Annotated in this window: 109 protein-coding genes and 1 pseudogene (2 of these 110 running past the window's edge); 57 read left to right on the top strand and 53 right to left on the bottom strand. The window is 66.7% G+C overall.

The genetic code is table 11. The annotated features are described in order from the left end of the window. A protein-coding gene (locus U8D42_RS08040) for a DoxX family protein (RefSeq protein WP_322860646.1) crosses the window boundary here: on the bottom strand, positions 1-905 show its 5' portion. The gene continues 127 nt to the left of window position 1, outside the view; 905 of the gene's 1032 nt are visible here — the first part of the coding sequence; the start codon lies at positions 903-905; its stop codon lies off the left edge, out of view. Positions 906-999: 94 nt separating this feature from the next. Here U8D42_RS08040 and pncA point away from each other — a divergent pair, with 94 nt between their 5' ends. Beyond that, positions 1000-1560: a pyrazinamidase PncA gene (gene pncA / locus U8D42_RS08045; RefSeq protein ID WP_322860647.1), complete on the top strand. Its 561-nt coding sequence runs from the start codon at positions 1000-1002 to the stop codon at positions 1558-1560. Beyond that, positions 1560-2360 (top strand): nuclear transport factor 2 family protein, encoded by an 801-nt coding sequence (locus tag U8D42_RS08050; RefSeq protein WP_322860648.1) that lies wholly within the window; start codon positions 1560-1562, stop codon positions 2358-2360. The genes pncA and U8D42_RS08050 overlap by 1 nt, the downstream gene beginning before the upstream one ends. A 12-nt stretch (positions 2361-2372) precedes the next feature. Here U8D42_RS08050 and U8D42_RS08055 read toward each other — a convergent pair whose 3' ends face one another. Further along, the gene (locus U8D42_RS08055; protein ID WP_322860649.1) at positions 2373-2723 is read right to left on the bottom strand and encodes a DoxX family protein; all 351 of its coding nucleotides are present in this window, start codon (positions 2721-2723) and stop codon (positions 2373-2375) included. 168 nt (positions 2724-2891) lie between these two features. Here U8D42_RS08055 and U8D42_RS08060 point away from each other — a divergent pair, with 168 nt between their 5' ends. The 6 genes from U8D42_RS08060 to U8D42_RS08085 are packed head-to-tail and all read left to right on the top strand — an operon-like array spanning position 2892 to position 9051. Next, positions 2892-3887: a sigma-70 family RNA polymerase sigma factor gene (locus tag U8D42_RS08060; RefSeq protein WP_322860650.1), complete on the top strand. Its 996-nt coding sequence runs from the start codon at positions 2892-2894 to the stop codon at positions 3885-3887. Next, positions 3877-5199: an ABC transporter substrate-binding protein gene (locus U8D42_RS08065; RefSeq protein ID WP_322860651.1), complete on the top strand. Its 1323-nt coding sequence runs from the start codon at positions 3877-3879 to the stop codon at positions 5197-5199. The genes U8D42_RS08060 and U8D42_RS08065 overlap by 11 nt, the downstream gene beginning before the upstream one ends. Then, complete coding sequence (locus U8D42_RS08070) at positions 5196-6155, top strand: carbohydrate ABC transporter permease (RefSeq protein WP_085239885.1); 960 nt, start codon at positions 5196-5198, stop codon at positions 6153-6155. The genes U8D42_RS08065 and U8D42_RS08070 overlap by 4 nt, the downstream gene beginning before the upstream one ends. Continuing rightward, a complete protein-coding gene (locus U8D42_RS08075) occupies positions 6142-6984 on the top strand; it encodes a carbohydrate ABC transporter permease (protein WP_090422185.1) in 843 nt (280 codons plus the stop codon). The genes U8D42_RS08070 and U8D42_RS08075 overlap by 14 nt, the downstream gene beginning before the upstream one ends. A gap of 4 nt (positions 6985-6988) precedes the next feature. Continuing rightward, positions 6989-8059 (top strand): ABC transporter ATP-binding protein, encoded by a 1071-nt coding sequence (locus tag U8D42_RS08080; protein WP_322860652.1) that lies wholly within the window; start codon positions 6989-6991, stop codon positions 8057-8059. Between the two features lie 26 nt (positions 8060-8085). Further along, on the top strand, positions 8086-9051 hold the full coding sequence (locus U8D42_RS08085; protein ID WP_085239972.1) for a patatin-like phospholipase family protein: 966 nt from the start codon (positions 8086-8088) through the stop codon (positions 9049-9051). A 27-nt stretch (positions 9052-9078) separates the two neighbouring features. Here the strand turns inward: U8D42_RS08085 and U8D42_RS08090 are convergent, their stop codons facing one another. After that, positions 9079-9366, bottom strand: a complete 288-nt coding sequence (locus U8D42_RS08090) for a DUF3349 domain-containing protein (protein WP_085239888.1) — start codon at positions 9364-9366, stop codon at positions 9079-9081. A gap of 216 nt (positions 9367-9582) precedes the next feature. On the opposite strand from U8D42_RS08090, the gene U8D42_RS08095 reads away from it, so the two are divergent. From U8D42_RS08095 to U8D42_RS08140, 10 genes are all read left to right on the top strand, one after another. Then, the gene (locus U8D42_RS08095) at positions 9583-10419 is read left to right on the top strand and encodes a DUF3097 family protein (RefSeq protein WP_322860653.1); all 837 of its coding nucleotides are present in this window, start codon (positions 9583-9585) and stop codon (positions 10417-10419) included. A gap of 121 nt (positions 10420-10540) precedes the next feature. Next, on the top strand, positions 10541-11716 hold the full coding sequence (gene efeO, locus U8D42_RS08100) for an iron uptake system protein EfeO (RefSeq protein ID WP_322860724.1): 1176 nt from the start codon (positions 10541-10543) through the stop codon (positions 11714-11716). A 2-nt stretch (positions 11717-11718) separates the two neighbouring features. Further along, complete coding sequence (efeB, locus tag U8D42_RS08105) at positions 11719-13005, top strand: iron uptake transporter deferrochelatase/peroxidase subunit (RefSeq protein WP_431523832.1); 1287 nt, start codon at positions 11719-11721, stop codon at positions 13003-13005. 161 nt (positions 13006-13166) lie between these two features. Then, positions 13167-13691, top strand: a complete 525-nt coding sequence (locus U8D42_RS08110; protein ID WP_322860654.1) for an OsmC family protein — start codon at positions 13167-13169, stop codon at positions 13689-13691. Between the two features lie 22 nt (positions 13692-13713). Beyond that, positions 13714-14190 (top strand): cyanase, encoded by a 477-nt coding sequence (gene cynS, locus U8D42_RS08115; RefSeq protein ID WP_085239892.1) that lies wholly within the window; start codon positions 13714-13716, stop codon positions 14188-14190. Continuing rightward, positions 14187-15254 (top strand): acyl-CoA dehydrogenase family protein, encoded by a 1068-nt coding sequence (locus U8D42_RS08120; protein WP_322860655.1) that lies wholly within the window; start codon positions 14187-14189, stop codon positions 15252-15254. Before cynS ends, U8D42_RS08120 begins: the two co-directional genes overlap by 4 nt. A gap of 10 nt (positions 15255-15264) precedes the next feature. Beyond that, on the top strand, positions 15265-15885 hold the full coding sequence (locus tag U8D42_RS08125) for an RNA polymerase sigma factor (protein ID WP_085239894.1): 621 nt from the start codon (positions 15265-15267) through the stop codon (positions 15883-15885). Next, positions 15882-16151: a hypothetical protein gene (locus U8D42_RS08130; protein ID WP_085239895.1), complete on the top strand. Its 270-nt coding sequence runs from the start codon at positions 15882-15884 to the stop codon at positions 16149-16151. Before U8D42_RS08125 ends, U8D42_RS08130 begins: the two co-directional genes overlap by 4 nt. Then, positions 16148-17047: a formate/nitrite transporter family protein gene (locus tag U8D42_RS08135; protein ID WP_085239896.1), complete on the top strand. Its 900-nt coding sequence runs from the start codon at positions 16148-16150 to the stop codon at positions 17045-17047. Before U8D42_RS08130 ends, U8D42_RS08135 begins: the two co-directional genes overlap by 4 nt. 136 nt (positions 17048-17183) lie before the next feature. Further along, positions 17184-18074, top strand: a complete 891-nt coding sequence (locus U8D42_RS08140; protein WP_322860656.1) for a universal stress protein — start codon at positions 17184-17186, stop codon at positions 18072-18074. Here U8D42_RS08140 and U8D42_RS08145 read toward each other — a convergent pair. From U8D42_RS08145 to U8D42_RS08155, 3 genes are read right to left on the bottom strand one after another with little or no spacing between them, the layout of a single operon-like run. Next, positions 17966-19603 carry a bifunctional 3-(3-hydroxy-phenyl)propionate/3-hydroxycinnamic acid hydroxylase gene (locus tag U8D42_RS08145; protein ID WP_322860657.1) on the bottom strand — a complete coding sequence of 546 codons (1638 nt, stop codon included), beginning with the start codon at positions 19601-19603 and terminating at the stop codon, positions 17966-17968. The genes U8D42_RS08140 and U8D42_RS08145 overlap by 109 nt on opposite strands. After that, a complete protein-coding gene (locus U8D42_RS08150) occupies positions 19600-20550 on the bottom strand; it encodes a fumarylacetoacetate hydrolase family protein (protein ID WP_322860658.1) in 951 nt (316 codons plus the stop codon). Before U8D42_RS08150 ends, U8D42_RS08145 begins: the two co-directional genes overlap by 4 nt. Continuing rightward, positions 20547-21671 carry a VOC family protein gene (locus U8D42_RS08155; RefSeq protein ID WP_322860659.1) on the bottom strand — a complete coding sequence of 375 codons (1125 nt, stop codon included), beginning with the start codon at positions 21669-21671 and terminating at the stop codon, positions 20547-20549. The genes U8D42_RS08150 and U8D42_RS08155 overlap by 4 nt, the downstream gene beginning before the upstream one ends. Positions 21672-21768: 97 nt before the next feature. Here U8D42_RS08155 and U8D42_RS08160 point away from each other — a divergent pair, with 97 nt between their 5' ends. Next, positions 21769-22413 carry a TetR/AcrR family transcriptional regulator gene (locus U8D42_RS08160; RefSeq protein WP_322860660.1) on the top strand — a complete coding sequence of 215 codons (645 nt, stop codon included), beginning with the start codon at positions 21769-21771 and terminating at the stop codon, positions 22411-22413. 164 nt (positions 22414-22577) lie between these two features. Here U8D42_RS08160 and U8D42_RS08165 read toward each other — a convergent pair whose 3' ends face one another. The 12 genes from U8D42_RS08165 to U8D42_RS08220 form a co-directional block, all read right to left on the bottom strand. After that, the gene (locus U8D42_RS08165; RefSeq protein ID WP_322860661.1) at positions 22578-22991 is read right to left on the bottom strand and encodes a type II toxin-antitoxin system Phd/YefM family antitoxin; all 414 of its coding nucleotides are present in this window, start codon (positions 22989-22991) and stop codon (positions 22578-22580) included. 125 nt (positions 22992-23116) lie between these two features. Next, a complete protein-coding gene (locus tag U8D42_RS08170; protein ID WP_322860662.1) occupies positions 23117-24667 on the bottom strand; it encodes an MCE family protein in 1551 nt (516 codons plus the stop codon). Next, positions 24661-25827: a virulence factor Mce family protein gene (locus tag U8D42_RS08175; protein ID WP_322860726.1), complete on the bottom strand. Its 1167-nt coding sequence runs from the start codon at positions 25825-25827 to the stop codon at positions 24661-24663. The genes U8D42_RS08170 and U8D42_RS08175 overlap by 7 nt, the downstream gene beginning before the upstream one ends. 32 nt (positions 25828-25859) lie before the next feature. After that, positions 25860-27416, bottom strand: a complete 1557-nt coding sequence (locus U8D42_RS08180) for a virulence factor Mce family protein (RefSeq protein ID WP_322860663.1) — start codon at positions 27414-27416, stop codon at positions 25860-25862. Then, positions 27413-28972 (bottom strand): virulence factor Mce family protein, encoded by a 1560-nt coding sequence (locus U8D42_RS08185; protein WP_322860664.1) that lies wholly within the window; start codon positions 28970-28972, stop codon positions 27413-27415. Before U8D42_RS08185 ends, U8D42_RS08180 begins: the two co-directional genes overlap by 4 nt. Further along, positions 28969-30009 (bottom strand): virulence factor Mce family protein, encoded by a 1041-nt coding sequence (locus tag U8D42_RS08190; protein ID WP_085239905.1) that lies wholly within the window; start codon positions 30007-30009, stop codon positions 28969-28971. The genes U8D42_RS08185 and U8D42_RS08190 overlap by 4 nt, the downstream gene beginning before the upstream one ends. Next, positions 30006-31313 carry an MCE family protein gene (locus U8D42_RS08195; RefSeq protein ID WP_322860665.1) on the bottom strand — a complete coding sequence of 436 codons (1308 nt, stop codon included), beginning with the start codon at positions 31311-31313 and terminating at the stop codon, positions 30006-30008. Before U8D42_RS08195 ends, U8D42_RS08190 begins: the two co-directional genes overlap by 4 nt. Before the next feature lie 5 nt (positions 31314-31318). Continuing rightward, positions 31319-32191 (bottom strand): ABC transporter permease, encoded by an 873-nt coding sequence (locus U8D42_RS08200; protein ID WP_085239907.1) that lies wholly within the window; start codon positions 32189-32191, stop codon positions 31319-31321. 1 nt (position 32192) lies between these two features. Further along, a complete protein-coding gene (locus U8D42_RS08205; RefSeq protein ID WP_369830152.1) occupies positions 32193-32906 on the bottom strand; it encodes an MlaE family ABC transporter permease in 714 nt (237 codons plus the stop codon). Between the two features lie 761 nt (positions 32907-33667). Beyond that, positions 33668-34252 carry a TetR/AcrR family transcriptional regulator gene (locus U8D42_RS08210; protein WP_322860666.1) on the bottom strand — a complete coding sequence of 195 codons (585 nt, stop codon included), beginning with the start codon at positions 34250-34252 and terminating at the stop codon, positions 33668-33670. A gap of 301 nt (positions 34253-34553) precedes the next feature. Then, complete coding sequence (locus U8D42_RS08215; protein ID WP_085239910.1) at positions 34554-34859, bottom strand: hypothetical protein; 306 nt, start codon at positions 34857-34859, stop codon at positions 34554-34556. Between the two features lie 246 nt (positions 34860-35105). Further along, positions 35106-36440 carry an acyltransferase family protein gene (locus U8D42_RS08220; RefSeq protein WP_322860667.1) on the bottom strand — a complete coding sequence of 445 codons (1335 nt, stop codon included), beginning with the start codon at positions 36438-36440 and terminating at the stop codon, positions 35106-35108. Between the two features lie 83 nt (positions 36441-36523). Here U8D42_RS08220 and U8D42_RS08225 point away from each other — a divergent pair, with 83 nt between their 5' ends. Further along, positions 36524-37495, top strand: coding sequence for an aldo/keto reductase (locus U8D42_RS08225; RefSeq protein ID WP_322860668.1), 972 nt, complete (start codon positions 36524-36526; stop codon positions 37493-37495). Positions 37496-37580: 85 nt separating this feature from the next. On the opposite strand, the gene U8D42_RS08230 is transcribed toward U8D42_RS08225, so the two are convergent. From U8D42_RS08230 to U8D42_RS08240, 3 genes and pseudogenes are all read right to left on the bottom strand, one after another. Next, the gene (locus U8D42_RS08230) at positions 37581-38681 is read right to left on the bottom strand and encodes an NAD-dependent epimerase/dehydratase family protein (RefSeq protein ID WP_322860669.1); all 1101 of its coding nucleotides are present in this window, start codon (positions 38679-38681) and stop codon (positions 37581-37583) included. A gap of 8 nt (positions 38682-38689) precedes the next feature. Continuing rightward, positions 38690-39220: a nuclear transport factor 2 family protein gene (locus tag U8D42_RS08235; protein WP_322860670.1), complete on the bottom strand. Its 531-nt coding sequence runs from the start codon at positions 39218-39220 to the stop codon at positions 38690-38692. A gap of 56 nt (positions 39221-39276) precedes the next feature. Next, positions 39277-39856: pseudogene (locus U8D42_RS08240) on the bottom strand (acyl-CoA thioesterase). An 81-nt stretch (positions 39857-39937) separates the two neighbouring features. Between U8D42_RS08240 and U8D42_RS08245 the strand changes: the two are divergent. The 5 genes from U8D42_RS08245 to U8D42_RS08265 all read left to right on the top strand — a co-directional run bounded on the left by U8D42_RS08245 (position 39938) and on the right by U8D42_RS08265 (position 44539). Beyond that, complete coding sequence (locus tag U8D42_RS08245) at positions 39938-40327, top strand: DUF1801 domain-containing protein (RefSeq protein ID WP_322860672.1); 390 nt, start codon at positions 39938-39940, stop codon at positions 40325-40327. Positions 40328-40407: 80 nt separating this feature from the next. Next, on the top strand, positions 40408-41637 hold the full coding sequence (locus U8D42_RS08250; RefSeq protein WP_322860673.1) for an acyl-CoA dehydrogenase family protein: 1230 nt from the start codon (positions 40408-40410) through the stop codon (positions 41635-41637). Between the two features lie 12 nt (positions 41638-41649). Then, positions 41650-42516 (top strand): hypothetical protein, encoded by an 867-nt coding sequence (locus U8D42_RS08255; protein WP_322860674.1) that lies wholly within the window; start codon positions 41650-41652, stop codon positions 42514-42516. A gap of 139 nt (positions 42517-42655) precedes the next feature. Then, on the top strand, positions 42656-43648 hold the full coding sequence (locus U8D42_RS08260; protein ID WP_322860675.1) for a quinone oxidoreductase family protein: 993 nt from the start codon (positions 42656-42658) through the stop codon (positions 43646-43648). A 108-nt stretch (positions 43649-43756) separates the two neighbouring features. Continuing rightward, complete coding sequence (locus tag U8D42_RS08265) at positions 43757-44539, top strand: SDR family oxidoreductase (RefSeq protein WP_322860676.1); 783 nt, start codon at positions 43757-43759, stop codon at positions 44537-44539. Here the strand turns inward: U8D42_RS08265 and U8D42_RS08270 are convergent. From U8D42_RS08270 to U8D42_RS08285, 4 genes are all read right to left on the bottom strand, one after another. After that, positions 44532-47447 carry an RND family transporter gene (locus U8D42_RS08270; protein WP_322860677.1) on the bottom strand — a complete coding sequence of 972 codons (2916 nt, stop codon included), beginning with the start codon at positions 47445-47447 and terminating at the stop codon, positions 44532-44534. The genes U8D42_RS08265 and U8D42_RS08270 overlap by 8 nt on opposite strands. Next, positions 47444-47860 carry an MmpS family transport accessory protein gene (locus U8D42_RS08275; RefSeq protein ID WP_085239977.1) on the bottom strand — a complete coding sequence of 139 codons (417 nt, stop codon included), beginning with the start codon at positions 47858-47860 and terminating at the stop codon, positions 47444-47446. Before U8D42_RS08275 ends, U8D42_RS08270 begins: the two co-directional genes overlap by 4 nt. A 283-nt stretch (positions 47861-48143) precedes the next feature. After that, positions 48144-48764, bottom strand: a complete 621-nt coding sequence (locus U8D42_RS08280; protein ID WP_085239919.1) for a TetR/AcrR family transcriptional regulator — start codon at positions 48762-48764, stop codon at positions 48144-48146. A gap of 81 nt (positions 48765-48845) precedes the next feature. Next, complete coding sequence (locus tag U8D42_RS08285) at positions 48846-49775, bottom strand: alpha/beta hydrolase (RefSeq protein WP_322860678.1); 930 nt, start codon at positions 49773-49775, stop codon at positions 48846-48848. A 164-nt stretch (positions 49776-49939) separates the two neighbouring features. Between U8D42_RS08285 and U8D42_RS08290 the strand changes: the two genes are divergently transcribed. Beyond that, a complete protein-coding gene (locus U8D42_RS08290) occupies positions 49940-51283 on the top strand; it encodes an aldehyde dehydrogenase family protein (protein ID WP_322860727.1) in 1344 nt (447 codons plus the stop codon). Here the strand turns inward: U8D42_RS08290 and U8D42_RS08295 are convergent, their stop codons facing one another. Next, a complete protein-coding gene (locus U8D42_RS08295; protein WP_322860679.1) occupies positions 51284-52897 on the bottom strand; it encodes a PPE family protein in 1614 nt (537 codons plus the stop codon). Positions 52898-53219: 322 nt separating this feature from the next. Between U8D42_RS08295 and U8D42_RS08300 the strand changes: the two genes are divergently transcribed. The 3 genes from U8D42_RS08300 (at position 53220) to U8D42_RS08310 (ending at position 55546) form a co-directional block, all read left to right on the top strand. Further along, on the top strand, positions 53220-54233 hold the full coding sequence (locus U8D42_RS08300) for a CobW family GTP-binding protein (RefSeq protein WP_322860680.1): 1014 nt from the start codon (positions 53220-53222) through the stop codon (positions 54231-54233). Positions 54234-54259: 26 nt separating this feature from the next. After that, complete coding sequence (locus tag U8D42_RS08305; RefSeq protein ID WP_322860681.1) at positions 54260-55096, top strand: acyl-CoA thioesterase; 837 nt, start codon at positions 54260-54262, stop codon at positions 55094-55096. Positions 55097-55270: 174 nt separating this feature from the next. Continuing rightward, positions 55271-55546: a DUF6400 family protein gene (locus U8D42_RS08310; RefSeq protein ID WP_420845651.1), complete on the top strand. Its 276-nt coding sequence runs from the start codon at positions 55271-55273 to the stop codon at positions 55544-55546. 913 nt (positions 55547-56459) lie between these two features. Here U8D42_RS08310 and U8D42_RS08315 read toward each other — a convergent pair. From U8D42_RS08315 to U8D42_RS08325, 3 genes are all read right to left on the bottom strand, one after another. After that, positions 56460-56771, bottom strand: a complete 312-nt coding sequence (locus tag U8D42_RS08315; protein ID WP_065446894.1) for a type II toxin-antitoxin system PemK/MazF family toxin — start codon at positions 56769-56771, stop codon at positions 56460-56462. Beyond that, positions 56761-56994 carry a hypothetical protein gene (locus U8D42_RS08320; RefSeq protein ID WP_065446892.1) on the bottom strand — a complete coding sequence of 78 codons (234 nt, stop codon included), beginning with the start codon at positions 56992-56994 and terminating at the stop codon, positions 56761-56763. The genes U8D42_RS08315 and U8D42_RS08320 overlap by 11 nt, the downstream gene beginning before the upstream one ends. A 754-nt stretch (positions 56995-57748) precedes the next feature. Beyond that, positions 57749-58357: an LGFP repeat-containing protein gene (locus U8D42_RS08325; protein WP_322860682.1), complete on the bottom strand. Its 609-nt coding sequence runs from the start codon at positions 58355-58357 to the stop codon at positions 57749-57751. A gap of 223 nt (positions 58358-58580) precedes the next feature. On the opposite strand from U8D42_RS08325, the gene U8D42_RS08330 reads away from it, so the two are divergent. From U8D42_RS08330 to U8D42_RS08340, 3 genes are all read left to right on the top strand, one after another. Further along, a complete protein-coding gene (locus U8D42_RS08330) occupies positions 58581-58970 on the top strand; it encodes a TA system antitoxin ParD family protein (protein WP_085239932.1) in 390 nt (129 codons plus the stop codon). Between the two features lie 22 nt (positions 58971-58992). Next, complete coding sequence (locus U8D42_RS08335) at positions 58993-59571, top strand: zeta toxin family protein (RefSeq protein ID WP_322860683.1); 579 nt, start codon at positions 58993-58995, stop codon at positions 59569-59571. Positions 59572-59912: 341 nt separating this feature from the next. Then, positions 59913-60203 carry a hypothetical protein gene (locus tag U8D42_RS08340; protein ID WP_322860684.1) on the top strand — a complete coding sequence of 97 codons (291 nt, stop codon included), beginning with the start codon at positions 59913-59915 and terminating at the stop codon, positions 60201-60203. Between the two features lie 78 nt (positions 60204-60281). On the opposite strand, the gene U8D42_RS08345 is transcribed toward U8D42_RS08340, so the two are convergent. Together U8D42_RS08345 and U8D42_RS08350 are read right to left on the bottom strand one after the other, a co-directional pair. Then, positions 60282-61064: a PhzF family phenazine biosynthesis protein gene (locus U8D42_RS08345; protein WP_322860685.1), complete on the bottom strand. Its 783-nt coding sequence runs from the start codon at positions 61062-61064 to the stop codon at positions 60282-60284. A gap of 264 nt (positions 61065-61328) precedes the next feature. Further along, complete coding sequence (locus U8D42_RS08350; protein WP_322860686.1) at positions 61329-61928, bottom strand: TetR/AcrR family transcriptional regulator; 600 nt, start codon at positions 61926-61928, stop codon at positions 61329-61331. A 72-nt stretch (positions 61929-62000) separates the two neighbouring features. On the opposite strand from U8D42_RS08350, the gene U8D42_RS08355 reads away from it, so the two are divergent. Beyond that, positions 62001-63416 carry an ABC1 kinase family protein gene (locus tag U8D42_RS08355; protein ID WP_322860687.1) on the top strand — a complete coding sequence of 472 codons (1416 nt, stop codon included), beginning with the start codon at positions 62001-62003 and terminating at the stop codon, positions 63414-63416. Further along, entirely contained in the window at positions 63403-64602 is a 1200-nt protein-coding gene (locus U8D42_RS08360; protein ID WP_322860688.1) for a cytochrome P450, read from the top strand. The genes U8D42_RS08355 and U8D42_RS08360 overlap by 14 nt, the downstream gene beginning before the upstream one ends. Positions 64603-64788: 186 nt before the next feature. Here U8D42_RS08360 and U8D42_RS08365 read toward each other — a convergent pair whose 3' ends face one another. Then, positions 64789-65724: an SAM-dependent methyltransferase gene (locus U8D42_RS08365; protein WP_322860689.1), complete on the bottom strand. Its 936-nt coding sequence runs from the start codon at positions 65722-65724 to the stop codon at positions 64789-64791. A gap of 311 nt (positions 65725-66035) precedes the next feature. On the opposite strand from U8D42_RS08365, the gene U8D42_RS08370 reads away from it, so the two are divergent. The 3 genes from U8D42_RS08370 to U8D42_RS08380 all read left to right on the top strand — a co-directional run bounded on the left by U8D42_RS08370 (position 66036) and on the right by U8D42_RS08380 (position 67676). Continuing rightward, a complete protein-coding gene (locus U8D42_RS08370) occupies positions 66036-66464 on the top strand; it encodes a MarR family winged helix-turn-helix transcriptional regulator (protein ID WP_322860690.1) in 429 nt (142 codons plus the stop codon). Between the two features lie 89 nt (positions 66465-66553). Continuing rightward, the gene (locus U8D42_RS08375) at positions 66554-66871 is read left to right on the top strand and encodes a nuclear transport factor 2 family protein (RefSeq protein WP_322860691.1); all 318 of its coding nucleotides are present in this window, start codon (positions 66554-66556) and stop codon (positions 66869-66871) included. A gap of 64 nt (positions 66872-66935) precedes the next feature. Beyond that, a complete protein-coding gene (locus U8D42_RS08380; RefSeq protein ID WP_322860692.1) occupies positions 66936-67676 on the top strand; it encodes an SDR family oxidoreductase in 741 nt (246 codons plus the stop codon). 240 nt (positions 67677-67916) lie between these two features. On the opposite strand, the gene U8D42_RS08385 is transcribed toward U8D42_RS08380, so the two are convergent. The 3 genes from U8D42_RS08385 to U8D42_RS08395 form a co-directional block, all read right to left on the bottom strand. Beyond that, the gene (locus U8D42_RS08385) at positions 67917-68162 is read right to left on the bottom strand and encodes a hypothetical protein (protein WP_085239939.1); all 246 of its coding nucleotides are present in this window, start codon (positions 68160-68162) and stop codon (positions 67917-67919) included. 384 nt (positions 68163-68546) lie between these two features. Continuing rightward, entirely contained in the window at positions 68547-68777 is a 231-nt protein-coding gene (locus U8D42_RS08390; RefSeq protein WP_322860693.1) for a DUF167 domain-containing protein, read from the bottom strand. A 115-nt stretch (positions 68778-68892) separates the two neighbouring features. Beyond that, positions 68893-70194, bottom strand: a complete 1302-nt coding sequence (locus U8D42_RS08395) for a sensor domain-containing phosphodiesterase (protein ID WP_322860694.1) — start codon at positions 70192-70194, stop codon at positions 68893-68895. Between the two features lie 172 nt (positions 70195-70366). Between U8D42_RS08395 and U8D42_RS08400 the strand changes: the two genes are divergently transcribed. From U8D42_RS08400 to U8D42_RS08410, 3 genes are all read left to right on the top strand, one after another. Then, a complete protein-coding gene (locus U8D42_RS08400) occupies positions 70367-70651 on the top strand; it encodes a hypothetical protein (RefSeq protein ID WP_322860695.1) in 285 nt (94 codons plus the stop codon). A 292-nt stretch (positions 70652-70943) separates the two neighbouring features. Then, positions 70944-71762 carry an alpha/beta fold hydrolase gene (locus tag U8D42_RS08405; protein WP_322860696.1) on the top strand — a complete coding sequence of 273 codons (819 nt, stop codon included), beginning with the start codon at positions 70944-70946 and terminating at the stop codon, positions 71760-71762. A 96-nt stretch (positions 71763-71858) separates the two neighbouring features. Then, on the top strand, positions 71859-72296 hold the full coding sequence (locus U8D42_RS08410) for a hypothetical protein (protein WP_322860728.1): 438 nt from the start codon (positions 71859-71861) through the stop codon (positions 72294-72296). A gap of 153 nt (positions 72297-72449) precedes the next feature. Here U8D42_RS08410 and U8D42_RS08415 read toward each other — a convergent pair whose 3' ends face one another. The 3 genes from U8D42_RS08415 to U8D42_RS08420 all read right to left on the bottom strand — a co-directional run bounded on the left by U8D42_RS08415 (position 72450) and on the right by U8D42_RS08420 (position 76570). Next, positions 72450-74729 carry a putative bifunctional diguanylate cyclase/phosphodiesterase gene (locus U8D42_RS08415; protein WP_322860697.1) on the bottom strand — a complete coding sequence of 760 codons (2280 nt, stop codon included), beginning with the start codon at positions 74727-74729 and terminating at the stop codon, positions 72450-72452. Positions 74730-75018: 289 nt separating this feature from the next. Then, a complete protein-coding gene (locus tag U8D42_RS29345) occupies positions 75019-75384 on the bottom strand; it encodes a PPE family protein, SVP subgroup (protein WP_431523833.1) in 366 nt (121 codons plus the stop codon). Then, positions 75320-76570, bottom strand: a complete 1251-nt coding sequence (locus U8D42_RS08420; RefSeq protein ID WP_322860698.1) for a PPE family protein — start codon at positions 76568-76570, stop codon at positions 75320-75322. Before U8D42_RS08420 ends, U8D42_RS29345 begins: the two co-directional genes overlap by 65 nt. A gap of 141 nt (positions 76571-76711) precedes the next feature. Here U8D42_RS08420 and U8D42_RS08425 point away from each other — a divergent pair, with 141 nt between their 5' ends. Further along, on the top strand, positions 76712-77350 hold the full coding sequence (locus tag U8D42_RS08425) for a TetR family transcriptional regulator (RefSeq protein WP_431523834.1): 639 nt from the start codon (positions 76712-76714) through the stop codon (positions 77348-77350). Between the two features lie 6 nt (positions 77351-77356). Here the strand turns inward: U8D42_RS08425 and U8D42_RS08430 are convergent, their stop codons facing one another. Beyond that, positions 77357-78472 carry a methyltransferase gene (locus U8D42_RS08430; protein ID WP_431523835.1) on the bottom strand — a complete coding sequence of 372 codons (1116 nt, stop codon included), beginning with the start codon at positions 78470-78472 and terminating at the stop codon, positions 77357-77359. Between the two features lie 458 nt (positions 78473-78930). Here U8D42_RS08430 and U8D42_RS08435 point away from each other — a divergent pair, with 458 nt between their 5' ends. Continuing rightward, on the top strand, positions 78931-79230 hold the full coding sequence (locus U8D42_RS08435) for a hypothetical protein (RefSeq protein WP_085239945.1): 300 nt from the start codon (positions 78931-78933) through the stop codon (positions 79228-79230). A 21-nt stretch (positions 79231-79251) separates the two neighbouring features. Here U8D42_RS08435 and U8D42_RS08440 read toward each other — a convergent pair whose 3' ends face one another. From U8D42_RS08440 to U8D42_RS08450, 3 genes are all read right to left on the bottom strand, one after another. Then, entirely contained in the window at positions 79252-80844 is a 1593-nt protein-coding gene (locus U8D42_RS08440) for a PPE family protein (RefSeq protein ID WP_322860700.1), read from the bottom strand. 209 nt (positions 80845-81053) lie between these two features. Beyond that, the gene (locus tag U8D42_RS08445; protein WP_322860701.1) at positions 81054-81434 is read right to left on the bottom strand and encodes a DUF4267 domain-containing protein; all 381 of its coding nucleotides are present in this window, start codon (positions 81432-81434) and stop codon (positions 81054-81056) included. Positions 81435-81575: 141 nt separating this feature from the next. Beyond that, on the bottom strand, positions 81576-82052 hold the full coding sequence (locus U8D42_RS08450) for a DUF1772 domain-containing protein (protein ID WP_322860702.1): 477 nt from the start codon (positions 82050-82052) through the stop codon (positions 81576-81578). Between the two features lie 100 nt (positions 82053-82152). Here U8D42_RS08450 and U8D42_RS08455 point away from each other — a divergent pair, with 100 nt between their 5' ends. Further along, positions 82153-82743: a TetR/AcrR family transcriptional regulator gene (locus tag U8D42_RS08455; protein WP_322860703.1), complete on the top strand. Its 591-nt coding sequence runs from the start codon at positions 82153-82155 to the stop codon at positions 82741-82743. Positions 82744-83159: 416 nt separating this feature from the next. Then, the gene (locus tag U8D42_RS08460) at positions 83160-83921 is read left to right on the top strand and encodes a GGDEF domain-containing protein (protein WP_322860704.1); all 762 of its coding nucleotides are present in this window, start codon (positions 83160-83162) and stop codon (positions 83919-83921) included. A 127-nt stretch (positions 83922-84048) separates the two neighbouring features. Here the strand turns inward: U8D42_RS08460 and U8D42_RS08465 are convergent, their stop codons facing one another. Continuing rightward, complete coding sequence (locus U8D42_RS08465) at positions 84049-84369, bottom strand: hypothetical protein (RefSeq protein ID WP_322860705.1); 321 nt, start codon at positions 84367-84369, stop codon at positions 84049-84051. Between the two features lie 83 nt (positions 84370-84452). After that, positions 84453-86543, bottom strand: a complete 2091-nt coding sequence (locus U8D42_RS08470) for a putative bifunctional diguanylate cyclase/phosphodiesterase (RefSeq protein ID WP_322860706.1) — start codon at positions 86541-86543, stop codon at positions 84453-84455. A 772-nt stretch (positions 86544-87315) separates the two neighbouring features. On the opposite strand from U8D42_RS08470, the gene U8D42_RS08475 reads away from it, so the two are divergent. Together U8D42_RS08475 and U8D42_RS08480 are read left to right on the top strand one after the other, a co-directional pair. After that, positions 87316-87813: an FKBP-type peptidyl-prolyl cis-trans isomerase gene (locus U8D42_RS08475; protein ID WP_322860729.1), complete on the top strand. Its 498-nt coding sequence runs from the start codon at positions 87316-87318 to the stop codon at positions 87811-87813. A 99-nt stretch (positions 87814-87912) separates the two neighbouring features. Beyond that, entirely contained in the window at positions 87913-88548 is a 636-nt protein-coding gene (locus U8D42_RS08480) for a heme oxygenase (biliverdin-producing) (RefSeq protein ID WP_322860707.1), read from the top strand. A gap of 30 nt (positions 88549-88578) precedes the next feature. Here the strand turns inward: U8D42_RS08480 and U8D42_RS08485 are convergent, their stop codons facing one another. Continuing rightward, positions 88579-90012 (bottom strand): FAD-dependent oxidoreductase, encoded by a 1434-nt coding sequence (locus tag U8D42_RS08485; RefSeq protein ID WP_322860708.1) that lies wholly within the window; start codon positions 90010-90012, stop codon positions 88579-88581. Positions 90013-90255: 243 nt separating this feature from the next. Here U8D42_RS08485 and U8D42_RS08490 point away from each other — a divergent pair, with 243 nt between their 5' ends. Further along, on the top strand, positions 90256-90939 hold the full coding sequence (locus U8D42_RS08490) for a GAP family protein (RefSeq protein ID WP_090422107.1): 684 nt from the start codon (positions 90256-90258) through the stop codon (positions 90937-90939). Positions 90940-90945: 6 nt separating this feature from the next. Here U8D42_RS08490 and U8D42_RS08495 read toward each other — a convergent pair whose 3' ends face one another. After that, the gene (locus U8D42_RS08495) at positions 90946-92181 is read right to left on the bottom strand and encodes an osmoprotectant NAGGN system M42 family peptidase (protein WP_090422104.1); all 1236 of its coding nucleotides are present in this window, start codon (positions 92179-92181) and stop codon (positions 90946-90948) included. A gap of 658 nt (positions 92182-92839) precedes the next feature. Between U8D42_RS08495 and U8D42_RS08500 the strand changes: the two genes are divergently transcribed. Beyond that, positions 92840-93583: a sensor domain-containing protein gene (locus U8D42_RS08500; protein ID WP_322860709.1), complete on the top strand. Its 744-nt coding sequence runs from the start codon at positions 92840-92842 to the stop codon at positions 93581-93583. A gap of 25 nt (positions 93584-93608) precedes the next feature. On the opposite strand, the gene U8D42_RS08505 is transcribed toward U8D42_RS08500, so the two are convergent. Next, on the bottom strand, positions 93609-94490 hold the full coding sequence (locus U8D42_RS08505) for an HpcH/HpaI aldolase/citrate lyase family protein (protein WP_322860710.1): 882 nt from the start codon (positions 94488-94490) through the stop codon (positions 93609-93611). Between the two features lie 165 nt (positions 94491-94655). On the opposite strand from U8D42_RS08505, the gene U8D42_RS08510 reads away from it, so the two are divergent. After that, positions 94656-95579, top strand: coding sequence for a class I SAM-dependent methyltransferase (locus U8D42_RS08510; RefSeq protein WP_322860711.1), 924 nt, complete (start codon positions 94656-94658; stop codon positions 95577-95579). A gap of 8 nt (positions 95580-95587) precedes the next feature. Here U8D42_RS08510 and zwf read toward each other — a convergent pair whose 3' ends face one another. Further along, positions 95588-97093: a glucose-6-phosphate dehydrogenase gene (gene zwf / locus U8D42_RS08515; protein WP_085239960.1), complete on the bottom strand. Its 1506-nt coding sequence runs from the start codon at positions 97091-97093 to the stop codon at positions 95588-95590. A gap of 128 nt (positions 97094-97221) precedes the next feature. Between zwf and U8D42_RS08520 the strand changes: the two genes are divergently transcribed. Then, the gene (locus U8D42_RS08520) at positions 97222-97392 is read left to right on the top strand and encodes a hypothetical protein (RefSeq protein ID WP_167542722.1); all 171 of its coding nucleotides are present in this window, start codon (positions 97222-97224) and stop codon (positions 97390-97392) included. Between the two features lie 3 nt (positions 97393-97395). On the opposite strand, the gene U8D42_RS08525 is transcribed toward U8D42_RS08520, so the two are convergent. Together U8D42_RS08525 and hrpA are read right to left on the bottom strand one after the other, a co-directional pair. Continuing rightward, positions 97396-98886: an FAD-dependent monooxygenase gene (locus U8D42_RS08525; protein WP_322860712.1), complete on the bottom strand. Its 1491-nt coding sequence runs from the start codon at positions 98884-98886 to the stop codon at positions 97396-97398. Positions 98887-99013: 127 nt separating this feature from the next. Then, the gene (gene hrpA / locus U8D42_RS08530) at positions 99014-102901 is read right to left on the bottom strand and encodes an ATP-dependent RNA helicase HrpA (protein WP_322860713.1); all 3888 of its coding nucleotides are present in this window, start codon (positions 102899-102901) and stop codon (positions 99014-99016) included. Between the two features lie 53 nt (positions 102902-102954). On the opposite strand from hrpA, the gene U8D42_RS08535 reads away from it, so the two are divergent. Further along, a complete protein-coding gene (locus U8D42_RS08535) occupies positions 102955-103728 on the top strand; it encodes an enoyl-CoA hydratase/isomerase family protein (RefSeq protein WP_322860714.1) in 774 nt (257 codons plus the stop codon). A 115-nt stretch (positions 103729-103843) separates the two neighbouring features. Next, positions 103844-104509 carry a cutinase family protein gene (locus tag U8D42_RS08540; RefSeq protein WP_322860715.1) on the top strand — a complete coding sequence of 222 codons (666 nt, stop codon included), beginning with the start codon at positions 103844-103846 and terminating at the stop codon, positions 104507-104509. A 4-nt stretch (positions 104510-104513) separates the two neighbouring features. Here the strand turns inward: U8D42_RS08540 and U8D42_RS08545 are convergent, their stop codons facing one another. Further along, positions 104514-105188: an IF2 family translation initiation factor gene (locus tag U8D42_RS08545; protein WP_322860716.1), complete on the bottom strand. Its 675-nt coding sequence runs from the start codon at positions 105186-105188 to the stop codon at positions 104514-104516. Between the two features lie 26 nt (positions 105189-105214). Continuing rightward, positions 105215-105772 carry a CsbD family protein gene (locus U8D42_RS08550; RefSeq protein ID WP_322860717.1) on the bottom strand — a complete coding sequence of 186 codons (558 nt, stop codon included), beginning with the start codon at positions 105770-105772 and terminating at the stop codon, positions 105215-105217. Between the two features lie 474 nt (positions 105773-106246). Here U8D42_RS08550 and U8D42_RS08555 point away from each other — a divergent pair, with 474 nt between their 5' ends. Together U8D42_RS08555 and U8D42_RS08560 are read left to right on the top strand one after the other, a co-directional pair. Continuing rightward, complete coding sequence (locus U8D42_RS08555; RefSeq protein ID WP_192579510.1) at positions 106247-107317, top strand: IS110 family transposase; 1071 nt, start codon at positions 106247-106249, stop codon at positions 107315-107317. A gap of 14 nt (positions 107318-107331) precedes the next feature. Then, positions 107332-107586, top strand: coding sequence for a hypothetical protein (locus U8D42_RS08560; protein WP_322861445.1), 255 nt, complete (start codon positions 107332-107334; stop codon positions 107584-107586). Between the two features lie 79 nt (positions 107587-107665). Here U8D42_RS08560 and U8D42_RS08565 read toward each other — a convergent pair whose 3' ends face one another. Next, the gene (locus tag U8D42_RS08565; protein WP_431523836.1) at positions 107666-108499 is read right to left on the bottom strand and encodes an MOSC domain-containing protein; all 834 of its coding nucleotides are present in this window, start codon (positions 108497-108499) and stop codon (positions 107666-107668) included. Between the two features lie 741 nt (positions 108500-109240). Here U8D42_RS08565 and U8D42_RS08570 point away from each other — a divergent pair. The 3 genes from U8D42_RS08570 to U8D42_RS08580 all read left to right on the top strand — a co-directional run. Further along, complete coding sequence (locus U8D42_RS08570) at positions 109241-110656, top strand: PPE family protein, SVP subgroup (RefSeq protein WP_322861447.1); 1416 nt, start codon at positions 109241-109243, stop codon at positions 110654-110656. A 47-nt stretch (positions 110657-110703) separates the two neighbouring features. Beyond that, positions 110704-112092 carry a PPE family protein gene (locus U8D42_RS08575; protein WP_322861448.1) on the top strand — a complete coding sequence of 463 codons (1389 nt, stop codon included), beginning with the start codon at positions 110704-110706 and terminating at the stop codon, positions 112090-112092. A 78-nt stretch (positions 112093-112170) separates the two neighbouring features. Next, a protein-coding gene (locus tag U8D42_RS08580) for a glycosyltransferase (protein WP_322861449.1) crosses the window boundary here: on the top strand, positions 112171-113301 show its 5' portion. The gene runs 42 nt beyond the window's last position; the window shows 1131 of its 1173 coding nt (coding positions 1-1131); it begins with the start codon at positions 112171-112173; its stop codon lies off the right edge, out of view.

Genomic DNA, 113301 nt, shown 5'->3' on the forward strand with positions numbered 1-113301 from the left:
TCGGCGAGCTCCTCGCCCCGATCCAGCGCCGTGCTCGCCAATTCCTCCCCGCGCTTGCGCGCCTTCTTGGCCACCTTCTCGCTGCGCTTGCGCGCCTTCTTGGCCAGCGGCGCCCAGTCGGCGGCGTCGTCGGCGAGCTCTTCTCCGCGCTTCTGCGCCTTCTTCACCAGCGGCGCGGCCCGCTCTGCGGCCTCTTCGGCGAGCTCTTCTCCGCGCTTGCGGGCCTTCTTGGCCAGCGGCTTGCTTCGTTCGGCGGCCGTGCTGGCGAATTCACGGCCACGTTCCAGCGCAGCCTCGGCGTAGGGCGCGCCCCGTTCGGCGGCCGTGCTGGCGAGTTCGCGGCCCCGTTCGGCGCCGATCTGCAGGCTGTGCACGATCTTCTCGCCCAGCTCCGAGAAGTCGGTGTCGAATGCGGCGTCGTCTGACCCCGGGAGCGCCGCCGACACTCGCTCCGAGAGCCGCTCGGCCGCCCGGCGCCCGCGCCATCCGAGTGACGGCTTGCCCGCCGTGTCGGCGGACGCGATCAACAACCCGCCGACCAGGCTGAGGTCCGTGAGAAATTGCTGGCGCTTCTGGGCTTTCGCCTGCGGATCGCTCTCGTTCCAGAACGAGTGCGCGCCGAGGTTGGCGGGCAGCACCGTGACGGCGAGCGCGGCCGAGGCGACGCGGGGCAGCTTGCCGGTGGCGAGCAGCAGGCCTCCGCCGATCTGGACGGCCGCGGTGATTTGCGCGAACGTCTCGGGGTCGCTCGGAATGTTGCCGCTCACCGAATTCGGCAGCGCCTGCAAACCGTCCACCGCGGGCGCGGCGGCCGCCGCGGCCGATTTGGGGTTGAGCAGGGAATTGACTCCTTGGCCGATGAATGCCACTGACAGCAATGGGCGCGCGATTCTCCGGATCAACATGGCCGGTGATTACCCGACTGGTTCGCGGACAAACCGCCCCGGGCGTCTGCGCAGCTGAAGCGCCATGGCGGGCGACACCGATAGGGTGAAACCCGTGAGGGCGTTGATCATCGTCGACGTGCAAAACGATTTCTGCGCGGGCGGTTCGCTTCCGGTGGCCGGCGGCGCCGCCGTCGCACCCGCCATCACCGCCTATCTGGCCGGCGAGCCGGGCTATCAGCACGTGGTAGCAACCCAGGACTTTCACATCCGGCCCGGCGACCATTTCTCCGACCGGCCGGATTATTCGTCGTCGTGGCCCCCGCACTGCATCGCGGGAAGCCCCGGCGCTCAGTTGCGGCCCGACCTGGACACCCGCCGGATCGAGGCGGTGTTCCGCAAGGGAGCCTACGCCGCGGCCTACAGCGGTTTCGAGGGCGTCGACGAGAACGGGACCCCACTGCTGGACTGGTTGCGGCAGCGGGGGGTCGACGAGGTCGACGTGGTCGGCATCGCCACCGACCAGTGCGTCCGCGAAACCGCGGAGGACGCCGCACGGGCGGGCCTGTCCACCCGGGTGCTGGTGAACCTGACGGCGGCCGTCTCGCCGGACTCGGCCGCCGAGGCCCTGAAGGAGATGCGGGCCGCCGGCGTCGAGCTGGTCGGGGGACCGTGATGGCGGCGCCACCGGATCGGGAGACGCTGCTCGCCGCCGTCGAGCGCTCGCCGCGCGCGGCCGCCGCGCACGACCGCGCCGGGTGGGTGGCGCTGTTCACCGACGACGCCCGGGTGGAGGACCCGGTCGGATCGCGCCCGCACGTCGGGCACGAACAGATCGGCCGCTTCTACGACACCTTCATCGGTCCGCGCGACATCACCTTTCACCGCGACCTCGACATCGTCTTCGAGACCGTGGTGCTGCGCGATCTCGAGCTCGAAGTGGCGATGGGCTCAGGGGTCACGATGCACATCCCCGCCTTCTTGCGCTACGACCTGCGAGACGCCAACGGGCGGTGGCGGATTGAGGAACTACGGGCCTACTGGGAACTGCCCGCGATGGTGCTGCAATTCCTGTCGACCGGATCGCGCGCGGCGTCGCCGGCCCTGCGACTGACGCGGGGCCTGCTGAGCAATCAGCGGCTGCGCGGCACGGCCGGCTTCCTGACGGGGTTCCGGCGGGTGGGCGCGGGGCGCAAGAAACTCGCCGAGGAGTTCCTGCGCGCCGCCGGGCGGCGCGATCACGGCGCAGCCGGTCGGGCCCTATCGCCAAGGGCCACAATAACTCTGGGTGACCACGAGCAGCTGGACCTCGCTGACCTCGCCGATCAGCTGGACGGCGCCCGTCCGACCAAGACGATCAGCGCGGGCCCCACGGTGACGATCTCGGTCGACTCCCGGCGTGGGCGCGGGATGCTGTTCGCCGACATGGGCCGGCGGGGCGCCACCATCAACCGGGTCCGGTATTTTCCCGGCTGAGCGCGAACCCGGTCAACGCAACACCAGCAGCGCCAGTGAGGCGACCGACAGGCACAGGTATGCCCCGGGGAACGCGATGTTGTAGAGCACGCCTGCCCGCAGGTGCGTCACGACGGCGCCGACGAAGAACAGCACCAGGCCGGCCCCGGCCGCGATTCCCAAGGCGGGCAGCCCCATCAGGCCCACGACCAGGCCGACCGCGCCGGCCAGCTTCACCGCACCCAGCGCCGGCAACCACGAACGCGGCACCCCCACTTCGGCCGAGTTCGCCAGGACGAACCCCGCCGGGATGAGGTCGGCCACGGCGATCCCGGCGGTGCCGGCGGCGGTCAACACGGTGATCACGATGCAGGCGGTGTTCATCTGCGCCAAACCTCCGCGGGGCGGCCGGTTTTGCGGCGGCGAGCCGGATGGTCGCCGCGGGCGCCGCGGCGCACAATCGATAAGGTCATGGTGCAGGCCTCCTTTGCAACAGAGAGCTCGAGGGACGCGGTCATTCTCTTGACGGCTCCTGTGCGGAAAAGGTGACCTATGAGCGCCCATAAGAATCTGGCCGATCTCGCGCGGCGTTTCGACGCCGACCGGCGACACCTGAGGTCCGTCGCGTTCCAGCTGCTGGGCTCGGCGGCCGACGCCGACGACGCGGTTCAGTCGGCGTGGCTCAAGGCCAGCCGCGCCGATTTCGGCGCGGTCGACAACCTCACCGGCTGGTTCACCACCATCACCGCGCGCGAGGCCGTCGACCAGCTCCGGGCGCGCAAGAGACGGGCCGAACAGCCGCTCATCACCACCGACGAGCTGGATCGGCTGACCGCGGCCTCAACGGCGCCCGCCGACGAGGACGCGCTGTTGACGGAGTCGGTGAGCAACGCGCTGCTCGTGGTCCTCGATCGGCTCTCGCCGGCGCAGCGCGTCGCGTTCGTGCTGCATGACCTGTTCGCGGTGCCCTTCGAAGAGGTCGCCACCCTGCTGAACCGGTCGCCGGACGCCGCGAAGAAGCTGGCAAGCCGGGCGCGTGGGCGGCTGCAGGCGGAGCCGGATGCCCCACCCGGGCGCGTGGCCAAGCACCTCGAGATCGTCGAAGCGTTTCTCGCGGCGTCCCGCGGCGGTGACATCGCCGCCCTGCTCGAGCTGCTGGCGCCCGACGTGGTCCGCACGGTGGATCGGGCGCTGGTTCCCGAGGACGTGCCGACCCAGGTGCGCGGCGCCGCGCAGGTCGCGGAGGAGACCCGCCGGTTCGCTCAGCGGGCGCGTGCCGGTGCGGTCATGCTCATCGACGGGGCGCCGGGCGTGGTGATCGCCCCGCAGGGGCGGGTGCAGGCCCTGTTGCTGATCGCCGTCGGAGCCGACGACCGCATCCACGCGATCGACATCATCGGGGACCGCGACCGCATCCACCGGGCCGTTCTGGCGCTGCCGAGCCGGCCGATTCCCCAGCACCACAGCCGTGTCGGGTACCAAGGACATCAGACACCGCCGGCGGGGCAGCCGGCACCGGGGCGAAAACGGGAGCGCGATGCTCGATAAGCCGTTCGGACGGCGCGGCCTGCTGCGCGGGGCCGGCGCGCTCACCGCGGCATCGCTGGCGCCCTGGGCCGGCGGCTGCGCCCCCGAGGACGACTCCTTGACGTTCTTCTTCGCGGCCAACCCCGAGGAACGCGACGCCAGGCTCCGCATCGTCGACGAGTTCGCGCGCCGCCACCCGGACATCAAGGTTCGCCCGGTGCTTTCGGCGCCGGGCGTGATGCAGCAGTTGTCCACGTTCTGCGCCGGCGGCAAGTGCCCGGACGTCTTGATGGCGTGGGATCTCAGCTACGCCGAGCTGGCCGCCCGGGGCGTGCTGCTCGACCTCAACACGATGCTGTCGCGCGACCAGGCCTTCGCGGCCGAGTTGAAGTCCGACGGCATCGGGGCGCTGTTTGACACCTTCACGTTCAACGGAGGCCAGTACGCGCTCCCGGAGCAATGGTCCGGAAACTATTTGTTCTACAACAAGCGGCTGTTCGCCGAGGCCGGGGTGCAGCCGCCGCCCACTTCGTGGGAGCGGCCCTGGGATTTCACCGAGTTCCTGAATACCGCCACCGCGCTCACCAAGCGCAGCGGAACTGGGCGGGCCACCCAGTGGGGGTTCGTGAACATGTTCGTTTCGTACTACTCGGCCGGGCTGTTCGCCATGAACAATGGTGTGCCGTGGTCCAGCCCGTTGAAGAACCCGACCCACTTCAATTTCGGTGACGATGCGTTCATCGAGGCGGTGCAGTTCTATGCCGATCTGGCCAACAGGCACAGGGTCGCGCCCAATGCGTCCGAGGTGCAGTCGATGTCCGCGCCCGACCTGTTCGCGGCGGGCCGGGCGGCGATGGCGATGGGCGGCCACTGGCGCTACCAGACCTTCATCCGGGCCGACGGCCTGGATTTCGATGTCACGCCGTTGCCGGTCGGGCCGCGACGGCAGGGGCAGGCCGCGCACTCCGACATCGGTTCCACCGGACTGGCCATCTCCTCGAGCAGTCCACGCAAGGAGCAGGCATGGGAGTTCGTGAAATTCGCGACCGGGCCCGTCGGTCAGGCGCTGATCAGTGAGTCCAGCCTCTTCGTGCCGGTGCTGCAATCGGCGCTCAATTCGCCCGGATTCGCCAGGGCCCACCGGAACGTCGGCAACCTCGCCGTGCTCACCCAAGGGCCGGCGTACTCCGAAGGGTTGCCGGTCACTCCGGCGTGGGAGAAGATCGTCGCCTTGATGGACCGCAGCTTCGGGCCGGTGCTGCGTGGCTCGCGGCCCGCGACATCCCTGGCCGGTCTGTCGCCCGCCATCAACGAGGTGCTGCGCAACCCATGACCTCCGTCGACACCGGCCCGGCGGCCGGCCGCGCGACCCGCAAGCCCGTCAACGGCGCGGGCCCCTGGCGGCGGCGCGCCCGGGCCGGCCGCCTCTTCGTGGCGCCGAACCTGGCCGCCGTCGCGGTGTTCATGCTGTTTCCGCTGGGATTCTCGCTGTACATGAGCTTTCAGCGGTGGGATATCTTCAGACCGCCGAAGTTTGTGGGCCTCAAGAACTTCCACGACCTGTTCACCTCGGATCCGCTCTTCCTGATCGCCATCCGCAACACCGTCGTCTTCACCCTCGGAACGGTCGTGCCCACCATCGTCGTCAGCCTCGTCGTGGCCGGTGTGCTGAACCGCAAGGTCCGGGGCATCGGCATCTTCCGCACCATCGTCTTTCTGCCCCTGGCCATCTCGTCGGTGGTCATGGCGGTCGTGTGGCAATTCGTGTTCAACACGGACAGCGGGTTGCTCAACATCATGCTGGGCTGGCTCGGGATCGGGCCGGTCCCGTGGTTGGTCGACCCACGATGGGCCATGGCCTCGCTCTGCGTCGTCAGCGTGTGGCGCAGCGTGCCGTTCGCCACCGTCATCCTGCTCGCGGCGATGCAGGGGGTTCCCGAGACCGTCTACGAGGCGGCCCGAATCGACGGGGCGGGCGAGATCCGGCAGTTCGTGTCCATCACGGTGCCGCTGATCCGCGGGTCGATATCATTCGTGGGCGTCATCTCGATCATCCACGCGTTCCAGGCCTTTGACATGGTGTACGTCCTCAACGGCGCGAACGGCGGTCCGGAAACCGCCACGTATGTCCTGGGCATCATGCTGTTTCAGCACGCGTTCTCGTTCCTGGAATTCGGGTACGCGTCCGCGCTGGCGTGGGTGATGTTCGCCATCCTGCTCGTGTTGACCGTGGTGCAGCTGCGGATCACCCGGCAACGGTCCTGGGAGACGTCTCGTGGCCTCAGCTGAGCGGTTGTTCACCCGCCATGTCGTTCGCGGTGTGCTCGTTTACGCCGCGCTGATCGGGATCGCCTGGTGCTGGTTGTTCCCGATCGCCTGGGCCGTGTCCGGCTCATTGAAGGGCGAGGGAGAGGTCACCGAGCCGAGGTTGCTGCCGGCGCATCCGAGGTGGTCCAACTACACCGAGGTGTTCTCGTTGATGCCCTTCGCACGAATGTTTTTCAACACCGTGCTGTACGCCGGGTGCGTGACCGCCGGGCAGGTGTTCTTCTGCTCGTTGGCCGGATACGCGTTCGCCCGGCTGCAGTTCCGCGGCCGTGACACGCTGTTCGTGCTCTACCTGGGCACCTTGATGGTGCCGCTGACCGTGACCGTGATCCCGCAGTTCATCCTGATGCGGACGGTCGGGTGGGTCGACACCCCCTGGTCGATGATCGTGCCGGGCTTGTTCGGCAGCGCATTCGGCACGTACCTGATGCGTCAGTTCTTTCGAACGCTGCCGACCGATCTCGAGGAGGCGGCGATACTCGACGGCTGTTCGCCGTGGCAGATCTACTGGCGAATCCTGCTGCCCCATGCCCGTCCGGCGGTGATGGTTCTGGCGGTGCTCACCTGGGTCAACGTCTGGAACGACTTCCTGTGGCCGCTGCTGATGCTTCAGCGCAACAGCCTGGCCACGCTGACGCTCGGCCTGGTCCGGCTGCGGGGCGAGTACGTCGCGCGCTGGCCGATCATCATGGCGGCCTCGATGGTGATCATGTTGCCGTTGGTGATCATCTATGCGGTCGCGCAGCGCTCGTTTGTCAGGGGCATCGCCGTCACGGGACTCAACGGTTAAGCCCATGGCCTCCGTCACTTTCGAGCAGGCGACCCGCCGCTACGCCGGAGCCGAGCGCCCGGCCCTCGACCGCCTCGATCTGGAGGTCGGTGACGGCGAGTTCGTCGTTCTGGTCGGCCCCTCCGGATGCGGCAAGACCACCTCGCTGCGAATGGTCGCGGGGCTCGAGGCGCTGGACTCCGGGCGCATCCGGATCGGGGACCGCGACGTCACCACCGTCGATCCCAAGGACCGCGACGTCGCGATGGTGTTCCAGAACTATGCGCTCTACCCGCACATGACGGTGGCGCAGAACATGGGCTTCGCCCTCAAGATCGCCAAGACGCCGAAGGCCGAGATTCGCGACCGGGTCCTGGATGCGGCGAGACTGCTGGACCTGCAGCCATATCTGGACCGCAAGCCCAAGGAGCTTTCCGGTGGGCAACGCCAACGGGTGGCGATGGGACGCGCGATCGTGCGCCGCCCCCAGGTCTTCCTGATGGACGAGCCGCTGTCCAATCTCGATGCCAAGCTGCGCGTGCAGACCCGCAATCAGATCGCGGCGCTGCAACGGCGGCTCGGCACCACCACCGTCTACGTCACCCACGACCAGGTCGAGGCGATGACCATGGGCGATCGGGTCGCGGTCCTGAGCGACGGCGTGCTGCAACAGTTCGCCGCGCCGCGCGAGCTGTACCGCAACCCGGTCAACGTCTTCGTCGCGGGCTTCATCGGGTCCCCGGCGATGAATCTGTTCACCCTGCCGATCGTCGATTCCTCAGTGTCGCTGGGGGATTGGCTTATCCCGCTTCCGCGGCAGCTCGCCGGCGCCGCGAGCGAGGTGGTCGTCGGAGTGCGCCCCGAGCATTTCGAACTGGGCGGCCAGGGCGTCGAGATGGAGGTCGACGTGGTCGAGGAGCTCGGGGCGGACGCCTACCTCTACGGCCGAATCACGGGCTCCGGCAAGGTCATCGACCAGCCCGTCGTCGCGCGCGCCGACGGGCGCCGGCCGCCGGAGAAGGGCAGCCGGGTGCGCCTGCACCCGGAACCGGGCCACCTGCACTTTTTCGGTGTGGACGGCCGGCGAATCTCTTGAGGGAGGGTGAGGCGATGGAGGCGGCAATGAGCGTATCCCGCGCCGACTTGGTGTGTGAAGGCGGCGGCGTCCGGGGCATCGGGCTGGTCGGTGCGGTCGACGCGCTGTCCGAGGCCGGCTACCGGTTTCCGCGCGTTGCGGGCAGCAGCGCGGGCTCGGTCGTCGCGTCGCTGGTGGCCGCCCTACAGGTCGCGGGGGAGCCGCTGAGCCGGCTGACGGAAGTGATGCGGACCATCGACTACCGGAAGTTCCTCGACCGCAGCGTGATCGGCGAGGTGCCGCTGATCGGTGGGGCACTGTCGCTGTTGGTGTCCGACGGTGTCTACCGCGGTGCCTATCTGGAACGGCTGCTCGCCGGCCTGCTCGCCGACTTGGGCGTGCGGACGTTCGGCGACCTGCGCACGGGCGAGGAGCCGGACCAGTTCGCCTGGTCGCTCGTCGTCACGGCCAGTGACCTGTCCCGGCGAAGGCTGGTGCGCATCCCCTGGGACCTCGACTCCTATGGCATCGACCCGGACGAGTTTCCGGTGGCCCGCGCCGTGCACGCCTCCTCGGCGATTCCCTATGTGTTCGAACCCGTCCGGGTGGGCGGCGCCACATGGGTCGATGGTGGCTTGCTGTCGGATTTCCCGGTCGAGCTGTTCGATCGCCCCGACGCCCAGCCGCGCTGGCCGACTTTCGGCATCCGGCTGTCCGCGCGTCCCGGCATCCCGCCCACCCATCCGGTGCGTGGTCCGGTCTCGTTGGGCATCGCCGCGATAGAGACCCTGGTGAGCAATCAGGACAATGCGTACATCGACGATCCGTGCACCGTACGGCGCACCATCTTCGTTCCCGCCGACGAGGTGAGCCCGATCGACTTCGACATCACCGCCGAGCAACGCGATGCCCTGTATCAACGAGGACGGCAAGCGGGCCAACAATTTCTGCGGACCTGGAGTTACCCGGACTACCTGGCCGCCTGCGGCGCCCCGGCGAAAGGGGCGCCCTAGCTTGGGCCCGATTCCGGGCTCCGAAGCTTATCGGCGCGCGCAGCGGATCGCGTGGAGGCGGTGCTCGACGCGCTCGACGTCAGCCGGTGACGGCAACTGGTTGGTGACGCGGGTGATCTCGACGCCGATATCAACGGGGTTGATCGGCCAGAATTGGCGCCTCATGAGTTTGTTTGCGATGGCGGTGATCTCGTCGTTGCAGAGCCGCCGGCGGGCCAGGGCGGCCAGGGGTGCATATCCGGTCGTCGGCATGCCGGCGGGATAGCCGGCCCGCACGAAAGCCACAATGCTCGACACCCAAAGGGCCAGGTCCATCGTCCACCTCGCTCACCGCCGCGTTTCTAAAGGAGCGGCAGTTCTTACGACTAGCAACGTACCATCGGCGATGTCATCAGCTGAGTAACGCCACACAGTTAAAACACAATTTTTACGCGCCGGCGGTCGCGGGTTGTGTGAGCGATCTTGGCCACGATGCTCGCGGGCGGGCGCGCCGTAACGGCGTTTGGCCGCAAGGGTTCCTAGTATTGCCGGGTGGCTGATCGCTATGGAACCGATGTCCTTGCCGCCGCGGGCCGGCGCAAGCCCCGCTCGACCGAGCACGCCGCCGAACCGGGGCTGGTGGTCGAGGACGTGCAGACCGGATACGTCGGAGCGGTGGTAAGAGTCGAGTACGGGCGGGTCGACCTCGAAGACCGGCACGGGCACGTGCGTGGCTTCCCTTTGGGCCCAGGTTATTTGCTGGAGGGCCGCCCGGTGATCCTGACGGCGCCGCGTCGTGCGGCGCCGGTCGCCGCGGCGAGGACGGCTTCCGGTTCGGTCGCGGTGCCGGGCGCCCGCGCCCGGATAGCGCGTGCCAGCCGGATCTATGTCGAGGGCCGCCACGACGCCGAACTCATCGCGCAGGTCTGGGGCGAGGATTTGCGGATCGAGGGGGTCGTCGTCGAGCACCTCGGCGGTGTGGACGACCTGGTGGACATCGTGGCCGAGTTCGCGCCCGCTCCGGGGCGGCGGCTTGGGGTGCTCGTCGATCACCTCGTCACGGGTTCGAAGGAGGCGCGGATCGCCGATGCGGTGCGGCGCGGTCCGGGCGGCAGCGACACCCTGGTGGTCGGTCATCCTTACGTCGACATCTGGCAAGCGGTGAAACCCCAGCGGCTCGGCCTGACCGATTGGCCCGATGTGCCGCGGCACATCGAGTGGAAGCACGGCGCGTGCCGGGCGCTCGGGTTGCCCCACGCCAACCAGGCGGACATCGCCAGGGCCTGGCGGCATATTCGGTCCCGCGTGCGCGACTGGAATGACTTGGAGCCCGCGCTGATCAGTCGCGTCGAGGAACTCATCGATTTCGTGACGCAGCCGGCGTCCTGACCTGGCGGGTGGCGGCGTCCCCGGGCCGTCCAACGAGAAAGGAGGCCAATTGCCGGCGCCCAGTACCGCCCCCGGACGGCGCAGGAAGTTCGGGTTGCGCTCGGCCGCAGTGGCTTTGGTGGTGATTGCGGTGACGTCCGCGTGCGGGCATTCCAGTGGCGACTCGGGCCGTGCACGAGCGGGCAAACCCGGCGCAGCCGCGGTGAAGGTCACCATGGCCGGCGTCGGCGGCAACGAGGTGTGCGCGCTGGACAACACCAGCGTGGCCGCCGGCCCGGTGACGTTCACGCTCGCGAACACGAACGCGCCCGGGATCAGCGAGGTCGAATTACTCTCCGACCAGCGGATCGTCGGCGAAAAGGAGGACCTCGCGCCCGGACTGGACCCGGTGTCGTTCACCGTCATCCTCGACGGTGGATCGTATGACCTGTTTTGCCCCGGCGCGAGCCGCGAACACCAGACTTTGACGGTGACGGGCCGGGCGCCGGCCAGCCCGGCGGGTGCCGCCGCGAGCGTGCTCAACCGGGGTGCCCAGGATTACGCGGCGTACGTCATCAAGCAGATCGGCCAGCTCGGCGACGGGGTCAAGGCGCTCGACGCCGCCGTGCAGTCGGGCAACGTCGAGGCCGCGAAGGCCGCGTACGCCAAAGCCCGGCTCTGCTGGGAACGTTCGGAGTCCGCCGTCGGAGGCTTCATCGTGTTGGGCTTCCCGGCCGGCGACAATGCCGGGCGGTTCGACTACCTGATCGACATGCGCGAGTCCACCCCCGTCGATGCGAAAGTCGGCTGGAAGGGTTTCCACGCCATCGAGCGGGACCTGTGGCGGGGCGGGGTGATCACCCCCGCCACCATGAGTCTGAGCTCCGAATTGGTCGGCAACGTGGGCAGGTTGAACGCCGTCGTCGCGCTGCTGCAGTATCAGCCCGAGGACCTGGCCAACGGCGCCAGCGACCTGATCGAAGAGATTCAGAACACCAAGATCAGCGGCGAGGAGGAGGCCTTCAGCCACATTGATCTGGTTGACTTTTCGGGCAATGTGGAGGGCGCCCAGCAGGCGTACGCGTCGCTACGGCCGGGCCTGGAGAAGATCGACGGCACTCTGGTCGGCCGGATCGACCAGCAATTCCGCACGGTGCTGGCCACTTTGGCCGGATATCGCGACCCCTCCGCGCTGGGCGGCTTCCGGACGTACACCCCAGCGCTGAAGGCCACCGACGCGGCGAAGCTGACCGCGGTCATCCAGCCGCTGCACCAAAGCCTGTCGATGGTCGCCCAGAAAGTCGTCACTGCGGGCTGATCGTGACCGACGACACCACCGAGCCCGACGAAGCCGTATCGGTTTCGCGCCGGCGCGTGCTCGGCGGCGCCGCCCTGGCCGGGCTTGCCGGTACCGCGGTCGGCGCCGCCGGCGGCGGCGTTGCGGGGTACGCGACGGCAGCGGGACGCGCGGTTGACGGTGACGACGACAACGTCGACTTGCGTCGTAGCTATCCCTTCTACGGCCAGCCGCACCAGGGTGGAATCGCCACGCCCCCACAGCGTTACGCCGTGTTCATGTCCTTCTCGCTGGCCGCCGGTGCGGGGCGCACAGAGCTGCAGACGCTGCTGGCACGCTGGTCGGCGGCGGCGGCGATCCTGCAGCGCGGAAGGCCGGTGGGCACCATCCAGCCACGGGTCGAGGTCCAGCCACCGGCCGATACCGGGGAAGCCTACGGACTGAGCCCGGCCAGTCTCACCGTCACCGTCGGACTGGGACCGTCGCTGTTCGGCGATCGGTTCGGGCTCGCCGCGCGGCGACCCGCGGTCTTCGCCGATCTGCCCCCGCTCAACGGGGACAACCTGGACCCTCGGCTGCGCGGCGGCGACCTGTCCGTGCAGGCCTGCGCCGACGACCCCCAGGTCTGCTATCACGCCGTGCGCAACCTGGCCCGGCTGGGCCGCACCATCGTCTCACCATCCTGGGCGGTGCTGGGGTTCGGGCGAGCCTCGGCCGGTCCGGGCCAGCGCACCCCGCGAAATCTCCTGGGCTTCAAGGACGGGACCCGCAACATCGCCACGCAGGCCGAGTACGACCGCTTCGTCTGGGTCGACAACAGCGACCAGCCGTGGATGAACGGTGGGACGTATCAAGTCGTGCGGAAGATCCGGATGCTGCTCGAGACGTGGGATGTCGACCGCATCGGCAATCAGCAGCGGATCTTCGGCCGCACCAAGGATGAGGGGGCGCCGCTGAGCGGCACGGGCGAATTCGATACGCCCGACTTCGCCGCCACGGGCGCCGGAGGCAGCCCGCTCATCGACCCGATGTCTCACGTTGCCTTGGCCGCCCGGGAGAACAACGACGGCATCATGATCCGCCGGCGGTCCTACAACTACACCGACGGCCTGGACGCCAACGGCCAACTCGACGCCGGCCTGCTGTTCATCTCGTATCAAAATGATCCGCAGGATTTTATTCGCCTACAGAACCGCTTGGGCGCCCACGACCTGCTCAACGAGTACATCCGCCACGTCGGCTCGGCAATCTTCGCGGTGCCGCCCGCGCCCGCCGAAGGCCACTACATCGGGCAAGGCCTTTTCGCCTAAGCAAAACCCCCGGGATTCAGCCGGCGATGGACGGCGCCACGTTTCGGCTGTGTGATGTTTCGTGTCGCCCACGTAAACCAATCGGGTCCACCGTCACACATCGGCCGCCGCAGAGCACTAACTCGGTGAAGACGCAGAATCAGCGAAACGGAGGAAGTCACATGACCAACGCGCTCGTCATCGACGCCGAAGGCCTCGACAAGCTGTCGTGCAACGCCAGGGCCAACCCGGAGACGGGAAAGAAGACCCTGAAAGCCAAGACGGTGTGCGAGACCGGGTTCCGCAACATGACCTATGTCCGTGACCTGGCGCCGATGCTGGTGGGTGAGCCGCCCGCGCTGCTCGGCGATGACTCCGCGCCCAACCCTTCCGAAACGGCGCTGGCGGCGCTGGGTTCGTGCGTGTCGGTGGGCTTGCTGGCGAACGCGACGCACCGCGGCGTGACGCTGACCAAGATCGAGGTCGAGATGGAAGGCGACATCGACATCTCCGCGGTGTGGGGTGTGGGTGACACCCCCGAGGGAAAGCGCCTCGGCTTCAGCGCCGTTCGCTGCAGGGTGACGCTGGCCGGAGACGCCGACGAGGCGACGCTCAAGGAGATCCACGACAACGCGATCGCCTGGTCACCCGTGGTGAACTCGTTCCGCAACCCGGTGAGCGTCGACTCCACCCTGTTCACCGGATAGGCATCGAGACGGGAATCGGGCTATGGCAACCACATTGACCAAGAGCGATCTCGGCCAGGTCATCAGGCTGGCCCGCGTCAAGCGGGGGCTGAGTTGGGCGAAGATCGCCGAATCGATCGGCAAGGACCCGGTGTGGACCGTCGCGGCGCTGCTCGGGCAGCATCCGCTGCCGGCCGGCGACGCGGAGACGGTCGCATCGCTTCTGGACCTCGACGACGAGGCGGTGGCGGTCCTGCAAATGATGCCGTATCGGGGTTCCGATGCGACGATGGCAACAGATCCCACGATCTACCGGTTCCACGAGGCGCTGGACGTCTACGGCCCGGCGATCAAGGAACTCATCGGTGAAGAATTCGGTGACGGCATCATGAGCGCCATCAACTTCCAGATGAGCGTGCGGCGGCGGCCGCACCCCGAAGGCGACAGAGTGGTCGTCACTTTCGACGGCAAATTCCTCGACTACGCGTGGAAGCACTCGGCCCAGGAGGTATCGAGATGACGGCGACGATGAACCCGGCGGCGGGCCAGGTGGATGCCGAACTGTTGGAAGACATCCGGGCCCACGCCGGGGCGCTGGACCGCGGCGAGCACCAGTCTCGCCGCAGCTTCACGGCCCTGGGTGGGGCCGGCCTGCTCGGGGTCGGTGCGCCCGGCAACGCCGACGGCAGACTCCCCGCCATGGCCGAGGTGATCCGGCTGATCTCCGGAGAATGCATGAGCACCGGGTTCTCTCTCTGGGCCCATCGGATGGCGGTGGAGTATCTGCTAACGGCAGCAACGCCTTTCAGCATGGCGGTGGCCCAGCCACTGCTCGCCGGCACCACGCTCGGGGTGACTGGGATGGCTTCGGCGTTCAAGGAGGCGGCCGGCTGCGGAGGTATGGAGTTGACGGCCGCGCCGGTCGATGGCGGCTACGCGGTGTCCGGATCGATCAGGTGGGCGAGCAACCTCTATCCCGACTCGACGATGGTGACCGGGGTGCGCACCGACACGGGCGAGCGGCTGATCGTGGCCTTGCCGCTGAGCACGCCCGGCGTTGCGGTTGGTGATCATTTCGACCTGCTGGCAATGGGCAGCACCGCCTCGTCATACCTGAAGCTGGCGGACGCCTACGTCCCTTCGGGGCAGGTGTTGTCGAGTGACTTCGACGCCTTCCTGCAGGCGGTCCGCCCGACGTTCCTCGTCCTGCAGTCGGCCATGTGCCTGGGGCTGACCAGAACCGCGGTGGAGCAGGCCAAAAACGGTCTCAGCGGGGTCAACTCGGTCTTCACAGCCCAAGTCGACGCCGTCGAGGAGAAGCTCGCCGGCGCGGAGGCGGCATTGGCGGAGCTGGCCGCGGCGGTGGGTGGGGACGAGCCGCCCACCAAACGACAGCTGTTGTCGCTGCGGCTTGCCGCGGCCGAACTGTCCAGCGCCAGCGCTGATCTCGAGGTCCGTACCGCCGGTGGCAAGGGGTATACGAGCAGGACATCGGCGAGTCGCCGTTACCGGGAGGCGGCGTTCATCCCCGTCCAATCCCCGTCAGAAGGCCAGCTGCGGTGGGAACTGGCCGCATGCGCCTGAGTGCGAGACCATGGTGACCCCGGTGGCGGTGCCGCCGGGGGGCACCGAATCCGAACGCGTCGTCGGCGGTGTCCCGCTTGCCAGCCTGGTCCGCGACTTTCACCTGCCGATGGTCAATTTCGCCCGCACCATGGTGGATTCGGCGACGGTGGCCGAAGAGGCCGTGCAGGAGGCCTGGGTGCAGGTCCTGCAGTCCGCGGATTCCTTCGAGGGCCGTTCTTCGGTGGCCACGTGGTTGTTCGGGATCGTCAAGAACACCGCATCGCGGCACCGGCGCCGCGAATCGCGCATCCGGGACCACGAGGTGCTGTCCGCGGAGGACGTCGATCCGCTGGCGGGCCGCATGCATCCCGCCGGCCATCCCGACGCAGGACATTGGAACCTCCCGCCGTCGCGGCGCTTCCTGCCGGAGGACCACACCGTCGAGAGCGAGCTCGTCGGGCATGTGCGTGCGGCGCTGGATGCGCTGCCGGCGCGGCAACGCCAACTGGTCATCCTGCGTGACATCGTCGGCGCCTCCGCGGAGGAGGCGGCCGGACTGCTCGAACTCACCGCTGAAGGGCAGCGCGCGCTGCTGTACCGCGCCCGCGGAAATCTTCGCAACGAATTGGAAAAGCGGTATCGCCGATGACCGTCCACGACAACACCGTTCCGGCCGTCGACTGCGTCGAGTTCGTCCACCTCGTCGACGACCTCGTCGACTCCGATCCCCGGCAATGGGGCCCGATCGTCACCAAGCACCTCGACGAATGCCCCCCGTGCCTGGTCTACCTGCAACAGATGCTTGACCTGAAGATTCTGCTCAGCCACGTCTTCGAGGGGGAGAGGCTCAGCGAGGAGCACATCAGCGGAGTCATCGACGCGCTCAACGCTTTACGGAAAGGCGAACACGGATGACGATCAATACCCAAGCGCGGCAATACAACGGCGAAGCGCCGCCGGGCGCTTTGGCCGCCCTACCCCCGACCGGTACGGCGGGCGACCCATTCGAGCCGCTCAGCGTGGGTGCCATGGTGGACCGGGTGGCTGCCATGGCCGTCGAGAAGGCGACGCACCCGTGGGCATTCTTGGTGCGCTCCCTGGTCGGCGGGGCGATGGTCGCGTTCGGGGCCCTGCTGGCGTTGATGGTGAGCACCGGGGTCAAGACCCCGGGGGTTGCCAGCCTGCTGATGGGCCTCGCGTTCGGCATGTCCTTCGTCCTCATCCTGGTGTCGGGCATGTCGTTGATCACCGCCGACATGGCCGCCGGATTTCTGGCCGTGCTCAATCGCACCATGAGCGTCGGCGGCTACGCGTTCCTGGTGATCGTCGGCCTGATCGGCAACGTCGCGGGGGCGCTGGTCTTCGTCACCGTCTGCGGCGCCGCGGGAGGACCCTACCTGGGCGCCTTCGCCGAGCGGGCGGCTGCGGTCGGCGCGCAAAAGGCGGGCCAGCCGTTCTGGACGGCGCTGCTGCTGGCCGTGGTGTGCACCTGGTTCCTGCAGACCTCGATGTGCATGTTCTTCAAGGCCCGCAGCGACGTCGCCCGCATGACGTTCGCGTTCTACGGGCCGTTCGCATTCGTGATCGGCGGCACCCAGCACGTGATCGCCAACGTCGGCTTTCTCGGTCTTCCCCTGCTGCTCAACCTGTTTCATCCGGCCGCACCGCATGCGGGCATTGGTTGGGGCCTCGGTGCCCACGGCCTGCTCACCAACCTCTCGATCACCGCCGTGGGCAACCTGGTAGGCGGCACGCTGTTCGTGGCGCTACCGTTCTGGGTGATCGCGCAGTTACAGCGAAGCCTCAGCTAGCCGGCCGGTGACCATGGCGTTACGGCCGCCTTAACGGGTGGCGGCAAAAGCCCTCCGTCCCGGTGGTTAGGGACTAAAGCCCCACGACCGACACCCCGGCGGGTTATAGCGTCGCTCATGATGGAGGGAGAACGACATGTCAGCACCTGACCAGCACCGCGGCATCGTTGTCGCGGTCGACGGCTCGCCGGCTTCGGACGCGGCCGCGACCTGGGCCGCCCACGAAGCTTCGATGCGGAAAGTCCCACTCACCGTCGTCCACGCGGTGACGACCCCCACCGCCACCTGGCCGCCGGTCCCATACCCCGACTCTTTGGCGGTGCGGCTGGAAGACGAGGGCAAAAAGGCGATCATGCACGCGATCAAGCTCGCCAAGGAAGTACTTCCGGAGGACGGAACCGTCACGATCAACCGGGAACTCGTGTACTCCAGCCCGGCGCTGACCCTGATCGACATGTCTCACGGGGCAGAGATGATCGTCATGGGCACGGCCGGACGGGGACTGCTGGCCCGGGGCGTTCTCGGTTCGGTGAGTTCGACGGTCGTGCGGCATGCGCATTGCCCGGTCGCGGTGGTTCACGCCGACGGTCCGCCGAGCGTGCAAGACGCGCCGGTACTGGTCGGGGTCGACGGCTCACCGGCTTCTGAGCTCGCGGTCGGGGTCGCGTTCGACGAAGCCTCCCGGCGTGGTGTCGGCCTAACGGCCTTGCACGCCTGGAGCGACATCGCGATCAACGACCTCCCGGAAGCGGATTGGTCGTCCCTGGAAGCAGAAGCGCACCGCAGCCTGGCCGAGAACCTGGCGGGTTGGCAGGAACGCTACCCCGACGTGACGGTGCAGCGATTGGTCGTGCGGGACCAACCGGCCCGGCAACTCGCCGAAAAGTCGGAGACCGCACAGCTTCTGGTCGTGGGCAGTCACGGCCGGGGCGGCTTGACCGGTCTGCTGTTGGGGTCGGTCAGCAACGCGGTCCTGCATTCCGTTCGCGTACCGGTGATCGTGGCGCGGCCACCGGCGTCCTCCTGACCCACGCCGGCCGAGACCACCGCCGCCGTCCATGCGCACAGGGCGGCGACGTCGCGTCCGGCGCGCGCCACGGTCCGATCCGGGCGCACTACTGCGCCGGTGGCATGTCCCCGGTGTAGCCATGTCGCCAGTGGGCCGCCGGCTTCGGCGACCAGCACGGCGATGTTGCGCCGCCGCAGCGCCGCCTCGTCGGCGGCACCGGGGCGAGCTGTACTGATCAACGCGAAACCGGTGCCCAGCACGTCGTCCAGCCGTCGACCTTCGCCGAGCGGCGCATTCGGGCACAGCGACCCGCCGAGCCGGCGCGGCGCCAGGGAGGTGCGCACCAGCGCGGAACGGTGCAGCGGCGGCGTGCTCGAGTCGACCACCTTGTCGCGCAGGCCCGGGATGAGCCGCAGCCGCGGCAACACCGCCCGGCGCGCCGCACTGCCCAGCCGGCCACCGCCGGTCATCGCCCAACCGACGCTCAGCGCAAGCCGAATCATGGATCGGGTATGCGGTTTGCGTTCCTGCTCATAGGTTTCCAGAACGCCAGGCGCCAGGGTGCCGTGGTGGACCCCGGCGATCTTCCACGCGAGGTTGGCGGCATCGCGCAACCCCGCCCCCATGCCCTGGCCGATGAACGGGGGAGTGAGGTGTGCCGCGTCGCCGAGGATGAAGACGTTACCGCGGCGCCAGCGGTCGGCGATCTGCGCGCGGAAGGTGTACTCGGCGACGCGCACCACGGTCAGCTCACCGAGAGGCACCGTGCTGGTCCACGGCCTGATCAATGGCTGCAATCGGTCCAGGGTGCCGAAGTCGTCCGCGGTCTCGCCGTCCAGCAACTGGAATTCCCACCGGTAGCGGGCCGGCCCGATGCGCATGTAGGTCCCCGCGCGAATCGGGTCGCACAACTGGTGAACCCCGTCCCACTGGCCCAGGTCGGCGTCGGTTGCGACGTCGACGACCAGCCAGCGCTGCTGAAAGTTCAAGTCCCGCATGGTCGCACCGATACCGGCGCGCACCAGGCTGTTGGCGCCGTCGCAGCCGAGCACGTAGTCGGTGTCGACCCGGTGGAGTCCGCCGTCGCAGCGGTCGGTGAACGTGACCTGAATACCTGTCCCGCCCGTCACGACGTCGGTGACTTCGGAGTTGCCCCGGAGTTCGGCGTGCGGGTGGCGCTCGAGGTTGGTCCGCAGCAGGGTCTCCAGCTCCGGCTGGTCGAACATGTTGGCCGGCGGGAAGCCGTGCACATTGTGCCCGGGGTCGCGGTTGAACTCGGCGAGCGTCCGGAGCCGGCTGTCCACCAACCGCAGACCCAGTGTCGGCCGCGATATCCCGGCGAATTCGTCGGCCAGCCCGAGGCGGGCGATGATGCGATAGATCTCGTCGTCCAGATGCACGGCGCGCGGCTGGGGGTACACGCCGGGCCACCGGTCGAGCACCAGACAGTCCACGCCGTACTGCGCCAGCAGCGTGGCCGCGGTGACGCCGGTCGGTCCGGCGCCGACGATGACGACGGGAACCCGCCGGGTGGGCGGAGTCGTCACGCGAATCGGACTGTGGTGCGCTGCGTTCCGAGGTCGATGGCCCCATCGTCCGTCGCCACCGAAGCCTCGACGACGTCACCGTCACGCAGGTAGTTGCGGTTGGCGGCCTGGCGCGAGAAGAACATCTTCCATTTCACCGCGGGCGGCAACAGGTTTCCGATGAGCTGCACCGGCTTGGGCGGGGCGCTCAGCGCGGTGCCGGCCGGCGTGCCGGTGAGCACCAGGTCGCCCGGGGCGAGTTCCTGGAACTGGGTGAGCGACTGCAGCGCCTGCAGCGGCCGGTAGAGCATGTCACCCTCGACGAGCGCGTTCTGGCGTTCCTGGCCATTGACACTCAGGCGCAGTCGCAAATCACCGAAGCGCTTCAGCTCGTCGGCGGTGAGCAGGACCAGCGCCGGCCCGACCGGCGTGAAGGTCGGATACGACTTGGCCTCGTAGAACTGCGTTTGCGGGAGCTGGATGTCACGTGCGGAGACGTCGTTGGTGACCACCAAGCCGGCGACGAAATCGCTCAGGTTCGCCTCGGAGATGGCGGTGCCGACCGGGATCCCGCGGCCGATCACCAGGCCGATCTCCACCTCGTAGTCCAGCAGCCGGACATGCGGGGGTTTGACGATGTCGTCGAAAGGCCCGTTGATGGAGGCCGACGCCTTGCGGAAGAAGGTGAGCGGTATCGACGCCGGATCCATGCCCGCGTCTTTGACGTGCGACTCGTAGTTGGTCATCTGGGCGATCACCCGGCACGGCCGGGTCACCGGCGACACCAACTTCAGGGACTCGACGGCCACGGTATCGGTGCTGCGGGCCGCGTTCTCGACGGCGGTGCGGTCGGCCAGCAGCGCGGCGGTGCTGGCCGCGGAGGTGTCGATCTGCACCGCACCCCGGGCGGTCTTGAGCCACCACGCGTGGCCGGTTTCGGAGGCGGTGTGCAGCACGGAAAGAGTCATGAGGTGGGAACTTTCAGTAGGCCGATCAGGCGGTTGACATCGAACTCGTTGTGCGCGCGGAGCCCGGTGATCATCGAAACCAGTTCGCGGCCAGCTGATTTCGGGTCGGTGCCGAGAAAATCCCTGGTCGCCGGCGGTCCCCACTGGGCCAGACCGGACGCGGTGAAGGGCGCCCAGCCGGGGTCCAGCGTGTTGTCGAACAGGTCCCCATCGGCGAAGTGCTCGAACAAGTACCCGTCGGGATCGCGCCAGTAGTCGAAGATCTGACTGCCCTGGACGTGCCTGCCGATCCCCCAGGACCGGGAATAGCCCTGGGCGCCAAGGTATTCCCCGCCAGCGGCCAGCGCGTCGAGATCGCTGACCTGATATGCCGAATGGACGTAACGGTTGGCCGGGCCGAGGGCCATCGCCAGGGTGTGGTGGTCGGCCGGTGTCGACCCGCGGTCGCAACGGATGAAACTCATCGTCGGCCCCCGGTCGCGCTGGCCGGGAAAGTAAAGGAAGTCGCTGACGATCATGCCCAGGTTGTCCAGGTACCAGTTCAGCGTCTCGACGTACTTGGTCGACTGCAGCACCAGATGGCCCAGGCGCTGGACCTGTGCGGGTGCCCGCGGGGGGCGCTGGCCGGCATTGATGCGCCGCACATCCCGTCCGAAATTGAACTGGTGGACTGGCTGGCCGGGCAGCTCGGGGAGTTCGTGCATGCCGGCGACCACGCGGACCGGCATGCCGCTGGGGTCGACCAACGCGACCGACAGTCCACCGATGGTTTCCGGCAGCGGCTCGACGGGGGCGCCGAAGCTGTCCGCCAACCGAAGCACGTCGGCCTCGTCGCACGCCCGGAAAGCCGCACCGGTGAAGCGTTTTCGCGGGCCGCGGCGCAGGATGACGCACGGCGCGCCTTCCCGGGTTCCCCTCAGCTGCAGTTCGTCCAAGCCTCGTTGCGCCGTGTGCAGGCCGAAGGCCCGCGCGAACGTCTCCGCCTGCGCCAGGTCGGGCCGCTCGAACTCCAGCCACGCGATGTCGGCGACTTTGATGACCGGATTGCGGGCCCGGCCGGGGTGCTCGCCGCGCCGCGAACCCCGTTCCCCGTGCGCGTGAGCGCTCTTCGTCAGATGCATGACCACTCCATCGAGTAACTGACGAAATCGTCACATACGAGAGAACGTTCAGTCAAGACCCTGACGGAATCGTCATCACCGATGCATACTGCTGGGGATGAGCGCGATGGCAGAGCCGCCCAACCGGCTGGAGCGGCGCAAGTGGCGGACCCGGGCGGCGCTGGTCAAGGCGGCGCAGCGGCTGATCGCCGAGGGCAAGGTCAATGTGCCCGTCCTCGAGATCACCCAGGCTGCCGACGTCGGGATGGGTTCCTTCTACAACCACTTCGACAGCAAGGAGCAGCTGTTCGAGGCCGCCGTCGCCGACGTGCTCGACGCCTACGGGTCGATGCTGGACCGGCTCACCGCGTCCATCGAGGACCCGGCCGAGACCTTCGCCACGAGTTTCCGGCTGACCGGTCGGTTGTTTCGCCGTCGACCCCAAGAGAGCCGGATTCTGTTGGCCAACGGGCTGGAGCTGTTGTCGTCGCAACGGGGCCTGGCGCCCCGGGCCCTCCGCGATATCCGGGCCGGGGTGGCCGCCGGGCGGTTCGACGTCGAGGATCCCGAGTTGGCCCTTGCCATGGCCGGCGGCGCGCTGCTCGGCCTGGGCGCTCTGCTGCGTGACGATCCCGATCGCGACGACGCGCGCGCGGCGGACCTCGTCACCGAGAACGTGCTGCGGCTGTTCGGCCTCAGCGCCGCCGACGCGCGGGCGATCTGCCAACGCCCGCTCCCCGACGACGGACTCGACGGGGATTAGCGGGCGAGGGCACGCACCGAGAATGCGACGTTGCCCGCTCGGCGCTGCGTCGCGGTCTTGCCCTCATGGAAGCCCGTCGTAGCCCGTCGCGGTCACAGGCGAACAAGGTTGCCGCGGCAAAGCTTCCGCGCGGATGAGGGGAGGGCCGGAACCGGGCGCCGTTCCTAGGCGACCGACACGATGCGGGCGACCAACTTGCCGCCGCGGATGACCTCGATCGTCTGTCCGGCCGCGACCTCGTCGAAGTATCGGCCCGCGCGCTTGCGTAGCTCGTCGAGCTCGATTCCGCCGCTTGCACCGGCCGGGGTCGCGGCGCGCTCCGCGTCGCCCGCGGGCACGATCTGTGCCAGTAATCGACCGCCGCGAACCACACTGAGGGTTTCCCCTGCCGCGACCCGGTCGAAGCACCGCCCGGCCCGTGTTCGCAGTTCGTCGAGGCCGACCCAACCGCCGGCGTCCGACGCCGCGGGTTCGACCGATCGCGCCGGGATCGGGGCGACCCGCCAATCACCGACGGGCACGATCCGGGCCACCAGTTTGCCGCGCCGGACGACGTCGATGGTCTCGCCGGTCGCCACGCGCTCGAGATACCTGCACGCGTCGCTCCGAAGTTGGCCCAGGCCAATGGTTTCGCGCGTCTCGCGCCGGGCGCGGTGTCCACCGACGGGCCGCGGGGATGTCGAACCGACGGAGCCGGCTCGGGTCAGCCGCGCGGTCCCAGCATGTCCTTCCATCCGTCGTCTCCTGTCTTACTCGAATTCTCAACCGCATACTTGACGCCGTCGGGCCCCACCAGTTCACCGCTCTGGGGAAGGTAGACGGCCGGGGGAGGGCCGCCGGGTGTGTAGACGCACGGGTTGGGTTGCTGCCCATTGCATTCCACGGTGCCCGATCCCGGCCGCTGCAGTGCATCGCTGACGGGGGGCGGTGTGCCCGCCACCCGGTCGGAGGGCGCCGGGTTGAGGCCGTTGTCAACCGACGGCGCGGGGATGACCTGACCCGGCTTCACCGGCTGGTCGCAGCGCGCGGCGGGTGCCGGGCAGGTCAGGATCTGGTTGGGGTCGCCGTACCAGGGGTTGGTGCCCAGCGGTACATACGGTTTGGGGTCGCGGCACTCCCGGGGTGTCGCGGCGCGTTTACCGGGGACGTCCACACAGGGCAGATTGCGCGCACCGCGCACGGCGTTGGCGGGAGTGTCCTGCGGGATCCTGCAATAGGTTCCGGACGGCATCGGCGCCAGGCTGGTGTCAGCGGGGGACCGCCACTGATCTGCCGGGAGAAAGCCGGTCAGGCAGGGCGGGGGCTGGTTGATCGTCAGCGAGGTGCCGAGCGACGCGTAGCCCGGGAAAGCCGACGTGACCGTCTGGCCTTCCGAGGCGCCCTGCGGATAGGCCACCAGCAGTTGCTCGACGCCCTTGTGGTAGCGCTTGAGCATCTCCAGCACGATCTCGAGATTCGCCAGTGTCTGCGGCAGCGACTCGCGGACGTCGCCGAACACCTCGTTGATCTGGTCGGCGGTCGGCGCCCCTTGGGTGAGGATGCTTCGCACGTGCTGGTCGCTTTCCGCGCTCTGCGCGGCCAGGATGCTCAGGTTGTGCGACCAGCGCTCGATCGAGTCGGCGGAGTCGACCTGGCTGTCGAGGATCGGCCCGGAATTCTGGATGATGTCGTTGACGTCGGCGATGTTGGTCTTGAAGTCGCCGGCGATGGCCTGGGTGGCGTCGACCAGCCGCTGCAGCGCGGGCCCCAATCCGCCGACCGCTTGGGCGGTTTCGTCGAGCAGCGAGGCGATCTTGTCCTTGGGCAGCACCGCGAGGCCGCGGTTGGCGGCGTCGAGCGCCGGCCCGATCTCGGTGGGCACCGTGCCCTTGGTGATGGTCTGTCCCGGCGAGAAGTACTGGCCGGGGTTGCCCGCCGACACCAGATCCAGATACTGCTCGCCGACCGCCGACACCGAATGCACGTTCGCCGACGCGTCGATCGGGATCTTGTAGCGGTCGGCGATGCTCATCGTGGCCCGCGCGCCGGTCTTGGTCGGCTCGACGGCGGTGACCGTGCCGATGGTTTCCCCGCGATAGGTCACGTTGGAGGTCTTGTAGAGACCGCCCGACGCGGGCAGGTCCGCCTTCAGGGTGTACTGGCCGATCCCCGCGGCGCTGGGGATCTGCAAGTAATACCAGCCCAGCGCAACCGCCGTGATCGCGGTCAGGACGGCGAACATGACCAGCTGGCGCTTGATGAAGCGGGTCAGCATTGCCTGTCCGCCCTTTCGACCAGCGGCCCACCCGGGGCGTCGTTCGGGTTCGGCGTGTACCGGACGTCGGGGATCATCGTTTCGGGGTCGCGGCCCCACGATTGCTCGAGTGCGCGCAGCGCTCCGGAGAACCCGGTCCCGGTCAGGACCGCGTTGTCGACGGCGCTCATGGTCAGGTCCAGCGTGAGCGACAGGTTGAAGTAGTCGCCGCGGAACGCCTTGGGCACGGCGTCGATGTCGAACGGCCGGACGAGGATCAGCTTGAGTGCGCGAATGAGATACGGCGCCGCACGGCCGAGTTCCCGCAACGGGCACTGCAGCGACAACAGGTCCTGGTGTATGTCGCCGCGCGAGGGGGACAGGTATTGCTCGGCGAGCTGGCTGAGCCGCCCGGTCGCGTCGACCGCGTCGATCAGAAGGTTCTGCTTGTCGGCGAAATGCTTGAGTAGCGGCGGGAATTCGGTGAGGACACGATCCAGGACGTCCGACCGGGGACCCACGTACGCCAGCAGTCGGTTGGTGGAATCGATGGCCCGGGTGATGTCGGCGCGTTGCTCGTCGAGTCGGGCGGTGAAGGTGTCGAGCTTGTTCAGGAAGGCGCGGATCTGCTCGGCCCGACCGTTCACGATGTTGTAGACCTCGTTCTGCAGCACTTCGAGGTTCGGGACGCCGCCGCCGTGCAGCACGATGGCAAGGCTTGCCAGCGTCTGCTCGGTCGTGGGGTACGTGGACGAATTCTTCAGCGGGATGGTGTCGCCGTCCCTGAGTGGTTCGGGGGACGGGTTGGGCGGTGCGGCCAACTCCACATGCTGAGAACCCAGGAGGCTGGTCTGCCCGATTTTGGCGGTCGCGTTCTTGGGCAGCTTGACTTCCTTGCCCAGACGTAGCGTCAGTGTCGCGACCCAGTTCTTCAGCTCGATCGCGCGCACCGTGCCGACGAAGACGTCGGCCACCCGCACCCGGCTGTTGTCGTTGAGGGCCAGGGTATCGGGCATCTGCACATAGACGGTGTAGGAGCCGGGACCCGAACCCGGGCCGCCGGGCATCGGCACGTTCGCGATTCCGTGCCACTTCGCGCACGACGTCAGCACCGTCGCGGCCGTCACCAGAGCCAGCCCCTTCCAGGCGCCGCGCCGTGTGCGAGAACCGAACGCGCGCAGCGCTTTCCGGATTGCACTGCTTCGCGCGTGGCTCACGATCCCGCTCCCGTCGACGCGGCCGCCGGTGTGGGCGCGGCCGGGCCCGGGACCACACCCGGTGCCGGCGGCGGTGGCGGGATCGGCACCTGCGGGGCCTGCAGGCCGATGGGCGGCAGCACCGGGTTCTCGTCGTAGGCGTTCGGCGGCCCCGGCGGTGTCTGCAGCCCCGACGACGGCGGCGGGATGTCCGGACCGCCCATCAGTTCGGCCAGCGACGCGGGGGTGAGCAGGCCCCCGGTGGCCGGCCCGACCTGTGTACCTTGCATGCCCGGCGCGACAACCCAGCCCGGCTGGGTGTTGCGGTGCGACAACGGTGTATCGGGCACCCAGATCCCGGGCACGGTGGTGTCCTTGTACCCGTTCGGCGGCTGCAGCCGGGGTTCGGAGTAGGCGACCTCCTTGGGCAGCGCCTCGGCGGTGCTGAACAGGTTCAGTCCGAACGGCAGGTAGTTGAACTTGATGGCATCGAGGATGGGCGCCAGGTATTGCGCACACAGTTCGGCGGAATCCTGATACCCCAGCCGGCTGCCGGCCTGAATCATGCTGCACACGAACTGCATCGGGTTCGCGAAGTTGGGGATCGCCGGGATGGACATGACCGCGCCGTGCGAAGGGTGATAGATCTGGCTGAGGTTGGTCTCCAGCGTCGGCAGGACGTGCAGGGCCGTCTCCAAGCCGTTCAGCGGATCGGGTTGGACCAGCGTGGTGGTGAGAGTGGACAGGTTGTCCACGTCGTGTGCGAGCACCGCGCGGTTCTTGGCCAGGAATGGGCGCAGGGTGGACAGCAGGCTGTCGAACTGCCGGAGCGCGTTGGAGAGGTCGCGGTCGGAACCGGTCAATTTGTCGGTGAATTGGGCCAGGTTCTTGTTCAGCGCGACGAACTGCTGGTCGTCTTTGTGCAGGGCGTTGACGAACTGGGCCAGGCTGCGCACCACCGCGAAGAAGTCGCCGCGGCCCTCGTTCAGCGCGGTCAACGACCGCGACAGGCTGTTCAGCGTGGTGTTGATCTGCTTGCCCTTGCCGGCCAGCCCGTCCGCGAACGACTCGATGGCCTCACCGAACGGACCCTTGGGCTGCTCGGGTGTCGGGCCGAGTTTGGAGATGATGTTGGCGACGCTCTCGCGCAGTTCGTCCCACTCCGTCGGGACCTGGGTGCGCTCGATGGGGATCACCGCGTGATTGCCCATCACCGGGCCACCCTTGTAGGGCGGCTCCAGCTGGATGCTGCGCGACGCCACCAGAGTGGGGTTGACGATCACGGCGGACGCGTTGGCGGGCACCTTGTACTTGTTCTCGTAGTGAAACGTCACCTTCATCTTGTCGCCGGCCGGTTCGATCTTGTCGACCGCGCCGACCCGAACGCCCATGATCTGGACCTTGTCCCCGGAATAGAGCGCGTTCGCGGCCGGTAGGTAAGCGACCACGGTGTTGGTGGTCAACCTCTGGTAGAGCCGCCAGCCGACGAATCCGGCGACCAGGGCCAGCAGAACCACCAGCGCTCCGACGACCGTTCGGGGCCGCAGATGGCGGATGGGGAAGACGCTGCTCAATTCTGGCTACCTCCCGTGATGCCGCTGCCTCCCGTGCCGCCGGGGTTGATCAACGGTGCGGGCAACTGCTGCCCGGGTCCCGGCGGCGCCGGCGGCCCCGGCGGCAGCCCGGGCGCAAACGTCGACGGCGGCGGGGTGGGGCCTGCGGGTTGCAGGTTCTCGGTGCGCGCGCCCGGCGGCGCCTGGGCGGGCAGCGGCACCGGTGTGCCCGGGACGTTCGGCGGCGGGTCGCCCGGCCGGCCGGCGATCGGGATCCCCGGGGTGGGTGGCAGCCCGTCCGGGTTCGGCGGCGAGGTCGCGACGTCGATCGGTGCGGGGAGGCTGCCGCCGAACGGGCCGACGTCCACGCCCGCGCAGGGCAGCGGATTTCCCGGCCGCGGCAGCGCGTCGGCCGGCGGGGTGTACGAGCACGCCGTTCCGGGCGGGACGGCCGGTCCCGGGTGCTCCGGGGTGCCTTCCAGCACCGGAGGCGCGGGCGGCGGTGCCCCGTTGGGGAATCGGGTGCCGTTGGGGTCGGGCCAGCGGAACGTGGGGAGCCCGGCGCTGCGCCAGAAGTCCTCCGGGTCGATCCCGCGCTTCTTGAAGGCGGCGTCGACGAAGGGCTGCAAGATCCAATACGGCAGCAGGTTGGACAAGACGATCTTGAAGTACGGTCCCGACGCGACGGATTCGCCGAGCGATGCGGCGAATTGGCTGACGTACGTGAGGGTCTGAGCCAGGTCGTCCTTGCGCGCCACCAGCACGTCGCTGATCGCCCGCAACTGCTCCAGAACGGGATTGAGGTTCGGGTTGTCGTTGATGAACCCCTGCACCTCAGCCGAGAAGGAGGAAATGTTCTGCAGCAGGGCGCCGATCGCGCGGCCGCGTTCGTTGAACGCGGCCAGCAGCGTCTTCGTGTTGACCAACAATCGGTTGATCTGTTCGCTACGGTCACCGAGCACACTGGCCACCTGGTGGGCCTGAGCGAGCAGGTGCTTGATCTCCTCGTCGCGTTTACCGATGCTGTCGGAGAATCTCGTCAGCCCGTCGAGTGCGGAACTCAGGTGCGGGTAGGTCTGATTGATGGTCTGCGACAGAACATTCAGCGACTGCTTCACGGTGTCGATGTCCCAGCCGGTGGCGGCCTTGGTGACATCGAACGCGGCGTCGTAGAGCTGATAGGGGGTGGTGCTCTGCCCCAGCGGCAACACGGCCCCCGGCCGCAACGTCTGCGCGCCCCGCGGCTCGATCTCGAGCACCTTCTTGCCCAGGATGGTGTCGGTCTTGATCGCGAGCCGGCTCTCGCTGCCAATGGTGTTGGCGCCGATGTTGAATTTGATCCGGACGTGGTCGCCGTCGATTTCAAAGCCCTCCACCTTGCCGACATTCACGCCGGAGATGCGCACCTTGTCGCCCTTGTTGAGTTGACCGGTGTCGGTGAACTGCCCGTAGTAGCTCGGGCTGGCGAACATCATCGGGATGCTGGTGAAGCTTTGGCCGACGGCGACCACGAGCACCAGCACGGTGATGCCCATCAGCCCGACCCGATTGCGGTTGAATTCCGTCAGCGTTCTCATTGCGGCGTGCACCTGCCGGTGGGCTGCTGCCAGAGCCGGACAGTGCGGACCGGCCCGCCGGGTTGCAGCCCGTTCCACTTGATCGTGAGGTCGCAGACGTAGAAGTTGACCCAGTCTCCGTAGAGGCCGATGCTGCGCCCGATCAGGTTGAGCGCGGTCGGGGTCTTGTGGATCAGGTCGCCGAGCTGATCACGTTGGTCGACGAGCGGTTGCTGAAGAGCCTGCAGGTAGTTGATCGCCTTGTGCAGCAGGGTGCGGTTGTCCGCGAGGAGGTCGGCCACCGTTCCGGCGGCGTTGCTGATGTTCGCGGTGCCGGCGGCCAGCGGGTCGGCGTGGTTTTGCAGCCCGGTGATCAGTCTCTCGAAGTTGTCGACGGTCTGGTCGAACTCCTTGCGATGCCGAACGGTGGTGTCCAGCACGGTGTTCAGGTTCTTGATCACCTCGCCGATCGCCTGATCGCGTTCGGCGATGTGCGCGGTCAGCTGCGCGGTCTGATCGAGGATGTCGTTGATGGTGCCGCCCTGACCCTGAAACACGGTGATGATGGCCGACGCGATGGTGTTGACCTTTTCCGGATCGAGCGCCCGGAACAGTGGCTTGAACCCACCGATCAGGGCGTCGAGATCCAGCGCCGGTGACGTCCGGGACAGCGGGATGGAGCCGCCCGGCGGCAGGATCCGGTCGGCGCCCTCGCCCTCGCCGCGCTTGAGCTCCAGGTAGCGGTCCGCGAACAGATTGAGGTAGCGGATCTGCGCGGTCGTCGACTGGTAGAGCGGTATGGAGCGGTCGACATCGAAGTCGACCAGAACCCGCTGGCCGCGTTCGATCAGCCGTACCGCTTTCACCTTGCCGATCTCCACTCCGGCGGCGCGGACGAACTGCCCGTTCTTGAGTCCGGTGGCGTTCCGGAACTCCGCGGTATAGCTGTTGGTGCTGTTGAAGCGCATCTGAGCGAACACCACGACGATCGACACGGTGATCAGCAGCAGCACCAGCGAGACGATGCCGAGCTTGATAGCGGAGCCGGTGATTTTCATGGGTTGATCGTGTTGTCCCCGACTTGGCGGCCCCATACGTATTCGATTGCGTACGGAGAGCCGGTCTCCAGGTGGTTGTACGGGGCGAGGCTGGCGCCGGTGTCCACCACCAGACTCGGCGCAGGCCACAGGTCATGGCTGATGGCCTGCCAGCAGCCCGGCGCACCCCCCGGGCCGCCGTGCGCGTTCACCCGCGGCAGATTGTCCGGATAGACAAAGGGATTCGGCGCGCCGCCGACCAACCCGGCCAGACCCAGGAGTCCCAGCGTGGCCGCGGTGCCGGCCAACCCCGGGAGCGTGAGGATGCCGCCCAACCCCGATGTCAGTTCGGTCATGGTTCTCAGCGCGTAGCCGTTACCGCCGCCCGTCGTCGCATAGGCTGCTGGTTCTTCGTCGTAGTAATTCTTGATGGTGCAATAGATCTCGGGACTGTAGGTGTCGAGCAGTCCGGCGGTGGGGACCAGGTCCGCCGCCCCCCGCTGCAGGTAGGGACCGCCGCGGGCGAAGATGTCTGCGCCGGTGTTACCCAATCCGGCCGCGGCCAACAACGCGGCGTCCAGGTCGTTTTCCTGCGCGCGCACCGTGCGCGCGGTGACCACCGCGTTGTTGAGGGCGTTCAGCAGATCGGGGGCGGCGTTGGCGTAGACGTCGCCCAGCGCCCCCAGCTGCTGAATGTCGTGCCGGATCTGCGGCATCTGCGGATTGACGTCGTCGAGGATGGCGTTGGCGTTGACGATCGACTGCCCGAACTTGTCGCCCAAACCGGTCAATGCCTGCGCGGCCGCGGCCAGCGTCAGATTCAACTTGACCGGATCGATCTTCGCCGTGACGGCGGTGAGCGTCTCGAACAGCGTATTGAACTCCGTTGTCACCGTCCTCGCATCGATCACGTGCTCCGGTGTGATGGGTTGGGCTGCGGGCTTTTTGGGCGAGGTCAACGACACGTACTTGTTGCCGAACAGCGTGGTCGCCCTGATGTTGGCGTCGACGTTGGCCGGAATCAGCTCGATCCACTTCGGATTCACGGTCAAGACGAACTTGGCCGCCGGTGTTCCGTCACGCTCGATCTCCGAAATGCTGGCCACCCGGCCGACTTCCACGCCGTTATAGGTGACCTTCGAGCCCGGATCCATCACCAAACCGGCCCGGGGAGCCAACATCGTCAAGCGTGTCGTCGGCGAGAGCTGGCCGCGAAACTGCAGCCACACGAAGCCCAGCACCACCGCGGCGACCACCAAGAAGGCCAGCGCCGCCGTCCTGTACGGCGGTATGCGTTGCGGGTTGAGCTTCGCCGGGGTAGTCATGGCGGCTAGACGGTGAGGTTGAAGTTCGGGGTTTTGCCGTACACCGCCATCGCGGTCAGAACGACCACCACGACGATCGTGATCAACGACAGCCGCATCGACCGGCCCACCGCTTCGCCGACGCCCACCGGCCCGCCGGTGGCGGTGTAGCCGTAGTAGCAGTGGGTGGTCATGACGACCACGGCAACCAGGATGACCTCGGCGAACGACCAGGCCACGTCGTTGAGGCGCAGGAATGTGTGGAAGTAGTGGTTGTACGTGCCGATGGACTGCCCGTACAGCAAAACCGTGGTGACCTGCTGCGACAGGAAGGCCATGGTCATCGCCAACCCGTAGAGCGGGATGATCACGATCAGCCCGGCCACGACCCGGGTGGACGCCAGGAAGGGGACCGACCGGATACTCATCACCTCGAGCGCGTCGATCTCCTCGCTGATCCGCATGGCGCCCAACTCGGCGGTCGCGCCGGCGCCGACGGTGGCGGCCAGCGCCTGGCCGGCGGCCACCGGCGCCACGAACCGCACGTTGACCAATGCCGCCAAGAATCCGGTGAATGCCTCGACACCGATGTTGCCCAGCGTCGCGTAGCCCTGAATCGCGACCAGTGAGCCCGCGGACAGGGTGATGAAGCCGACGATGGCCGCGGTGCCGCCGACCACCGCCATCGCGCCGGTGCCCATTCCCATCTGGGCCACCATGCGCAGCAGCTCCTTGCGGTAGCGGTGCACGGCGAACGGGATCTGCCCGATTGCGCTCAGGGCGAACCAGACCATCTGCCCGATTTCCACCAGTACCCGGTCGGGAGCTTCCCCGTAGCGGGTGAGGGCGGCCCGCGGAAAGTGCAGGTGCCGGGCGGGAACCCCGGTGGCCGCGGTCATGTCAGCGCCCCGTTCCGAACCGGACGCCGATGGTGGTCAGCGCCGCGTTCACCGCGAACAGCGCGATGAAGCACAGCACGACCGTCTCGTTGACGGCGGTGCCCAAACCCTTGGACCCGCCGCGAACGATGAGCCCGCGGTAACAGCCGACCAGGCCGGCGATCAGCCCGAACGTCGCCGCCTTGACAAACGCGATCACCACCTCGGGCAGGCCGGTGAGCGCCGTGAGTGTGGACAGGTAGGCACCGCTCGAGACGTTCTGCAGGTACACGCTGAACAGGTAGCCGCCCCCCAGGCCGACGGCGACCACGAGACCGTTGAGCAGCACCGCGACGAGAGTTGAGGCGACGACGCGCGGCACCACCAGCCGGTGGATCGGGTCGATGCCGAGCACCTCCAGCGCATCGATCTCCTCGCGGATGGTTCGCGCCCCGAGGTCGGCGCAGATGGCGGTGCCGCCCGCGCCGGCGACCACCAGGACCGTCACGATCGGGCCGAGCTGGGTGACCGCGCCGATCGCGGCACCGGCGCCCGAGACGTCGGCGGCGCCGATCTCGGCCAGCAGGAGGTTGAGCGTGAAGATGAGGAGCACGGTTTCCGGGATGGAGACCGCGATGGTGGGCAATAGCGACACCCGCATGAGAAACCAGCCATTCCAGATGAACTCGCGCCACTCGAACGGCTGCCTGAGCGCTTTGCCGGTCAGCACGCACATCCGGAAGAACCCGCCGGCCACTTCCGTGCCCGGTCGAATCCGCTGGCCAATTTTGCTGGCGGTCAGGTGTGAGGTGGTCATCCGCGCCGCCCCTGCGTCGACCGCGCGATCAGTCGCGAGGTGGACACTGCGCGGTCAAGCGGGCCGCGCGCGGGCACGGGACGAAGTGCGTGAGCGTGACCGTGATACCGCGTCGCAGGCCGATCGGCCGGGCGATGACGCACCGAAAAGCTATGCAGCACAGAAGATTCCGTATAACGAGTGACGGAAGCGCGCCGCGAAATCGTGCTCTCTGAGCTTCGCCGCAACGCCGTTCCATGTTTTCCGCGGCTGGCCATACCACCTTGCTTCCGACGCCGGTCGATCAGGTGATTCCCCCGACCGGCACCTCGGGACCGTGCTCTCAGATCCATACCGCCCTCGTTTGCGCCACCGAGTCACTATTGCATCAGACCGTACGGTCAGTCAACAACTGCCACACTAGCCGAAATTGCACCACAAAACGGTGCGAACAACGTCTCGGATCGAAATCGCATTGTTCGGGCAGTTACCAGGCCCTTTGGGCTTCATGCGGGTTTTGGCATGCGCTACCCACCGGGCAGACGGAGAAGATGGGAAGCCCCTAATACCGACCGCCCGTACGGCGACGGTGACCGCGCTTCGGAGCTCACCTACGCTGCGCCAAGGACGGCCAAGGAAATTACGCGGGAAACTGGTTCGCGCCGGTTACCCACCAGCACAAGGCATTACAGGTCGGTCAATCAGCAGAATTCGTGACCGCGGCCAGGCATTCGCGCACGACGGAGACGATGTCGGCGGAGGGATTCGCCCACTTGCCGAGTGCCAGTCGGTCCAAAAGCAGCCCGCCGAGGAAGACGTCGACGAACGCGGCACCGACCTGTTCGGGGCGTCCGGGAACCGGCGGGATCGAACCAGACCCACATCCACTGCAGCGATCCCCACAGCTGCAGAGCCGCCAGGTCGACGTCGACGCTTCGGAACACGCCGCTCTCTATTCCGGTGCGGATCTCGTCGACGACCAAGGCCTGCAACTGATCCCGCAACTTGCGCACCTGCTGCATGGCGGGGTCATCGAACAGTTGAACCACTTCGCGCTGGCTGGCCACCGTCGCGTCGCGGGCGACCACTTGGAGCAGCGCGGAAGCGTAGATGATTGCGGCGATGCGTTCGTGCGGCGCGGACAGGCGGGCCCACGCCATCTGCAGCGCATCGAGTTGGCGCGCAAGGTGGGTCTCTTCGAGCTCGCGCAACATCTGTGCTTTGGTCCCGAAGTGATGAACGATGGTGCCCTTCGACATGCCGAGCTCGTCGGCAATGTCGCCCATATTCGTTCTGTCGTAGCCGCGTTCGGCGACGTAACGGACAAACGCGTCGAAGATCTCGCCGCGTCTGCCAGGCGATCGGGGCATCTTCCACCTTCGGCTCAAACTAACCGTACGAACGGTCTATCATAAGTTTCGCGATGTCAAGCTCCCGCAAAGTGTGCCGCGGGGGGTGACAGCCGCGTGCCATCAGCCGGCGGGGATCAGCCCCATGGGTGGATTTGGCGGTCAGCTCCTGGGCGACCGTACCAAGAAGGCGTGCAAAGACCCGCCGTCGGCAGGTCGGGCCCGTCGGTCGGCGCGGCTACAGCGCCCTGGGGCCGCCGAAACTTTCCGGCGCGGTCACCACATACGTGTTCTCGTGGGCCGTCGGCTTGATCTCGCCGGCGGTGTACACCGTCATCAGCTCTCTGCCATCGCCATCGGCCACGCACACATAGGTATCCGTGTCGGCGTCGTAGTCGAAGCTTTCCCAAGCCAATAAGAACGCCAAACAGTTCCCGGCACGATCGGTGACGACGAGCTTGTGTACCCCGGATTCCTTCAGAAGCTTGGCATCCTCCGCGCGCCGCTGAGGGATGTGATTGGTGTGGAGCGTAGCGTGTGACATCTATGTACTCCCTTAGCGAGGGTGTCTGCGTCTAGCCTAGGCTCAACTGTTCGACTAATCCGAGGCTTGACGGAAACGTTTTCTCCCCGGGTGCCCTCCCGCCCAGGGCACTACGACCCCAATCAAGGGGTCGTTAGTCGTTTAGCCGGACACACCGCGATGTCGTGAGGCCGGGCGGCACCTTGTCGCAATCCAGGTCCGCTATCTTTGGCGGGACTTTGCGGGCGAGGGAGGGTGGGCCCACCGCTAGGCGCCTGGGCGCCGCTGAGCCTCCAGGCCGGTCACGGGCGACGGCGTCTTGGGCCGCAACGCCACCAATACCACGCCGGCGGCGAACACCGCCGCGGTCGGCCAGGAGAACCACCCATCCGGCGCGAAGCCGCCCTGGGCCAGCAGGTGCAGACCCACGGCGGCCAGGACCGCGCCGGACAGCATGATCGCCTCACCCCACCGATCGCCGAGCGGTAGCCCGAACGTCGGCAGCGGAACCGCGAAGACCCGCCGTTGCCACCACAGCAGCACCAATTCGGCCGCCGTCACCACGCTCAGGATCGTGATCCACTCCAGCCGAACCAGCCACCAGGCCGCAGTACCCTCGTGGGGCTGGGGGATCAGGCCGGCCGGATAAGCGACGATCGCGACGACGACCACCGGAATCATGTGCCACAGGTAAAGCGCCATCACGTTTTCATTGGCGGTCGACAACACGCGCTGAACCCAGCCGTGGTGCAGGACGCGGTCGAGTATCGCCGCGAGGGCCATCGCCGCCCCGGCTTGCGTGCAGGCGAACGCCATCATCGCCACCGTGGGGGGCGTGGTGTTCTCGATCGCTTCCCCGGGAACGCCGATCATGCTCACCGGATACGGCCCCACCCGGATCAGCAGTGCCAGGGCGACGGCCGAACCGGCGGCGAGCAGCACCGGTCTGCGGCCGGCCAACAGCCCACCCTGCCAGGCGATCCCGAGCTGGTAGAGCAGGCCCCAGCACAACAGGTAGTTCAGCGAACCGATGTAGGGGACGTGGCCCGCGAGCGACACGGCGTCGATCAGCACGACCCCGGCGGCCAGCAATGCCGGCACCTTCAGGCCCCAACGCCGATGCGCCGCAACGGCAATCGGCGTCAGCGACACCACCAGCACGTACACAGCGAGAAACCACAGGTGCATGGCCACCGCCCACCCCGCGTACTCCAGCACCGTGCCCGCCACCTGCCGGGCCTGGAGCACCACCACGATCAGCGAAACGAGCGCGACGTAGACCGTCGTCGGCCCCAGCACCCGAGCCAGCCGGTGCCGAATCCACGCCTGGCGCGAGAAGCTGCCCCCCTCCCGGCGATGCGCCCACGACACGGCTCCCGCGTAACCGGCCACGAAGAAGAACACCGGGACCGCCTGGAAGATCCAGGTCAGCCATTGCGTCCACGGCATGTCGAACAGCGGGTTCTCGCGGCCGAATTGACCCTGGTGGTAGGTCACGGAACCGGCCAGCCAGTGGCCCAGAACGATGAGGACCACGCCCGACGCGCGGTACAAGTCCACCGCCAGATTGCGGGCCGGTCGCGTCGTTTCTACGTCGTCCATCGGATCGCGACTAGATGGATGCGGTGCACTCGCGCAACGCTACCCGTCCCATGGCCTGAAGTCGCTGAGCGCACAATGACGCCATGAAACAAGCTCGCCTTGCCAACCTGGAGGTCGGTCGCCTGGGCCTGGGCGCCATGGGCATGTCCGTGGCCTACGCCGGCGCCGGCAGCGACGAGGCCGAGGCGATCCGCACCGTCCACCGCGCCGTCGACCTGGGCGTCACGCTGATCGACACGGCCGAGGTGTATGGCCCCTACCTCAACGAAGAGCTGCTCGCCCGGGCCCTGCGGGGTCGCCGCGATCAGGTGGTGCTGGCCACCAAGTTCGGCCTGATCTCGCACACGGGGCGCAACGGCCTGGACAGCAGCCCCGCCAACATCCGCATCGCCGTCGACGGTTCGCTGCAAAGGCTGGCCACCGACCGCATCGATCTCTACTATCAGCACCGCCTTGACCGCGGCACCCCGATCGAAGACACGATCGGCGCGTTGGCGGAGCTGGTCGTCGCAGGGAAGGTCCGGCACATCGGCCTGTCGGAGGTCGGTGTGAACACCATCCGGCGCGCGCACGCGGTGCATCCGATCACCGCGGTGCAATCCGAATATTCGCTGTGGACGCGCGACCAGGAGGACGAGATCTTGCCGCTACTGCGCGAATTGGGGATCGGCTTCGTCGCCTACTCACCGCTGGGCCGCGGCTTTCTCACTGGCGCCATTCGCTCCACCGAGGGGTTGCCGGACAGTGACTACCGCAAGACCAATCCGCGGTTTTTCGACGAGAATTTCCGGCACAACCTGCAAAGCGCCGACGAATTGCGCGCCATCAGCGCTGACGTCGGTGCGACGCCGGCTCAGGTCGCTCTGGCCTGGCTGTTGGCGAAAGGTCCCGACATCGTGCCGATTCCGGGGACCAAGCGCGTGGCGCGGCTCGAGGAAAACGTCGGTGCCGACTCCGTCGAACTGACACCCGAGCAGCTGTCCCGGCTCGACCGGCTCACCCCGCCCCGAGGCGGCCATCACGCCGACGCGCAGATGGAATGGATCGACCGCTGATGGCGACGCAGAAGCCGGTGATCGGCGCGAGCGGCGAGGTGCGAATCATGGTGCGGCGCAATAGCGAGCGTCGCCAGCTGACTTGTTAGTCGGCGCCGGCGAGCGCCGCGGTGCCATACTTCTTTTCGATCAACGCCCACGGGTCGGCGTAGGGGCCTCGTCCCTCGAGCCGGCGCTGCACCATCAGGACGGCCCGCAAGACCGGCCGCAACACCGGGCTCAGCAGCCGCACCACTATGCGCAGGCGGCCCTGCGTCTCGGCGATCCAGGCCAGCGTCTGCGACCAGTCGTGTTCCTGGAAATCGAGCAGCGCCTGGGCTTCTGTGGTGTCATACCAGCCGGTGAAGCTCCAGCCGCGGTCGTCGCCGGGATCGCCGGGCAGGCTCGCCGACGGGCCGAGGCCGCCCAGTCCGACGGCTTCCATGAGACCGTCCTCGAGCTCGCGCTGGGTGAGCACATACGACTCGTTGCCGCCGATCAGTAGCACCTTGCCGGCGATGCCGGCTTGCCGATCGACGCCGTTGGCGAAGGCCAGCGCCACGTCGCGCGCGTCCACCGCGTGCATGCGGTTGTCTCCGGGCATCGAGCGCATCAGCAGCAGGGAGTCGCCGTTGACCGTCGTGTGCGTATCCGGCGAGATGACCCCGCCCAGCCGGAAGAGCGCATACGGCAGGCCGCTGGCGCGGATCGCCGCCTCGGCGAGCACCTTGTCCTGACCGTATTGATCGATGGGATTCACCGGGGTGTCGGGGGTGATCCGCTCGGGCTGGCGGTAGGGGTTGCGCGACCCGTACACCGCGGCGCTGGACGCCATCAGGAACAACGGCGGCCGGGGGAGGGCGGCGCAGGCTGCCAGGAGATTCTCCGTGCCACCCACATTCACCTTGCGGGCCAGCGCGGGTTTGCGATACGACAGCGGGGACACGACGGCGGCGAGGTGAACGATCGCGTCGGGTTGATGGGTCGCGACGAGGTCACGCAGCGCCTCGGCATCCAGCAGATCGGCATAGGCCGGAATCAGCGTTCCCGGGTGACGGGCGGCGGCCAGCTCCTTTTCGACGGCGAGGGTGTTGTCGGTGCGCAGATCCAGCGCGATGACGGTGCGTCCCCGCTCGAGCAGGATCTGGGTGCAGCGTTTGCCGATTTGTCCGAACGCGCCGGTGACCAGAACGGTGGACGCGGTCATGGGCTCGCTCACCGGCCCATCGCCACGGTGGCGACCCTGCCGATCGCCCGGCGGATCCGGTCGGAGACGTAAAGCGAATACACGGGAGTGACGATATCCTCTCGCAGTCGAGTCAGCTTGGAGCTCTTGATGAACCACTGGCCGGCGATGTTCTCGTAGGTCTCGTGGTAATGGCCGTAGCCGACCAGCGTCACGCCGGGGCCGAATCGGACGACGTCTTGCAGCGCCCACACCCCGCGCGCGGTCGTCGCCGACGTGGGCGTGATTTCGGGAGAGTGCACCTGGTGCGCGGTGGCCTGTGCCCGCCGCCCGAGGGCCTTGCGCGTGAACGCCACGAACTCGTCGGCGCCCTCGATCACCTTGCCGCCGGCCTCGGCCGTGTCGCTGACGAAGTCATCGCTGAAGATGGTCCGCCACGCCGCCCAGTCCTTGGTGTCGAGGTAGCGGCAGTAGCGGGCCTTGAGCTGCTTGATGGCTTCGATGGCCAGCAGCGTGGCGGCGTCCGCGTCGGCGACGATGCCCTGCCCGCGCTCTGTCATTGCGGCTCGATTCTATGCGGCTCTGCGTGACGTTTCCCTGGCGAAGTGTAAACCTCTCAGCCTTTGAAGTAGACCATCTGGTGCGTGGTGGCCAGCAGCACGCCATCCCGTGTCCACACCTGTGCGCTCTGGTCGAAGTAGCCGCGACTGAATCGGTTGGCGTGTGTCCGCCTTTGCCTGGCATGGCGCCTTCGGCGAGTCGCATGTCGTAGAGGCTCGTCCATCGGACTCGGCCGGATCGGTACGGGGCAGTCGCTCCGGGGCGGGCGCGCTCGGCGGGCGGCTTTCGGTGTCGGCCCAGCTGTCGCGGCGCAGGGCGAACAATGCGGTCGCCGTGGTCTTGACGTCTCCGTCCTGGTCGAGTTCGGCGATCCAGTGCTGGTTGGAGCGATTCGTGCGTGCGGTGCGCAGTGAGACGTCGAAGTCGCCGTCGGCGATCGGCGCGGCGTAGTTGACCGTCAACGCCAGCGGCTCGCCGAGGCGGTCGGGGTGCGACTCGATGGCGTGCAGCACCGCGGCGGCGGTGATTCCGCCGAAGGGCCCCACCATGTTGGTCCATTCGGGATGGGTACGCCCACGCCGCACGTGCGTGCCCGTCGCGTCCAGGCGGATGGCGTCGTCGAAGGGATGTGTCATGAGTCGACCGCACACTACCGGGCCGGGCAAACACCGGTGATGTACGGTCCGGCGGGCGACCGCATCGGAAAGCGAGGCACCATGGCCAACTCCGAGGGCGAAGCCGTGACGAAGTCTCCCGCTGAGCTAATCGACGCCAGGATCAAGGAGTTGGGGGATTGGCGCGGCGAAACGCTCGCCCGCATCAGGGAACTCATCAAGGACGCGGTTCCCGACGTGATCGAGGAGTGGAAGTGGCGGGGCGTCCCGGTCTGGTACCACGACGGAATGATCTGCACCGGCGAGACCTACAAAAGCGCCGTGAAGATGACCTTCGCCAAGGGAGCCTCGCTCGATGACCCCGCCGGCCTGTTCAACTCCAGTCTCGACGGCAACACCAGACGCGTGATCGACTTTCACGAGGGTGACCAGGTTGACGAGAAGGCATTGAAGGCGTTGATTCGCGCCGCGGCCGAGCTGAACCGCTCCTAACGCGCCAACCTGTACAGCCGCCGGAGCGGTGCTGTACAGTCGCCCAGCACAAGGTCGACGCTCGAACGGGAGGCCATCCGGTGACGTCGGAGTCGGTCGAGGAATTCCGGGCCCGGGCCAGGGCCTGGCTCGCCGCGAACCTGCCGCGCCTGGATTCCGCGGACGCGATGCCCTTGCAGCGCGACGCGCTCACCTCGTGGCAGCGCGCCCGCGAGCTCCAAAAGAGGCTGTACGACGGCGGATTCGCCGGCATCTGCTTTCCGCGCGAATACGGCGGACTGGGCTGGGGCTACGAATACAAGAAGGCGTTCGACGCCGAGGCCCTGGCCTACGAGACCCCGCTCATGCTCAACGTTCCGTCCTTCGCGATCTGCTGCGCGACGATCCTCGACATGGGCAGCGAGGAGCAGAAGCGCACCCACATCGCCGCCGCGCTGCGTGGTGACGAGGTGCTGGTGCAGCTGCTGTCGGAGCCCAGCGGCGGGTCGGATCTGGCCGGCGTCCTCACCCGTGCCGACCGCCGGGACGGGCGATGGATCATCAACGGCGCCAAGACGTGGAGCACGTGGGCGTTCGCCGCCGACTACGGCCTGTGCCTGGCCCGCACCGACTGGGGCGTGCCCAAACATGAAGGGCTGACGATGTTCCTGGTGCCGCTCCGGCATCCCGGGGTCACGATCAACCGCATCAAGCAGGTCAACGGCTCCGTCGAGTTCTGCGAGGAATTCTTCGACGACGTCGACGTCGGTGACGACGCCGTGGTAGGAGAGCCGGGGAAAGGATGGGACGTCGCCTCGCGGCAGCTCTACCACGAGCGCCGCACGATGGGTGACGGATCGGAGTACACCAGCGGGCCGGGAATCGCTGAGGCCGAAGACGTTTCGGTCGACCTGCTGTCCCTGGTCGAAAAGACGAACCAGGGCGGCAACGAACGAATCCGCGAGATGGTGGGCCGGGCCCTGGTCCACCGGGCCGTGCGCGGACAACTCAGCGAGCATGTGTTCCACTCCGTGGTTGACGGGTCATTGCCGCCCGCCGCCGGATCGATCATTCGGCTGTACATGGCCGAAGTGCACGACGTCGAAATCGACACGGCGCTGGCGGTCTGCGGGCCGTCGGCAGTCGTCGACGACGCGGCGGGGCTGTTCGACATCGGCACCCGCTACCTCGGCCGTCAGACCGCCAGCATCGGTGGCGGTACCACCGAGATGGCGCGCAACGTCATCGGGGAGCGGGTCCTCAACTTCCCGCGAGAGTACGCCGCCGACCGCGGCGTGCCGTTCAACCAGGTGCGGCACGGAAAAGCCTGAAGGAGGTCGGAATTGAGCGACCAGCTTCGTGACATCCGGGAATTGGCAGGAGATTCCGATGCTTACCGGGACGAACTGTACCGGCGCTGGACCGGCCTGCTCAGCTACCGCTACATCGGCCGCAAACACTCCTCGATGGATCTCGGCGAGGTGGACGACACCGTCGTCATTCGCCGGGACATGCGCAACGAGGCCGGCGGAATCATGGTGGCGCCGTTGGCCATTTCCTCACCGGAGGGCTGCCAGACCGACATGGTCGCGGTGCCCAATCCGGTCATCGCCTCGGTGCAGATCATCGACCCCGGCTACGACGTCAACCGGGTCGAGATCGTCGGCTCCGGCATCGTGCATCAGGGCCGCACCATGGGTTATGGGCGGTGCAAGATCGTCGACGCCGACAACCCGGGCCGGGTGATCGCCTTCAACGAGGGGCAGGGGGCGATCATCGGCATTCCGCCGGACGGCCTGGGCCGGATGGATGTCGCGGGCACCGAACTGGTGATCGAGGATTCGCCGGACCTGCCCCCGCTGTGGCAGGCTTTCGGCGCCAGCAAGCGCGGCGACGGCCGCTGGATCCTGCCCGAACTGAGTACCGAGCTGGCGTCCCCGGACGCCGCGCTGCACATCGGACCCCAACACGTCGTCCTCGAAACCGCGGCGATCGACCTGGCCGCCGAGGTCGCCGGCACGCGGAGGCTGCAAGTGGTCAGCTGGCACGTCATGTTCATGTCGCGCGGCAAGGTGGGCCCCTTCCGCGTCGAGGGCACCGCGCACCCGGGTGCGTCGGGACGCGTCGGGGTGCGGATGCTGCTGCACGACGAGGGGAACGCGGACAAGGCCGTCACCTCGGCGGCGGCGGTGTTCGACGTCGTGGGCTAGACGTTGCGGGTTCGCGCCCTACCGCCCTCCGCCGGAACTTGCACCATGTGCTCATACGCACGCGACGTTGGGATTACAGCGCTAAGCGCGGTGGTTGACCGCATCGTGGCGGTCAGTAAAGCTCGAAGGGGAGGCGGACATGAAGGCGTGGCTGTGGGACGGACAGCAGGGAATGGACCATCTGCGCCTGTCCGAGTCGCCCGACCCGGTGCCGCAAGAAGGCGAAGTCGTGATGGAAATCCATTACGCGGCTTTGAATCCGGCCGATCGGATGTTGGCCGAAAGGCGCTATCCCTATCCGGTAGATCCTACTTTGCCCCATGTGCTGGGGCGAGACGGTGTCGGAACGATCGTCCAAGTCGGTAACGGTGTCACGGATGTGCACGTGGGCGACCAGCGCGTCATTCTGCGCGGCGACGTTGGTGTTTATCGATGGGGCACCTTCGCCGAGCGAGTGTCGATGTCGGCACGCACTTTGGTCGAGGTTCCCGCTGGCTGGACCGAAGAAGAATCGTCGGGCGCGACCCTCGTCTACCTCTCGGCCTACCATGCGCTGAGCATGTGGGAGCCGCTCAAACCAAACTCGGTGGTCTTAGTCACCGGCGCATCCGGAGGCGTGGGGCTCGCGGCGGTTCAGCTGGCGGTGGCCATGGGCCACACGGTCGTCGCGCTCTCGCGCAGCGAAGAGAAGCAGCGTCGATTACGGGAGTTCGGAGCAGCTTTCACGTTCAGCCCCGAGGATCCGCTTTGGTCATCCGCCGCACAGGAAGCATTGGGTTTCCGAGGGGTGAACCTGGCGGTGGACACCATTGGCGGAATGCTGTTGCCCCAAGTCATCGAAACCATGGGCGAATTGGGCAGAATCAGTTTGGTCGGAGAGCTCGGAGGTTCGGTGCCCGACTTCTACACGGGCACGCTGTTCTCTCGCCGGCTGAGGATCGGCGCAATGGCTGTGGGGTACTACACGCCGGAAGAAAACCATGCCGCGTGGCGAGACCTCACGGCCATCTTGGCCCGCTCCGGAGCGCGGCCACAGGTAGACCGCGTGTTTCCTTTCGATCAGCTGCCGCGGGCCTTCGACCGCCTAGCCGAAGGCCCGATGGGCAAAGTGGTGCTCAGGGTGAAACCCTGACGTTCGATCTTCGACGTCGTCGACGGACACATCTCTTGGCGTGGCCTATGGCCATACATCAACTTCGGTACGTATGGTGCTAAAGACTCACACGACGGGAGAATCGCAGTGGCAGAACGGCTGGCCGGGAAGGTCGCGCTCATCAGCGGGGGCGCGCGGGGGATGGGGGCCTCGCACGTGCGGGCGCTGGTGGCCGAGGGGGCCGAGGTGGTGTTCGGTGACATCCTCGACGACGAGGGCAAGGCCGTCGCGGCCGAGGTCGGAGACGCCACCCGCTACCTGCACCTCGACGTCACCAAGCCTGAGGATTGGGACGCGGCGGTGGCCACCGCGCTGAGCGAATTCGGCCGGATCGACATCCTCGTCAACAACGCCGGCATCATCAACGTCGGCACCCTCGAGGACTATGCCCTCTCGGAGTGGCAGCGCATCCTCGACATCAACCTGACGGGCGTGTTCCTCGGAATCCGCGCCGTGGTCAAACCGATGAAGGAAGCCGGCCGGGGATCGATCATCAACATTTCCTCGATCGAGGGCATTGCCGGCACCATCGCCTGCCACGGATACACCGCCACCAAGTTCGCCGTGCGGGGCCTGACCAAGTCGGCGGCGCTGGAACTGGGGCCCAGCGGCATCCGGGTGAACTCGATCCATCCCGGGCTCATCAAGACCCCGATGACCGAATGGGTTCCCGAGGACATCTTCCAGACCGCGCTGGGACGGATCGCGCAGCCCCAGGAAGTCTCCAACCTGGTCGTCTACCTGGCCAGCGACGAGTCCAGCTATTCGACCGGTTCGGAGTTCGTCGTTGACGGCGGCACCACCGCCGGCCTGGGCCACAAGGACTTCTCAGCGGTCGACACCGCCGGGCAGCCGGACTGGGTTACCTAGCGGGACTGAGGGATTCGGCCTCCTGGGCCGACTTCTCGGCACTGGGCTTGGGCCAGGGCGAGGGAACCGGGCGCTGCCGCACCCGCTGGGGCCACCAGAACCACTTGCCCAGCAGTGCGGCGATCGACGGGGTCATCAACGAGCGCACGATCAGCGTGTCGAACAGCAGACCCAGCCCGATGGTGGTGCCGACCTGGCCGATGACCGTCAGCTCGCTGACCGCCATCGTCATCATCGTGAACGCGAACACCAGGCCCGCCGAGGTGACCACCGAGCCGGTACCACCCATCGAACGGATGATCCCGGTGTTCAGGCCGGCGTGGATCTCCTCCTTGAACCGCGCCACCAGCAGCAGGTTGTAGTCGGCGCCCACGGCAAGCAGGATGATCACCGACATCGCGAGCACCATCCAGTGCAGCTCGATGCCGATGAGGTGCTGCCAGATCAACACCGACAGGCCGAACGACGCGCCGAGCGAGAGCAACACGGTGCCCACGATGACCGCCGACGCCACCACGCCGCGGGTGATGAGCAGCATGATGATGAAGATCAAGCACAGCGACGAGATCCCGGCGATCAACAGGTCATAGGTGTTGCCGTCGCTGAGATCTTTGTAGATCGACGCGGTCCCCGCCAGATAGATCTTCGAGCCCTCCAGCGGCGTGCCCTTGAGCGCTTCGTAGGCGGCCTTCTTGATGGCGCTGATGTGCGAAATGCCTTCCTGCGACATCGGATCGCCGTCATGGCTGATGATGAAGCGCACGGCATGGCCGTCGGGGGAGATGAAGTTCTTCATCCCCTTCTTGAACTCGGCGTTGTTGAAGGTCTCCGGCGGCAGGTAGAACGAGTCGTCGTTCTTGGACGCATCGAACGCCTTGCCCATCGCATTGGAGTTCTTCTGCGCCTCGTTCTGCTGGTCCTGCAAACCCTTCTGCGTCGCATACATGGTCAGCATCGTCGTTTTCATGGCCTTCATGTTCTCGATCATCGACGGCATCAACGCCACCATCTGCGGCATCAACGTGTCGAGGTGATCCATGATCGGCAGCAGGCTCTCGATGTCGTCGGTCATGATGTCGATGCCGTCCAGGCCGTCGAAGACCGAACGCAGTGACCAGCACACCGGGATGTCGTAGCAGTGCCGTTCCCAGTACAGGTAGCTGCGGATGGGCCGGAAGAAGTCCTCGAAATCGGCCATGTGCTGGCGCAATTCGTTGATGTCGATGGTCATGTCGTGCATCTTCTTGACCATCTGGTGCATGTCGTTGGCCATCTGCGCGGTGATGCTCGACATCTTTTCCATGCTGTCGATGGTCGTCTGCATCATGTCGGCCTGGTGCAGCATGTCGGCCATCTGGTCTTCCTGGTACTTCTGGTTCATCTGCTGGGTCACGCCCTGCATGCTGATCTGGAACGGGATCGAGGTGTGCTCGATCGGCGTGCCCTGCGGCCGGGTGATGGCTTGCACGCGGCCGATTCCCGGCACGCGGAAGACCGTTTTGGCGATCTTGTCGATGACCAAGAAGTCCGCGGAGTTGCGCAGGTCGTGGTCGCTTTCGATCATCAGCACTTCGGGATTCATTCGCGCCTGCGAGAAGTGCCGGTCCGCGGCCGCGTAGCCCTCGTTGGCGGGGAGATCGGCGGGCAGGTAGTTGCGGTCGTTGTAGTTGGTGCGGTATCCGGGCAAGGTCAGCAACCCGATGAGCGCGATCCCGATCGTCACCACCAGGATCGGGCCGGGCCAGCGGACCACCAGGGCGCCGATCTTGCGCCACCCGCGAATCCGCTGAGTCCGCTTGGGCTCGAGCGTCTTACGGAATCGCGTTGCCACCGAAATGACGGCGGGGCCCAGCGTGAGCGCCGCCGCCACGACCACCACCATGCCGATGGCCAACGGGATGCCCAGTGTCTGGAAATACGGCAGGTTGGTGAAGTGCAGGCAGAATGTGGCACCGGCGATGGTCAGGCCCGACCCCAGCACCACGTGGGCCGTGCCCTTGTACATGGTGTAGTACGCGTCTTCGCGGGATTCGCCGACGGCGCGGGCCTCCTGATATCGGCCGATCAAGAAGATCGCATAGTCGGTCGCGGCCGCGATCGCCAACGTGACCAACAGGTTGGTGGCGAACGTTGAGAGCCCAATGATCTTGTAGTAACCCAGAAAAGCGACCATGCCGCGCGCGGCGGAGAGCTCGAAGACCACCATCAGCAACGTGAGCAGGACTGTGACGACCGATCGGTAGACCAAGAGCAGCATCCCGATGATGACCGTGAACGTCGCCGCCGTGATGAGCTGCAGGCTGCGGTCGCCGGCCGTGTGCTGGTCCGCTGACAGGGCCGCGGGCCCGGTGACGTAGGCCTTCACCCCTTTGGGTGGGGTCAGGCTTTTGACGATGTTCTGGACCGACTCGACCGATTCGTTGGCCAGGGCTTCGCCCTGGTTACCGGCCAGATACACCTGAACGTAGGCGGCCTTGCCGTCGTTGCTCTGTGCGCCCGCCCCCGTGAGTGGGTCGCTCCACATATCCTGAACGTGCTCAACGTGTTTGGTGTCGGCATCGAGCTTCTTGACCATCTGGTCGTAGTAGGCATGCGCGTCGGCGCCGAGTGGCTTTTGGCCTTCGAGCACGATCATGACCGAGCTGTTGGACTTGTACTCGTTGAAGATGGCGCCCATTCGCTTCGTCGCGACGACCGATTGCGCATCGTCGGGAGTCATCTCCACCGAGCGCATCTTCCCGACCTCGTCCAGCTGGGGGACGACGACGTTGAGCACCCCGATCAGCGCGATCCAGCCGATGATGATGGGCACCGCGAAGGTTCGGATGATTCGCGGAATCTTGTCCCGCACCGGTTCTGGGGCGACGGGAATGGTGTCGGTGCGGGCGTCGTGGAGGTGTGTGCTCATGCGGATTTCACCATGCAGAAGGTCAGGGCGTGCACGCGGTTGGTCATGTTCTCGGCCTTGACTTCGTCGTCGATGGTGATGCGACAACCGAGGGAATCACCGTCGCTCTGCGCCGAGAGGTTCGGGAAGACGGAGGGGGCGGTCGTGCTGAGCACCAGCGTCCAGGGCAATGGCGCGTCGTCGACCCGCTTCGGGTCGGCGGACAGGTCCAAGTAGTTCACATTGGCGGTGCGGGCCGAGCCGAAGACCTCGTACTTGACCACTTTGGGCTTGAACGGCTTGGAATCGTCCAGTCGCGGGCTGGTCATGATGCCGGTGTCGTGGGCGCCGAAGAAAGACTTGACCCGAGCCACGGCAAAGCCGCCGACCACCAGAACCGCGACGATCAACAGGGGCAGCCATGCATTGCGCAAACCCGTGGATTTCTGCACCTGAGGGATTCCTCCTCATCATCCGATCATGATGTGGCTAGTTGTGCGCAACGACTGACGGTGCACCGCAACGGTTTCGACGGTGAGCATGGTCTGTGAAAGTTCGACGGTCTCAGAGCAACGGCATCCCGAGAACACCGGTAGTCGCCCCCGGTGCCGACACGTGCCATGTGATGCGAAGGCGTTCTCGAGTACCGCAGAGAGAGCATAGTACATACTGTGCATATGTTGCACACCATGCAACAATTGCTCTCAGTGTTTCAAATCACTCGGTGAAGATGCTGTTGACCAGCGCGGCGGCGCGTTCTACGTGCGGCATCGGCGTGTCGTCGTCATCGCCCGCCTCTCCCTTCGACCAGCGTTCGATGCCCGAGCGCACCGCGGTCAGGGCCAGCGCGGCGATCAGCGCGACGATCTCGTCATCCGGCCGCATGCCCTGGCGGCGGGCCACCACGTCGGTCAGATGAGTCTGGAACCGTTCCAGATCGGCGAGAAACGCGGCCAAGACCGCCGGCGAGGTCTTGGCGAGTTCCAACATGTGGGCCGCGTGTTCGCGCCGCGGAGGCACGTCGCGAAGGTGGTGCGCGGCCAGCGTGATCAGCTCGGCCAGCACCACCGAATAGGGCGCCGGGCCGGCGGCGACGAAATCCGCCACCAGTTCGGGGGGGATGTCCGAGGGGCCGTAGGCGAGCGCGGACTCTTTGTTGGGGAAGTAGTTGAAGAAGGTGCGCGTCGATATCCCGGCTTCGGCGCAGATCTCGTCGATCGTGACCTTGTCGTATCCGCGTTCCAGCGTCAGGCGCACCGCGGCATCGCGGATGTCCGCGCTGGTTTGGCGTCGCCGGCGCTCACGCAGACCCATCTGATTGACGACCACGGCCTCCATAGTTGCACATTCTGCACACTTTGCAGTCAAAAGGCGCGGCCCGTCATCTCGCCTTTGGACGGGAAGCCGCGTCGCCGTCGGTTAGGCCGCGGATGCGGCGAGGGCATCCCGCAGGTGAGCGCACTGGCTGGTGAAAAACCGCAGCGACACCGGTGCCTTGTCCACGATCTGGTCGAACGCGTGGAACGCGCCCGGGGTGATCTCCTCGTGCACCGCAACGCCCGCCGCGCGCAGGCGTCGCGCGTACTCCAGGCACTCGTCATAGAACAGATCCAGCGTCCCGACGCCGATCCACGCCGGCGGCAGGCCGGACAAATCGTCCCGGCGCGCCGGAGCGGCTTCTCGGGGGTCGGCGCCGTTGAGGTACCAGCGCCAGGCCAGCTGGTTGTCGGTCCCGGTCCACATGATGCGCTTCTGGCTGCGGTGGTCGGCTCCGGTCCGGTCGTCGAGCATGGGATACACCAGCATTTGGAAGGCCAGCTTGACGTCGCCGCGGTCGTGAGCCCGCTGCGCCAGAGCCGCCGCGAAATGTCCTCCCGCACTGGCGCCGCCCACGGCGATCCGGTCCGGGTCGACCCAGGGCTGACGCGCGAGCCACTGCAGCGCCGCGTAGCAGTCTTCGAGCGGGGTCGGGTACGGGTGCTCGGGGGCCAGTCGGTGTTCGACGGCCGCGATCGCCACTCCCGTGCCGTGAGCCAGCTTGCGGAGGTATTTGTCGTCCTGGGAGGCATGGCCCATGACGGTGCCGCCGCCATGGATCCACAGCAGGGCAGGCGCCGGATTCCGATGGGGGTCGGGATGATGCAGGCGGACCATGACGTGCTCGTTGACCGTCGCTTCCGGCACGTCGTGCAGTCGCCCCGTGTTACCGAGGAAATTCATGATCGCCCGTTGAACCTTGAGCCCGCGGTGCAGGGCATACCCGCGGGGCAGGAAGGGGGCAACCTTCCGCAGGCCTGGGTCAACCGCCTGTCGCGAGGTAAAGGCGTTGTCGGGGAACCTGTTTGCCATCGATGCCCTCGATCCGTTCCGTCGGTGGACACGCTGACCATACAGCGTCCCGATTGTGTCTCGGGGCGTCTTCGCGTCGCTGAGCTGCGACGCTTGCCGGCGGCTGATTGGTCGGCCAGGGGACAGGGTAATCCGCAGGCGTGGCTTCGACCCTTACCAAGATCATCAGCGTCCTGGACCCGCGCACTGGCGACACCGTCACCCAGGTGCCCATCACCGAGCCGGCCGACTGTGACGAAGCGGTCCGGCGCGCCGCCGCCGCGGCCGACGCGTGGGCCCGCACGCCGCCGGCCGAACGGGCCGCCGCCATCGCGGCCGCAGCGGACGACGTCCGGGCCGCGGCCGACGAGCTCGCCGAACTCAACGAGCGGGAAACGGGCAAGTTGCGCGGCGACGCACGCGGCGGTGTGGACGCCGGACTCGGCACGCTGTTGCAGTACGCCCAACTCGGGCCGCTGCATCGCGGCCACGCCCTGCAGGGCGGATGGTCCGCCACCGATCTGATGGTTCCGCAGCCGCGTGGTGTGGTCGCGGTGATCACCCCGTGGAACGATCCGGTCGCGGTGGCGGCCGGACTGCTGGGCGCGGCGCTGGTGACCGGGAACACCGTGGTGCACAAGCCCAGCGAGCGTTCCCCCCGGACCGGCCGGCGCTTCGCCGAACTGCTGGCCGCCCGGCTGCCCGAGGGCGTGCTCGAGATCCTGGACGGAGACGGGACCGTCGGGGAGCACCTGGCCGCCGCGGAGTTGGTCGATGTCGTCGCGCACGTGGGCAGCAGCGCGACCGGCCGACAGATCGCGCGGGCCTGTGCCGAACGCGGCGCCAAGGCACTGCTCGAGAATGGCGGCAATGACGCCCTGATCGTCGACGCCGGTGTGGACCCGGCCTGGGCGGCCGGCCAGACCGCGCTGGGCGCCTTCGCCAACGCCGGGCAGATCTGCGTCTCGGTGGAGCGGGTGTTTGTCGTGCAGTCGATCGCGGACGCCTTCCTCAATGCGTTGATCGACGAGGCGATTTCGTGGGCCGACCGCATCGGACCGCTGGTCGACGAGCGGCACCGTGAGCACGTGCACGCGCACGTCCAAGACGCCACGCGAGCCGGCGCCCACCTGCTGGTGGGCGGCGAGCCGAAACCCGGGCCGGGCTCGTTCTATCCGCCCACGGTGCTGACCGACTGCACGCCCGACATGCTGATCATGCGCGAGGAGACGTTCGGCCCGGTCGCGCCGGTCCGGGTGGTGCCGGACTTCGCCGCCGCGCTGACCGAAGCCGCCGACGACCGCTACGGCCTGGCCGCCACCGTGCTGACCGGCGACATGGCGCATGCCCAGGAGGCATGGCGCAGCCTTCCGGTGGGGACCGTGAAGGTCAACGCCGTGTTCGGCGGGGCGCCGGGCGGAGCTTCCGAGCCCCGGCGCGCCAGCGGCACGGGATTCGGCTTTGGGCCCGAACTCCTCGACGAGATGACCGCCATGAAGGTGGTGCACTGGTCAGCGCCCGGTGACTGATCAGCGCTCAGTCGACGATGGCCCACCCGGCAGCATCGGGACCGCCGGTCCGCCGCCGAATCCGTCGCCGGCCAGCCTGGTCAGTCCGGCGGCGCTCTGTGTGGCCGCAATGCCCGCAGAGCCCAGCGGCCCCGCCCCTTGGTCCGAGACCGACGCGGCAGCTAGAGCGGCATCACTCGCGACTGTGAATTCGGGCTCGGCGTCCAGGAATTCGTAGCGGTAACCGCGGTGCATGCGGCGGGGTGCCGATTCTCGACGCCGCCGCAGCTGTTGCCGCTCTGCCACCCCAGCCGGCGCGCTGGCCTCGGTCGCGACGGTGGCCACGGCCGCCTTTCGGCTTTTGCCGGCGACGCTGACGTCCGAGTCGGCGCCCAGCGTACCCACGAGGTACGGCGACACGAAAGCCTGTGCGTCCATGGCACTTTCCGGACCGACGACCGACGGGGGCGGTCCGGGTGGGGCAGCCGGCGCTGCGGCCGCGGCCGGTGTTGGCGCCAGGACCGGAGCGGACGCGTGCAACGGGGCGGAGCTGACCGTCGGTGCGGTGGTCACCGCCGGAACCGAAGGGGGCTGAGTCAGAGGAATCGTAGTGGCCGGTAAGGGGATCGGAGTCCCCGCGGGGACGGGCGCCGGCGCGGCGAGGCCCGCCAGCCCCGCCAGGCCGGCTACCGCTCCGGCGGGCACCACCAGGACCGGGGTGACCAGCCCGAGGGTGTAGATCGGATTGCTCAGGAAGAAACTCAGCAGCCCCGCCGGGTTGAACAGAAGAAGGTTGATGAGCACCAGCGTTCGGTGGATCACAAACTGCAGAGCGAGCATCACGATCGTCTCGAACAGTTGCGCCGGATTGTGCGCGTACATGGGGATCAGGGTCTCCACGCGCGAAAGGAACATCGACAGGCTCGGGTGCATCGACCAGCCCTGCGGCGAAAAGGGATTGAAGGGAATCAGCGCTTGCAGCCACTCCTGCAGATTCTGGGGGAGTGAGGTTCCCATGATGTAGGGGTTGCCCCCGCTCATCCCCGAGCCGCCGCTCATTCCGGAACCCGAATTCATGCTCCCGGAACCCATGTCCGCGTGCACGATTTGCGGCGCTGCCGTGGCGCGCGGGGCAGCGGCAACCGTCGTGGTCGACACCGCCTGGTAGGCGGTCATCGTCGTCGCGGCCTGGACCCACATCCGCGAGTAGTCGGCCTCGTTCAGCGCGATCGGAACTGTGTTCAGGCCAAAGAAGTTCGTCGCCACCAGCACTTCATGCATGGCGTGGTTGGCGGCCAGCTCGCCCGGCGTGGGCATCGCGGCCAACGCCGTCGTGTACGCCGTCGCGGCCACCTCGTGTTGGGTGGCCATGCCGGCGCTGTCCGCGCTCGCCTGCAGCAGCCAGGCGAGATAGGGCACATGCGCGGCAACGTATTGCGCGCCGGTCGGCCCCGCCCAAGGACCGGCCTGAACCTCGCCGAGGATGGCGGTGAGCTCGCTCGCCGCGGATCCGTACGCGGAGCTCAGCGCGCTCCACGCGCCGGCCGCGGCCAGCAGTGGCCCGGGTCCTGGCCCGCTGAACAACAGCGTCGAATGGACCTCCGGTGGGAAGGCCATCCAGATCGGGGCCGTCATCGTCGGCCCGTCCAGGCGGGCCCGTGCCGCACCCGCGTCTCGCCGTCGAGGCAAAGCACCGCCAGCTCCTTCCGGTCGGGGCCCACTCGGTTAGCCGCCGAATAGGAGTCTACGGCCATATCTGTCCGCAGATGCGGAGCTATTTCTGATAATTAACTGTATATGCGGACTGTAGGCGAGAGGGCTGCTGGAGACGTAATCGAGCTGGCCTGGCGGGATTGGCGCAGACGGTATACGTCGCAGAACCCCCCCGGGCGACAGATCGTGCCTGCCGCGCCGGTTAGCATTCGGGAGGTCTGGACGGCGATGTGGAGGGTGAGGCTTGACTGCGATACCCGTCATCGCGCTCACCGGTCATCTCGGAGCCGGCAAGACGACGTTGCTCAACCACCTGTTACGCCAACCTGACACGCGAATCGGCGTGGTGGTCAACGACTTCGGCGACATCAACGTCGACGCCGGTTTGGTGGCCGGCCAGGTCGACGAGCCCGCCTCGATCGCCGGGGGCTGCATTTGTTGCCTGCCCGACGGTGGTGGGTTCGATGACGCACTTATCAAGCTCGCCGACCCAGTTCGGCGCCTCGACGCCATCATCGTAGAAGCCAGCGGTCTTGCCGATCCGGTCGCAATAGCGCGGCTCATCGCCTTCAGTGAGATCCGCGGAGTTCGACCGGGCGGGCTCATCGACGTCATCGATGCCGTGAACCATTTCGACACCGTCGACTGCGGCGCACTGTCGCCCGTCCGCTACGGCGCGGCGTCGCTGATTGTCGTCAACAAACTTGACCAGGTGCCTGAGGGCGACCGGTCAGCGGTGGTGCGACGCGTCACACAGCGTGCGGCGCAACGTAACCCGCGCGTACATGTCGCGGGCACGACGGGTGGTCGGATAGATCGAGGGCTACTCTTCGACGCGTCCGCAACGTCCGGACAGGTCGGGCAGCTTTCGTTTCTAGATCTGGAGTACGACCGCGACCATGACCATGACCACGTCCATGCGGATGCCGTTACCGTCAGTAGCCCTGGTTGCGTCGACCCCGATGCCCTGTTCGACCTTCTCGAAGATCCACCGGCGCGGGTGTTCAGGCTGAAAGGCGTCGTGGCGGTGCGGCACCGCACGACCGTCCACGACTACGTCGTCAACATGGTGGGTAGCGCAATCCATATCGGTAAGGCGCCGCAGGGGACTATGGCCAACTGCCTGGTGGCGATCGGGATGGACCTCGACATCGACGGTGTCCGTACGCGACTTGACGGCGCGCTGCAGCCCGCGTCGGGACGGGCGTCGGCGCAGGCTCTCCGGCGGCTCGCGCGGTACCGGCGCCTCAGCGCCTGAGAAGCGATCCGGCAAGATACGAATCGATGTCATCTTCGCTCGGCGACGTGCTCGCCACATTGGAACTCGAAAGGGTCGGCCAGTGGCTCTTCGTCGGGCAGCAGCTGCCCGCGCCCGCCAACCACATTCTGGGCGGGCATATTTCGGCTCAGGCCTTATTGGCGGCAAGCCGCACCGCGCCGAGTCGCCTACCGCACAGCGTCCACACGTACTTTCTCCGCCCCGGCGATTCACGTCGGCCGGTGGACTTCGAAGTTGTCGACCTCCAAGAGGGCCGGACTTTCTCGGCGCGACGGGTCACTGCGCGCCAAGACGACAAGGTTCTGATGGAAGCGATGTCCTCGTTCAAAGCCACCGACTCGGCACCCGCTCAGGTCGTCTACCAACCACCCATGCCAAAGGTTCCCAGCCCGGAGTCCCTGCCGTGGGTAGCGCCACACCTGGCCGAGTCCGACGAGAGCTCCCAAGGGCGGTGGGCGAGCCTGCGCTGGTTCGAGCGCCGGATCATCGACACCGAGGTCGCTCCACCGGCGCGGGCGCGAATGTGGTGGCGACCCGAAGGGCAGGTTCCCGATGATCCAGTGCTGACCGCCAGCCTGGTGGCCTATCTGTCGGCGGTGACGTTGACCGAGCCGGCATATGCGGCACGCGGTGGTGTCGGGGCGTCGGCGCAGCGAGATCATTCCGTGTGGTTCCACGGTTCGGCGGTGTTGTCGGATTGGCTTCTTTACGATCGGTCGTCGCCGAGCAGCGCTGGTTCGCTGGCGCTGGCCAGTGGGACGATGTTCAACCGCAGCGGCGCACTGGTGTGCACGGTGGAACAAGAGATGTACTTTCCGCCGCGGGTGGTCGCGCCGGGCTAGGCGGACGATCGACGATGCGTCGTCAATGACCCTGCAGCGCAACACTATTCGTCACTGTGACGTATTGCCCGGCGGTGGGCGGGGGAAGGCGGACGGGGGACAGGACCCCCGGTGTGACGAATGTCAACCGACGACAGTGACGCGGGTCATAGCCCGATCAGTGCCGAACGGGTCATGCTGGCCGTTCGTTTGCTTATCTATCTAATGGCTGGGAGCGCGATGGCCGACCTCGACTTCGCCTATGACCTGACACTCGACGAGGCGCGCAGACGCAGCGCGATGTTCGCCGCGATCGGTGACGACTATGACCCGATCGCGGTGCTCGGCGCGGAACAGAAGGCCTACGAAATGCTGTACTCGAACCTGGACGAGGAGCAGCAACGGGTCTATGACGAGTTGGTCCGCGCCGGCGTGCTGCCCGAACGGACGACTGCTCGTGTTACCGATTGATCCGACCGCCGACCGTGGCCGCCGCGCATGGCTGCCTTGCCCGCGCTGCGAACACGGCGCCAAATGCGGTGAGTGCCGAAGTAGCCGCAACTGCGATACGCACTGGCAATACCTCCTGAGCAACAAGGGCACCCTGGTGCACTTGCAGTGCTCAGATTGCGGCCACCTCTGGTCGACGGACACGCATCGCCGCACGCGCCCCAAGCACTGGGGGCACAAGTTGAACTAGGGCGGTGACCGCCTGCATCCGAATAGCCCTGCGCTGCACCATAATTCGTCACAGTGACGTATTGACGGCGATGGGCGGGGAGGAGAGGGTCGGTGCCGTATCGACCGGTGGCCCGGCCGCGGACAGGTGAATGCCATCGTTGACGCCTACCATCACGCCGGTCGCGCCGGGCGGGCGTCTCGTCACGCGCTTGGAGAACTCGCCGGCGTTCCAAACCGCCTGGTGAGCCGCTCGATGTGGGCGGCTGGCAGTGCATTCGCGCGAACGCGCTGGCCCGCGTTATGCCGATAAGCGACATTATGTCAAGTTAACCTCGCGCCGTTTTCTACACCACAACGCCGCGAAAGTCGGTCGTTCGCAGAGCATTTAGGTGCCCGGTTGACCGTTTACGGCTTGGTGTCGGTGCCGCCGTTGGTGGCGATGGCGAGACGATCCGCGGTGGCCCCCAAGGGACTAGTCGTATTTGTTGTAGCCAGCCTTGGCCAACGCCGCTGTCAATCAACGGCAGCCGGCAAGGTCAGCGTGAATGTCGTTCCTGTTATCCCGCCGTGCCGGGGTTGGGCCTCTACATTCGCAGCCTCACGAAAAGCTTTACCCGTCAGTACAAGACGGCCATGCGGTAATGCACGCCGTTTTGCGCTGCCCCAATTGTTTTCGTCCGATGTTTTGGTGGCTGCGCGGCGCTCATAGATCGAGGACGACGCGTAGGGCTGCATCCACGCGGCGCATTTCGTCGAAGCTTAGGGACCCCACGCTCTTGCCGAGCCGGCCCGGGTCGACCGCTGCGGTCTGCTCGGCAAGTACGCGGGTGTTCACGCCGCCGATTTCAACCTCGGGTCGGAAGCTGGCGGCACGAGCCGACGTAGACGTCGGTGCAACCAGCCAGGTCGACAGCGGTAATTGATCTGACTGGACTACTACGGCGTATCGGGAACCGGACTGCTCATGACCGCGACTCCCCCGCGAGGCATGCAAACGAAAGACCTCACCACGCACGCAGCGTCTCCATATCGCGTAGCACCTGCATGGCCTCAGCACGGTCGGACTCGTCTTCGGCAAGCCTTTCCGCCTCGGCGCGAATCGCCGCGTTGGCCTTCCGGCGTGCGGCATCGATAAGAGCAGATCGCACGGCTGCGGACACAGCCGTGCCGTCTTTGGTCAAAACCTCCAGCGCCCTCGCGGTGTCCTCGTCGGGCCGGAAGGTAATCGTGTCAGCCATAGCAACAGTGTACGACGTTTTGTAAGACAATCACCGGTTCCACGTGAGCGCGGTTTTCACATTGCTGCGGCAGCCCCAGTCAGGGCCACCTCCCCGGCGTCGGGGTGGTGGGTTCGCGGTTTATGCCGGAGGATGAAAAGCCCTACTATTCGGCTAGCGCAACGAGCCGCAGCACAGTGCCGTCGGCTTCGGCAGTAAAGGAGTCCAACGTGAAGGCGAGAGTATTGATAACCACGGTCGGTGGTCTAGCGGCAGCCTTGACCGCTGGTGTCATGTGGGCCGCACCATCGGCCCCGGCTAGCGATTTTTGCGATTCGCTTGGCAATCCCGCGCAAGTTCACGATTGCAACTGCGGTGCCGATAACGTCCCGGGTAGTCCGGAATACCAGCAGTGCCTGCACGGCGCTGCGGCTTCGCCCGGAACGGCCAAGCCCCCGGCGCCCGCGCCCTCCCCCTGATCACTACCGCGATCGGCTCGCCACCGGTGCGGTGAACCGCGAGTGCCCATCCCACCTCCGAGGCTCGTGGGGAATATGCACGAATCAAATATGGAGGGTTACCGGTAAACTACTCCTTTTTTTCCTGATGAATTCAGACCATGTGTTGGACGGGCGCTGACCACAGAGTCCATACTGCATATTGCATCGCTCCCGTTGCCGGCCGCGGACATATCCACAGATTTCGCTTGGCGCCCAAGGCTTTTCGGTGGCCGTAGACCTGCAATATTTGCAGTTTGATGAACGCCTCATTCGTTCTACAGCCCAGATGGTACGGCTTTGCCGTTTACCGTAACCTCGACCTGGCCGGTCTTGGGGTTGTACTCGATCGTGCCGTGCTCGAAGTTCGACACGAGCAGATCGTCGACGGCGTTCACGTCGCTGGTCGGAAATCCCAGCGGACCTGCCGAACCGTTAGTGCCGGTGATCGCGGGCACGCCGCTCGGGTCGCGCGGGACATTCCATGCCTCCCGGAGCTTGCCGGTGGTGATAAACGCGGGCGTGCCGAGCTTGTCGTTTTTTGCAGTGATCACGCCGCCCTGAAACTGTTGGAATACCAAGCCACTCGCCCGTTTTCCCGCGTTGCGGTCACCCGTCAGCGGCTTGCCGAGGGCCTTCTTCTGATCCTCGGTTGCCGACGAGTACTTGGCGGCGATCGGGCCGGTCAGGGTCACCTCGACATCGCTCTCCCCGATGAGCTTGACCTCGGTGGGCTGCGCCGGGGTTGTAGACGTGGAGATGGGGTGCGCACCGACCTGAGGTGGTGCCGACCCGTCGACGCTCTTGCCATTGCTGCAGCCCACAGCGATTAGCGCGACGGCGGCCAGGCCGGCGACTGCCGGGTGGCGGTATGCGATCGTTCTCATAGGCTTCTCCCCCGCGTCTCCTGTGGTGTGGGTCACGTTGCGGCTGACCTACGCGCTCGGCCCCGACCGTAACCAACCACGTGAGTGGTGCAGGCCGCCGCGGTGTTCGTGGCTCCGAACGAACTTACGCCGCGGTGATAGACGGCAAGCGGCCGCAGCGAGTGGCCTACGCCTTGTAGCATTCCGCTACGAGGCGTAGCATTTTGCTACAGGAGGTGCGGATATGACGAACGTCGCCGACCGCGTCACGCGGGTCGCCGCCGATCTTGTGGACAGCGCCGCTGCTGAGGGTGCTCGCCAGAGCCGGTCGGCCAAGCAGCAACTCGATCACTGGGCTCGAGTGGGCCGGGCGGTGTCGAGTCATCAGACCGCCTCGCGGCGCCGTATTGAGGCCGCGCTGGCCGGTGATCTGGACACCAACCATCTGTCCGACGATGAGGGGCTTGTCTTCAATGCAGAGATCTCGGCCGCTATCGAGGAGTCGCTAGCGACCGCCCATTACGGTGACCTGCTGTCAGCGCGTGGCATCACGACAGTGGCGCTTAACGACGACGGCGAAATCGTCGAGTACCGGCCCGACGGCACTACCTCCGTGGTCGACGTCGACGGATGAGCCATGACTTCGCGACGCGTCGGTGAAGCGGCTCGACCTCGTCGTCGGCCCGAACGGCGCTGGTAAGTCGACGTTCATCGCGTTCACGCTGGCGCCGTTGTTGCCACGCAGCGTGCTCGTCAACGCCGACGAGATCGCCAAGCAGCGTTGGCCCGACGATCCGGCTGTGCACGCCTACGATGCAGCGCGGATCGCGGCGGATACCCGCGCCAAGCTGATCGAGGCTGGCGTCTCGTTCATCGCCGAGACCGTATTCTCCCATCCGTCGAAGCTGGAGCTGATCCGCTCCGCCCACGATGCGGGCTACGTCGTTGCTCTGCACGTGATGCTGATCCCCGAGGGCCTCGCCGTCGAACGCGTACGGCGGCGCGTCCGCCACGGCGGTCACGACGTCCCCGAGGGCAAGATCCGTGAACGGCACCGCCGATTGTGGCAATTGGTGGCCGATGCGATCGAGATCGCCGACACCGCAACGATCTACGACAATTCACGCCTCGACGGGCCCCGGATAGTCGCGCAACTGACCGCCGGCACGGTCATTGGCGCACCGACGTGGCCGGCGTGGGCCTCCGAGAAGCTATTCCGACGCTGGCCGGGCTAGGTGCGCTAGCGGCCCGCTTCGACGCGATCGTGTCGTGCAAAAAGGCTTGCCTGGACCAAGACGTACTCGTGAAGATCCGACAGTGCGCGTAGCGCGAGGTCGACGTCGTTGATGGCGTTGTAGAGGTGAATGAGAACCGAGTACGGCCGGCCCGGGCCGTGACGGTGGGTCCCTCGTCGAGCAGTCGACGCCGAGCTTGGTCGGGTAGTTCGACTGAGATGATCGCCGAATATGCAAGCCACGCTAAATACTTGACGACGTCACCACGTAGCTGAAGACCGGAAACGTAAGGTCTTCACATGAGTAGCCGCCGAGCGTTCAATGCCGCACACACTCGGAATGTGTCGCTGACGATGTACGTGTTTTTGTGGCCGCGCCCGGGTATGGATGAAGCCCTATCTGCCTACGAGGACACCGTCCTAGCGCTGGTTCCTGAACACTGCGGGAAGGTTTTGCGCCGGGATCGCACCGACGGCTCGGGTGGTTGGCCGCTGGAGATTCAGCTATTTGAATGGGCGTCGCAGGAGGCGATTGATGGCTACATGGTCGATCCACGACGTACCGAGCTGGCCGCCGAGCGCGCCGCCGCCATCGCCCGCACCGAGATCGTGCCGGTCCAATCCAGCCGATAGAACAGCCGCCCGCCGCCGGCTCGCCGATGAAGTCAGCGAAGTGATCGGATCCGAGAGGCCGTAGCCTCGCGGCTGCGTTCAAATCGTCAATTCGCCGCGCGTGATGGTTACCGCTTTCCCGGTCAGGTCGACGCGATCGCCTTTTAGGTGCACGTCGATATAACCGCCGCGCGCTGATGCCTGGTGGCCAGTCAGAGCGGTCTTGTTCAGCTTGGCTGACCAGTAGGCCCCAAGTGTGCAGTGAGCTGAGGCCGTCGCAGGGTCCTCGTCGATTCCCGCGGCCGGGGCGAAAAAGCGTGAGACGAAGTCGATGTCAGCCTCTCCAGGTGCGGTGACGATAAGGCCGCGTGCCTCCAGCATGGCCAGTGATGCTAGATCAGGTTTGATGCAGCGAACAGCATCGGCTGAGTCGAGTTCGGCGAGCAGGTCAAGTCGTCCCCGCGCCGCCGCCTGAGGCCTAACGCCCAGCGCGTCAACGAGTTCCGGCCCAACTGGAACGGGCCTGGGATCGTCGCTTGGAAGATTCAACGTGATGCGGTGATCGGGTCGCAGACGTGCTTCAAGCAGGCCCGCGGAGGTAGTGAATCCGAGCGTTTCGGTCCGCTCTCCCAGTTCCCACAAGATATGGGCGGCCGCCAGGGTGCCGCTGCCGCATAGCGTGAGCTCGGTATGCGGGCTAAACCATCGCAGGCCTAGGTGAGGCTGCGCCTGGCGGACGAACGCGGTGGCGGGCAAGTTTACTTCCGCGGCCAGCTGTTGCAGCCACTCCACCGCGGGCCAGTGTGAGTTCAACAGGACCACTGCGTGCGGGTTGCCGGCGAAGGGTCGATCGGCGAAACAATCGACCTGAAAGAAGCGCACGTGCCAATCTTGCCCCGCGAGCCACCGGGACATGTGAGTAGGTGCCGGATCCTGCGCGCGATCGCCGCCTTGACGTCCTCTCGCTGGCGACGTCGCGCCGAAACAATTTGCGCGAATCGAGTATGGAAGATTGCGAGTCATGCGCGCCGTATTGATTAGCATTTTGTGCATCAATGGATTTCGCAGTACGATCGCACGCCGATGATTTGGCGACTCGTACTGAGTGCGCCCTGCCCTCTGTCAATACGCCGGGGGCTGCGCGGATCATCGAACTGTATCGATACGGGTCGCGAGGAGCACGGTCCATTCGCTGAGATACCGATCGTCGGGAATGCGTACTGAGGATTGGTGGAAAAGACCTGTGGCGAAGCGTGTTCCGAGAATGCCGTTGACGCCGAGCGCCGCGAGGACGGCGCGATCACCGGGCGCCAGCGTTGGCGCCCACGCACCGATCCAGTCGGCCAATTCGGCGTTCAATCCATCGATGAGTGCGGCGTAGGCGGTGTCCAGGCGAGCCGATCGCCCCGCCGGTGTGCGGGCGGCGATCTGGAGCAGTTGGATCTCTTCGTCGATGACGCTGAGCAGATAACGGCCCAATACGGTCAGTTCGGCATGTAAGTCGCCCAGTCCGGCGAACAGTGTACGGATGTCGCGCATCGCGTGCCGGCGATCGAGCTGGCGATCGATGCCGGCGTCGAGCAATGCGTCCTTCGACTTGAAGTGGCGATAAAGTGCGCCGGAGCCCGCGGCCAAACCTGCGGCGGCTTCGATCTGGGAGACACTGGTCGCTTCAAATCCCTTCGCGCTGAACAGCCGCATCGCTTCGGTGACCAGTCGTTCCCGGGTCGACACCGGTGCAGTCATTGACCTCTCCAAAGTGATCACTTACATTTGGTAAGAGCTTACTACAGATGGTGAGTATTGCGAGAGGACCCAATGGCACAGGGCGACAGATCGGTGCCGCACGGGCGCCTCCGGCGCACCATGCCGCTGGCGGGGTTCGCTGCCCGCGCTGCAGGAGGCCGGCTTGTAGCCGGATTACGGGAGAGCACCGGTGATAGCGGCGCTGTCGAGCGGTTTCACGAGCGCACCGCCGAGCGCTACACGGAACTGCTGGGCCATTCCAAAGGTGTATTGATGAAGGCCGGCCAAATCCTGTCAATGGTCGACGCCCGCGCAGTAGGCACCGGCGGATACTGGCCCTATCAAAAAGCCCTGGCTCGGCTACAAACTGACGCACCACCAATGCACCCCACACTGGTCCATGCAGTACTTGAAAAGGAACTCGGTTCTGCTGTCCGATATTTCGCCGAATTCTCCGATGAGCCGATGGCCGCGGCATCGGTCGGCCAGGTGCACCGGGCAGTGCTGACGGACCGCCGCGAGGTGGTCGTCAAGATCCAGTATCCCGGTGTCGCTCAAGCGATCCGCGACGATCTCGCCAACACCGAACTCCTGGCAACGTTCATGCGGTTTGTCACGGCGGCATCAGGGATCAAGGTCGATATTCGGACTCTCGCGAGCGAGGCCGCCGCGCGCATTGGCGAGGAGGTCGACTATCGTCGCGAGGCGGCCACCATCACCCGGTTCGGCGAGCTCTACCGCGGTCACCCGTTTATCCGCATCCCCCAGGTCGTAGGTGAAGCTTCCAGCGACCGCGTGCTGACAATGGCCTTCCTAGACGGCATGGATTACCCGGCCGCACAGCAGGCCGGCCAGGAGCTCAAGAATATTTGGGCGGAGGTGATCACGCGTTTCATCAACGGCAACTACCGGCACGGCAATTTGGTGCACGCTGATCCCCATCCGGGCAACTATCGGTTCAACTCTGACGGCAGCGTCGGCTTCCTAGATTTCGGCTGCGTCCAACATTTCCCCGAGAAGCAGCGGCGGCTCTGGGTAGCAGCCATACGCGCTTCGATGGAGGAACGAAAGGATGACTTTCGTGACCTGCTGGTTCAGCTGGGTGTGGTAAGCACCGACTCGTCCCTGACCGCCGACGATCTGCAGCAATGGATCATCGACACAGCAGCCGTGGACTATACCGCGGCCGAACCAGCGACCTTCACACCCGACGCCACGGCACGCACGATCAGCGGGATGTTCGACATTCGTGACTCCAATCATGTGGTGGCCCGCATGTCCCCTCCGCCATGGTTGGTTTTCACCAGTCGCATCCAACTCGCCTGGGCCAGTGTGACTGCCGGCTTGCAGGCCACACTGCCGATTCGAGCCATCATGGACGACCTCGACGGTGTCACCAAACCGATCACCGAGCTGGGAAAACTGCACCACGCCTGGGTGCGCGAGCGCGGCCTGCCCGGGGCCTTGGACCATCATGACCACCCCTGACGTCCAAGCCGCGGTGCGCCTGCCCTGGGATGCCGCGGACCCCTACCCGTTCTATGAGGCGTGCCGCCGCGAGGGCGATGTGGTTTGGAACGACACCGCGGCAGCCTGGCTGATCCTGGGCTACCACCCGGCCCGACAGATTCTGGCCGGGCCAGGCTGGACCAGCAACCCGCTTGCCAACCCCAACACCCAACCCGCCCTACGGGCAACAGATCCAGACATCCTGCGCCGCAACATGCTATTTACTGACGGCATCGACCACCGACGACTGCGTGGCTCGGTCCGAGACTTCTTTACCCGCAATTTCATCGCCCGCCTGCGCGACGGCATCGCCACGATGGCCGCAGACGCGATTGATTCCATTCCCGCCGGCGTCGAGTTCGACTTCATGACTGACATCGCATTACCCTTACCCGTTGCGGTGGCCGCAGCCTGGATGGGGCTCGACGTCGACGCTGCCCGACTCCTCCGCGAGGAGTCCCCCGCAATCACCCGAATGCTCACCGACTCGAAGGACACCATCGCCGTCGAGAACGGCACAGACGCCCTAGCCACGCTGCTCATCGAATTTCTTCCGCTGGCGGCCGACCGCCGCCACCATCCTGGCGATGACCTGCTCAGCGTCATCGCGACCGACCTCGCTCTCGAACTCGACGACGTCGTCACCACCGCGATCATCATTGCCATTGCCGGTCACGAAACCACCGCCAATTTGCTCGGCGCAGCGGCGATCCGCCTCCTCACCCCGGCGCGACACGGCAATCGGCCCATCGAGAATATCGAGGCCGTCGACGACCAGTTGATCACCGAGTTGATGCGCTTAGATGGCCCTGTGCAGGCCGTGGCGCGCACCGCCACACGTGACCACCTCATCGGCGATATCGCCATCCACCCAGGCGATTCCGTGCTTGTCGTCTTGGCCGCGGCCAACCGAGACCCCACCGTCTTCGACCAACCCGACCAACTCCGTACAGACCAGCCCGGTCCCCCACCGCTCACCTTCGGCCACGGGGCCCACTACTGCCTGGGGGCACCATTAGCCCGCCTCCAAACGGCCATAGCCCTCCAACAACTCCTGGCACGCCATCCCGCACTTTGCGGGGACCCCACGTGGCGAGAAAACCCAGCCATCCGCGGACCCCAGACACTCCCGTGCACCTTCCGTGCCCGGATTGCGGGTTGTTGAGCCGATCTCCGCGCCCAAAGGCAAGGAGGGATATGCACGAATCGAATATGGAGGATTACCGGTAAGGTACCTCGTTTTCATCTGGTAAATCAGTGCTGGCCCTCGTCTGCCCACCCCCCGGGCTGGTGCGCGGATTCGGCCAGGATTGCCGCGTGATGGAGACGTGATCGACGGCGCCAGGTAACGCTAACGGTCCGTGCTCAGCGTTGACGTGTAGTAGGTGACGCCGTTCATCGTCTGTCGATCATCGTCGGTCTGCGCGATGGGCCCCAACCCGTATCGGGCGAGCAACTCGGCCATTGGAGTTGCGACCGACGTCCAACCGTGCGCTTCCAGGTACGCGCCGACGTCGTGGCGCTCACCTTCGAATGCGATTGCGTTGAGGTCCAATTCGAAACCGTGGTCACGCCACTTGGCTGTCGCCTCGCGCATCCGTTCGCGCGCCGCATCGGGGTCCATGTCCGCGGTGTTGGGCACGGCTTCACTTCCGAGTCGGCTGCCAGGCGCGCTCAAGGCCGCGATCGTATCGAGTAGCCGATCCTGGGCTTCGGGTGCCAGATAGCCGAACAAGCCTTCGGCGATCCACACCGTGGGCCGACTGGTGTCGAAACCCGCCGTTGCCAGTGCGGCCGGCCAGTCGTCGCACAGGTCGATGGCGACGGCGCGCAGATCGGCTTTCGGCTCGGCAACGAGCTTGGCCAGCGTCGTGGTTTTGGACTCGATGACGGCCGGTTGATCGATCTCGAACACCGTCATCCCTGTAGGCCAGCTCAGTCGGTAGGCGCGGGCATCGAGGCCCGAAGCGAGGATTACGGCTTGGCGGATGCCCGCGGTTGCGGCGTCGGCGCACAACTCGTCGAAGTACCGGGTGCGAGCTGCAATCGATGCGGGCATCTGCGCCAGGCCCCAGCGGCTACCCTCGGCGTCGAGTTCGGAGGCGACCAGATCACCGGTGGCCCAGCGCGTTAGGAAGTTCACACCGACCGCGCGCACCAACGGTTCGGCGAAAGGATCGTCGATGATGCCGTCCCTGGTTGCGATGGCCCGTGCCGCCGCCGCCATCGTGGCGGTGGCTCCTACTTTGGTGGCCGGATCCCACGTGTCATCGTTGGGTAGCGTCATCGTGAACCTCCGAACATCGCCTGGATACAGGACAAGCGCTGTCCTGGCGCTCCCCCGCCAGCATCGCTCACGGTTCCACGACTACCACATGAGCAGGAATGCGGCGGAGACAGTGATGGCTGGATCCGCCAAGTTCGTGCGGGCGATAAAACCTCTGTGACGGGGGTGGACGTGGCTGGGAAAGCGCCGAATATCGGCACTGAGACCGTTGCGTCATCATACTGTCAACTGTGACGCCAAGACGAGTGCGGGACGTATCACCAAAGCGAGGGTGGCTGACTCCACGACAGCAGCGCGCGTGGGTGGCCTACATGCGCGTGCAGCTCAGGATGAACTACGAGATGAACCGCCAGCTGCAGGCCGACTCTGGGTTGTCGTTGTCCGACTATGACGTGCTGGTCGCGCTCGGCGCCGACCGCGACGCGGCCATGCGCGTCAGCGATCTCGCAGCGCAGATCGGGTGGGAACGCAGCAGGTTGTCACACCAATTGCGGCGCATGGAGGAACGCGGGCTTACCAGACGGCGGCCCAGCGCCGAGGACGGACGCACCACGCTCGTACTACTCACTCCGAGTGGACGGCGGGCCCTTGCCGAGGCCGCTCCCGGCCATGTCGACCTCGTACGGAGCCTGTTTTTTGATCCCCTTCCTGAGAATCTGATCGCACCACTGACCGCCGCACTGGAGCACATTCACGTCAACCTCGATCACAACAGCTCGCTGCCACCCGCAACGAGGTAGCATTCGTTTTAGGTGATACCTCACCTAAAAATGGGAGTATCACGTGAGCGATGTCATTGCCCGTCTGATGGAAGCCAAACCTGCTGGACGTGTTCAACGAGCGCAACCCTCAGCGGCGCTCGGAGGCGATCGCGAGAACCTACGCGGCCAATGTGCAGTGGACCGACGACGAGGGCGTGATCAGCGGCCACGACGCACTGAACAGCAATGCTTCTGAATTGCAAAAAACCCTGCACGGCCTGCACTTCATTAAGGCCGGCGCGGTCCGCAAAACCCGTGGACTGGGTTTTCTGGCATGGAAGCTTTGCGGCTCCGACGGTCAGGCTGTGGCATCTGGCTTCGACGTGGCCGAAATATCCGACGACCTGATCCTTCGACTCTGGACGATGTTGGACGCGCAGGAATAGGTGATACATCATCTGAGTTGCAGCCGAAACAAGCGCATGGATCACTTAAGAACGGAGCCCGGTCATGGGACAGCTCGACGGCAAAACTGCACTGGTCACCGGTGGGACATCGGGTATCGGCCTGGCTACGGCCAGGCGCTTCGCCGACGAAGGCGCCTATGTTTTCATCACCGGCCGCGACCGCGGCCGTCTCGACGAGGCGGCCGCCTCGACCGGCGCCCACGCCGTGCAGAGCGATGTCAGTAAGCCAGCTGAACTCGACGCCCTGGCCGCTGAGATCTCTGCGCACGGCACGGGACTTGACGTTGTCTTTGCCAATGCGGGTGGCGGCAACTTCGCCGCCCTGGCCGACGTGACCCCCGATCACTATCGCGACAACTTCGACCGCAACGTTGCCGGCACCGTATTCACCGTGCAGAAGACCTTGCCGCTACTCAACGAGGGAGCATCGATCATTCTCGCCGGGTCCACTGCGGCCTCCAAGGGCGAAGCCGCCTTCGGTCTCTACGCCGCGTCCAAAGCGGCCATCCGGTCCCTCGGCCGCACCTGGGCCGCGGAACTGGCCGACCGCAAGATCCGGGTCAATACCGTCGTCCCCGGCCCCGTCGAAACCCCCGGACTCACCGGCCTGGCACCCGCTGACCAGAAACACGATCTGCTCGACGGGATGGCGGCTCAGGTGCCGATGAAGCGGCTGGGACGCCCTGAGGAGATCGCGTCGGCGGTGTTGTTCTTGGCTTCGGACCAGAGCAGCTTTGTCACCGGTGCGGAACTCGCTGTGGACGGCGGACAGATCCAGCTTTGACTTCGACGACGGTCCGCATCTGCTTGGCGCAGCTTGTCTATGACGGCTTGACGTCCTCCCCCGCCGACGTCGGATGGGAGAAAAATGCAAAAGTCGAATACGGCGGGTTACCCGTACTACCTCCTGACATCTATACATGCGGTTCAGCAGCATTTCTCAGACCACCCGGCCATACCGACAACTTGCCGTCTCTGAACGAATGCCCTTGTGCGGCCTCGAGGCGACGCACCGTGTCCGCTGCTAGCCCATCGTCAAGATTGCGCCCGCGGCGACGCCGATCACCGCCACGAGGGCTACCAAAATCACCGTGATCGCCGCGCGGACGATCTCTTCTTCCGTGGCGCGCCAGCGCGGCTTCAATTCGGCGAGAACGGTGTCCCCTCGCCAGGCAATGCCGTTGACTCTGGCGACCGCCAAAGTGAAATCGTCGTGCGCGTGGGACGCGTCTTTCTCGATTGGCTCGTGCGCGGCGATTGCGGTGGTCATATCAGCCCCCCAGGCTTCCGGACGCCGATCGGCGTTAGTTGCGTCGAAAGCTTCCGACTTCTCGTCAATCCAATGATACGAGTGCGAAAATCACGATTGCGGTAACGATCCTTAACGGTCGCAGCACAGAGTCGTGCTCCGCGCCAACCATTCTCGGCTGAAGGCGCCGCTGTCGAAGGGGCGACATCGATGCCGTAAGTCGGCCACCCCGAACCGTACAGCTGAGCGGCATACCCTCCAGCGAGCGAATCGACGTGGTGATGGTCTCGCACTGCGACGATGCGCATCAAAGCGATTGGCCAGGGCGGAAAAGCATTGGTCGCCAGACGGAATCGACACCGTTATATGGCGTGGCGGGCGACGGGTCCGGTCGCCCGACATCGATCAACGGCTCACCCGGAAACGTTTGAGCCGTGACGTCGTTCCGGATATCAATTCGACTCGGCTTCTTGGCAATTGAAGGTGGGCCGCCAGTACCCGGGCGACAGCATCGTTGGCCTTGCCGTCAACCGCTGGCTCCCGAACGTAGATGGTCAGCTGACCATCCGGGCCGACCTCGACCAGGGGCCCCTTGCGACTGCCGGGTTTGACCGTAACGACGACGGACTCGTACATGCCGCGTAACGCTACCGGCCGGCGGGCATGGCTCCCCCGTCGAATCGCCCTGGCGCTCCCTGGCGGTGAATGTCGCCGAAGGCGGTGGTAGATCCCGGCGCTGAGTCGGCCGAGTTCAATCGCGGCCGTCTCGGTATGGCCGAGCGCCTGATTGAGGTAGCCCCAGGTGAAAGCCTTGGCCGTATTCGATACCGAGACGAATCAGGGTCTGCAGCTGGCCGGGTGTCTCCACCGCTTCGGCCACCAATTTTGCGTGCAGCTCGGATGCCAGCGAGTTCAGTGCGGTCGCCAACGCACGCTTGACGGGATCGTGGTCGATTCCAGCGATCAACTCCCCGTCGATCTTGATCATGTCTGGATGTAACCGCAGCAGTTGGGCGAAGCTGGCATATCCGGCGCCCGCATCGTCGACTGCCACGCGTATCCCGCGATCACGCAGATGCCTCAGGCCCGGGCCGAGGTCATCGGGAAACGGTTCGTGCTCAGTGATTTCCACGACCAGCGCCCGGTCCTGGGCTGTAAGCACGTCTTGAATCGTCGGCTCGAGTGCGGCGCTCGGGCTCAGGTTGGCCGCGAGTGGGCAGTCATTGGGGATGCCGCCGGCAGCGTTGAGGATGGTGGACAACGCGGCATGTTCTAATTCGATACCTCGGCCTAGACGCCGGGCAACGCTGAACCATTGCGTGGGGGTCAACTCCGACGATGCGGGAAAGCGGATCAACCCTTCGTAGGCAATCGTCGTACCGCTTGCCAGATGGACGATGGGTTGAAAGACCGCGCTGAGAGCGTCCGGCTGCGCCAATACTGCGTCCAGTCGATCTTGCAGCTTCTCGGTCTCCACTGCTTCGGGCAACATCACCGAGGCGATGAATCGCGCCGTAAGGGCGCGTTGCCCGCGATCGTCGCTGTCGCTCATCACGTGGGTCAGCAGCGTGGACAGTTGGGACTGGGCGCCGATCACGGCGGAAACGAACTGACTGATATCGAGCATCGCGTCGACGTCTGTGTCAGTGAAGGCACCGGTGGCTGTCGCGGCCAGCAGCAGTGAACCGATGGCGTCGTCGTTGTACATCAGGGGAATCGCCGCCCACGACCGGGTGTCCCACTGTTTGTTCATCGCTCGAACACGTGCCGACAGTCGTCGGTCTACCCAGGCATCGTCTATCACCTTTGGGTGTTTTTCCCGCGCCGCGAGGCCCTGAAAACTGCTCCGTTTGGGCACCACGAATCCCGGTGTAGTCGCTAGCACGCCGTGTCCAGAGACGGTCACGTACGCGTTATCGGAGGCACGAAGTAACGTGACGGCCGCCCCATCGGCTTTTTCCATAAACGCGCAAGCCTGCTCAGCAATGCGTCCCATCAATGACACTGAGTCCATCGACGCGGCGAGTGCCTGAACCAGGCTGTCCACATTCACCCCCGTTCCCAGCGGCGTGTGCGGGTTGGGAGTTTTACGATACCGACCGTGCAACCCAACCCGGGGGGCAGTGCCGACTTCAACGGCCAACCACACCATCGCATCCGCGCCACGGAGTCTGGGCCGGGGCCGCTCGACGACCGCGTGTGGACTCTCAATTGATCTGGCGGTCATGCGCGCGCACGATCAGCCCTTCACTACTCAACTTTTCGGCTCGCGCGAGCTGACGTTGGCGGTCGCGATCACCGACGGGGCTTCACCGCGGCTGCGGACGCGCGCGCTGCAGCTAGGACTGCTCACCGACGTGCTGGGCGTCATCGCTGCCGTGCGCGGGGGCCGGGCCCGCACCCTGTCGTCGACCGGCGCCGTGGTCGCCGGAGGCGGCGCGGCACTGTTCGCCGGCCTGGGAGTCGCGGCACTCAGGGGTCGAGAACAGTCGGCCCTGCGACCCGCGTAGCACTGACGGTGCGGCGCACCATGCAGCCCTCGTCTCACGCGCATTGCCGATTATGTTGTTGGGGAATGCATTTGCGCTGCTAGTGCGAACGCCACCGATTTCACACATCAGGGGTGCGGTGGTTGTTTCGTTTCTAACGGTATGAAGTCGCTCAGGTGCCGAGCAGGAGCTGAACGTCGCCTAATGCAGCGCGACCCAATGGAGTGCTCGCAAGAAAAAACTTGGGGCTTGCGGTTGACTGTCAATTGATCGCGGGAAGCGCCCGCGGGAGGCGACCGCGAGGGGAACGACCATGCCTACCATCACCACGTCGGATGGTGTCGAAATCTTCTATAAGGATTGGGGCTCCGGCCAGCCGATCGTCTTCAGTCATGGCTGGCCGCTCACGGCCGACGACTGGGACGCGCAGATGATGTTCTTCCTGCACCAGGGCTATCGGGTGATCGCTCACGACCGGCGCGGGCATGGCCGATCCGCGCAGGTCGGGAACGGCAATGACATAGAGCACTGGGTGGCCGACCTGGCCGCGCTGACCGAGCAGCTCGACCTGCATGAGGCGGTCCATATTGGGCACTCCACCGGCGGCGCTGAGGTGGCTTGCTATGTGGCACGCCATCAACAGCGGGTCGCCAAGGCGGTACTGGTCTCTTCCCCAACACCGAGCATGGCGCAGACGGAAAAGAATCCGGGCGGGCAACCCCGGGAATGGTTCGAGGCCGTGCGGGCTGGTGTCGTGCGGAATCGATCGGAGTTCTTCCGCGCGGTGCCGGAGGGTCCGTTCTACGGATTCAATCGCACTGGTGCAGAGCCGTCTGAAGCGGTCATCGCGAACTGGTGGCGGCAGGGCATGTCCGGCAGTGCCCAGGCTCACTACGAAACGGTGGCGTCCTGGCTCGAGGACTACTCCGAAGAGCTGAAGACGATTACCGTTCCCGTCCTGGTGATGCACGGTGACGACGACCAGATTGTGCCGTTCGCCAGCGCGGTACCCCGCGCGGTCGACCTCCTCCAGAACGGTACGTTGAAAACCTATGCCGGCTACCCACACGGCATGCTGACCACGCACGCGGATGTGCTCAACCCGGATCTGCTCGAGTTCATCGCGTCCTGATTGGACGTGATTCCGCGCGGGCCGATCAGCAGTTACGTTGGTTGGGTGGCCGCAAACAGGTTCCGGACACGTAGGACAGCCCGGCGGTTGCTGACGATGTTGTGCGTGGCCACGGCCACCGCGGGTCTGGTCGTCGCGTGGCGCATCGATGAGCGGGCGCAACCTTGTTGGAGTGTGCGCCAATTCATCGCTTTCAACCGCGACACGCAGGCGTCGTTGAAAGCGAAGACGCGGTTCGCGCCGGCGGGCTCCTACGAACAAGACTCGATACCCACTGGAGCCGACTACCAGGCATGGCTGGACGGACTCCAGCGGCATGCCGACCAGGTGACCGCACCTGTCCTGTCTGCCCATGCCCAACGAGCTGCGGCGCTGGCGCGAGAATTCATGAAAGACGCGAACCAGATGAATGACGAGCTAGGCAAACAAGACCCGCTCAACGCGAAACTTCCGCCGTCGGCGAAAGCGGCGGCCGAGGTGAGCCACGAGTTCAGTGACGAGATGGCCGCCCTGGCGCGCGCCTGTCCCACCTGAGCGCTTTGGCACCCGGAAGAGCGACAGCGTGTCACTCTGGTGACCCGGTAATTCGATCGAAACGCCCCACACAACAACCATATTGAACCAGGCTCCGGAAGTTTGAGTACGCGGTTGTTGCGGTGGTCGGTGGCGTAAATGTTGTCCGGGCGGCTAGTTGGCGGTAGAAGGTGCGGCGATATCGGCGAGCTCGGATGCTGGCCCGAACAGGTGGCCTTGTGCCAATGCGCATCCGGCTTTGAATACCGTCTCGGCCTGCTCGGCTGTTTCTATGCCTTCGGCGATCACGTTGAGCCCCAGCGCCTCGCACAAGCCGATGACCGACCGGTACAACGTCAGGTTTCGGCCTGGTTCGACGCCCACTACGAGGCCGCGGTCGAGCTTCACGATTTGTACGGGCAATTCGTGAAGGTAGGTCAGCGAGTTGTAGCCCGCGCCGAAGTCGTCCAAGGCCACCCTGATGCCCAGTTCGGACAATCGTCTGATCGCGGCCGCCCCGTCGGCGAGGTCGACAACGGGAACGGTCTCGGTGATTTCCAGGACGAGCCGGCGCGGCGATAAGCGGCGTCTCGCCAGCGTGCGGCTGATGACATGTTCGAATTCAACGCTGCCGAGTCGCGCGGCACCGACATTGATGTGGAGGTCCAGATCGAGTCCCGCGGCCTGGATCTCCGCGCAGGCCAGGTCGAGCACCATCGCATCGAGTTGTGCCCCCATGCCATTCGCTTCGGCCAGGGAGACGAATGTCTGGGGAGGAATCTGGATCCCGCTCGGTGTTGTCCACCGGGCAAGCGCCTCTACCGCGACGGGGACGCCTTGTGGGAGGGACACCACGGGCTGGTACTTCAGCCGAAAGCCCTCCGGAATGCGCCCCTTCGCATGCCGGAGCGCCGTCGAAAAATCTTCCGACACGGTGAATGCCGGGTGGTAAACGACGGCGGTGTCCTTACCCAGCCGCTTACCCGTGTACATCGAGATGTCGGCCTGCCTGAGCAGGTCGTCAGACGTCGGCGGGAGACCGTTACAGTCGGGACTGACCAGGCCCATGCTGGCGCGCACCCGCACCGAACTCCCCTGCACGGAGAACGGACTCCGTAACGCCACCCGTAGCGTGTCGGCGAAGATCTCGGGTGCCTCGACACCGCCTGGGATCAGGATGGCGAACTCGTCTCCCCCGATGCGAGCCAGCGTGTCACCGGGGCGGAGGCAACGCCCTAGGCGCTCGCTGATCGCGCACAGCAACTCGTCGCCGGCGGCGTGCCCGAATCGGTCGTTGACCTCTTTGAAGTCGTCGATGTCGACGAAGATCAAGACGAACGGCCCCTCGCGTATCGCTTCGTCCAGCCGCTGCGCCAACAACAATCGATTCGGTAGTCCGGTCAATGCATCGTGCTGGGCCTGGTGTGCAAGTCGGCGCTTGGCCTCGACGAGCTGTTCGGTCAACATCCGCTGCACACGCATCGCCACCACGTAGCGGGTCGCGACCAGCAGCGCCATCGCCAGATAAGTGCTGACGAAGATCGGGTCGACCATTCGGCCGATGAGCACGTGGAACGCGAGGAGAGCGGTGCTGCCCATGAAGCCCACGTAGGGCAGGGTCAGCTGCGCCCAGTTGGTGGGTTGCTCCATCTCGTCATGGGGTGGTCGGGGCCGCGGCGGCAGTTCAAGCAGGCTGCACGTGATCAACACCGGAGCGATGACGAATCCGGTGCCGACCCACAGGTCCAGCGTCGTCACTCCGACGCTCCGGAGGTAGGCCAGCAGCCTGTCCGAGGAGGTAAGGGTAATCACCGCGGCCGCAAGCAGCATGTAGTTCGCCCGACCCGGTCGATACGGCGGATACCACATCGCAACAAGAACTGCGGCCACCACCACGACGAGCTCGACAGCGGCGATGCCGTAGACGACTGCGGAATTCGTCGACCGCGGCAACGCGGCACCGTCCATGGCGCCCAGGCGGGCGACGTACACCAAGTGGCAAAACGCCAGGGTCACCAGTAAGCCATCGAGGACGGTGGTGATGACCCCCGGCCAAATCCGTATCCATGTTCTGTCGTCGACATGGCTCCCGGCACGCACGAGAAGCACCATCGCGGTGCCGAACAACAGTCCGGCGAGAAAGTAGCCGATGACGGCGGATTGCGGCGCGGCTGCCCCGCGGTCCTCGGCGCGAGCCAGCCATGAAAGAAACTCGGCGGTCAAAAAGGTAGCGATCGCCACGAGGAGCGCTACCCGCCACCACCGCCACAGGCCGGTCACCCGGCGCGTGACGACAAGCCCAACGAGTAGCGCGCCGAAACAGATCGTTGCTTCGAGGACAAACTGCACGCGTTGCGCCGTCGCGACTCCCCACAGCCCGAGCGCGTTGAACCCCGCCGCGGCGACGAGGACCGCGGATAGCCCGCGACACAGGTGGCGACTCCCAAACGGCAACGCGCCCCCTCCAGCCCGCGGCGTTGACGCTCCATATCCTGACAGAACACTCCGGTGGCTGGACCGTTATCGCACGATTACTGCATGCGGTTGCAACCGCAAGACCACCCGTCCGGCGGTCCCCACCGACGGGATCCGCCCGACCCGTGTAGTCCGGTAACGCGGCGGAATCGCAGACGTTGGGCGTGCAAGGCTTAATCCGGTTGCACACAAACAGGTTTCCGGTGCCGATCATCAGGCGAATCCCTCTCCCCTGAGTTATCGGGAGAAGTGCCATTTCCCGGCGCCGTCATCCGCGCAGTGAGCCATCAAATCCGGTCACCATTGCCATCAGCGTCTGCTGGAAGGTGCGTCCCGGCAACCTCTCCGGAACGACCGGATCGGCGGCATGAATCGTGAAAGCCGTTGCCCGCGTGGCTGATCCGAGCACCGAGGCGATCGGCGCCCAGGACGGGGGCACGGACAGCGACCCAAGCGAGATTGCCTGCCCTGCTCCCCCTGACGGCGCGCCGACACCGGACGAGGGGTGGAACTGCCAACCCACACGGGGGTTGGCAGGTTCGTCCATGCCGCGGCCTACCACGGCTTGCCTAGCCTGAGCCGGCAACTGCCAGGTCGGCACCGGAAACGGTTTGAACCCATTCCAACAGCCCATCCACGTTGAGTTGAGGCTGAATTGCTGCGGTACCCGCGAGGCCCGGCGACGCCAGGCCGACCGCTGCGGGCGCGCCTAATGCGCTCGACGAGCTAGGGATGGGCGTGACGGTGGCGACGGTGACGGTCCCGAAGACGTTGGTGATGGACGCGCCGGCGGGGCCGGCGATGGCGGTGGCGGTGTTTGCAAAGGTCTGGATGGCGACCTGTTCAGTGCCGACGACTGGGAGTGTGGCGGAGCCGTTGACGAGGCTGACCAGAACCTCCTGGAACGATCCGGGGGCAAGGACGATGGGACTCGAGCCGGCGGTGACGTCGACGCCCTGGGGGATCAAAACGCCGCCTTCGGAGCAGTCGATAATCGTATGAATTGTGCTGCCGGGGTTGACGATAACGGTGCCGAAGCTGATGAGGTTGGTGCCGGGGCCGGTGATCGTGATCGAGCCGCTGTTGACGTACATCCCGGTATTGGCCCCGACGCTGATGGCGTCTCCCGGCGCGACGGTGACAGTTTGGCCCGGGGCGACGGGCCCGACGGTGTCGGCGGCGGTGGAGCTGAGGGTGTGCATCGTCGCGTGGGTCGAGGCCACCTGCTGTGTCGCGCCGGTGGCGTTGCCGGCGGCCTGTACCACCGTCTGGGCCTGGGCGCCCTGCCCTGCCGGGTTGGTCGTCTGCGGCGGCTCGTCGAACGGGGCCAAGGTGCTCGCCGTCTGGGCGGCAGCGGCATAGCCATACATCGCCGTGGCGTCTTGCACCCACATCTCCATGTACTGGGCTTCAGTCGCCGCGATCGCCGGGGCGTTCTGCCCGAAGAAATTGGTCGCGACCAACACCATCAACTGCGTCCGGTTGGCCGCGATGACCGGCGGGGGCACCGTCATCGCGAACGCCGCCTCATAGGCCGCCGCCGCCGCGTAGGCCTGTGCGGCGGTCTGCGCGGCTTGACCGGCGCCGCTGGACAGCCACTCCACATAGGGCGTGGCCGCGGCCGTCATCAGCACCGACGAGGGGCCGGACCATGCCTGGCCGGTCAGCCCGGCCAGCTCGGCCGCGTAGCCGCTGGCGGTGGCCTCCAATTGGGCGGCCAGCGCGTCCCAGCCCGCCGCAGCCGCCAGCATCGGCCCCGCCCCGGGCCCGGAATACATCAGCCCGGAGTTGACCTCCGGAGGCAGCGACGCGAAGTCCATCTCGTCAGTCCTCTCCGCGGACGGCGGCGGCCAGTTCAAGAGCCATCCGGGACTTTTTCAACGACCATAGAATAACTCCACCGGCAGCGTACAACCGCCGCGGCAGCTTTTCAATGGAGATTGAAATGATATGGTTCGCCCATGTCGTCACCTGGGAAGATGATGAAGCGCCGCGGTAGACGCCAAGGCGAGCCGGTATCGCGCGACGCGGTCCTGCGCGCGGCGAAGCGGCAGTTCGCCATGCATGGCTATGACAAGACGACGCTGCGGGTGATCGCCGACGACGCGCGAGTAGACCCGTCGATGGTCCTCTATCTCTTCGGCTCGAAGGCGGCATTGTTTCGCGAGTCGATGAAGTTGGTGCTGCCCTCCGACCTGCTGACGACTGAGCTCACCCGAATGGACGACGACTTGGGCTGCCGCGTGGTGCGGGCCTACCTTGGTCTCTGGGAGCAACCCGATACGGCCGCGAGCATGGCGTCGATGGTGCAGTCCGCGACGACGAACAGCGATGCCAACGATGCGTTTCGCGGTTTCCTGCACGATTATCTGTTCACGGCGGTGTCGAGCACTCTGGGCGGCGGCGAAGAAGCGCGACTGCGCGCGATGCTGGCCGCGACCAACCTTGTCGGCACTGCGATGCTGCGGTACATCATGCGCGTGCCGCCTCTGTCGACGCTCGGGGTCGACGAGGTGGTGGGGCTGGTGGGGCCTGCGGTGCACCGGTTCTTGACCGTCCCGGCCGAGGACCTGGGGCTGGATCTGTCGTCGCCGAAGTAGCCGCGACTACACCGCGGACGCTTCGACGATGCTGAGCGGCGATACGGTGTCCACGACGCGGTCCAACCGGAAACCGGCTTGGCTGAACAGCCGACCATATTCGTCCGCGGTGCGTTCGCGCGCGCCGGCGACGACCAGCATTTCGATGTCCACCCACTTGCCGTGGAAGTCGCGGTCGTGGTCGGGAATGACGAACTCGCAGAGCAACAGTCGCGCGCCGGAACGGGCCGCGGTGCGGACATTTTTCAGGATGCGCACCGCGACTTCGTCGGGCCAGTCGTGGATGACGTTCTTGAGCACATACGCGTCGCCGCCCTCCGGCACGGATTCGAAAAACGAACCCTCTTCGATTCGGACGCGGTCGTCGACCCCGTACTTGCGAAGTAATTCAGGGGCGTCCGCCACGACCTTCGGAAGATCGAACAGCACGCCGCGCGAATTCCGAGCCGTCTTCAGGATCGCCGCCAACAGCCGACCGTGTCCCCCGCCGACATCGACGATCGTGCCGAACGAACCGAAATCGTAGGCCGCGGTCAGGGGCGCGGTCGCAAACTCAGACACATTGGTCATGGCCGAGTTGAAGATCTCCCCCAGCTCCACTTCGTCACTCAGGTACTCAAAAACCGATTTGCCACGAAGCTCTGGGAGCACCGGATTCCCGGTTCGGATCGCGTCGGTCAGGTGGCTCCAGTGTTCGCGATGCTGAGGCGATCCAACCCACCGCGCCATCCCGGCCATCGAGATGGGCGCGTCGGTGCGCAGGGTCTCCGCGAGCGGCGTGAGTGCGTAACGCCCGTCGCCGCGCCGACGGAAAATCCCGATGCCGATCAGGGCGCGCATGAGCCGCCTCAGGGCGTCGGGGTCCGCACCGAGTCGGTTCGCCAGCTGCTCGCCGGACAGCGGGCCATCCGCCAGAGCATCCGCCACGCCGAGATCCGCAGCAGACGTGATCGCTTGAGCCACCCACGCATTCAGGATCAACTCCATCATCACCGCCGCAGGCGGAGCGAAGCGTTGGCGCAACCGCACCAGGCGGTGGCGGACCCGTTCAACCGCTCGCGCGACCTTGACCGGCGGAAGCTTGGACGTCAAGTGACTACCCTCCTCGTTCGCATTCACCACGATGGACGCGCCTCGCGGCTGCGCTCTTGGAACTATGCTCGCAAACCCGCACTATTTCAATATCTATTGAAATAGGTGCCCGTTCCGTCTACAGTTCGGACGGGGGCCGGATGAACGGAGTCGTTATGTCACGCCTAGCCACAAAGGTCGTCGTTGCCGTGATCCTCGCGTTGACTGCCGTAACGGCGAGCGGATGCGTTCCCACGGCGAGCTTGGGATCACCCGTCGGCGTCGCGGCGGGGTAGCGCGCGCCGCGCCGAACGGCCTAGCGGCACTTCGTAAGGCCTCCCCTTCCCTCTGCCGCCAACTGCCACAGCGCGGTCATGTCGTGCCCGGTCATCCCCGGGCAGATGAACTGGCCATTGTCTGGCGTGTTGCGTGAGTACGGGGCTACAGTGGGGCTCTCGGTCGCACCAGTAGCGCGCGAATCAACTTCGGTACGGGCGGTGATGACAACAATGACCGGCACAGTGCACAGCGAGCATCTTCAGCACGACCACGAACATGGCGCGGGATGTGGTCACGTCGCGGTCCCGCATGGTGACCACGTCGACTACGTCCACGACGGTCATGTTCACCGGCAGCATGAGAGCCATTACGACGAATGTGAGCCGGCCGGCCACACGGTGCATGAACACCACGATCATCGGCACGGCGACGGGTGTGGCCACGTCGCGATCCCCCATGGGGATCACGTCGACTACGTGCATGACGGCTGTCGGCACGCCGCACACGAGGGACATTACGACGAGCACTGACGTGTAAGCGTCAACGGGAGCTCAGCGTTCGTTGTCCTGCGCGGTTCCGCCGTCCGCCGCGGCCCACGTGCCCGGGACCATCGGCATGCTGGGCCCGCCCCCGAGTTGATCGTCCACGAGGGTCGTCAGTCCCGCCGCGGCACTGGGTTCGTTGCGCGCGATTCCGGCGAATCCCAGATGTCCGGCGCCGTGTTCTGACGCCCTGGTCGACGGTCCATCCCAATCGGGATCGACGTCGACGTTCATGTCCATGAACTCGTCGCCATGGCCGCGCTGCCGGGCCCGCTGGCGCCGACGCACCCGTCCAGCCTTCCGCGCGGCCGACGTCGCGGTGGCTGTGGCGGAATTAGGCTCTGCGGCATCCCTTTTCGCGCCAGCGGCAGCGCTGGTGCGCATTGCCGAGCCAAACCCGATACCGGGTGGCGCAATGGCATACGGCGGCATGAACGGCGCAGTGCCCGGGGCCGGCGGCGCGGGCGGAGCCGGGCTGACTACCGTGCTGGCCGTCGGGGCGGGCACCGGCGCGGATGCCGGCGCGGGGACCGCCGTGGACGCGGCGATCGGGGCGGTGCCGAGTACTGCCGTCGGGCTGGGTGCGGCCGCAGTGGTTGGGGCTGGCGGCGCTGCGACGGGCGTGGGCGGGGGCGCCAGCCCGGCCAGTCCCACAAATCCGGTCAGCGCTCCGAGGGGAGCCACCGCGACAAGCATCGGCACCAACAGCACCTGCGGCTGGGCCGGGAGCCAGCTGGCGAGCTGCGCCAGGTGAGTCGGCCAGTCGAACAGGACAAGGTTGGTGATGAATTCGAACGCCGCCACCGGGTTCTCCTGCAACAACGCACCAAACTGTTGAAAGTCCGAGAAGAGTTCGAGCGTTCGAACTACCCACCAAAGCAAGTCCCCCGGATTGGTGTAGGCCTCATATGGAAGCCCGTTGAGCGTCCCCTCGACCGGATCCCAGTCCAGCCCGAATAGGCGGAGGATCTGGGCGACGAACTGATTGAGTGGGCTATCTAACCCGTGCTCATGATCGTGGTGATCGTCGTCTTCCTCGTGGTCGTGGGCCGCGGTAGCGTCGGAGTTCAGGATTGGCGGCGCCGGGTCGGTCCGCGGCGTGGCCGCCACTGCCGCCGCGGAGACGGCTTCATACGTCGTCATCGTGCTGGCCGCCTGCACCCACATCCGCGCGTAGTCGGCTTCGTTGACCGCGATCGGAATCGTGTTGATGCCAAAGAAATTCGTTGCCACCAGGGCGCCATGGACGGCGTGGTTGGCGGCTAGTTCCGGCAGCGTCGGCATCGCCGCCAACGCGGCGGTGTAGGCCGTTCCCGCGGTGTCGAGCTGTGCGGCGGCCGCAGCGCTGTGCGCGCTGGCCTGGGCCAACCAGGCTAAATACGGGACATGCGCCGCCGCATAGGACTCCGCGCTCGGCCCCTCCCATGCGCCGGACTGTGTGGATGCCAGGACGGCGCTGAGTTCTTCTGCGGCCGAGGCATATTCGCCGCTCACAGCGCTCCACGCTGCGGCCGCCGTGAACAGTGACGCCGGCCCGGGGCCGCTGCTGAGCAACGTCGAGTGCGCCTCCGGCGGGAAAGCCATCCAGATGGGTGCGGACATCAGCGGAAGCCCGCGCCGCGCGGCCTCGGCAATGGCAGAGATGTGGCGACCAACGTCATCACGGCAACTCCTGGACTGAACGAGTCGAACAAGTCGCAGGAACGGTAATTGAAAGTGATTATCATTATCAATGGGCGCTGGGCGGCCTCATACCAAAGGCATATTTTCTTAGTCCTCGCGAGTGCGTGGACCGCCGCGGGTCTTGCGCCCTAGGGGGCGAGCAGCAGTGCGGTCGTGACGAGCATGACGGCGGCGGTGGCGCCGTGGACTCCCCAAGCGATGGACTTGGGGCCACCGTTGCGCAACACGATGGCCGCGTCGGCGAGCGGAATGATGGTGGCCGCCAACATCACCCAGCCCACCAGGTGGGTCGCGCCGGCAACCATCAGGATGATGACGACCAGCCCGGCGGCGATGTCGCGCACGCCCTTGACGCTCAAGTAGGCGCTCGCGCCCGCCCGGTCCAGATCGGGTAGCACCCCGTAGCCCGCGGCGGCCACGCGCGGCGCGACGAGGAAGCGTGCGCCGATGAAGATGATGCCCGCGGCAAGCAATCCGGCGAGGGTGTAGCCGATGACGGTGATGGTCATGTCGAGCGCTCCTGGGCTTCGTCAGTGGATTGGTGAAAACGATGTCGGGTCAAGCAGTGTCGTCTCGACATCGACGATGTCGCCGACGTCGAAGCCCGCCATGTCGGCGGTGAATTCCGGGGTGGCCATGGCGATGGGTCGTCAGCCCATCAGTGCCACGCACAGGGCGGCCACTGCCAGGCCTTGCAGCGCCGCGCGGGCGTTGATGATCGAGTCCCACTTCGCCTGCAGCACACGCCCGCTCGGGAGAGGTCCGCCGGCGTCGGCGGCCGCCGTCAGTTGTCGATTGATGGGAGCGCTCACCTGTGTGTAGAGCGCCGTCCAGATCAGCAGCAAGACCAGTGCCGCGGCCGCCGCGATCGCCTGCGGCCAGTGTGCGGTGACCGTGGCAAGTACGGCACTCGCCGCGGCGGCGCCGATTGCGAGCATCCCGGGCACGGGCATACGCCGGTCTCCGTATCGATGCACGCTCCCCATGACCGCGACCAACGCATCGTCGTCGATCGACGTCAAGGCCGGCCGCAGCACGATCGCGCAGAACACATCGGTGCCGTAGACCACCGCGGTGCCCAGCACCGCGAGCAGTGTGGCTGCACGAATGACGACTTCCAAGGCCACTTCCTGGCTCCCCTCACCGGCAACTGCTAGCAACGCTAACCGGAGGACTAAGCGCTGTCAATAGCGATGCTAGATTTGCTAGTGCTGATACGATTCGGGGATGGCTATCGAGGATCGTCGTGAACGCGAGCGAGCTGCCCGGCGGCGGCTGATCGTCGCCACGGCCCGCAGATTGGCCGAGGCCGAAGGGTGGGACGCCGTCACCACCCGCCGGTTGTCGGCCGAGATTGAATACAGCCAGCCCGTGTTGTACAAGCACTTCGCCGGGATGGAACAAATCGCGGACGCGGTCGCCGTCGACGGATTCGGCGAGCTCGCCGACACCCTTCAGGTCGCCCGCTCGGATGCCGGCGCGGCCGACGTCGCCCTCATCCGGGTCGCCCACGCCTATCTCGGCTTCGCCCGCGACAACCCGGCGGTATACGACGCGATGTTCACCCGCGCGACCACCCTGCGGTTCGCCGCCGACGACACACCGCCTGAGCTGGTGGCCGCCTTCGCCGAGCTGCGCCACGCGATATGCCCGGTCGCCGCCGAGCAGGAAGCCGATGCGCTCACCGAAGTGTTGTGGGCCGCGCTGCACGGACTGGTCATCCTCACGCGTACGGACCGACTACGCCCCGGCCACGACTCGGAACGTGTCCAGCTGCTCGTCCGGCAGTTCACCAGCGGGCGAGAACCGACCTCTTAGGGAGTGAAAGCCTCTGCGTAGAAATAGCTTTCAGCAGCTGTGGGTAGGCGTCGCGCAGGCTTTCACGTATACGAGCGCCATGCGGGGCATGGGCTCATCAGCTTGTCCTGTGGTGCGCGTGCTCGTCATGGCTTGAAAAGGTAAGGGCGCAGTACTTTTCCGCACCTCCGACGTCGTGCGGCCATTATCCTGAGCGCGTGCCATGGCGCATCGACCCTCAACCGTCAGCCCCGCGTTTACATGCGCTCGGCTTGACGGCGTTCGTTGGGATGCTCGGACTCTATGCTGCGGCCGGAACGCGTGTCCCCAGTGCTGGTCGCGGTCCTACGCTGGACTGGCTGCTGGGCGCCGCTGCCGTCTCGGCGGCGTTTGTCGCGCTGATTGGCCGGCTCCGAGGCTGGGAAGGACGCCGCGGTTTGCTCGTCGGCTGGCCGGTGGCGTCGCTCGTCGTCACCCTCCTGGCCGGGGCGATCGAACCCGCCGCCACCCGCGAATTCCCGGGCACGATCACGATCACATTCGCCTACCTCGGCCTCACCGGCCGGCGCTGGCGCTCACTTGCCCTGCTACCACTCGGTGCCGCGGCGTTTGTGGTGGGCTGTGCGAAGCCCCTACCGGGCTCGGCGCTGGCCGTGGTGTTGGCCGCGATCATGTGGGTCCTTGTCGCCGAGGTGCCCGCCTGGCTCATTGCCCGGCTCGTGGAGCAGAGCCTGTTGCTGCGCGACATCGCACAGACCGACGCGTTGACCCAGTTGTTGAACCGGAGCTCATTGGGACACCGGCTCTCGTTGCACCCCGGCACATGCGCCGCAGTGCTTGCCGATCTCGACAACTTCAAGCGCTACAACGACCACCACGGCCACGAAGCCGGCGATGCAGTCCTGGTCGCCTTCGCCGACGCGCTGCGCCGATCAGCCCGCAAGGACGACATCATCTTCCGCATCGGCGGTGATGAATTTCTGCTCCTGCTGATAGGCGCCGACGGCGCCGAGGCCGGGCGGATCCTGGATAAGCTTCGCCGCCGGTGGGCCGAGGTCGGCGCCCCCGTCGACTTCAGCGCGGGGATAGCCGCCGGCGAGCAGGACGTCATGCGCCTGGCGGACGAGCGAATGTACGCCAACAAGCGTGCGCGCGGCCTGGCCGCCGACGACGCGATGCAAAACGATTCGGCCGGGTAGGCGCGTGGCGGCCATGGCTACCCTATCGCCTCAGAGGTGTTGTGTGCCAAGCAGATTCGGATCGTTGCCCATGCCTGGCGAAGGACGGTTTACGTCCCTTGGGTGATCTGCCGCAGCGATGTGCTTTCTAGCCGGCCGGCGGCACCACGGGGGGACGGCATTCGTTGGCGCCCGGGTCCCACCACCAGCCGTTGTCGCACGCGAGCGGTTGCGGCCCGACGCCCAGTGGCCGGCATACGTTAGCCGTCGGGTCCCACCACTGGCCCGGCTCACAAGCCAACGGTTGTGGTCCGACCCCGAGCGGCCGGCAAACCTTTCCCGTCGGATCCCACCACTCGCCGTCCGCACAGTCGGCCGAACTCACCGCCGGCGTCGCGATCGCCACGGCGGCCATCGACGCGGACGCGATCACGGCGGCGACGACGAGCCGGCGAACGAACATCCTCATCGTGGGCCTCCCCTCGTGCTAATCCTCATCGAACCGAGCCCCGGCATGCTGGTCAAGAGCCCGCTCAACGCGCAGGCGCCGACCTACTGCGTCGCGAGTGTCGAGTTCGCGGGGACTCGCGGGATCTCGGAAGCTGGTAGCGGCGGGCAGAAGAAGTTTCCCTGTACGGCGTCGCAACCGTATTCCCTGAGCCGCCGGGCCGTTGCGTAGTCTTCGACGCCCTCGGCAACCGTGGTGATGCCGAACCCCGACGCCAACTCGATCACCGAGCGCACGATGGTGGCGGCGCGGTCGTCGTGCAGGATCGGTGCGATGAATTCATGGCCGAGTTTGACTTCATCGGCCGGCAGCTCACGCAGATACGTCAGGGTGGCGTAGCCACTGCCGAAGTCGTCGATCGCCACCCGGATGCCGTTCTCCCGAAGACGATTGAGCACTGTGCGTGCCTTCGCCAGGTCGGCGACGACCAATTCCTCGGTGATCTCGATCGTGAGGGAACTGGGAGACATAGCGTAGGTGTCGAGCACGGACATGATGCGATCGGGCAGCGAATCCTGGTTGACCGAGGGTGCCCCCAGATTGATCGCGACCGGGATCGCGACGTTCGCCCGGTACCAGGTGGCAGCATCAGCGACGGCTCGTGCGAGCACCAGGTCGGTGAGGGCGTCCATCAGCCCGTGCTCGCGGGCGAGGGGCAAGAACTTGTCGGGCTCCAGCACGCCGAATTGCGGGTGCTGCCAGCGGACGAGCGCCTCTACCCCGCTGATGGAACCGGTCCACATGCTGAACTTCGGCTGGTATAGCAGGGTGAGCGAGCCGTTCTCGATGGCGCGTCGCAGTTCTCCGAGTAGTTGCAGTCGGGCGATGGCGCCCTCGTATGCCGGGGGCTCGCCGAGCCCGGCGTCCATCCCAGCGGTGAAGGTCCACACGTTGTTGGCGCTCGCCAGCTGGGCATGGGAGCGAGCCGCTTCGGCCTGCCTGAGGAGATCGCCCGATGTCGGAGCGCCGGTGGTACCTGTTCCGGCCGACGCCACGCCGATGCTCACGCGAACGTCCAGGCGGTGGTTGTCGATCTCGACGGGCTCCCGGAACGATCGGGCCAGCTCGTTGGCAACCCGCGCGGCCGCGTCGGGACGGTCTTCGACCAAGACGGCGAATTCGTTGCCGCCGATCCGCGCAACGGTGTGGCTGTCGGTGGTGTTGGCCTGGATCCGCTCGCCGACGCCGTGCAATAGTTGGTCGCCCACGTCCTCGCCGAGCGCGTCGTTGACCAGCTTGAAATCGTCTACACCCACCGCAAGGACGCTGACGGGCACGCCGTGGTGAACGTGTAAGCGCAGCGCGTGCGCAAGGCGGTCGTCGAAGAGTCGGTGATTCGCCAAGCCAGTTGTCGGGTCCCGCAGTGCGGCGTCAGACATCGCGACGAGCAAGCGCTGCTTTCGGTCCAGCAGCGCGATGTGGCGGACGAGGGTGGTGAGGAATAGCACCACACACACCAGGAAGATGAAGGCCTCGCCCCGGTATGCGGGCCAAAAGTGCACGGCGCCAACGACGATGGCCAGCAGCACCGCCAGGTACGGCAGCCACAGTGCCGCCCGCGACGAGGGGCGCGAAAACCCGAGGTCGGGTTCCGGCGTTGGATGAGAAGTGATTCCGGACAGTGCGAAGAAGTACATCCCACCGGCCCAGCCAAGGAGGACGAAGTCGTCGGGTGTCTGGTCGGCGTAATCCCGGTAGACGTGGACTATGCCGGCCGCCGCGATGACTCCCCAGCCCAGCGTCATCAGCGTTGGCGAAAGCTTACGGCCCGCCTCGGCCCTCCTCGCGATGATGAAGCTCATGGCGACCAGCGCCATATAGACGCCCGCGGCAGTTGCCAACAGGATCCGCGGAACGCTCAGGATCTCTGAGTGGCGCGCCGGGTGACCCACCGGAAGGAGAACGAAAACAACCAACAGCGACGCGGTGATGAGGATGCCGTCGAGTACGAGGCCGATTCCGAATCGGGAATCGTCCCGACTGGGAATCGCAACGGCGGCGAGTATCGCGCACACCGGCAAAATCAGGTAGCCGATGTTGGCCGCCGAGAGATCCGCGGCCGAAAGCACGCCACGCAGGGCGACGAAAAACCACAACGCTTGGCCGGCCGTCCAACCGACCAAGGCGATCGACATGACGGTCCACGCAAACCGTTGACGGCCTCGAGATCTGCGGGCGGCGCTGATCGAACATCCGGCGGCGAATGCGCCACCGATGACAGTCCCCGCCGAGGCGATAACCGCGCGACGCGAGGCGCCGCCCGCGCCGAACAACATGGCCGCGAAGACGAGAAGGCCGATAGTCGCCAACACGACCAGCGCTTGTCGGCTTCTTGTCAGTGACAACGTTGCCCTCGATCGGTCGGGTGGCGATGCAAGCAGGATATGGCCATGGCACAGCCCACGAGCGGTTCTGCTCAATGTTGGCGTGTTTGCCAGTCGCCGCTCGACCGGAAGCCCCCTTGCCCCCCGTTGCCTTGTGTGGTCAGCCGCTTCGGCGATCCGAAGTGGTGCCGGTGGCCCGACGGGACCCGGGCGCCGCTAGCGTGCGACAGCCCAGCGCGACAGGGCGTTCTGTGCCCGATGCGCCGTCAGGCGCAAAGGGTGGGGGCATCGCACACGTTGCCGGGGCAATAGACCGAGTGCGCGGCGTTGGCAACCAGAGCGGCGCCGGCCATCAGGGAAACGACGAGCGGGGCCGGCCAGCGAGGTGAGGGCACCTCATTCGCTCCGTTCAGCGCAGGCCGCCGATTGCTGCCGGGTCCACGGCGGCGCGAACCTGAAGAATAACGAAATCCCGAAAAGGCCGCCCGCACCACCGGCGCGCACAATCACGGGCTGTAGCGTGACGCCCGTGAAGTCCTCCCTGGTGTATTCCTCCGTCGCGGCCTGCGTCGCGGCGACCGTCCTGGCGATCGCTGCGTCGAACGACGCCACCGCAGCCGGCTCGTGCCCAACCGCGGCACCACCGAGCGGTGGAACCCCCGACTGGACGCTTACCGGGGCCACCGGCAGCGTCGCGGTCACCGGATCCACGGATACGACGGCTCCTCGGGTGGATGTGACAGTGCCGTTCAGCGTCACGCAGACCCAGGTCCATACGCTGCACGCCGGAAACGGACCGGTGGTGCCGGGCACTGCCACGGTTTCCGTCTGCTACATGGGTGTCAACGGACGTGACGGGTCCGTCTTCGACAGCAGCTACCAGCGGGGCGCCCCCATCGACTTCCCGCTCAACGGTGTCGTGCCGGGCTTCCAGAAGGCCATCGCGGGCCAGAAGGTCGGCTCCACAGTGGCCGTCGCGATGACTCCGGCGGATGGTTACCCGAACGGTCAGCCCAGCGCGGGGATCCGGCCGGGCGACTCGCTGGTTTTCGCGATCAAGATCCTCAGCGCCTCGAGCTAGGTCGACGCACCAAACCCCTTGTCCCCCAATGCCGTGGGGCCGCCACGAGCGCGGTACCGGGGCGCGGCCCCGCAGTCACCAAGGTAGGCTGAGCTGGACATGCGCCCTATCGCCGACTCGACACCCCGCCGCTTATCGGTCGCGATGAAGGACGGGTCGGCGGCGGAGCACGTCGCCGCCGAGCAAAGCGCTTTCATATCCGAATTGCTCGCCGGCCGGGTTAACGCTCGCGGCTATTCCGAGTACCTGCTTCGGTTACGGGTGGTCTACGCCGCCCTGGAAGACGCCATCCGGGCCCGCCGCAACGACCCCACGGTCGCCGCCGTCTACGACCCGGCGCTGGAGCGCCTCGGGGCCATCGACGCCGACCTCGAGCATTGGCGGCCCGGAGCCACCCACGAGGTCGACTCCCCCGCCGCGATGGCATACGGCGAGCGAATCGCCACCCTGACGTGGGGTGGATCGCTGGTGGCCCACCACTACACGCGCTATCTCGGAGACCTTTCCGGCGGGCGGGTCATCGGTAAGGCCCTCGATCGCAAGTTCGGTCTTCGCGGTGCCGGGCTCGCGTTTTACGAATTTCCGGTGCGGGCCAAACCGTACAAAGACTCCTACCGCGTCCGCCTTGATGCACTCGGCCTCAAAGTGAACGACGTCGATCGCATTGTCGACGAGGTGAATGTGGCCTTTGCTTTGAATCGCGCTCTACTCGATGAACTCGCCGACCACATCTGACGGTCATTGCTGTCACGCGTTCGAGCAATGTCAGAAGTTGAGTCCCGAGAACATGATTCGATTGGGATCGTATTTCTGGCGCACGGCGGTCAACCGGGCCAGGTTCGAGCTGAAATACCGCGACGCGGGCTGGCTCGCCTCGACGTAGTTCACATAACCGCCGACCGAATACGGTTGCACGGCTTGGTGTGCGGTGCTGAGCCAGTTGGTCGCCGCCGCCGCATCGCCGGTTTCGACGTACCACTGCACCAGTGCGTACTGCCGGCGCCACGGGAATGCCGTGGCGCCCGGCGCCACGTCGGCGAGGGCGCCGTCGAGCGCGTGCATGATCGCCAACATGCGCCCGGCCCCGCGGGGGAATGCCTCGACGGCCCTGGCGATCCCCTGGGCGGTGGCCGCGTTGACGACGGGCAGCACGTCGGATCCGCCGACATACCCGAGTGGTGAGGGGTTGAGGTTGCCGACGGCCAGATACCTCACCAGATCCAGATAGTTGAAGGTGTGGTTTTCGGTCGCCGAGGGTTGCACCCCAACGGCTTTCGTGATGGCGGCCCCGACGCTGCTCCCGGAGCCGACCGGGCAGGTCGCCATGATGCGGCAATGGGTTCCCATCGCGTCGACGGTGGCGTCGGCCAGCGCCCAGCTGTTCCGGTCGGCGGTGCGTAGCCAGTTCTGCCAACCCACCAGAACCTGCGCAAACGACTCGGGTGGAAAGTTGAGGTTCACCACGTCGAGATCGGTGGTCGGGAAGGTCGCAAACGTCAGCGAGGTGGTAACGCCGAAGTTGCCGCCGCCGCCACCGCGCAAGCCCCAGAACAGGTCGGGGTTGCTGGCGTTGGACGCGGTCACCGCCTGACCACCGGGCAGTACCACCGAGGCCGAAACCAATTGGTCGCAGAGCAGACCGGCGCGGCGGGAATTGGCGCCCAGTCCCCCGCCCAGGGCATGCCCTGAGGCGCCGACCGACGGGCAGGTGCCGGTCGGGATGCCCCGGCCCGCGCCGGCCAACGCCTCGTGCATCGCGTACAGACTCGTCGCGGGCGTCACGGTGATGTGCCCGGTGGCGGCGTCGTAGTTGATTCCCCCCGGCAGCTGGCGCAGGTCGAGCACCATGACGCCGTTCGCCGTGGACGCGCCGATGTAGGAATGCCCGCCGCTGCGCGGGGCCACCTTCAGGTTGTGCGCCGCGGCGAACGCCATGGCCTTCTGCACGTCCGCCGGCGAGGTCGGGGTGACGATCGCCGCGGGCGTCGAGCCGTTGTAGTTGGTGTTGAAGACCTGCTTGGCTGCGCCGAACGCGCCGTTGTTCGGCAGGAGCACCTGTCCACCGATGGCGGTGGAAAGACCCTCCCACCCGGTAGGATTCGGGGCGGCCGTCGCCCGTCCCGGGCCCAGGACCGCACCGGCGACCAACGCTCCGGCGGTACCCCGAAGGAAGGTCTGGCGGGAGAATTCACGCGCCACCGACGGCCCCCGGGGTCTGCCTCATGTCTGGCATTCTCGAATGCGCGACATCGAAATCCGTGGTGCCCCATGCCGTGTGACCGGATCGAAACCGAGACGAACCGCGGCGGTGATCTATCCGCCCAGCCCGAGGCGCGCAGCCTCAGACAGACAGGTGGGTCTTTGCCTCGTATTGTCTGCAGCATGATCGCCGCTTGGATGTGCGCGCCGCGCGAGACCGCACGGTAAGCGGGGCTCTGGCACGTGGGTGCTCTGGTGCTGGCGCTTGCCGGCCTGGCGTTTCTCGATTCGTTGAACGTCCTCAACCTGGGTGTGGTTTCGGCGGTCATCTTCGACAGCCGGTTGAGTCGCCGATCGCCGGTTCCGGGCGCCCTGAGCTTCGTCGCGGGCGTGTTCGCCGTGACGACCACGTTCGGGGTGTGCACGGTGCTGGGTCTGAGCTTCTTGACTCACGCCGTCGGCTTCCACGTGACACCGGCCATCCGTTTTCGCGGCGAGCTGGTGCTCGGCGTGGTGCTGGCCGGCCTGGCCTACTTCCCGCTGACCGCGCAATCATCGGCTCCCGGCTGGGCGCTGGCGGCGATGCGCCAGCGCCCGTGGTTGCTCGGATTCCTCGGGTTGGCGGTCGGTAGCGGCCAAGCGCCAACCGCCATCCCCTATCTCACCGCCTTGACCATGCTCGTCGCCCTACACCCGAGGCCGCCGCTCTGGCCGTTGATCATCTTGGTCTACTGGGCGATCGCGCTTTCCCCACCGCTGCTGATCCTCGCCCTCTCGATGAGGAAAACCATGCGAGCCAAGCGCATTCAGCGCAGCCTCGTGCGTGCCCTCACGCGCTACGGCCCGATGTCGGTGCGGCTCTTGTTCCTGGTCTTCGGCATCGGTCTGGTGGCCGACGCGCTGGTCAACCACAGTGCGCTGTGGTGAAGCGCCTCAGGCCTGGGGTCCCTCCGAGGGCGGCCACACCGAACCCGGCGACGCCTCGCCGGGTGAATCGTGCTCCCCGCGGGCCAGCGGCACCCACCGCTCGCTCGGCGCGGGCTGTTTGGACGACGGGAAGTCCCGCAGCTTGCCCGACGGCTTGGCGTCCCATTTGGCGAAGGTCAGTGGCGTCTGCAGCCAGGAGTGCAGCAGGCAGTACACCGCCTGTAGCGAGTCCAGATGCGTGCGCTCCCAGCCGTGGCTGCCGTCGAGCCCGAAACCCACGAGCGCGGCCCGCGTGCCCGCGCCCGCCTCGATCGCCGCCGCGGCGTCTGAGCGGTAGAACCTAAACACGTCGCGCGCGTACGGGATGCCCTGCTCATCGGCGAGCCGGCACAACTTCCGGGTCAGGTGGTAGTCGAACGGCCCGTGCAAGTCGGCCATCGGGATCGTCACGCCATCCTCGATGGAGTGCTGGCCCGGCGCGCACACCGCGTTGTCCACCGACACCAACTCGGCCACATCAGCGGGCAGGCCGTGGCTCGCCCCGTGGCCGACCTCCTCGGTGATGGTGATCATGACCATGGTGCGATGCGGCAACACCAGTTTGTTCTCGGCGAAATTCTTGGCCAGCGCGAGCGCGATCGCGACACCCGCCTTGCCGTCGAGGTGGCGGGAAACGATGTAGCCGTCGGCGGTCAGTTCGGGGCTGGCGATGAAGGCGACGAAGTCGCCGATCTGCAGCCCGAGACGGATCAGGTCCTCCCGCGAGGACACCTTGCGGTCGACGCGGACCTCGACGTGTTCCCAGTCGGTGGGCTGCAGGTCGATCTCGTCACCGAACGCGTGCCCACTGGCCTTGAGTGGCATCACCGTGCCGGTGATGAATTCGTCGGGGTCATCGGAGAAGATGCGGACCCGGGCGCCCGCGGCGAACCGGGCCGAGAACGTGCCGACCGGAACCACCTCGAGTCGGCCGTTGTCCTTGAGTCGGCGCACCATACAGCCGATCGTGTCGGCGTGAACCACCAGCGCGCGGTCGGTGGTCGCCGATTCTCCGGGCAGTTCGGCGGTCAGCGCGCCGCGGCGCGTGAGCGAGAACGGCACGCCGAAGTCGTCGAAGATGTCACCGATGAGCTGCATCACCGCGTCCGTCCGCCCCGCCGGACTCGGCGTCTGTAGCAGCGCGAGCAGCGTGTCGACCATCCAGGTGCGGTCGGCCTCGGTCATGGCCGGGGTGTGACGCAAGGTGTCTCCTCTCGGATCGTCCGGGACCGCGTTCAACCTACCGCGTGGTCACCGTTGATCCCTCGGCCCGGGCCGCGAGACCGGCGCCGCGAGAGGGCGGCCTGTCCCCCTCGCGATCACGGTAGGGCACTGCGTATGCGAACGCGCGTCGGCGCAACCCATTCGGTCATGCGGAGGTGGCGCGCCCGGCGGATATGGGTTCCCGTCGGGGCGGACCGGCCTGCGCGTCCGACGGTGCCATTCGAACACCCCGCGGCTTTTTATCGCAACATAGTGTTTGCTGGGTGCGGCTTATCGGCGGTTTGCAACAGCTGGGCCCACTTTCACTCATGGTTCGCGTCGGAGGCTTTTCGGTTGGTCCGAGTCGAGGGGATTCTTGCCCTCCTCTTTTGTTGACGTAGGAAACCCTTGAACTGCGAATCTTTCTGCGCTGGCGGTGCGCCGAGCCCCATCTTCCCGGCGGGGAATCGGCATGGGCGACCACGTCTGTGGCCCCGACCGCGGGTGCTCCAGCATTGAGTCGACGGTTGTTTTGTGCGAGTTCACGCAATTTGCTGTCGCAGCGGATATGCTTCCGTCCACTCTCGGGCTTCGGCCCGCGCAGGTGGGGGCCGCGCGGAAGTCCGAGGCCCCTACGCGACAACGAAGTGAGAAGCGAATGCGCCGAATACCAACCGCAGTCTCCGCCGCGGCCATCGCACTCCTGGTCGCGGCATGCGGCGGCGGCGGGGGCGGCCCGGGGGCGTCGACCACGACCTCGTCGCGGCCCCCGGTCGCGCAAGCCGCGCTGCCCGGCCTCCTGCTCTCGTCGGCGGATATCGACGGCGCGTTGGGCGTCACCGGATCCAAGAGCAAGGAAAAGACCGACAAGCTCCAAGACGACAACGCGAAGCAGCAGTGGCCCGCTGGGTGGAAATTCCCCGACGACTGCATCTTCGCCATCGGCCCCGGGGAAGCGCCCGTCTATGCCGGCAGCGGCTACACCGCGGCCAGCACCGACGATGAGGTCGCCTCGCTACCGCCGAACTCCGACGAGCCGGACCCCGAGGTGAGCCAGGTGCTGGTGCTGTTCCCGTCAGCCAAGGAGGCGAATGCCTTCTTCACCACCTCGGCGCAGCGCTGGCCGGCGTGCGCCAACCGCCAGTTCACCACCCCGGCCGGGCCGGACAGCCCGGAGACGGGGTGGCAGGTGGGGCCGGTCTCGAACACCAACGGCATGCTGAGCACCACTTTGACGATGACACTGCGCGACAACGGCAACGTCCTGCTGACCATGACCTGCCAGCGCGCGCTGACGGTACGCAACAACCTCGCGATCGATGTCGGCGTCGTCCGCAAGAACCCCGTGGACTCGGCGACCAAGCTCGCCGGTCAGCTCGCGGCCAGAGTCGACAAGCAGTGAGCCGCTTGGCTCCTGGGCTCGGCGCCTAGGGGGCGGCGGCCAGTTCCGCGATGAGGTCGGCCAGGGCAAGGATCCGCTCGGCGTTGCGGACGTGCAGGCTTTCGATCATCCGACCGTCCACCGTGATGACACTGGTGCCCGCGGCCCGCGCCTCCTCGTAGGCCGCGACAACCTTGCGGGCGTCGGTGAGCTCCCGTTCCGAGGGCCCGAACAGGTCGTTGGCCGGGGCGATCTGGGAAGGATGGATCAAACTCTTGCCGTCGAAACCCATTTCGCGTCCTTGCCGAGCCTCGGCGCGAAAGCCGTCTTCGTCGGTGATGTCGTTGAACACGCCGTCCAGAATCACCTTGCCGGCCGCCCTGGCTCCCAGCACCGCCAACGCCAGCGCGGGCACGACGGGCGCGCGCCCGGGCACGTGCAAGCCGTGCAAATCGTTCACCAGGTCGTTGGTGCCGACCACCATCGCCGCCAATCGATCGCTCGCCGAGGCGATCTCCTCGACCCTCAGGAAGGACCGCGGCGTTTCGATCATCACCCACAGCCGCAACGATTCCGGCGCGTGCAGCCTGTCCAGCGTCGCGGCCAGCGCTCGAACCTGCTCGCCCGACTCGACCTTCGGCACCAGCACCCCGTCGGCGGTCGAGCCCGCCACGGCCGTCAGGTCCGCGTCGTGCCACTCGGTGTCCACACCGTTGATGCGCACGACGACCTCCCGGGGCCGGTATCCGCCCGACGAGATCGCGTCGCACACCGTCGCCCGCGAATCGGCCTTGGCGTCGGGGCCCACCGCGTCCTCGAGGTCGAAGATGACCACGTCGGCGGCCAGCGATTTTCCCTTCTCCAACGCCCGGGGCTTGTTGCCCGGCAGGTACAAGGCCGAGCGACGCGGGCGCAGCGTGGGTGCCATCAAGTGATTCGCTTCCTGTGGTCGAGCTCGGTGGGTGCTTGGTGAGGCGGCATAGGCAGAAAGTACCCTTCGATTCGGGTGGTTCCGCCGCGCGGCTGGTCTGCGGTGAACCGCCCAAACGCGAATCGGCCGCCGCGGCGGCCGAATCCCCGGAGGGAGCGGCGAATGTCAACGCTTGGTTCAGCGCGCACCGAAGGTGACAGCTGGGATTTGGCTTCCAGCGTCGGGGCGACCGCCACGATGATTGCCGCGTCCCGAGCGCTGGCGTCCCGGGCGCCGGATCCGCTGCTCGACGACCGGTTCGCCGATCCGTTGGTGCGCGCGGTCGGACACCCGTTCTTCGTCCGCATGCTGGACGGCGAAATCCCGCTCGAGAGCGACGACATGCCGCTGACGCTGCAGCAGCGTCGCGAGCAGATTGCCGTGCGCACCAGGTTTTTCGATGACTTCCTGACGTCGGCGACCGCCGCCGGCACACGTCAGGCCGTCATCCTGGCGGCCGGGCTTGACGCTCGTGCCTACCGGTTGCCGTGGCCGGCGGGCACGGTGGTTTACGAGGTCGATCAGCCCGAGGTCATCGCGTTCAAAGGTGGCACGCTGGCCCGGCTCGGGGCCGAACCGACCGCCGAACGTCGGACCGTCGGTATCGACCTGCGCGACGACTGGCCAAAAGCTCTGCGCGACAATGGCTTCGATCCTGCCGCTGCCACGGCCTGGATCGCTGAAGGTCTGCTCCCCTACCTGCCGCCGCAGGCCCAGGACCGGCTCTTGGACAACATCTCCGCCCTCAGCGCACCGGGCAGCCGGCTGGCCACCGAGAACATCACCGACATGGGCGTGTTCACCGACGAGCGCGCCCGCGCGATGCGCACCACCTGGCGCAAGCACGGGCTGGACATCGACGTCGCCGAACTGGTGTGGCACGGGGAACGCCAACCCGCCGGGGATCACCTCGCCGCCACCGGCTGGGTCGTCACCCCCCACCCCACCGAGCGGCTGTACGCCGACTACGGCTTCGCCGTTCCGGACAATGAGATCGTCAAGGCGTTCCGGCACGCCATCACCTACATCAGCGCCGAACGGGGCTGAACCAGGCCTCAGCAGTCACGACCGCGATCGCGCCACTCCCGCTCGAACGGCAGCCGCCACGCGTTCGGCGCGATCAGTTGATGAATGGCGTTGGGACCCCAGGTGCCGGGCTGATACATCTTCGCCGGCGGAGGGTCGTCGAGCAGCTCCTGCGAACGCTCCCATAACGATTCGATGCCCTCGGCAGTGGTGAACAGCGTGTGATCGCCTCGCATCGCGTCGAGGATGAGTCGTTCGTACGCCTCCAGCACGTCCACCACGGTGTCGATCTCCTGCGAGGAGAACTGCATGGACAGCTTGTCCAGCTTCATGCCCGGGCCGGGGCGCTTCCCGTAGAAAGACAGCGACACCTTCGAGTTGTCGGCGAGGTCGAAGGTGAGGTGATCCGGGCCTTGAGTCCCGACCCCGGAGCCGGGCGGAAACATCGTCCGGGGCGCCTCACGGAACGCGATCGAGATGATGCGGATGCCCTCGGCCATCTTCTTGCCGGTGCGGAGATAGATGGGCACGCCGGCCCAGCGCCAGTTGTCGATACCGACCTTGAGGGCGATGAACGTCTCGGTGTCGGAGTCCTTCGCCACACCCTTTTCGTCGCGGTACCCGTTGTACTGGCCGCGCACCACGTCGGAAGGCTTGACCGGCAGCATCGAGCGGAACACCTTGTTCTTCTCTTCGCTGATGGCAAAGGGTTCCAGGGCCGTCGGTGGCTCCATCACCACGAACGCCATCACCTGGAACAGGTGCGTCACCACCATGTCCTTGTAGGCGCCGGTCTCCTCGTAGAAGTTCGCCCGCTGATCGAGGCCGAGGGCTTCGGGGATGTCGATCTGGATGTGGTCGATAAAGTTGCGGTTCCAGATCGGTTCGAACAGGCCGTTGGCAAAGCGGAACGCCAAGATGTTCTGGGCGGCCTCCTTGCCCAGGAAGTGGTCGATGCGGAAGATCTGGGATTCCTCGAACGTTTCGTGCACGAAGTCGTTGAGCGCCACCGCACTGGCGTAGTCGGTCCCGAACGGCTTCTCCATCACCACCCTGGAGCGCTCGACGAGCTTGGCGTCGCTCAGCATGGTGATGACTTGGCGGGCGGCTTTCGGCGGCACCGACAGGTAATGCAGACGCCGGACGTCCGGACCGAGTTCGGCCTCGGCGTCGGCGACCGCCGCGGCCAGTGCTTCCGGCCCGGCGCCCTGTGGGACATAGGTGACGATCTTCGCGAAGTTGGTCCACTGGTCGGGCGTGAGCTTGTGCGTGCCGAACGATTCGATCGCGTCTTTGGCGATCTCGCGGAATTCATCGTCACTGAGTTCTTCCAGCGACGTTGCGACGATGTGGATGTCGGGTGCGAGCTCGGACTGGTCCAGATAGGCCAGGCCGGGGATCAGCTTGCGTTTGGCCAGATCCCCCGTCGCGCCGAACAGGACGATGACGTGGGGGTCGAGTCGTTCGGTCTGGTGTCGGCGCGGACGCCCATCAGCCGCCGGATAAGAGATGGTCTGCGGTTTCTTGTCGGCCACAATTTCGATACTTCCATCGCCGCGGCGTTATGTCGCGCCCGTCACTGGCACCGATCGGGTTACCGCCCGGCTGAGGGGGTACTGGATACCGACGGGGCGGTACCCGACCACAGTCAACGGGAAGCGACATGACGAAACCGGACAAAGACCTACGCGGTCATTCTCAGGAGCTGGAGGACATCGTCGACCAGCTTGAGGAGAAGGTGGCCGACGACCGGGAGGCCGAGGGCGTTGCCGGCAGGCCCAGCGACCGGGAACGCGCCCCCACCCGCGGCTCGGGCGATGAACCGCCGGACTAGAACCTAGGAGCCACGCGGGGCGCCGAACCAGGCGGTCAGCGCGTCGCCAAGCGGGGAACCGCTGCACCCTTCCACCCAGGCCACGTGTCCGTCGGGCCGAATCAGCACCGCGTCGACGGCGGCGACCGCGCCGACCACCGGAAGCTCCCAGGCGCCCGCATATTCCGCGTCGATCCGTCGGACCCGGTCCGCCCAGGGTGCGATGTCGAATCGGCCGGGTTCACCGAGGTTGAGCAACACGGGTCGGGCCCGGTGGAGCAGCGTGAACACGCGCAGCGGGCCGTCGTCGGTCATCAGGTCGAGATCGGGCATGCGGCGTCCGAGCAGCGGGTGCCCGTCGCCCAGGTCGTAGCGGACGTCCAGGCCGGACATCATGCCGGCGAACCGCGTGCGGGGTTCGTCCATCTCGAGGAGATCGGACATCGTGTCGCGCAAGGCCTTGGTGCGGTCGTCCGGGCGAAGAAGCGCCATCTGCGCGATCGCGTTGCGCAGCACCCGGGCGGCGACCGGGTGCCGCTCTGCGTGGTAGGTGTCGAGCAGGCTGTCGGGTGACGTCCCGTTGACCACCTGTCCCAGCTTCCATCCCAGATTGACCGCGTCCTGCAGGCCGGTATTGAGGCCCTGTCCGCCGATCGGGTGATGGACATGCGCGGCGTCACCGGCCACCAGGGTGCGTCCGGCGCGATAGGTTGCGGCCTGCCGCGCCATGTCGGTGAACCTGGAAAGCCAAGCGGGGCTGTGGATCCCGTAGTCGGTCCCATAGACGGCGGTGAGTGCCTCGCTCAGATCGCCTAGCGTGGGTTCGCCGGCGGGGCCCAGGCGCCGTTCGGTGACCATGACGCGCACCCGCCCGTCGTCGACCGCCGCCAGGGAATGAACGCCGATCGCGTCGTGGCGGATGCCCCACACCGGCGAATCCCCTGTCCCGGTATCCATTTCGACCTCGGCGAGCAGGTAGCTGGTGGTCGGCTCCCAGCCGGCAAACTCGATGCCGGCGGTCTTGCGGACCGCGCTGCGTCCGCCGTCGCAGCCCACCAGGTATTCCCCTCGCAGGGATCGGCCGTTGGACAACGCGATGTCCACGGCGCCGGCCTGTTGGGCGAGGCCCCTCACCTCGCATCCGCGGTAGAACCGCACCCCCAGCTCATGCACCCAGTCGGCGAGTATCCGTTCGATCTCGTTCTGCCACAGCGCGAGACCGTACGGATGCCGGGTGGGAAAGTCGCTGATGTCCAGCCGAATCTGGGAGAACCCGGCGACCTGGGCGACCCGGCCCCGGGCGAGGAACCGATCGGCGATCCCGCGCTGATCGAGGACCTCGATGGTGCGCGCATGCAGACCCCCGGCGCGGGCGCCGACGAGATTCTGGTCGGCGCGCCGCTCGACGATCGCCACATCGACCCCCGACAACGCCAGCTCACCGGCCAGCATCAGCCCCGTCGGGCCTCCCCCAACGACCAGCACCGCATGGTCGACGTTGCTGTGCGACGACATACCCCACCCCCGTCATGAGCGAAAACCGGCTTCGGCCAGCGATTGTGCGGCAGCACCCGGCCCTTGCCGCAAGCCCCCCAGTGCGCTATAGGTTGAGAGTGGGAGGGGAACAATCCGCCGAACGGTCCTACAGCGCGTCGATGGCGCGGTAGATCCGCTGCTCGCTCACCGGCCGCGGGGTGCCCAGCTGCTGCGCCCACAGACTGACGCGTAATTCCTCGATCTGCCGGGCAACGTCGCGCACGTCGTCTGCCGCCCGCCGCGCGGGCGGCAGCGCGCGCAGCATTTCGTCGTAGGCGCGCTGGACTGCGTGCACCCGCCCCATCCGCTCTCGATCCCCGTCGAGCCCGTGCGGCAGTCGCTCGAGGCGCCGGCGGATCGCGCCCAGGTAGCGGGTCAGATCGGCCAGGTGGGCGCGTCCGGTGGCGGTGACGAACCCCGGCGGTAGGAGTCGGTCCAGCTGGGCGCGGACGTCGGCGATGGCGTCGGTCTGCGGCGGTGGTGGCTGGCCGGGCAGGAGCAGTTGCACTTCCTGCGCGGCGGCCAACACCTGCTGCACGCGGGCCGCGATGTCGGCGGTCGCCGACACCAGATGGCCGCGGACCCGGTCGCGCAGCGTGTCGAACTCGTCGCGGGTCCACACCGGCCCGGGTATCAACGTGTCGGCTGCCGCGTCGGCGCAGTCCTCGAGCAACGCGGCCAGCGTGCCATCCGGGCTCGACCCCAGTATCAGCCGGGTACGTGGGCTCAGTTGCCGCTCAACGGCTTTGGCTGGTGACGCCACACTGAGCCGCACCAGTCGGCGCAGCCCCGGCCCCAGCAGGTGGTCGCGTTCCAACGATGTCGCGAACACCCGCAGGTCGACCGCGCCACCGGCGTCGACGAAACCCGGAAAGCCTCGTACGGCGCGTCCGTCGACCGTGCGCTCGACGACTCGCGGCAGCGCGTCGAGGTCGGCGGGCCAGCCGCGCAGGCCCGTCCGTTCCAGCCCGGCGGCGACCGCCCCGGCGACCGCGCGGCGGGCGGGCGCGGCCAGCCGTTGTTGCAGCGCGTCGAGGTTCTTGCCGCGTGCGATCTCGCTGCCGTCGGCGGACTCGACGGCGAAGGTCACCCGCAGATGCGCGGGCAGCTTGTCCAGGTCGAAGGCGTCTAAGGGCACCAGAACGCCGGTGCGGCGCCGCAATTCGCGCTGCAGCGCTTCCAACAGCGGCTCACCGGCCGGATCGATCCCGGCGAGCACGGCGCGCGCGGTGTCTGGTGCGGGAACGAAGTTGCGGCGCAAGTCTTTTGGCAGCGAGCGGATGAGGGCGGTCACCAGCTCCTCGCGCAGCGCCGGCACCTGCCAGGCGAACTCGTCTCCACCCAGCCGCGCGAGCACGTCGATCGGCACGTGCACCGTGACGCCGTCGTCGGCGGCGCCCGGTTCGAACCGGTAGGTCAGGGGCAGCGTGACATCGCCCGAATGCCAGGCGGTCGGCCGCTCGGTGTCGGCGGTGTCGCCGGTGCGCAACAGGTCGTCCCGAGTGAAGGTCAGGAGGTCGGGCGTGTTGCGGCGCTGCCCTTTCCACCAGGTGTCGAAGTGCCGCGCCGACACGACCTCGGCCGGGATGCGGGCGTCGTAGAGCCCGTAGACCTCGTCGTCGCCCACGAGCAGGTCGCGGCGGCGGGCCCGTTCCTCCAGCTCTTCGAGCTCGGCGCGCAGTCGCGCGTTGTCGCGGAAGAAGTGATGGCGTGTCTGCCAGTCGCCCTCGACCAGGGCGTGCCGGATGAACAGCTCCCGTGCCACCGCCGGCTCGATGCGCGCGTACCCGACGCGGCGGCGCGCAATCAGCGGCAGGCCGTACAGCGTCACCCGCTCGTAGGCCATCACCTCGCCGCGCTTGGGGTCCCAGTGCGGTTCGCTGTGGGACCGCTGTACGAGGTCGCCCGCGACGCGCTCCACGACCTCGGGCTGAATGCGCGCGGCGGTGCGCCCGTAGAGGCGGCTGGTTTCCACCAGTTCCGCCACGACCACCCACCGGGGCGGCCGTTTGGTGAGCGCCGAGCCCGGTGCCAGGACGAAGTGCGAGTTGCGCGCGCCGAGGTACTCGCGCCCGTCCTCGCGGCGCAAACCCACGTGCGAGAGCAACCCGGCCAGCAGCGCCGCGTGCACCCGGGCGGGTTCGGCCGGCTCATCGGACTCGACGATGCCGAGGTCGCGGGCGATGCTGCGCAATTGCCCGACCAAGTCCTGCCACTCCCGGATGCGCAGGTAATGCAGGAACTCATCCCGGCACATCCGCCGGAAGCCGTTGCCCGACAGGGTCTTACGCCGATCCCGTAGGTAGCTCCAGAGGTTCAGGTAGGACAGGAAGTCGGAATTCTCGTCGGCGAAGCGGGCATGCTTCTGCCGGGCCGCGTCCTCGCGGTCGGTGGGCCGCTCCCGCGGGTCGTGGATGGTCAGCGCCGCGGCCAGCACCAGCACCTCCGCCACACATCCCTCGGTCTGGGCCTGCAGAATCATCCGGCCCAGCCGGGGATCGACCGGCAGCCGTGCCAGGCGGCGGCCGAGTTCGGTGATGGCGCCGTGGGCGTCGAACGCGCCCAATTCCTGCAGCAGTTGCACGCCGTCGCGGATGCTGCGCCGGTCCGGCGGGTCGAGGAACGGAAAGCTCTCGACCTCGCCGAGTCCCAGCGCCGCCATCTGCAACAGCACCGCCGCGAGGTTGGTCCGCAGGATCTCGGGGTCGGTGTAGCGCGGACGGCCCGCGAAGTCCTCCTCGGAGTAAAGGCGGATGCACACGCCGGCCGCCACCCGGCCGCAGCGGCCCGCCCGCTGTGCGGCCGACGCCTGGGAGATCGGTTCGATCGGCAGCCGCTGCACCTTGAGGCGGCGGCTGTAGCGCGAGATGCGGGCGTTGCCCGGGTCGACGACGTAGCGGATGCCGGGCACGGTCAGCGACGTCTCGGCGACATTGGTCGCCAGCACGACACGGCGCCCGGTATGCGGCGCGAACACCTTCTGCTGCTCGGCGGTCGGCAGCCGGGCGTACAGCGGTAGCACCTCGGTGTGTTTCAGCCCGCCCAAAGCCTCAGCGGTGTCGCGGATTTCGCGCTCACCCGAGAGGAACACCAGGACATCGCCGGGCGGCTCGGCCTCGAGCTCACCGATCGCGTCGACGATCGCCTCTACCTCGTCACGGGTCTCGGTGCGCACGATCTCGTGGTCGGGGTCGTCGGGATCATCGTCGGGACCGCTGGGCACGGGCACTTCGAGCGGCCGGTACCGGATCTCCACCGGGTACGTGCGCCCGGACACCTCGACGACGGGCGCTCCGCCGAAGTGGTCGGCGAAGCGTCGGGGCTCGATGGTCGCCGAGGTGACGATCACTTTCAGGTCGGGGCGGCGTGGCAGCAGCTCGCGCAGGTAACCCAGCAGGAAATCGATGTTCAGGCTGCGCTCGTGCGCCTCGTCGAGGATCAGCGTGTCGTAGCGCAGCAGGCGGCGGTCGCGCTGGATCTCGGCCAGCAGGATGCCGTCGGTCATCAGCTTGACCAGGGTTCGGTCGCTGACTTGATCGGTGAACCGGACGGTGTAGCCGACCGTCTCGCCCAGGGGGCTGCCCAGTTCGTCGGCGATGCGCTGCGCGACCGTGCGGGCGGCCAGCCGCCGGGGCTGGGTGTGCCCGATGGTTCCGCGGACGCCCCGGCCGGCCTCCAGGCAGATCTTGGGCAGCTGCGTGGTCTTGCCCGAACCGGTCTCGCCGGCGACCACCACCACCTGGTTGGCCCGGACCGCGTCGGCGATCTCCTGGCGCCGCGCGCTGACGGGCAGGTCGGGATAGGTGACGTTGGGCACCGCGGCGTGCCGGGCGGCGACGAGCGCCTCGGCCCGGGCGATCTGCTCGGCGACGTGCCGGAGTTTGTTGGGATCGGCGTCGCGCACCTTCTTCAGGAGCCTGCCCAGGCGCGCGGCGTCGCGGGTGGTCAGACCGTCAAGGCGGGAGCGCAGTTCCGCGCGGGACAGTTCGGCCATTTCGGCCAGGATAAGCGTGCGGTGGGCACGTGCCGCCGCCCTAGGGTTGGCTCATGAGCCTCGTCACCTATGAGCTGGACGACCACGTTGCCACCATCACCCTGAACCGCCCCGAGGCTCGCAACGCCATCAACGGGCAGCTCCGTGAGGACCTCAACGCGGCCTGGGAGCGGTTCCGCGACGACCTGGACGCCTGGGTGGCGATCCTCACCGCCAACGGCAGCGTCTACTGCGCCGGCGGCGACCTCAAGGACGGCGAGGGCTCCGTCGGTACCTTCGGCGGAACGTTCTGGGAGAAGCCGACCATCAACTCCTTCGAAAGCGGGATGGAGCTGTTCAAGCCGACCATCGCCGCCGTGCACGGGCCCTGCATCGGCTACGGGCTGACGGGGGTGTTGTTCTGCGACTTCGTCATCGCCAGCACAGAGGCCAGCTTCTGCTTCCCCGAGGTGTCACTCGGCGTCCCGACCATCGTCGGGGCCATCCGGTTGCCCCGGCGAGTCGGCTGGGCCAACGCCATGGAGCTGCTGTTGACCGGCAAGCCGATGAGCGCGGAGCGCGCCAAGGAGATCGGCCTGGTCTGGCGGCTCGTCGAACCCGATCAGCTGCAGGCCGAGGCCAAGGCGTGGGCCCGCACCCTCACCGACGCCGCCCCGCTGGCCCAGCGGGCGACCAAGGAGGTGGCGTGGCGGACGGCGGACATGGGCTGGGTGGAGTCGGTTCGCTTCGGCGAGACCATGCGCAAGGTTGCCGGGGCGACCGAGGACGTGGCCGAGGGACTTCGGGCCTGGGCCGAGAAGCGCAAACCCCAGTGGCGCGGACGCTAGCGGCGTCAGAGCGTTCGCGTTGCGCCGCAACGTGACTCAGCTGTCGGCGCTCGCCTCCAGGGGTAAGCCTGCACCGCCGGGGCCGGCGCGGCCGGTGATGTGACAGGATTTCGGCATGACTGCACGGAGAGTTGCTCGCATTATTGGTATCCCGGTGGTGGCCACCTGGGCGGGGCTCAGCGCCCCCATCACGCTTCCCGTCGCCGTTGCCGATCCGTGCTCCGACGTCTCGGTGGTGTTCGCCCGCGGCACCCACCAGGAGCCTGGCCTGGGCAACATCGGCCAGGCATTCGTGGACTCGCTCACGTCGCAGCTCGGCGGAAAGTCCGTCGATGTCTACGCGGTCAACTACCCCGCCAACGACGACTACCACAACAGCGCGAACGCCGGCTCCACCGACGCGAGCACCCATATCCAGGACACCGTGGCCAGCTGCCCGAACTCGAGGATCGTCCTCGGCGGATACTCGCAAGGCTCGACGGTGATCGATTTGGCCACCAACGCGATGCCGGCCTCGGTCGCCGATCACGTCGCCGCCGTCGCCCTTTTCGGCGAGCCGAGCAGTGGGTTCTCGACCATGCTGTGGGGCGGGCAGCCGCTGCCCACGATCAACCCCGCTTACGGATCGAAAACCATCAGCCTGTGCGCCCCCGACGACCCGATCTGCTCCGCAGGCGGCAACATCATGGCCCACGTGTCCTACATCGACGACGGGATGACCGCTCAGGCCGCCACCTTCGCGGCCAACAAGGTCAACCAGGGTCCCGCGCCGCGCGTCTGACCCGTCAGCCGTTCTCCCGCTCCTCTTGCCGCTGCTGCCTCTCGGCGGCGGCAAGGTGCGCGACCCGGTCCGCTTCGGACCGCTTGTCGGCGGCGTCGCCCAGTTTGTCCTCGGCCTCGTCGATTTTGACTGCTGCGGCCTTGGATGCGGCCTGCTCGGCGGCGTGAGTCCTGGTCTCGACCTGGCGCTTGGCCGATTCGACGGTCCGCTTCTGCCGGTCGGCCGCCTCGTCGGCGTGCCGCTTCGCCGCGGCGCTCTGCTGCTGAGCCGACTGTGCCGCCTCCCGTTTGCGCTGCTCGGCGGAGTCACGCGCCTCTTTGATCTCGTGCTGCGTGGCCGCCTGCGCTTCCTCGCGCTCCTCGATCGCCCGGTCGCGGGCGTCCTTCAGCCTGGCGTCGGCGCGTTCCTTGCGGGCCGCGGCCTTGGCGTCCAGCCGCGCGGCGCGACCCAGCGCGTCGCTGCGTTCGATCAGTGCCGTGCCGCGCTCGACGAGTCGCGGGTCGTCGAGCGCATTGCCGACCGTGCTGTCCAGCATGCCCAGTGAGCGCTCGAAGAGCAGCCGCGCAGGCGCCTCGCCGGGGATGCGGGTGACGACCCGGTCCTCGATGAGCTGCAACGGGACCCGGGCGAGTTGGTAGTGAAACCGCAGGACTGCGAACGGGAGTTCGGAAATCTTCATCAACTTCTCCTGTATGTGGTCCGCCGTCAGGGCAGGTCGGCTTCGTTGGTCACGTTCTGAGCTTCGCGTCGAAGGCGGTCGGCCTCCGACTCTTCGTTGCGGGCCACCTGCACCGATGTCTGGTGCTCGGCGACGGCGTCGACGATTTCTTCGGAAGCGTCACGGATTTCGGCTCGCTCGTTGGCCTTGGCCCGTTGCACTTCGCGCTGTGCGTCCAGCTCGGCCTGCGTCTTCGCTGCGGTCTCCCGCTGCCGCGCGGCCTGCTCGGCGGCGCGCTTCTGGGCCGCTTCCCGAGCTTCGATCGACTCCTCGGTGGAAACGGCCTGGGCATTCGCCGCGATGCGCTGTCGGGCGCCTTCCACCCGGGCTTCGGCCGCGTCGTTCCGCGCCTGCTTGGCCTGGGCCTCGGCGACGGCCTCCATCGCGTTTGCTTCCTTGCGCTCGTGCGCCTGCGTCTGCTCGAGCTGCCCCTCGGCGGTCAGCGATTCGTTGCCGGTGACCGCCCCGAAGACCTCTTTGGCTTTGCCTTTCACCGAGTCGATCAGGCCCCTGCGGGCTTCGTCGGCTTTGTTCTGTTCGCTCATTCGGCAGTCTCCTTGCTGCGCTAGCCAAGCGCCGAGTTCGTTCGTTGGTGTCACGCTCAGTGGTTCCACCGACGCCGCGGATCAAACACGCGTGTGATCTGCGTCACGCGCTTGCGGAGCGCGCCTGATGCCGGTTTGCTGGCGAATTCCCAAGCGCTGCAACGATAATCGGGATCGGTGTCCGGGTGGAGGGTCGGTCGCCCCGGTCGTCGTCGGCATGACGCCGGTTGAAAATCGGCGACAGGGATCGATCGGCTACCGTCGACGTCAGTGTCAGGGTGAGGTGCCGCTTGTTGCGGTGGTTGGATCCTGATCACCTGATGTTTGGCTCGTACCGTCGGTGCCGCCTTCGGGTTGGCGTGCATACGTTTTGTCGGCATCAGGTGTGAAGGACCGGCCGGCGTGACTTGATAGGAGCGTGGCATCCGCCCCCACTGAGGTTTGTCCGCCGACCGGCCCAACCGTCACCTCACAGTGAAGGAGGCAACCACCATGGTTGTTGTTGGAGCCGATGTACACAAGCGCACCCACACGTTTGTCGCGGTCGACGAGGTCGGGCGCAAGATCGGCGAGAAGGTCGTCAAAGCCGTGACCGCGGGCCATGGCGAGGCGGTGATGTGGGCTCGGGAGCGCTTCGGCGCCGATGTGGTGTGGGCGATCGAGGATTGCCGGCATCTGTCGGCCCGGTTGGAGCGTGACCTGATGGGCTTTGGTCAGTCGGTGGTGCGGGTGCCGCCGAAGCTGATGGCCCAAACTCGGGCTAGCGCGCGTACGCGGGGCAAGTCTGACCCGATCGATGCGCTTGCCGTTGCGCGGGGATTCTTGCGTGAACCCGATCTGCCGGTCGCCTCGCATGACGAGGTGTCACGTGAGTTGAAGTTATTAGTGGATCGCCGGGAAGTCCTTGTGGCGCAACGCACGGCGACGATTAACCGGTTGTTGTGGCGGGTGCACGAACTTGATCCCGAACGCGCCCCGAAGTCGCGTTCGTTGGATCTGGCCAAGCACCGCCGCATCCTGGGTGACTGGCTAGACACCGTGCCCGGGTTGGTAGCCGAGTTGGCTCGTGACGAGCTGGCTGATATCAGCCGGCTCACCGAAACGATCAACGCCTTGGCCAAGCGGATCGGACAGCGAGTTCGCCACGTCGCCCCGGTGCTGCTTTCTCTTCCGGGCTGCGGGGAGCTGACCGCGGCCAAACTAGTCGGCGAGACCGCCGGCGTGACCCGGTTTAAAAGCGCGGCTGCCTTCGCACGTCATGCCGGAGTGGCGCCTGTCCCGGTGTGGTCGGGAAACACTGCCGGCCGGGTCCGGATGACCCGATCGGGCAACCGCCAACTCAACGCCGCCCTGCACCGGATCGCCGTCACCCAGATCCGCCTCGACGGCCTCGGACAGGCCTACTACCGCAAGCGGCTCACCGAGCGTGATTCCACCGCTGAAGCTTTACGTTGCCTCAAACACCGCATTAGCCGCGTCGTCTTTCATCACCTGCGAACCGACGAACAAAACCGTCAACAGCCTTGCCACCCGGCAGCGGCTTGACATAGGAGAAACGTATGTCCGAAGTCTCCGGTAACGACCGAATCGACGACGTCAGCCCAGGCGACATCATCGCCGTCGACCGCGGCTCTGGTGAACGGCCTTACAAAGTGGTGTTCAAAGACCCCACCGACAGGGGCTACCTCCTGACGTTCCAGGACGACGACGGGGAGACCTTCCAGCTCGAGCTGGCCGCCGGCACCACGGTCAGGCGGTCGCTGGCCTCGAAGTGGGAGTCCGCGCAAAGCCCCACGCCGCACGCGGAAGCCTAGGTAAGCGCGTCCGCAGCGACGTCGATGCGGCCCTCGATCGCGACCAGCACGGCGCCTTAGCCTGGGCGCCTGAGCTCGCCTACCCGCCGATGGTGACGCGGTCGCCGACGCGGATGACGCCCTCGGACGCCACCGCGAGATACGCGCCTGCGCACGGCTGAGCGCCATGACCGCCGGTGTCCCAACGGTTCTCGGCCGCCGGTATGCGGAGCGCCTGCGGAGCCCGTGGCAGTGGGCCGTGTTCGAGCGTCGGCACGACGCATCGTGAGGTCGCCGTCAGGACGCGCAGGCGTACCTCACCGACGGCGATTTCCGTTCCGACCCAGCCGTTTTCGGCGTAGGGCGGATAGTCCGGTGGGGTCGCGATGACGATGTTGGGTCGGTATCGCAGCGCTTCGACACCGATGTGCGCGAGCGTGGCCGTGGTGATCGCGTGCAGTGGGGCCTCATCGGTGAATGCGTCGCCCGGGGTGGCCTGGGCGATCTCCAAAATGCGGCCGCTGACCTCGGCGTCCAAACCCAGTTCCAGCAGCTGCTCCGGATCCGGGCGCACCAGCGTGGCGCCTGCCGGGCGCTGGGCGATGAGTCGGACCGGTCTTCCCAACAGGCCCGAGAGCAGTTCGTCGATGCCAGGATCGTCCACCGCCACGCTGGTCCCGTCGGGCAGACCGATCCTCACCCGTCCGGCTTCTCGGTTGGCGGTGCACTTCAGCAGGCCCCGCCACAGCCTGGCGTTCTTGGCGCTCGCCACGTGCCCGGTGGCGGTGTCCACCAGCGCGAGTCGCCGGTCCCCCTCGGCGCCGTGCTCGTCGACGAAGATGCTCGACACGGTTTCGCCGAGCATCGACTTCACCGGGTAGCGGAGCAGGCTTTCCACCCGCATGTCCACCGTGGCGAGGCCTGAAGTCGCCATCGAATCCTTCATCGCCACCCTCACTCGGCGAGACCGCCAGAACCATCCCGCTCAGAGTATGCGGGACGGGCACGGAAACCGGTGGTCACTGGGGAGGCGATCAACCGTCGGCCACGCGGTCGGCGCTGATCTGATGGCCCAGGCGACGACGCCGGAGTCGTCCTCGCCGCCAGGTGAAACCGAGATTGCGCATTCTCGCGACGAATGCTTGGTCGGTGGCGCCGACCATCGCCATCGCAGTGCTTGCGGCCGGAACGGCGGCTCGCCCGCTCGCGCAGTAGCCAGCAATCTGACGCTGGCCGCACGCCCAGGGGCCGGGGAAACAGGCGACTAGTGACACGACTTCCTCGCTACCGTCCTTTGGTTTAGCATTGCGACCCTTGGGAATCGACGTCGGATCACCAGACGCTGCCCGGGGCTGCATAATGGGCTAGGGAGGGGGTTAGGGCTTTGCGCTGGTGGGCAGCGTATTTGCGCCGATCATCCCTGAACTGCTGGGCCGTCCGCTGTATCGCGTAAGAGGCGCCGCAGCGCTCTCGGCGGCGATTCTCCGGGCGGCAAACTGGGTCGTTTCAGCAACGGGAAGGGACTGGTTGTCCGGTGCATGCAGCAAATGTGCTAAGCCCGTTTCTGGTGCTTCCCGACGCCGGCTGTGAGATCCGAAGTGCCATGCTCACATGCGTCCGCCGGGGTGCGTCCACCGCCCTGGCTTTTCGGCTCAACTTCAGTTAAGGGACCGACATGGATTTCGCGATCTTCCCCCCTGAGGTCAACTCCGGCCGGATGTATATCGGCGCCGGATCGGAATCGATGGTGGCCGCGGCCGAAGCCTGGGAGGCACTGGCGTCTGAGCTCCACACGACGGCCAACGCCTATCAGTCGGTGATATCAGGTCTAACCGCCGGCCCGTGGCTGGGTCCGTCGTCGGCGTCGATGGCGGCCGCGGCCGCGGCCTACGTCAGTTGGCTCAACAGCGCCGCGGCGGGGGCTGAGGAAGCCGCCATCCAGTCCAGGGCCGCGGTCGCCGCTTATGAGGAAGCGTTTGCATCAACTGTGCCGCCACAACTGGTCGCAGCCAACCGCAGCCTGCTCGCGCGACTAGTGGCGGCTGATCTCTTCGGGCAGTACACCTCCGCGATCGCGGCCACCGAGGCGCAATACGCCGAAATGTGGGCCCAAGACACCGCGGCGATGTACCGGTACGCGGCTGCATCGGCGGCCGCGACGACGCTGACACCGTTCGCCTCCCCGCGCCAGAACACCGATCCGACAGGGTCGGTCAAGCAAGCGGCCGCGGCCGGCCAAGCCGCCGGCACCTCGGTCGGCAATGTGCAAAACGACGTTTCGTCGGCCCAGCAAACGTTTTCCGCGGTACCCCGCGCGTTGCAGAGCTTCGCAATCGCGGCGCCGCTGGATCCTCCAACCACAAGTTCGCTGACGACCTTGAGCAACCTCATCACGATCTTCGTCGACCTGCCGGCCAGCCTGGTGGGCACCTTCGTCGGCGTCCCGCTGGGTGTCCTTGGCCTCGTGGCGCTGCCCTTCGACATCGGCGGCTACGGCACTGGTCTCCACACCGACGACATCGTCAGTGGCTGGAACGGGGAGCAGCCTTGGCCGGGCACCGGGCCGGCGCCCGTCAAAGAGTTCCCCGCGCCCCTGCTGAATCTGCCGCCGGGCACGGTGCCGCCGCCCAGGGTCTCGGCCGGTGTGGGCCAGGCCAACACGGTCGGGACGTTGTCGGTGCCGGCGACGTGGACCATAGCCACGCCGATGGTGCGTCCCGTTTCCTACGCGCTGCCCGCCTTGCCCGCAGCCACCGCCGGCGCGGTCGAGGAGGTGGGGTCGGGTACGACGTTCGGCCAGATGGCATTGGCGGGTCTGGCCGGGCGAGCCATAGCAGGCACCCTGGGCACCGGCGCGGGCAAGGATGGCGGCAAATCGCCCGGGGGCGAGCAACTGCGGGCTGCCGCGGGTGAGGCCAACGCCGCGCAAGCCCCGGCGGCGGACGGTGAAGCGGGAGCGCCGGAGTCCACGCCTCGGACGGTGGTCACCGGAGTCGCGGCCGAGCTACGAGAATTCGCCAAGCTTCGTGACGAGGGAATCCTGACCGAGGAAGAGTACACCGAGCAAAAGAACCGGCTGCTCGGTCGCTGAATCGCGGTCTGGCGAAATCGCGATTGTCCGAAGGGGAATGTGCCGCAATGGATTTCGGGATGTATCCGCCGGAGATCAACTCCGGTCGGATGTATGCTGGTCCGGGCGCGGCGCCATTGTCGGTGGCGGCTCAGGCATGGGCGCAGCTGGCCGACGCGCTGTACACGACGGCCAGCGCGTACGAGTCGGTGGTAACGGGGCTGACCAACGGAGCATGGCTGGGCCCCGCGTCGGTGTCGATGACGGCCGCGGCCACGCCCTATGTCGAATGGCTGAGCAGCACCGCGGCGCGGGTGGAGGAGACTGCTGCCCAAGCCACAGCCGCGGTCGCCGCGTACGAGGCGGCGTTCGCGGCCACCGTGCCACCCCCGGTCATCGCGGCAAATCGCAGCCTGTTGGCGGCATTGGCGGCGACCAACTTCTTCGGGCAGAACACTCCGGCGATCGCGGCCACCGAGGCGCAGTACGCCGAGATGTGGGCACAGGATGCCACGGCGATGTACACCTACGCCGGTTCGTCGGCAGCCGCGACTGTGCTGACACCGTTGACCTCACCGCGGCGCAACACCACCCTCGGTGGGCAGGCCGGTCAGGCAACCGCGGTCAGCCAGGCGGCCGGCGCGCCCGCCGGCGATGCCCAAGGGATCGCGTCCGGTGTCGCGCAGGCGTCTTCGGTGGCGCCTCAGGCGTTGCCCAGCCTCCCGATCGCGGCACCGGCGGCCACGACGCCGATCCCGCTGAATACGTTGAGTGACCTGCTCACAGTTTTTGTCACCGGCCCGTCCAGCCTGGTCACCCTCGGTGTCCTCACCCCGCTGGACATCTTGTCCGGGCCGATTGACCTTCCCTTCGCCCTCGCCGGCACCCTCGTGGGTTTCCACACCGATGACATCGTCAGCGGGTGGAATGGGGAAGAGGTTTGGCCGGGAACCGGGCCGGCGCCCGTTCGGGATTTCCCGGCGACTCTGACGAACCTCACCCCGGGCTCCGTGCCGACGGTGACGGGCGGCCTGGCCCAGGCGAAGGCGGTCGGGGCATTGTCTGTGCCGCAGGCATGGACCACCTCCGCGCCGGAGGTGCGCCCCGTCGCGCTGGCGTCGCCGATGACCGGATTCGACTCCGCCGCGGCGGCGCCCATGGAAGTCGGCTCGAGCGCCGCATTCGGCGACGTGGGATCAGCGGCCATGACCGGGCGCGCCATGGCCGGGCCGCCGAGCGGCCGCGGGGGTAGCAGCAGCAGGGTGGCCGGTCAGCGCGTGGTTGCTCGCTTCGGCAGCGCGGCGCCCGACGGTGAGGCGGAACATGCGCACGTCACGCCGCGGATTGTGGTCACCGGAGTCGCGGCCAAGATTCGCGAGATAACCAAGCTCCGCGATGCGGGACGGCTGACCGTCGAGGAATACGAGAAGCTGAGGAAGCAGCTGCTCGGGCACTAACGCAGTGGCCCGTGGGCCGGCTCGCAGCAGCCCAGGGACCTGTAGCATGACCGCGACTGATGACTAGTGAGGTCGTTGATGAAGATTGTGCTGGCAAGCTACGGGAGCCGGGGCGACGTCGAGCCCTGTGCCGCCGTCGGTCGCGAGCTGCTCCGCCGGGGCCACGACGTGCGCCTGGCGGTTCCGCCCGACAGTCTCCGGTTCGTCGAGGCGGCGGGTGTCGCCGCGGTCGCTTACGGGCCGGACACCCGGCAACAGATCACCGAAGCGACGAATTTCGTTCAACGTGTTCAGGATCCGATCAGCGCGCTACCCGAACTCCTGGAGCGCGTCGGCAAGGTGTGGGCAGAGAAGAGCACGACGCTGGCGTCTTTGGCGGAGGATGCCGACTTGCTGGTGGCCGGCATCAACGAGCAGCGGCTGGCAGCCCACGTCGCGGAGCGTTACGGCCTGCCGTTCGCCGCGCTGCACTTCTTCCCCGCAGGGGCGCTGGAACTCGGGGGGCTTCAGGAGCACGTGACGAAGGTGGCCGAAAGCGCGCAGCGCGAGGCGCTGGGTTTGTCCGCAGCTGCCGGATCGTCGACCAGGGACGTGCTGGAAATCCAGGCCTACGAGGAGCTCTGCGTCCCCGGGTTGGCGAACGAATGGGCGAAGTCCGGTCGCCGGCGGCCGTTCGTGGGAGCGCTGACCTTGGACATGCCGACCGAGATCGACGACGAGGTGTTGTCGTGGATCGCCGAGGGGGCGCCGCCCGTCTACTTCGGCTTCGGCAGCACGCCGGTGACATCGCCCGAGGAGACGGTCGCGGTGATCAGCGGGGCCTGCGAGCAGTTGGGCCAACGAGCGCTGATTTGCAGCGGCTCAAACGATTTCAGCCACCTCACCCAGGCCGCCCACACCAAAATTGTGGATGCGGTCAACCACGCGGCCGTCTTCCCCGCATGCCGCGCGGTCGTGCACCACGGGGGCGCCGGTACCACCGCCGCGAGTATGCGGGCCGGAGTGCCCATGTTGGTGCTCTGGCTCTGGCTCGATCAGCCGATCTGGGCATCCGCCGTCAGCCAGTTGCAGGTGGGCATCGCCAGGCCTTTTTCTGAGTCAACCTACGATTCCCTCGTCGCGGATCTGCGGTCCCTGTTCGCTGGGGACTATGCGACGCGGGCCCGCGAGGTTGCCGCCGCGATGACCAAGCCGTCCGAAAGCGTCGCC

It is taken from the genome of Mycobacterium europaeum, from assembly GCF_034555895.2.
GTDB classification, from domain to species: domain Bacteria; phylum Actinomycetota; class Actinomycetes; order Mycobacteriales; family Mycobacteriaceae; genus Mycobacterium; species Mycobacterium europaeum.

What these genes read in the sequence shown, in the direction of transcription:
- U8D42_RS08535 (WP_322860714.1), top strand. Translation starts at nt 102,955, where the DNA reads ATGAGCCTCGTCACCTATGAGCTGGACGACCACGTTGCCACCATCACC.
- U8D42_RS08235 (WP_322860670.1), bottom strand. Translation starts at nt 39,220, where the DNA reads ATGACAGAGCGCGGGCAGGGCATCGTCGCCGACGCGGACGCCGCCACG.
- U8D42_RS08545 (WP_322860716.1), bottom strand. Translation starts at nt 105,188, where the DNA reads ATGAAGATTTCCGAACTCCCGTTCGCAGTCCTGCGGTTTCACTACCAA.
- U8D42_RS08260 (WP_322860675.1), top strand. Translation starts at nt 42,656, where the DNA reads ATGAAGGCGTGGCTGTGGGACGGACAGCAGGGAATGGACCATCTGCGC.
- U8D42_RS08140 (WP_322860656.1), top strand. Translation starts at nt 17,184, where the DNA reads ATGTCAGCACCTGACCAGCACCGCGGCATCGTTGTCGCGGTCGACGGC.
- cynS (WP_085239892.1), top strand. Translation starts at nt 13,714, where the DNA reads ATGGCAACCACATTGACCAAGAGCGATCTCGGCCAGGTCATCAGGCTG.
- U8D42_RS08325 (WP_322860682.1), bottom strand. Translation starts at nt 58,357, where the DNA reads ATGAGAACGATCGCATACCGCCACCCGGCAGTCGCCGGCCTGGCCGCC.
- U8D42_RS08085 (WP_085239972.1), top strand. Translation starts at nt 8,086, where the DNA reads ATGAGCGTATCCCGCGCCGACTTGGTGTGTGAAGGCGGCGGCGTCCGG.
- U8D42_RS08510 (WP_322860711.1), top strand. Translation starts at nt 94,656, where the DNA reads ATGTCAACGCTTGGTTCAGCGCGCACCGAAGGTGACAGCTGGGATTTG.
- U8D42_RS08505 (WP_322860710.1), bottom strand. Translation starts at nt 94,490, where the DNA reads ATGGCACCCACGCTGCGCCCGCGTCGCTCGGCCTTGTACCTGCCGGGC.
- U8D42_RS08330 (WP_085239932.1), top strand. Translation starts at nt 58,581, where the DNA reads ATGACGAACGTCGCCGACCGCGTCACGCGGGTCGCCGCCGATCTTGTG.
- U8D42_RS08385 (WP_085239939.1), bottom strand. Translation starts at nt 68,162, where the DNA reads ATGACCACCGCAATCGCCGCGCACGAGCCAATCGAGAAAGACGCGTCC.
- U8D42_RS08310 (WP_420845651.1), top strand. Translation starts at nt 55,271, where the DNA reads ATGCTGGCCGTTCGTTTGCTTATCTATCTAATGGCTGGGAGCGCGATG.
- U8D42_RS08405 (WP_322860696.1), top strand. Translation starts at nt 70,944, where the DNA reads ATGCCTACCATCACCACGTCGGATGGTGTCGAAATCTTCTATAAGGAT.
- U8D42_RS08050 (WP_322860648.1), top strand. Translation starts at nt 1,560, where the DNA reads ATGGCGGCGCCACCGGATCGGGAGACGCTGCTCGCCGCCGTCGAGCGC.
- U8D42_RS08570 (WP_322861447.1), top strand. Translation starts at nt 109,241, where the DNA reads ATGGATTTCGCGATCTTCCCCCCTGAGGTCAACTCCGGCCGGATGTAT.
- U8D42_RS08205 (WP_369830152.1), bottom strand. Translation starts at nt 32,906, where the DNA reads ATGTGCGTGCTGACCGGCAAAGCGCTCAGGCAGCCGTTCGAGTGGCGC.
- U8D42_RS08055 (WP_322860649.1), bottom strand. Translation starts at nt 2,723, where the DNA reads ATGAACACCGCCTGCATCGTGATCACCGTGTTGACCGCCGCCGGCACC.
- U8D42_RS08225 (WP_322860668.1), top strand. Translation starts at nt 36,524, where the DNA reads ATGAAACAAGCTCGCCTTGCCAACCTGGAGGTCGGTCGCCTGGGCCTG.
- U8D42_RS08565 (WP_431523836.1), bottom strand. Translation starts at nt 108,499, where the DNA reads ATGGCGACTTCAGGCCTCGCCACGGTGGACATGCGGGTGGAAAGCCTG.
- U8D42_RS08210 (WP_322860666.1), bottom strand. Translation starts at nt 34,252, where the DNA reads ATGGGCGACATTGCCGACGAGCTCGGCATGTCGAAGGGCACCATCGTT.
- U8D42_RS08465 (WP_322860705.1), bottom strand. Translation starts at nt 84,369, where the DNA reads ATGAGGATGTTCGTTCGCCGGCTCGTCGTCGCCGCCGTGATCGCGTCC.
- U8D42_RS08360 (WP_322860688.1), top strand. Translation starts at nt 63,403, where the DNA reads ATGACCACCCCTGACGTCCAAGCCGCGGTGCGCCTGCCCTGGGATGCC.
- U8D42_RS08440 (WP_322860700.1), bottom strand. Translation starts at nt 80,844, where the DNA reads ATGTCCGCACCCATCTGGATGGCTTTCCCGCCGGAGGCGCACTCGACG.
- U8D42_RS08470 (WP_322860706.1), bottom strand. Translation starts at nt 86,543, where the DNA reads ATGTCGATCGCCTTGGTCGGTTGGACGGCCGGCCAAGCGTTGTGGTTT.
- U8D42_RS08220 (WP_322860667.1), bottom strand. Translation starts at nt 36,440, where the DNA reads ATGGACGACGTAGAAACGACGCGACCGGCCCGCAATCTGGCGGTGGAC.
- U8D42_RS08370 (WP_322860690.1), top strand. Translation starts at nt 66,036, where the DNA reads ATGCGCGTGCAGCTCAGGATGAACTACGAGATGAACCGCCAGCTGCAG.
- U8D42_RS08215 (WP_085239910.1), bottom strand. Translation starts at nt 34,859, where the DNA reads ATGTCACACGCTACGCTCCACACCAATCACATCCCTCAGCGGCGCGCG.
- U8D42_RS08400 (WP_322860695.1), top strand. Translation starts at nt 70,367, where the DNA reads ATGCGCGCGCACGATCAGCCCTTCACTACTCAACTTTTCGGCTCGCGC.
- U8D42_RS08125 (WP_085239894.1), top strand. Translation starts at nt 15,265, where the DNA reads ATGGTGACCCCGGTGGCGGTGCCGCCGGGGGGCACCGAATCCGAACGC.
- U8D42_RS08170 (WP_322860662.1), bottom strand. Translation starts at nt 24,667, where the DNA reads ATGCTGACCCGCTTCATCAAGCGCCAGCTGGTCATGTTCGCCGTCCTG.
- U8D42_RS08150 (WP_322860658.1), bottom strand. Translation starts at nt 20,550, where the DNA reads ATGACTCTTTCCGTGCTGCACACCGCCTCCGAAACCGGCCACGCGTGG.
- U8D42_RS08575 (WP_322861448.1), top strand. Translation starts at nt 110,704, where the DNA reads ATGGATTTCGGGATGTATCCGCCGGAGATCAACTCCGGTCGGATGTAT.
- U8D42_RS08285 (WP_322860678.1), bottom strand. Translation starts at nt 49,775, where the DNA reads ATGGCAAACAGGTTCCCCGACAACGCCTTTACCTCGCGACAGGCGGTT.
- U8D42_RS08135 (WP_085239896.1), top strand. Translation starts at nt 16,148, where the DNA reads ATGACGATCAATACCCAAGCGCGGCAATACAACGGCGAAGCGCCGCCG.
- U8D42_RS29345 (WP_431523833.1), bottom strand. Translation starts at nt 75,384, where the DNA reads ATGGGCTGTTGGAATGGGTTCAAACCGTTTCCGGTGCCGACCTGGCAG.
- U8D42_RS08420 (WP_322860698.1), bottom strand. Translation starts at nt 76,570, where the DNA reads ATGGACTTCGCGTCGCTGCCTCCGGAGGTCAACTCCGGGCTGATGTAT.
- U8D42_RS08480 (WP_322860707.1), top strand. Translation starts at nt 87,913, where the DNA reads ATGCGCCCTATCGCCGACTCGACACCCCGCCGCTTATCGGTCGCGATG.
- U8D42_RS08350 (WP_322860686.1), bottom strand. Translation starts at nt 61,928, where the DNA reads ATGACTGCACCGGTGTCGACCCGGGAACGACTGGTCACCGAAGCGATG.
- U8D42_RS08065 (WP_322860651.1), top strand. Translation starts at nt 3,877, where the DNA reads ATGCTCGATAAGCCGTTCGGACGGCGCGGCCTGCTGCGCGGGGCCGGC.
- hrpA (WP_322860713.1), bottom strand. Translation starts at nt 102,901, where the DNA reads ATGGCCGAACTGTCCCGCGCGGAACTGCGCTCCCGCCTTGACGGTCTG.
- U8D42_RS08445 (WP_322860701.1), bottom strand. Translation starts at nt 81,434, where the DNA reads ATGACCATCACCGTCATCGGCTACACCCTCGCCGGATTGCTTGCCGCG.
- U8D42_RS08500 (WP_322860709.1), top strand. Translation starts at nt 92,840, where the DNA reads ATGCGCCGAATACCAACCGCAGTCTCCGCCGCGGCCATCGCACTCCTG.
- U8D42_RS08525 (WP_322860712.1), bottom strand. Translation starts at nt 98,886, where the DNA reads ATGTCGTCGCACAGCAACGTCGACCATGCGGTGCTGGTCGTTGGGGGA.
- U8D42_RS08380 (WP_322860692.1), top strand. Translation starts at nt 66,936, where the DNA reads ATGGGACAGCTCGACGGCAAAACTGCACTGGTCACCGGTGGGACATCG.
- U8D42_RS08560 (WP_322861445.1), top strand. Translation starts at nt 107,332, where the DNA reads ATGTCCGAAGTCTCCGGTAACGACCGAATCGACGACGTCAGCCCAGGC.
- U8D42_RS08365 (WP_322860689.1), bottom strand. Translation starts at nt 65,724, where the DNA reads ATGACGCTACCCAACGATGACACGTGGGATCCGGCCACCAAAGTAGGA.
- U8D42_RS08110 (WP_322860654.1), top strand. Translation starts at nt 13,167, where the DNA reads ATGACCAACGCGCTCGTCATCGACGCCGAAGGCCTCGACAAGCTGTCG.
- U8D42_RS08200 (WP_085239907.1), bottom strand. Translation starts at nt 32,191, where the DNA reads ATGACCGCGGCCACCGGGGTTCCCGCCCGGCACCTGCACTTTCCGCGG.
- U8D42_RS08080 (WP_322860652.1), top strand. Translation starts at nt 6,989, where the DNA reads ATGGCCTCCGTCACTTTCGAGCAGGCGACCCGCCGCTACGCCGGAGCC.
- U8D42_RS08320 (WP_065446892.1), bottom strand. Translation starts at nt 56,994, where the DNA reads ATGGCTGACACGATTACCTTCCGGCCCGACGAGGACACCGCGAGGGCG.
- U8D42_RS08455 (WP_322860703.1), top strand. Translation starts at nt 82,153, where the DNA reads ATGGCTATCGAGGATCGTCGTGAACGCGAGCGAGCTGCCCGGCGGCGG.
- U8D42_RS08550 (WP_322860717.1), bottom strand. Translation starts at nt 105,772, where the DNA reads ATGAGCGAACAGAACAAAGCCGACGAAGCCCGCAGGGGCCTGATCGAC.
- U8D42_RS08410 (WP_322860728.1), top strand. Translation starts at nt 71,859, where the DNA reads ATGTTGTGCGTGGCCACGGCCACCGCGGGTCTGGTCGTCGCGTGGCGC.
- U8D42_RS08280 (WP_085239919.1), bottom strand. Translation starts at nt 48,764, where the DNA reads ATGGAGGCCGTGGTCGTCAATCAGATGGGTCTGCGTGAGCGCCGGCGA.
- U8D42_RS08390 (WP_322860693.1), bottom strand. Translation starts at nt 68,777, where the DNA reads ATGTACGAGTCCGTCGTCGTTACGGTCAAACCCGGCAGTCGCAAGGGG.
- U8D42_RS08190 (WP_085239905.1), bottom strand. Translation starts at nt 30,009, where the DNA reads ATGAAAATCACCGGCTCCGCTATCAAGCTCGGCATCGTCTCGCTGGTG.
- U8D42_RS08160 (WP_322860660.1), top strand. Translation starts at nt 21,769, where the DNA reads ATGAGCGCGATGGCAGAGCCGCCCAACCGGCTGGAGCGGCGCAAGTGG.
- U8D42_RS08295 (WP_322860679.1), bottom strand. Translation starts at nt 52,897, where the DNA reads ATGACGGCCCCGATCTGGATGGCCTTCCCACCGGAGGTCCATTCGACG.
- U8D42_RS08090 (WP_085239888.1), bottom strand. Translation starts at nt 9,366, where the DNA reads ATGGACCTGGCCCTTTGGGTGTCGAGCATTGTGGCTTTCGTGCGGGCC.
- U8D42_RS08230 (WP_322860669.1), bottom strand. Translation starts at nt 38,681, where the DNA reads ATGACCGCGTCCACCGTTCTGGTCACCGGCGCGTTCGGACAAATCGGC.
- U8D42_RS08060 (WP_322860650.1), top strand. Translation starts at nt 2,892, where the DNA reads ATGAGCGCCCATAAGAATCTGGCCGATCTCGCGCGGCGTTTCGACGCC.
- U8D42_RS08130 (WP_085239895.1), top strand. Translation starts at nt 15,882, where the DNA reads ATGACCGTCCACGACAACACCGTTCCGGCCGTCGACTGCGTCGAGTTC.
- U8D42_RS08070 (WP_085239885.1), top strand. Translation starts at nt 5,196, where the DNA reads ATGACCTCCGTCGACACCGGCCCGGCGGCCGGCCGCGCGACCCGCAAG.
- U8D42_RS08305 (WP_322860681.1), top strand. Translation starts at nt 54,260, where the DNA reads ATGTCATCTTCGCTCGGCGACGTGCTCGCCACATTGGAACTCGAAAGG.
- U8D42_RS08245 (WP_322860672.1), top strand. Translation starts at nt 39,938, where the DNA reads ATGGCCAACTCCGAGGGCGAAGCCGTGACGAAGTCTCCCGCTGAGCTA.
- U8D42_RS08195 (WP_322860665.1), bottom strand. Translation starts at nt 31,313, where the DNA reads ATGACTACCCCGGCGAAGCTCAACCCGCAACGCATACCGCCGTACAGG.
- U8D42_RS08185 (WP_322860664.1), bottom strand. Translation starts at nt 28,972, where the DNA reads ATGAGAACGCTGACGGAATTCAACCGCAATCGGGTCGGGCTGATGGGC.
- U8D42_RS08270 (WP_322860677.1), bottom strand. Translation starts at nt 47,447, where the DNA reads ATGAGCACACACCTCCACGACGCCCGCACCGACACCATTCCCGTCGCC.
- U8D42_RS08425 (WP_431523834.1), top strand. Translation starts at nt 76,712, where the DNA reads ATGTCGTCACCTGGGAAGATGATGAAGCGCCGCGGTAGACGCCAAGGC.
- U8D42_RS08540 (WP_322860715.1), top strand. Translation starts at nt 103,844, where the DNA reads ATGACTGCACGGAGAGTTGCTCGCATTATTGGTATCCCGGTGGTGGCC.
- U8D42_RS08120 (WP_322860655.1), top strand. Translation starts at nt 14,187, where the DNA reads ATGACGGCGACGATGAACCCGGCGGCGGGCCAGGTGGATGCCGAACTG.
- U8D42_RS08520 (WP_167542722.1), top strand. Translation starts at nt 97,222, where the DNA reads ATGACGAAACCGGACAAAGACCTACGCGGTCATTCTCAGGAGCTGGAG.
- U8D42_RS08355 (WP_322860687.1), top strand. Translation starts at nt 62,001, where the DNA reads ATGGCACAGGGCGACAGATCGGTGCCGCACGGGCGCCTCCGGCGCACC.
- U8D42_RS08435 (WP_085239945.1), top strand. Translation starts at nt 78,931, where the DNA reads ATGACCGGCACAGTGCACAGCGAGCATCTTCAGCACGACCACGAACAT.
- U8D42_RS08155 (WP_322860659.1), bottom strand. Translation starts at nt 21,671, where the DNA reads ATGCATCTGACGAAGAGCGCTCACGCGCACGGGGAACGGGGTTCGCGG.